Annotated in this window: 100 protein-coding genes and 2 tRNA genes (2 of these 102 running past the window's edge); 65 read left to right on the top strand and 37 right to left on the bottom strand. The window is 67.5% G+C overall.

The window, feature by feature from the left end; all coding sequences use genetic code 11:
• The 4 genes in view from F8M74_RS02585 to F8M74_RS02570 are tightly spaced (at most 52 nt apart) and all read left to right on the top strand, a layout consistent with a single transcriptional unit that may run on beyond the window.
• Positions 1-4,663, top strand: partial view of a type I polyketide synthase gene (locus F8M74_RS02585; protein ID WP_141253418.1) — the 3' portion only. It extends 1,793 nt beyond the left edge of the window; the window shows 4,663 of its 6,456 coding nt (coding positions 1,794-6,456); the start codon falls outside the window, past its left edge; the stop codon is at positions 4,661-4,663.
• A 24-nt stretch (positions 4,664-4,687) separates the two neighbouring features.
• Positions 4,688-5,794, top strand: a complete 1,107-nt coding sequence (locus tag F8M74_RS02580) for a fatty acid desaturase (RefSeq protein ID WP_141253419.1) — start codon at positions 4,688-4,690, stop codon at positions 5,792-5,794.
• 27 nt (positions 5,795-5,821) lie between these two features.
• Entirely contained in the window at positions 5,822-6,670 is an 849-nt protein-coding gene (locus tag F8M74_RS02575) for a class I SAM-dependent methyltransferase (protein WP_228559129.1), read from the top strand.
• A 52-nt stretch (positions 6,671-6,722) separates the two neighbouring features.
• Positions 6,723-6,971: a hypothetical protein gene (locus F8M74_RS02570; protein ID WP_306341639.1), complete on the top strand. Its 249-nt coding sequence runs from the start codon at positions 6,723-6,725 to the stop codon at positions 6,969-6,971.
• 135 nt (positions 6,972-7,106) lie between these two features.
• On the opposite strand, the gene hutH is transcribed toward F8M74_RS02570, so the two are convergent.
• Positions 7,107-8,633, bottom strand: a complete 1,527-nt coding sequence (gene hutH / locus F8M74_RS02565) for a histidine ammonia-lyase (RefSeq protein WP_141253421.1) — start codon at positions 8,631-8,633, stop codon at positions 7,107-7,109.
• A gap of 135 nt (positions 8,634-8,768) precedes the next feature.
• Here hutH and F8M74_RS02560 point away from each other — a divergent pair, with 135 nt between their 5' ends.
• Both F8M74_RS02560 and F8M74_RS02555 read left to right on the top strand, forming a co-directional pair.
• The gene (locus F8M74_RS02560) at positions 8,769-10,046 is read left to right on the top strand and encodes an aspartate kinase (protein WP_141253422.1); all 1,278 of its coding nucleotides are present in this window, start codon (positions 8,769-8,771) and stop codon (positions 10,044-10,046) included.
• Positions 10,047-10,050: 4 nt separating this feature from the next.
• Positions 10,051-10,467: a helix-hairpin-helix domain-containing protein gene (locus F8M74_RS02555; protein ID WP_141253423.1), complete on the top strand. Its 417-nt coding sequence runs from the start codon at positions 10,051-10,053 to the stop codon at positions 10,465-10,467.
• A gap of 104 nt (positions 10,468-10,571) precedes the next feature.
• Here F8M74_RS02555 and F8M74_RS02545 read toward each other — a convergent pair whose 3' ends face one another.
• Positions 10,572-10,778 (bottom strand): hypothetical protein, encoded by a 207-nt coding sequence (locus tag F8M74_RS02545; RefSeq protein ID WP_141253472.1) that lies wholly within the window; start codon positions 10,776-10,778, stop codon positions 10,572-10,574.
• 820 nt (positions 10,779-11,598) lie between these two features.
• On the opposite strand from F8M74_RS02545, the gene F8M74_RS02540 reads away from it, so the two are divergent.
• Positions 11,599-12,855 (top strand): lipopolysaccharide assembly protein LapB, encoded by a 1,257-nt coding sequence (locus F8M74_RS02540; RefSeq protein ID WP_228559133.1) that lies wholly within the window; start codon positions 11,599-11,601, stop codon positions 12,853-12,855.
• Positions 12,856-13,021: 166 nt separating this feature from the next.
• A complete protein-coding gene (locus F8M74_RS02535) occupies positions 13,022-14,203 on the top strand; it encodes a glycosyltransferase family 2 protein (RefSeq protein ID WP_141253424.1) in 1,182 nt (393 codons plus the stop codon).
• Positions 14,204-14,221: 18 nt separating this feature from the next.
• Here F8M74_RS02535 and F8M74_RS02530 read toward each other — a convergent pair whose 3' ends face one another.
• On the bottom strand, positions 14,222-15,070 hold the full coding sequence (locus tag F8M74_RS02530; RefSeq protein WP_141253425.1) for a CHAP domain-containing protein: 849 nt from the start codon (positions 15,068-15,070) through the stop codon (positions 14,222-14,224).
• A 134-nt stretch (positions 15,071-15,204) separates the two neighbouring features.
• Here F8M74_RS02530 and F8M74_RS02525 point away from each other — a divergent pair, with 134 nt between their 5' ends.
• From F8M74_RS02525 to F8M74_RS02500, 6 genes are all read left to right on the top strand, one after another.
• Positions 15,205-16,896 carry a HEAT repeat domain-containing protein gene (locus tag F8M74_RS02525; RefSeq protein WP_216619622.1) on the top strand — a complete coding sequence of 564 codons (1,692 nt, stop codon included), beginning with the start codon at positions 15,205-15,207 and terminating at the stop codon, positions 16,894-16,896.
• 44 nt (positions 16,897-16,940) lie between these two features.
• Positions 16,941-19,019: an ATP-dependent helicase gene (locus F8M74_RS02520; protein WP_141253427.1), complete on the top strand. Its 2,079-nt coding sequence runs from the start codon at positions 16,941-16,943 to the stop codon at positions 19,017-19,019.
• 91 nt (positions 19,020-19,110) lie between these two features.
• The gene (locus tag F8M74_RS02515; protein ID WP_141253428.1) at positions 19,111-20,733 is read left to right on the top strand and encodes an Hsp70 family protein; all 1,623 of its coding nucleotides are present in this window, start codon (positions 19,111-19,113) and stop codon (positions 20,731-20,733) included.
• Between the two features lie 8 nt (positions 20,734-20,741).
• Positions 20,742-21,167, top strand: coding sequence for a hypothetical protein (locus tag F8M74_RS02510; protein ID WP_141253429.1), 426 nt, complete (start codon positions 20,742-20,744; stop codon positions 21,165-21,167).
• Between the two features lie 12 nt (positions 21,168-21,179).
• On the top strand, positions 21,180-21,449 hold the full coding sequence (locus tag F8M74_RS02505; RefSeq protein ID WP_011553508.1) for a hypothetical protein: 270 nt from the start codon (positions 21,180-21,182) through the stop codon (positions 21,447-21,449).
• 90 nt (positions 21,450-21,539) lie between these two features.
• A tRNA-Val gene (locus F8M74_RS02500) sits at positions 21,540-21,611 on the top strand.
• A gap of 147 nt (positions 21,612-21,758) precedes the next feature.
• On the opposite strand, the gene F8M74_RS02495 is transcribed toward F8M74_RS02500, so the two are convergent.
• On the bottom strand, positions 21,759-22,718 hold the full coding sequence (locus tag F8M74_RS02495; RefSeq protein WP_141253430.1) for a TerC family protein: 960 nt from the start codon (positions 22,716-22,718) through the stop codon (positions 21,759-21,761).
• 349 nt (positions 22,719-23,067) lie between these two features.
• Between F8M74_RS02495 and F8M74_RS02490 the strand changes: the two genes are divergently transcribed.
• Positions 23,068-24,156 carry a carbohydrate-binding protein gene (locus tag F8M74_RS02490; protein ID WP_141253431.1) on the top strand — a complete coding sequence of 363 codons (1,089 nt, stop codon included), beginning with the start codon at positions 23,068-23,070 and terminating at the stop codon, positions 24,154-24,156.
• A gap of 266 nt (positions 24,157-24,422) precedes the next feature.
• A complete protein-coding gene (locus F8M74_RS02485) occupies positions 24,423-26,030 on the top strand; it encodes a Rieske 2Fe-2S domain-containing protein (protein WP_141253432.1) in 1,608 nt (535 codons plus the stop codon).
• A gap of 142 nt (positions 26,031-26,172) precedes the next feature.
• On the opposite strand, the gene F8M74_RS02480 is transcribed toward F8M74_RS02485, so the two are convergent.
• The 4 genes from F8M74_RS02480 to F8M74_RS02465 form a co-directional block, all read right to left on the bottom strand.
• Entirely contained in the window at positions 26,173-26,742 is a 570-nt protein-coding gene (locus F8M74_RS02480; RefSeq protein WP_228559135.1) for a hypothetical protein, read from the bottom strand.
• A 164-nt stretch (positions 26,743-26,906) separates the two neighbouring features.
• The gene (locus F8M74_RS02475; RefSeq protein ID WP_141253434.1) at positions 26,907-28,046 is read right to left on the bottom strand and encodes a hypothetical protein; all 1,140 of its coding nucleotides are present in this window, start codon (positions 28,044-28,046) and stop codon (positions 26,907-26,909) included.
• Positions 28,047-28,097: 51 nt separating this feature from the next.
• Positions 28,098-29,198: a hypothetical protein gene (locus tag F8M74_RS02470; protein ID WP_141253435.1), complete on the bottom strand. Its 1,101-nt coding sequence runs from the start codon at positions 29,196-29,198 to the stop codon at positions 28,098-28,100.
• Positions 29,195-30,448: a glycosyltransferase family 2 protein gene (locus F8M74_RS02465; RefSeq protein ID WP_141253436.1), complete on the bottom strand. Its 1,254-nt coding sequence runs from the start codon at positions 30,446-30,448 to the stop codon at positions 29,195-29,197. The genes F8M74_RS02470 and F8M74_RS02465 overlap by 4 nt, the downstream gene beginning before the upstream one ends.
• Positions 30,449-30,649: 201 nt before the next feature.
• Between F8M74_RS02465 and F8M74_RS02460 the strand changes: the two genes are divergently transcribed.
• Positions 30,650-31,426, top strand: a complete 777-nt coding sequence (locus F8M74_RS02460) for a 4'-phosphopantetheinyl transferase superfamily protein (protein ID WP_141253437.1) — start codon at positions 30,650-30,652, stop codon at positions 31,424-31,426.
• 9 nt (positions 31,427-31,435) lie between these two features.
• Here F8M74_RS02460 and F8M74_RS02455 read toward each other — a convergent pair whose 3' ends face one another.
• Positions 31,436-32,221, bottom strand: a complete 786-nt coding sequence (locus F8M74_RS02455) for a thioesterase II family protein (protein WP_216619623.1) — start codon at positions 32,219-32,221, stop codon at positions 31,436-31,438.
• 106 nt (positions 32,222-32,327) lie between these two features.
• Here F8M74_RS02455 and cysC point away from each other — a divergent pair, with 106 nt between their 5' ends.
• Positions 32,328-32,885, top strand: coding sequence for an adenylyl-sulfate kinase (gene cysC, locus F8M74_RS02450; RefSeq protein WP_141253439.1), 558 nt, complete (start codon positions 32,328-32,330; stop codon positions 32,883-32,885).
• Between the two features lie 57 nt (positions 32,886-32,942).
• On the opposite strand, the gene F8M74_RS02445 is transcribed toward cysC, so the two are convergent.
• On the bottom strand, positions 32,943-34,532 hold the full coding sequence (locus F8M74_RS02445; RefSeq protein ID WP_141253440.1) for an MBL fold metallo-hydrolase: 1,590 nt from the start codon (positions 34,530-34,532) through the stop codon (positions 32,943-32,945).
• 180 nt (positions 34,533-34,712) lie between these two features.
• Here F8M74_RS02445 and F8M74_RS02440 point away from each other — a divergent pair, with 180 nt between their 5' ends.
• Positions 34,713-35,009, top strand: coding sequence for a hypothetical protein (locus F8M74_RS02440; protein ID WP_216619624.1), 297 nt, complete (start codon positions 34,713-34,715; stop codon positions 35,007-35,009).
• Positions 35,010-35,101: 92 nt separating this feature from the next.
• On the opposite strand, the gene F8M74_RS02435 is transcribed toward F8M74_RS02440, so the two are convergent.
• Positions 35,102-35,374: a hypothetical protein gene (locus F8M74_RS02435; protein ID WP_141253441.1), complete on the bottom strand. Its 273-nt coding sequence runs from the start codon at positions 35,372-35,374 to the stop codon at positions 35,102-35,104.
• Positions 35,375-35,719: 345 nt separating this feature from the next.
• Here F8M74_RS02435 and F8M74_RS02430 point away from each other — a divergent pair, with 345 nt between their 5' ends.
• The 5 genes from F8M74_RS02430 to F8M74_RS02410 all read left to right on the top strand — a co-directional run bounded on the left by F8M74_RS02430 (position 35,720) and on the right by F8M74_RS02410 (position 40,576).
• Complete coding sequence (locus tag F8M74_RS02430) at positions 35,720-36,451, top strand: hypothetical protein (RefSeq protein WP_141253442.1); 732 nt, start codon at positions 35,720-35,722, stop codon at positions 36,449-36,451.
• A complete protein-coding gene (locus tag F8M74_RS02425) occupies positions 36,448-37,524 on the top strand; it encodes an LD-carboxypeptidase (protein ID WP_141253443.1) in 1,077 nt (358 codons plus the stop codon). Before F8M74_RS02430 ends, F8M74_RS02425 begins: the two co-directional genes overlap by 4 nt.
• Positions 37,521-38,918, top strand: coding sequence for a His/Gly/Thr/Pro-type tRNA ligase C-terminal domain-containing protein (locus F8M74_RS02420; RefSeq protein ID WP_141253444.1), 1,398 nt, complete (start codon positions 37,521-37,523; stop codon positions 38,916-38,918). Before F8M74_RS02425 ends, F8M74_RS02420 begins: the two co-directional genes overlap by 4 nt.
• Positions 38,919-38,930: 12 nt before the next feature.
• Positions 38,931-39,971, top strand: a complete 1,041-nt coding sequence (locus F8M74_RS02415) for a hypothetical protein (RefSeq protein ID WP_141253445.1) — start codon at positions 38,931-38,933, stop codon at positions 39,969-39,971.
• Between the two features lie 62 nt (positions 39,972-40,033).
• On the top strand, positions 40,034-40,576 hold the full coding sequence (locus tag F8M74_RS02410) for a GNAT family N-acetyltransferase (RefSeq protein WP_141253446.1): 543 nt from the start codon (positions 40,034-40,036) through the stop codon (positions 40,574-40,576).
• 34 nt (positions 40,577-40,610) lie between these two features.
• On the opposite strand, the gene F8M74_RS02405 is transcribed toward F8M74_RS02410, so the two are convergent.
• From F8M74_RS02405 to F8M74_RS02385, 5 genes are all read right to left on the bottom strand, one after another.
• The gene (locus F8M74_RS02405; protein WP_203330805.1) at positions 40,611-41,567 is read right to left on the bottom strand and encodes an asparagine synthetase A; all 957 of its coding nucleotides are present in this window, start codon (positions 41,565-41,567) and stop codon (positions 40,611-40,613) included.
• 213 nt (positions 41,568-41,780) lie between these two features.
• Entirely contained in the window at positions 41,781-42,692 is a 912-nt protein-coding gene (locus F8M74_RS02400) for a hypothetical protein (protein WP_141253448.1), read from the bottom strand.
• Positions 42,689-44,548: a hypothetical protein gene (locus F8M74_RS02395; protein WP_141253449.1), complete on the bottom strand. Its 1,860-nt coding sequence runs from the start codon at positions 44,546-44,548 to the stop codon at positions 42,689-42,691. The genes F8M74_RS02400 and F8M74_RS02395 overlap by 4 nt, the downstream gene beginning before the upstream one ends.
• Positions 44,549-45,184: 636 nt before the next feature.
• Positions 45,185-46,909 carry a radical SAM protein gene (locus F8M74_RS02390; protein ID WP_141253450.1) on the bottom strand — a complete coding sequence of 575 codons (1,725 nt, stop codon included), beginning with the start codon at positions 46,907-46,909 and terminating at the stop codon, positions 45,185-45,187.
• A 161-nt stretch (positions 46,910-47,070) separates the two neighbouring features.
• Positions 47,071-48,012 (bottom strand): class I SAM-dependent methyltransferase, encoded by a 942-nt coding sequence (locus F8M74_RS02385; RefSeq protein ID WP_141253451.1) that lies wholly within the window; start codon positions 48,010-48,012, stop codon positions 47,071-47,073.
• Between the two features lie 1,651 nt (positions 48,013-49,663).
• On the opposite strand from F8M74_RS02385, the gene F8M74_RS02380 reads away from it, so the two are divergent.
• On the top strand, positions 49,664-50,323 hold the full coding sequence (locus tag F8M74_RS02380; RefSeq protein WP_162294965.1) for a transposase: 660 nt from the start codon (positions 49,664-49,666) through the stop codon (positions 50,321-50,323).
• 129 nt (positions 50,324-50,452) lie between these two features.
• Here F8M74_RS02380 and F8M74_RS02375 read toward each other — a convergent pair whose 3' ends face one another.
• From F8M74_RS02375 to F8M74_RS02350, 6 genes are all read right to left on the bottom strand, one after another.
• The gene (locus tag F8M74_RS02375) at positions 50,453-50,872 is read right to left on the bottom strand and encodes a hypothetical protein (protein ID WP_141253453.1); all 420 of its coding nucleotides are present in this window, start codon (positions 50,870-50,872) and stop codon (positions 50,453-50,455) included.
• Positions 50,873-50,923: 51 nt separating this feature from the next.
• Positions 50,924-51,346, bottom strand: coding sequence for a hypothetical protein (locus F8M74_RS02370; RefSeq protein WP_141341451.1), 423 nt, complete (start codon positions 51,344-51,346; stop codon positions 50,924-50,926).
• Positions 51,347-51,728: 382 nt separating this feature from the next.
• A tRNA-Arg gene (locus tag F8M74_RS02365) sits at positions 51,729-51,802 on the bottom strand.
• A gap of 175 nt (positions 51,803-51,977) precedes the next feature.
• A complete protein-coding gene (locus F8M74_RS02360) occupies positions 51,978-53,006 on the bottom strand; it encodes a fatty acid desaturase (RefSeq protein WP_141253455.1) in 1,029 nt (342 codons plus the stop codon).
• A 182-nt stretch (positions 53,007-53,188) separates the two neighbouring features.
• Positions 53,189-53,842: a cell wall protein gene (locus F8M74_RS02355; RefSeq protein ID WP_141253456.1), complete on the bottom strand. Its 654-nt coding sequence runs from the start codon at positions 53,840-53,842 to the stop codon at positions 53,189-53,191.
• A 471-nt stretch (positions 53,843-54,313) separates the two neighbouring features.
• Positions 54,314-56,491 carry an AAA family ATPase gene (locus F8M74_RS02350; RefSeq protein WP_141253457.1) on the bottom strand — a complete coding sequence of 726 codons (2,178 nt, stop codon included), beginning with the start codon at positions 56,489-56,491 and terminating at the stop codon, positions 54,314-54,316.
• A gap of 151 nt (positions 56,492-56,642) precedes the next feature.
• Between F8M74_RS02350 and F8M74_RS02345 the strand changes: the two genes are divergently transcribed.
• The 6 genes from F8M74_RS02345 (at position 56,643) to F8M74_RS02320 (ending at position 61,727) form a co-directional block, all read left to right on the top strand.
• Positions 56,643-57,911, top strand: a complete 1,269-nt coding sequence (locus F8M74_RS02345) for a CCA tRNA nucleotidyltransferase (protein ID WP_141253458.1) — start codon at positions 56,643-56,645, stop codon at positions 57,909-57,911.
• A gap of 97 nt (positions 57,912-58,008) precedes the next feature.
• A complete protein-coding gene (mnmA, locus tag F8M74_RS02340; RefSeq protein WP_141253459.1) occupies positions 58,009-59,055 on the top strand; it encodes a tRNA 2-thiouridine(34) synthase MnmA in 1,047 nt (348 codons plus the stop codon).
• Positions 59,056-59,083: 28 nt separating this feature from the next.
• Positions 59,084-59,866: a hypothetical protein gene (locus tag F8M74_RS02335; RefSeq protein ID WP_171410070.1), complete on the top strand. Its 783-nt coding sequence runs from the start codon at positions 59,084-59,086 to the stop codon at positions 59,864-59,866.
• Complete coding sequence (locus tag F8M74_RS02330; RefSeq protein ID WP_228565815.1) at positions 59,863-60,324, top strand: HU family DNA-binding protein; 462 nt, start codon at positions 59,863-59,865, stop codon at positions 60,322-60,324. The genes F8M74_RS02335 and F8M74_RS02330 overlap by 4 nt, the downstream gene beginning before the upstream one ends.
• Positions 60,325-60,458: 134 nt before the next feature.
• Positions 60,459-61,337, top strand: coding sequence for an SPOR domain-containing protein (locus F8M74_RS02325; RefSeq protein ID WP_171410071.1), 879 nt, complete (start codon positions 60,459-60,461; stop codon positions 61,335-61,337).
• 27 nt (positions 61,338-61,364) lie between these two features.
• The gene (locus F8M74_RS02320) at positions 61,365-61,727 is read left to right on the top strand and encodes a cupin domain-containing protein (protein WP_011553533.1); all 363 of its coding nucleotides are present in this window, start codon (positions 61,365-61,367) and stop codon (positions 61,725-61,727) included.
• Between the two features lie 24 nt (positions 61,728-61,751).
• Here F8M74_RS02320 and F8M74_RS02315 read toward each other — a convergent pair whose 3' ends face one another.
• Positions 61,752-62,351: a hypothetical protein gene (locus tag F8M74_RS02315; RefSeq protein ID WP_141253462.1), complete on the bottom strand. Its 600-nt coding sequence runs from the start codon at positions 62,349-62,351 to the stop codon at positions 61,752-61,754.
• 94 nt (positions 62,352-62,445) lie between these two features.
• On the opposite strand from F8M74_RS02315, the gene F8M74_RS02310 reads away from it, so the two are divergent.
• The 9 genes from F8M74_RS02310 (at position 62,446) to F8M74_RS02270 (ending at position 72,036) form a co-directional block, all read left to right on the top strand.
• Complete coding sequence (locus F8M74_RS02310; protein WP_002640579.1) at positions 62,446-62,625, top strand: ribbon-helix-helix domain-containing protein; 180 nt, start codon at positions 62,446-62,448, stop codon at positions 62,623-62,625.
• A gap of 23 nt (positions 62,626-62,648) precedes the next feature.
• Positions 62,649-63,608, top strand: coding sequence for a UDP-glucuronic acid decarboxylase family protein (locus F8M74_RS02305; RefSeq protein WP_141253475.1), 960 nt, complete (start codon positions 62,649-62,651; stop codon positions 63,606-63,608).
• Positions 63,609-63,653: 45 nt separating this feature from the next.
• Positions 63,654-64,598, top strand: a complete 945-nt coding sequence (locus F8M74_RS02300; RefSeq protein WP_141253463.1) for an NAD-dependent epimerase/dehydratase family protein — start codon at positions 63,654-63,656, stop codon at positions 64,596-64,598.
• Between the two features lie 271 nt (positions 64,599-64,869).
• Positions 64,870-66,681, top strand: a complete 1,812-nt coding sequence (gene lepA, locus F8M74_RS02295) for a translation elongation factor 4 (RefSeq protein WP_141253464.1) — start codon at positions 64,870-64,872, stop codon at positions 66,679-66,681.
• Positions 66,682-66,684: 3 nt separating this feature from the next.
• On the top strand, positions 66,685-67,941 hold the full coding sequence (gene lepB / locus F8M74_RS02290) for a signal peptidase I (protein ID WP_141253465.1): 1,257 nt from the start codon (positions 66,685-66,687) through the stop codon (positions 67,939-67,941).
• A gap of 85 nt (positions 67,942-68,026) precedes the next feature.
• Positions 68,027-68,920: an aspartate carbamoyltransferase catalytic subunit gene (locus tag F8M74_RS02285; protein ID WP_141253466.1), complete on the top strand. Its 894-nt coding sequence runs from the start codon at positions 68,027-68,029 to the stop codon at positions 68,918-68,920.
• On the top strand, positions 68,917-70,230 hold the full coding sequence (locus F8M74_RS02280; RefSeq protein WP_141253467.1) for a dihydroorotase: 1,314 nt from the start codon (positions 68,917-68,919) through the stop codon (positions 70,228-70,230). Before F8M74_RS02285 ends, F8M74_RS02280 begins: the two co-directional genes overlap by 4 nt.
• Complete coding sequence (gene carA / locus F8M74_RS02275; protein WP_141253468.1) at positions 70,230-71,354, top strand: glutamine-hydrolyzing carbamoyl-phosphate synthase small subunit; 1,125 nt, start codon at positions 70,230-70,232, stop codon at positions 71,352-71,354. Before F8M74_RS02280 ends, carA begins: the two co-directional genes overlap by 1 nt.
• Positions 71,355-71,370: 16 nt before the next feature.
• Entirely contained in the window at positions 71,371-72,036 is a 666-nt protein-coding gene (locus F8M74_RS02270; protein WP_141253469.1) for a hypothetical protein, read from the top strand.
• Positions 72,037-72,093: 57 nt separating this feature from the next.
• Here the strand turns inward: F8M74_RS02270 and pyk are convergent, their stop codons facing one another.
• The 3 genes from pyk to F8M74_RS02255 form a co-directional block, all read right to left on the bottom strand.
• On the bottom strand, positions 72,094-73,494 hold the full coding sequence (gene pyk, locus F8M74_RS02265; RefSeq protein ID WP_141253470.1) for a pyruvate kinase: 1,401 nt from the start codon (positions 73,492-73,494) through the stop codon (positions 72,094-72,096).
• A 188-nt stretch (positions 73,495-73,682) separates the two neighbouring features.
• Entirely contained in the window at positions 73,683-74,369 is a 687-nt protein-coding gene (locus F8M74_RS02260) for a bifunctional nuclease family protein (protein ID WP_141258972.1), read from the bottom strand.
• A gap of 181 nt (positions 74,370-74,550) precedes the next feature.
• Positions 74,551-74,925 (bottom strand): hypothetical protein, encoded by a 375-nt coding sequence (locus F8M74_RS02255; RefSeq protein WP_171410072.1) that lies wholly within the window; start codon positions 74,923-74,925, stop codon positions 74,551-74,553.
• A gap of 80 nt (positions 74,926-75,005) precedes the next feature.
• Here F8M74_RS02255 and F8M74_RS02250 point away from each other — a divergent pair, with 80 nt between their 5' ends.
• Positions 75,006-76,826, top strand: a complete 1,821-nt coding sequence (locus tag F8M74_RS02250; RefSeq protein ID WP_171410073.1) for a long-chain fatty acid--CoA ligase — start codon at positions 75,006-75,008, stop codon at positions 76,824-76,826.
• Between the two features lie 103 nt (positions 76,827-76,929).
• Here F8M74_RS02250 and F8M74_RS02245 read toward each other — a convergent pair whose 3' ends face one another.
• From F8M74_RS02245 to aroF, 8 genes are all read right to left on the bottom strand, one after another.
• Positions 76,930-78,231 carry a citrate synthase gene (locus F8M74_RS02245; protein WP_141258970.1) on the bottom strand — a complete coding sequence of 434 codons (1,302 nt, stop codon included), beginning with the start codon at positions 78,229-78,231 and terminating at the stop codon, positions 76,930-76,932.
• A 77-nt stretch (positions 78,232-78,308) separates the two neighbouring features.
• On the bottom strand, positions 78,309-79,601 hold the full coding sequence (locus F8M74_RS02240) for a 3-phosphoshikimate 1-carboxyvinyltransferase (RefSeq protein WP_171410074.1): 1,293 nt from the start codon (positions 79,599-79,601) through the stop codon (positions 78,309-78,311).
• Positions 79,598-80,668 (bottom strand): 3-dehydroquinate synthase family protein, encoded by a 1,071-nt coding sequence (locus F8M74_RS02235; protein ID WP_141279505.1) that lies wholly within the window; start codon positions 80,666-80,668, stop codon positions 79,598-79,600. The genes F8M74_RS02240 and F8M74_RS02235 overlap by 4 nt, the downstream gene beginning before the upstream one ends.
• Complete coding sequence (gene aroC / locus F8M74_RS02230) at positions 80,665-81,684, bottom strand: chorismate synthase (RefSeq protein ID WP_141259142.1); 1,020 nt, start codon at positions 81,682-81,684, stop codon at positions 80,665-80,667. The genes F8M74_RS02235 and aroC overlap by 4 nt, the downstream gene beginning before the upstream one ends.
• Positions 81,681-82,952, bottom strand: a complete 1,272-nt coding sequence (locus tag F8M74_RS02225; RefSeq protein ID WP_141259143.1) for a shikimate dehydrogenase — start codon at positions 82,950-82,952, stop codon at positions 81,681-81,683. Before F8M74_RS02225 ends, aroC begins: the two co-directional genes overlap by 4 nt.
• Entirely contained in the window at positions 82,949-83,494 is a 546-nt protein-coding gene (locus tag F8M74_RS02220; protein WP_228565814.1) for a shikimate kinase, read from the bottom strand. The genes F8M74_RS02225 and F8M74_RS02220 overlap by 4 nt, the downstream gene beginning before the upstream one ends.
• Positions 83,495-83,531: 37 nt before the next feature.
• The gene (gene ubiE, locus F8M74_RS02215) at positions 83,532-84,221 is read right to left on the bottom strand and encodes a bifunctional demethylmenaquinone methyltransferase/2-methoxy-6-polyprenyl-1,4-benzoquinol methylase UbiE (protein WP_141259115.1); all 690 of its coding nucleotides are present in this window, start codon (positions 84,219-84,221) and stop codon (positions 83,532-83,534) included.
• Entirely contained in the window at positions 84,218-85,117 is a 900-nt protein-coding gene (gene aroF / locus F8M74_RS02210) for a 3-deoxy-7-phosphoheptulonate synthase (protein WP_228559141.1), read from the bottom strand. Before aroF ends, ubiE begins: the two co-directional genes overlap by 4 nt.
• 116 nt (positions 85,118-85,233) lie before the next feature.
• Between aroF and F8M74_RS02205 the strand changes: the two genes are divergently transcribed.
• From F8M74_RS02205 to menE, 6 genes are read left to right on the top strand one after another with little or no spacing between them, the layout of a single operon-like run.
• Entirely contained in the window at positions 85,234-86,544 is a 1,311-nt protein-coding gene (locus F8M74_RS02205) for an isochorismate synthase MenF (RefSeq protein WP_141279784.1), read from the top strand.
• Entirely contained in the window at positions 86,528-88,297 is a 1,770-nt protein-coding gene (gene menD, locus F8M74_RS02200; protein ID WP_141254340.1) for a 2-succinyl-5-enolpyruvyl-6-hydroxy-3-cyclohexene-1-carboxylic-acid synthase, read from the top strand. The genes F8M74_RS02205 and menD overlap by 17 nt, the downstream gene beginning before the upstream one ends.
• Positions 88,288-89,145 carry a 2-succinyl-6-hydroxy-2,4-cyclohexadiene-1-carboxylate synthase gene (gene menH / locus F8M74_RS02195; RefSeq protein WP_141254341.1) on the top strand — a complete coding sequence of 286 codons (858 nt, stop codon included), beginning with the start codon at positions 88,288-88,290 and terminating at the stop codon, positions 89,143-89,145. Before menD ends, menH begins: the two co-directional genes overlap by 10 nt.
• Positions 89,142-90,065 carry a 1,4-dihydroxy-2-naphthoate polyprenyltransferase gene (locus F8M74_RS02190; protein ID WP_141254342.1) on the top strand — a complete coding sequence of 308 codons (924 nt, stop codon included), beginning with the start codon at positions 89,142-89,144 and terminating at the stop codon, positions 90,063-90,065. The genes menH and F8M74_RS02190 overlap by 4 nt, the downstream gene beginning before the upstream one ends.
• A gap of 9 nt (positions 90,066-90,074) precedes the next feature.
• Positions 90,075-91,235 (top strand): o-succinylbenzoate synthase, encoded by a 1,161-nt coding sequence (gene menC / locus F8M74_RS02185; RefSeq protein WP_141254343.1) that lies wholly within the window; start codon positions 90,075-90,077, stop codon positions 91,233-91,235.
• A 60-nt stretch (positions 91,236-91,295) separates the two neighbouring features.
• Positions 91,296-92,744 (top strand): o-succinylbenzoate--CoA ligase, encoded by a 1,449-nt coding sequence (gene menE / locus F8M74_RS02180; protein WP_141254344.1) that lies wholly within the window; start codon positions 91,296-91,298, stop codon positions 92,742-92,744.
• Positions 92,745-92,772: 28 nt separating this feature from the next.
• Here the strand turns inward: menE and F8M74_RS02175 are convergent, their stop codons facing one another.
• Positions 92,773-92,985 carry a hypothetical protein gene (locus tag F8M74_RS02175; protein ID WP_141254345.1) on the bottom strand — a complete coding sequence of 71 codons (213 nt, stop codon included), beginning with the start codon at positions 92,983-92,985 and terminating at the stop codon, positions 92,773-92,775.
• A 492-nt stretch (positions 92,986-93,477) separates the two neighbouring features.
• On the opposite strand from F8M74_RS02175, the gene F8M74_RS02170 reads away from it, so the two are divergent.
• The gene (locus F8M74_RS02170) at positions 93,478-95,103 is read left to right on the top strand and encodes a bifunctional 3-(3-hydroxy-phenyl)propionate/3-hydroxycinnamic acid hydroxylase (RefSeq protein WP_141254346.1); all 1,626 of its coding nucleotides are present in this window, start codon (positions 93,478-93,480) and stop codon (positions 95,101-95,103) included.
• Between the two features lie 76 nt (positions 95,104-95,179).
• On the opposite strand, the gene F8M74_RS02165 is transcribed toward F8M74_RS02170, so the two are convergent.
• Together F8M74_RS02165 and F8M74_RS02160 are read right to left on the bottom strand one after the other, a co-directional pair.
• Positions 95,180-95,926: a hypothetical protein gene (locus F8M74_RS02165; protein WP_225888927.1), complete on the bottom strand. Its 747-nt coding sequence runs from the start codon at positions 95,924-95,926 to the stop codon at positions 95,180-95,182.
• Between the two features lie 5 nt (positions 95,927-95,931).
• Positions 95,932-98,082, bottom strand: a complete 2,151-nt coding sequence (locus F8M74_RS02160) for a hypothetical protein (protein ID WP_228559143.1) — start codon at positions 98,080-98,082, stop codon at positions 95,932-95,934.
• 408 nt (positions 98,083-98,490) lie between these two features.
• Here F8M74_RS02160 and F8M74_RS02155 point away from each other — a divergent pair, with 408 nt between their 5' ends.
• The 17 genes from F8M74_RS02155 to rsmI form a co-directional block, all read left to right on the top strand.
• On the top strand, positions 98,491-99,042 hold the full coding sequence (locus F8M74_RS02155) for an ATP-binding protein (protein WP_141254348.1): 552 nt from the start codon (positions 98,491-98,493) through the stop codon (positions 99,040-99,042).
• A gap of 277 nt (positions 99,043-99,319) precedes the next feature.
• Positions 99,320-100,618: an NADP-dependent isocitrate dehydrogenase gene (gene icd, locus F8M74_RS02150; protein ID WP_141254349.1), complete on the top strand. Its 1,299-nt coding sequence runs from the start codon at positions 99,320-99,322 to the stop codon at positions 100,616-100,618.
• Positions 100,619-100,650: 32 nt separating this feature from the next.
• Positions 100,651-101,595, top strand: coding sequence for a malate dehydrogenase (gene mdh / locus F8M74_RS02145; protein ID WP_141254350.1), 945 nt, complete (start codon positions 100,651-100,653; stop codon positions 101,593-101,595).
• A 222-nt stretch (positions 101,596-101,817) separates the two neighbouring features.
• Positions 101,818-103,695 (top strand): succinate dehydrogenase flavoprotein subunit, encoded by a 1,878-nt coding sequence (gene sdhA / locus F8M74_RS02140; protein WP_141254378.1) that lies wholly within the window; start codon positions 101,818-101,820, stop codon positions 103,693-103,695.
• Positions 103,696-103,739: 44 nt separating this feature from the next.
• Entirely contained in the window at positions 103,740-104,549 is an 810-nt protein-coding gene (gene sdhB, locus F8M74_RS02135) for a succinate dehydrogenase iron-sulfur subunit (protein ID WP_141254351.1), read from the top strand.
• Positions 104,550-104,835: 286 nt separating this feature from the next.
• Positions 104,836-105,996 carry an ADP-forming succinate--CoA ligase subunit beta gene (sucC, locus tag F8M74_RS02130; protein WP_141254352.1) on the top strand — a complete coding sequence of 387 codons (1,161 nt, stop codon included), beginning with the start codon at positions 104,836-104,838 and terminating at the stop codon, positions 105,994-105,996.
• Positions 105,997-106,025: 29 nt separating this feature from the next.
• Positions 106,026-106,925: a succinate--CoA ligase subunit alpha gene (gene sucD, locus F8M74_RS02125; RefSeq protein WP_011553571.1), complete on the top strand. Its 900-nt coding sequence runs from the start codon at positions 106,026-106,028 to the stop codon at positions 106,923-106,925.
• Positions 106,926-106,958: 33 nt separating this feature from the next.
• Positions 106,959-107,396, top strand: coding sequence for a nucleoside-diphosphate kinase (gene ndk, locus F8M74_RS02120; protein ID WP_002640621.1), 438 nt, complete (start codon positions 106,959-106,961; stop codon positions 107,394-107,396).
• A gap of 198 nt (positions 107,397-107,594) precedes the next feature.
• On the top strand, positions 107,595-108,731 hold the full coding sequence (gene rlmN / locus F8M74_RS02115; protein WP_141254353.1) for a 23S rRNA (adenine(2503)-C(2))-methyltransferase RlmN: 1,137 nt from the start codon (positions 107,595-107,597) through the stop codon (positions 108,729-108,731).
• 90 nt (positions 108,732-108,821) lie between these two features.
• A complete protein-coding gene (rpsP, locus tag F8M74_RS02110) occupies positions 108,822-109,082 on the top strand; it encodes a 30S ribosomal protein S16 (RefSeq protein ID WP_011553574.1) in 261 nt (86 codons plus the stop codon).
• An 11-nt stretch (positions 109,083-109,093) separates the two neighbouring features.
• Complete coding sequence (locus tag F8M74_RS02105) at positions 109,094-109,378, top strand: KH domain-containing protein (protein ID WP_011553575.1); 285 nt, start codon at positions 109,094-109,096, stop codon at positions 109,376-109,378.
• Positions 109,375-109,941 carry a ribosome maturation factor RimM gene (gene rimM, locus F8M74_RS02100; RefSeq protein ID WP_141254354.1) on the top strand — a complete coding sequence of 189 codons (567 nt, stop codon included), beginning with the start codon at positions 109,375-109,377 and terminating at the stop codon, positions 109,939-109,941. Before F8M74_RS02105 ends, rimM begins: the two co-directional genes overlap by 4 nt.
• Positions 109,938-110,681, top strand: coding sequence for a tRNA (guanosine(37)-N1)-methyltransferase TrmD (trmD, locus tag F8M74_RS02095; RefSeq protein ID WP_141254355.1), 744 nt, complete (start codon positions 109,938-109,940; stop codon positions 110,679-110,681). The genes rimM and trmD overlap by 4 nt, the downstream gene beginning before the upstream one ends.
• 117 nt (positions 110,682-110,798) lie before the next feature.
• Positions 110,799-111,182, top strand: coding sequence for a 50S ribosomal protein L19 (gene rplS, locus F8M74_RS02090; RefSeq protein WP_140791565.1), 384 nt, complete (start codon positions 110,799-110,801; stop codon positions 111,180-111,182).
• 81 nt (positions 111,183-111,263) lie between these two features.
• Complete coding sequence (locus tag F8M74_RS02085; RefSeq protein WP_141254356.1) at positions 111,264-113,165, top strand: ATP-binding protein; 1,902 nt, start codon at positions 111,264-111,266, stop codon at positions 113,163-113,165.
• A 51-nt stretch (positions 113,166-113,216) separates the two neighbouring features.
• Positions 113,217-113,597 (top strand): YraN family protein, encoded by a 381-nt coding sequence (locus tag F8M74_RS02080; protein WP_141254357.1) that lies wholly within the window; start codon positions 113,217-113,219, stop codon positions 113,595-113,597.
• 12 nt (positions 113,598-113,609) lie between these two features.
• Positions 113,610-114,006, top strand: the beginning of a protein-coding gene (gene rsmI / locus F8M74_RS02075; RefSeq protein ID WP_011553581.1) for a 16S rRNA (cytidine(1402)-2'-O)-methyltransferase. The gene runs 434 nt beyond the window's last position; the window shows 397 of its 831 coding nt (coding positions 1-397); it begins with the start codon at positions 113,610-113,612; its stop codon lies beyond the right edge, outside the window.

The raw sequence follows: 114,006 nt of genomic DNA, 5'->3' as shown, positions 1-114,006 counted from the left end.
GCTCACGGGGTATGTGCGGGATGAGGACCTGGTTCCGCCGCCGGGCTTCGACCCGACGCGTTTCCAGCAGTACGTCCGCGAGCAGAAGCTGCTGGCCATCGCCCTCTCGCAGGCCATGCAGGGACTGAAGCCGGTGGCATCGAAGTCGCCGGGGCGCATCCAGTGCCTGCTCGGTTCGACGGCGGAAGGGTCGGCCGAGTACGACGCCGCGCTGAGCGTGGAAGCTGGAGAGGCGCTGCTGAGTGCCCGGGGTGAGCGGGTTCATGACATCGCGGCGCTTGCGAGCGCGGCGCGTGAGGCACTTGGCGTGGAGGCCATCTCCCGTGACCTGGCGCCGCATCCCACCCTGCAGGCCGTGGTGACGGACGTGGTGGGGCAGGGTGTCGCCACCACGCTGCTCGACGCTGCTTGTGCGTCGTCGCTCTATGCCATGGCGCTGGGCATGAAGGCGCTGGAGCGAGGGGACTCGGACCTGATTCTTGCTGGCGGCGTGTTCTCGCCGGGGCCTGGCAACAGCTGTCTGTTCTCACAGTTCAACGGACTGTCCGCCACGGGGAGCCGGCCCTTTGACGCGCGCGCGGACGGCGTCATCTTCGGTGAAGGCGCGGGCGTCGTTGGACTGATGCGCCTGAAGGACGCAGTCGCGGCGGGGCACCGGGTCCATGCCGTCATTCGAGGCGCGGGGCTCTCCAGTGATGGACGGAGCAGCTCGGCGAACGTGCCCCGGTCGGAGGGGCAGGTGGCGGCGATGGAGGCGTGTTACTCGGGGGCCCAGGTTGACCCGGCGAGCGTGCAGTACATCGAGGCGCACGGAACGGCGACCCCCGCGGGGGACGCCACCGAGCTCAGGTCGATTGCCCGCGTCTTTGGTGGCAAGCGCAGTGGCGTTCAGCTCGCCAGCGTCAAGGCACTGATTGGCCACGTTGGCTGGGCCGCGGGTGCTGCTTCGGTCATCAAGCTGTGCAAGGCGATGGAGCACCGGATCTTCCCGGTGCAGTCCAACTTCGATGCGCCCGGTGCCGCGCTGCGCGCCATGGGGCCCGGCTTCGAGGTGAACACGCGCGAGCAGCCTTGGCCGGAGAATGGCGAATCGCCTCGTCGTGCCGCCACCAATGGCTTTGGCTTTGGCGGAACCAATGCCCACCTGGTGCTGGAGGAGTACCGGGGGCCTTCGTCGGCGCCGAGGCCCCGCGAGGGCATCCCATCAGAGGCCGAACTCGTGGTCGTGGCCACGGAGGGCTTGTTCCCGGATGGACGCGGGCGGCCCGAAGCGGGTGTTCCTGTCGAGGTGGGAGCGCGCTTCGATCTGCAGGCACTGCGCCTGCCGCCCACAGTGCGCCTGCTGCCCGACATCTCCGAGGACATGGATGCGACGCAGCACCTCGGGCTCGTGGTCGGGAGTGCGCTCGCCCAGAAGCTGGGGACGTTCGACGCGCTTCGCTCGGGGACGGCCATCGTGCTGGGGCTCGAGGGCAAGACGCGCCGTGGCGTCGAGGCGGTCCAGCGCGTCCTGGCTTTCACGCTGCAACGGCGCTTGAGTGAGAAGGCTCGTCGCGAGCCAGCATCCGCCGCGGTGCTGCCCCTGGCGGAGCGGCTTCACTCGGCGGTAATGGGGAGCCTCCGTCCCTCGGGGCCGTACACGCTCCAGGGGATGATGGCGAACGTCACGCCCGGCCGTGTCGCGGGGGCGCTCGACGTCAAGGGGCCCAATTTCGTGGTGGATGCGGGGGCTGCGTCGACATCGGCGGCGCTCCAGGCTGCGCGGGGGCTGCTGGAGAGCGGCTTCGAGCTGGTCCTCGTGGGCAGTACGCACATTGGCAGGCCGGGTGAAGTCAGAGGGGCGCAGCAGCCCGAGGAAGGCGCGGCGCTCTTCGCGGTGACGACGGCCGAGAAGGCCCGAAGGCTCGGCTTGAAGCCCATGTGCCACCTTCAGCTTTCCACCCGTGGCACGAAGGGGACAGGTGCGGGGGTCGACCTGCCACCGCACTCGGCGGCGGAGAGCCTGGCGTTGCTGCGCGCCGTACACGCGGCGGCGGATGGTCGTGCTGGCACGCTGCGGTTCCACCCCGATGCCACGACAGGTGTCCGGCTCGAAGTGCGGCTCCAGCCGATGGCGGAGGTGCTGGATGTCGAAGGCTCGCTTCCTTCGCTGCGAGCACGCTCCGACGGCGCGTCGGGAGCCGAGTTGCAAGCCGCGGCGGGAGGCTTCGACCACGCCGCGCCCATTCAGTATCTGTCGCCCGTGCTGGTGGAGCGGCCGGCTCGGAAGACACGGCCGTCGTATCTCAGAGGCCGTCGGGTGCTGTTCATCGCGGAGGACGTGGCGCTCGCGCGTGAGCTTGCAGCTCGGGCGGAGGCCCTGTGCGGAGCGGAGCACCTGATTCTCTGTCCGGGAACAGGTTCGGATTCGGGACGCCTCCGGTACGTCGACCTCACGACCGACACCTCCGCGGAGGCCGGGCTGGCCGCCCTTGGCTTCGAGCCCGAGGTCATCCTCGCGGTCAGCCGCATCGAGGCAGGGGCGATCGAGGCCGCGGTGGTCGCGGACACGGCCATGAAGCACGGGGCCCTGGAGTTGCTCTTCCTGGCCGCCCGTCGCGCCTATGAGCGCCTGTCTCGTGGCGAGGTGGAGCTGGTGAGTCTGTGCATCGGCGCTGTCGGCCCACGGCGGTGCCTGCATCCAATGTCGGGACTGTTCGCAGGGATGCTCAAGTCTATCGGGCGGGAAGTGCCTGCCCGGAACGTTCGTGCCGTCTCCACCACGGCCATGCCGATCCAGGAGGCGCTCGAGCTGGCCGAGGCTGAGCTGGGCTCGGAGGTGGAAGGGAATCACTCCATCGAGGTTTGCTTCGAAGGTCCGGTTCGCTGTGTCCGCGTGTTGCGGGTGACGGACGTCACGGCGGACCTGGCGGCGACGCTCGATTCGCGCTCGGTGGTCCTGCTCACGGGCGGGGGACGAGGCGTCACGGCAGTCCTCGCGGGAGCCCTGCTCAAGCGGTTTGGATGCAAGGTGGTCCTCGTAGGGCGGAGCGATCCGGATGAGGCACCCCTGCGGGTGCTCCAGGCCCGTGAGGAAGACCTGCCGGCGATGGAGCGGGAATTCTACGCCTCGGAGTTGGCCAGCAATCGGGGCGTGCGCATGCCAGAGCTGCGCAAGCGCTTCGAACGCTTCCTGGCCGCTCGCGAGCTGAAGGCCACGTTGGAGGGCCTGGGCCGGCTCCCGGGAGAGGTGCTCTACCGGGCCGCGGACGTCACGCGAGCGGCGGACGTGGACCGCGTGGTCCAGGAAATCGTCGACACGCATGGGCGACTGGACCTGGTGGTGCATGGGGCGGGCACGCAGACGTCCAAGAAGTTGAATCGCAGGCAACTCGGGGAGTTGCGAACGAACCTGGGCACCAAGCTGCAGGGGCTCAGGAACCTGCGGGAAGCCTGCGTGAGTCGGCTCGCTCGGCCGGTGCCGTTCCACGTCCTTACCTCCGCGTTCAGCTACATCGGGAATGACGGGCAGGCGGATTACGGCGCGGCGAACGAGGCGCTGGACCGGCTCTGCGCCTGGGTCAGCGACGCGTGCCAGGAGGTCCGCTGGTGCAGCGTGGGCTGGTTGGCCTGGGACGGAATCGGCATGACACGGGGTTCGGAGTACCGCGTGCTCGGTGCCAGCCGGCATCTGCGAGGAATCCGAGCGGAGGAAGGCGAAGCGCTCTTCCTCCAACTCGTGGATGGGCGGCCTCGACAGGCCATCAACGTCCAGCTCACGGAGAGCGAGCGTTCCTACTACGCACTGGAGGTCTTGCCCGCGGAGGAGGCGCGTTCTCTGTCGGCCGGGCCCGTGCAGCGCGAGCTGGTCGTGGATGCGGCGAGTGTGCCGTGCCTGGAGGACCACCTCGTGCGTGGCACGCCCACGTTGCCTGGGGCCTGGGCGTTGGACCTGATGCTGCAAGCTGCGGTGGGCAACGGGCGGCCAGAGCTGCGCACCGTCACCATCGAGGACGTCCGGTTCTCACGCTTCATCCGCGTCAAGCAGGGGGGCCGCCAGCACCTGCGCGCCGAATGCACCCCCCTCATCGATGAACCCGGACGTCATGGCGTGAGGGTCCGGCTGATGGGGGACATCGTCCATGCGTCGGGTGTCGTGCTGGAGAAGGACCTCGTCTATGCGGAGGCGCGGTTCACGCTGACGGCGGAGCCGCCGCGGGGCACGCCGGAGCTGGATGCGGCGGCGCCGTCGGGACAGGCCCTGCGGGTCCACGACCCACACTGCGCCGCCGGTGCGCCCATCGAACTGCGGAAGATGTTCGACTGCCTGGAGGAAATTCACATCGAGCCGTCGGCCCGGTTCGCGCGGTTGGGGCTGCCGACCGAGCCTCGTCAGGCGGGCAGCACCGTGCCCGCGCTCGTCCTGGATGCCGCCTTGCGGCTGAGCGCGATGCATGTGGATGGGGAGTCGAGCGCGGTGTTCGCGCCCATCCAGTTCCAGCGGGCGACGTTTGATCGCGGCCTGGTGGACGCCCGGGGTGGAGCGCCGCTTCACCTCTCGTTGAAGGCACTTCCTCCGCGAGTGGATGGCGACCTGCTGGAGTGCGGCACCGTCGCTGCGCTCGACGAGGCGGGACGGCTTCGGATGTTGCTCGAGGGCGGCCTTGCGCGGCCCATGGCTTGAGACCTCATTCCTTCGGGTGAACGCATGAGTTCTTCCAATCCCCAGGCGGGTCCCATTCCCGCCGATGACCCCCGGTGGCTGCGGTCGGAGTTGCGCCGGGTGATGCCGCCGGAGTCCTTCCAGCCGCAGCCCCTGCGAGGCATCGTCGCGTTCGGGCTGGTTCCGGTGATGGTGGTCTTGATGTGGGCCGTGGGAAGTGGGCGGCTGCCATGGTGGGCGTGCCTGCTCATCTCATTCGCGCTCGGGCAGATGGTGACGGCCGTGGGGCTGGCGGCGCATGAGGCGCTGCACCACGCGGTGTTTCGCAGCAGGGCGCTCGAGAGTCTCCTGGGCTGGGTGGGCTTCAGCCCGTTCCTGGTGACCCCCGGGAACTGGCGGGCGTGGCACGTCCAGGCACACCACAGCGCGGCGAACGTCCTGGTTCGGGACCCGGACATCCTGCCGCGTCAGAGCGAGTGGCGGACCCAGTGGTTCGCAAAGGTGTTCCACGCGATGTCCCCGGGATCGGGCTCGTTGCTGAGCTTCGTCAGCTTCAGCTTCTTCTTCACCGCCCAGGGACAGGCCTTCCTCTGGCACCACAGCCGGCTGCCGCAGTTCAAGCATGTGCACATGCATCGAACGCGGGAGCGCGTCCTCACGGTGCTCGTGATGCTGGGGTGGGTCGCGGTGGGCTGGTGGATGGGGCCAATGGGGGCGCTCTATGCGCTCATTCTTCCGCTCCTCATCGGCAACATCACCTTGATGATCTACATCGCCACCAACCATTGGCTGCTGGCCGCGCACGAGGAGTCGGACAACCCCTTCGTGAACACGGCCAGCGTGGCGACGCATCCGGTGATGGACTGGCTGCACTACAACTTCAGCCACCACCAGGAGCACCACATCTTCCCGGCCATGAGCCCGAAGTTCGCGCCGCTGCTTCGCAAGCACCTGCGCGAGCTCAACCCCGAAGCGTCACAGGTGTACCCGCACCTGCACGCGCTCCGGATGCTGTACCGGCGCCCGGCGCTCTATGCCGAGGATGGACAGACGCTCATGGCACCGGAGGGGACGCCTTCGATTTCGACGGAAGCGCTGCGCAGCCAGCTCAAGGGAGGTGATTCAAGTCTTGAACACGGCCTGAACCGGTGAACGACTACGCCTATGGTATGGGGCGCCATGCCTCCATCCGACACCGAGTCCTACCTCCTCGACTACCACCGCCGGCTCGCGGGCGTGACCGCGCGGTGGTTCGCGAAGACTCCCGTGATTCGGGGCGACAGCCGATTCGCCTCCTCCTATGAGTTGCTGGCGGCGGAAGTCCCCCAGGACGCGCGGCCGAGGACCGTGCTCGACCTGGCTTGCGGTGATGGATACCTGCTCGAGTTGCTCGCTCGGCGGACGACTCCGCGTCCGCGACTCGTTGGCCTGGACATGAGCGAGGACGAGCTCGCCCAGGCCCAGGCGCGATTGAAGGGAGCCGCCACGCTGATTCGAGGCGTGGCGCAGTCGCTCCCCTTCGAGGACGCCAGCCTCGACGTCGTGCTCAGCCACCTGGCCCTCATGCTGATGGATGACTGCGAGAAGGTCCTCTCCGAGATTCGCCGCGTCCTGACGCCTGCCGGGAAGCTGTCCTGCGTCGTCGGCGGAGGCTTCGCGCCTTCCGGGGCGCTCGCGGTGTTTCGCGCCCTGATGAAACCCGCCATCGAGGCGCAGCCTCGCCCCCTGCTGAGCCTGGGCGACACGCGCTTCCGCTCCACCGAGGGGCTGAGGGCACTCTTCGACCTCGCCTTCGAGCATGTCGAGGTCTTCGACCTCGAGGTCCAGGAATGCGGACAGCCGGAGCAGGTCTGGGCTTCCCTCTCCACCACCTATGACGCCGACCAGCTCCCGTCCGACGCACGCGAGGACGTCCGGCGCGCGTTCCTCGCGGCTGTGGAGCCCATGAAGGATTCAACTGGAAACATCACGTGTCTCTGGAGCATGCGGCAGGTGACGGCGAGCACGCCACGACGCCGCGGCGTGTAGGGCCTGGCGTGACCTGCCTGGCGCCCTCTACCCGGAGTCGCCGCTGCGCGGCGTGGACAACATCACCGTGTCCCGCTCGGGTGACCTCTACGTGGCTGAGGATGGTGACGACCTCCAGCTGTGCCTCTTCACCCCGGGCCCTGAGCGCTCTGTCGCGCCATTCCTCCAGGTGGTGGAGCACGCGGGCTCCGAACTCACCGGCCCCGCCTTCTGTCCAAATGGCCAGCGGCTGTACTTCAGCTCGCAGCGCGGGACGGACGGCAACGGCGTCACCTTCGAGGTGCGCGGCCCGTTCCGCTGAAGCCAGGATGCGCCCCGCGCGGCGTTGTTCGTCGCGTGGGGCCGTGTCACGGCGGTGGGCCCGAAGCCAGCGAAAGCAAGCGCTCGGCTCCGGGCCCTTCGTCATTGGACGAGACGTCGCTGCCCTCGTACGGCGTCAGGCCGTGGCGGAGCGCACCGCCGCGAGCAGCTCGCCAGAGTCGACGAGCCGGCTCACCGCCTCGATGTCGAGGTGCAGCTCGCGGTCCTTGTCCATGTGGGGGACCTTCGAGCGCACCAGCTCGTACGCCGCGAGGGCGCCCTTACCGGGCTTCAGCGGCAGGCGGAAGTCCAGGGCTTGCGCCGCCACCAGGATTTCAATCGCGAGGCACGAACGGGCGAAGTCGCTGACCTGACGGCCCTTGAGCGCCGCCGTCATGCCCATGGACACGTGGTCCTCGCGGCCCGCGGATGACGGAATCGAATCCACGGACGCGGGGTGGCTCAGCACGCGGGACTCGGCCACCAGCGCGGCGCTGGTCACCTGCGCGATCATGAAGCCGGAGTTCAACCCGGAGTTCTTCGCCAGGAACGCCGGCAGGTTGGACAGCGACGGGTTCACGAGCTGCTCCACGCGCCGCTCGCTGATGGACGACAGCTGCGTCAGCGCCATGGCCACCACGTCCATGGCCAGGGAGATGGGCTGGCCGTGGAAGTTGCCGCCCGACACGATGCGCTCCGTGTCCGCGAACACGAGCGGGTTGTCCGTGGCGCTGTTGACCTCCACCTCCAGGATGCGCCGGGAGAACGCGATGCCCTCGCGCGCCGCGCCGTGCACCTGCGGCATGCAGCGCAGGGAGTAGGGGTCCTGCACCTTGCTGCAGTTGACGTGCGACTCCACCAGCTCGCTGCCCACCAGGATGCGCCGCAGGTGCGCCGCGACGTCCTTCTGGCCCGGGTGCGCGCGCACGTCGTGAATCTCCGGGATGAAGGGCTTGTGGCTTCCCAGCAGTCCCTCCAGCGTCATGGCGCCCGCGACGTCGGCGATGTCCGCCAGGGACTCCGCGCGAAGCTGGAGCAGGGTGCCCACTGCGCACATGGCCTGCGTGCCGTTCACCAGGGCGAGGCCCTCCTTGGCCTCCAACACCACCGGTTGCAGGCCGGCGCGCTCCAGCGCCTGCTTCGCGGGCATGCGCTGGCCCTCGTAGAAGGCTTCACCTTCGCCGATGAATACGAGCGCCAGGTGCGCCAGCGGGGCGAGGTCCCCGGAGGCGCCCACGCTGCCCCGTTCGGGGACCACGGGCACGACGTTCCGGTTCAGCATGTCCAGCGCCAGGGCCAGCGTTTCCATGCGGATGCCGGAGTAGCCCTTGGCGAGCACGTTGCAGCGGAGCAGCAGGAGCGCCCGCGCTTCCGGAAGGGGGAGGGGCGTGCCGACGCCACAAGCGTGGGAGAGGATGAGGTTGCGCTGGAGGTCGCGCAGGTCCTTCTTGTCGATGCGGACTTCGGCCAACGTGCCAAAGCCGGTGTTGATGCCGTAGGCGGGCGTGTCTCCGGCGGCGACGCGGTCCACCAGGGCGCGCGAGGCCCGCACGCGGATGGCCGCGTCGGGCGACAGCTCCACGGTGGCCTCGTTGCGAGCCACCTGGAGGATTTCCTCGAGCTTCAGGGTGTCACCGTCGATGAGGATACGGGGGCGCGACATTCGGGACTCCAATGGGTGCGGCGAAAGGGCGGGCACCCTAACGTAAACGGGTGCGGTGGTGCTGGCCGGCGCTTTACACCCGCCGGCCGGGCTCGTATAGCTCCCGCCCGTCTGAAGAGGGAGGTTGCAGGCGCCGTGGCACTCATCGTCCAGAAGTACGGCGGTACCTCTGTAGGTGACGTGGCCCGCATCAAGAGTGTGGCCCTGCGCTGCCTGGCTGCCCAGGAGGCGGGGCATGACGTGGTTGTCGTCGTGTCCGCCATGTCCGGCGAGACGAACCGGCTGCTGAAACTGGTGGCGCAAATCACCGACCGGCCAGACGAGCGCGAGCAGGACGTGGTCGTCGCCACCGGTGAGCAGGTCACCATCGGCCTGCTGGCCATGGCCATCCACGCCCAGCAGGGGAAGGCGACCAGCTTCCTCGGCCAACAGGTGCGCATCGTCACCGACAGCACCTTCTCCAAAGCGCGGATCAAGAGCATCGACGCGCAGCCCATCCGCGCCGCGCTGGCCCGGGGCCACATCGTCGTGGTTGCGGGCTTCCAGGGCGTGGACGAGTCCGGCAGCGTCACCACGCTGGGCCGTGGTGGCTCCGACACCACCGCCGTGGCCGTGGCCGCCGCGCTCAACGCGGACGCCTGTGAAATCTACACGGACGTGGACGGCGTCTACACCACCGACCCCAACATGGTTCCGTCCGCGCGCAAGCTGGACCGCATCACTTACGAAGAGATGCTGGAGTTGGCCAGCGTGGGCGCCAAGGTGTTGCAGATCCGCTCGGTCGAGTTCGCCATGAAGTACAAGGTGCCGCTGTGGGTGAAGTCGTCCTTCACCGATGACCTCGGCACCCTCGTGTGTGAGGAGGACAGTTCCATGGAGGATGTGCTGGTCCGTGGCGTCGCGTATGACCGCAACGAGGCGAAGATCACGGTGTGTGGTGTGCCGGACATCGCGGGCGCCGCGGCGAAGATCTTCGGACCGCTCGATGAGAAGCACATCGTGGTGGACCTCATCGTGCAGAACCCGTCCAAGGACGGACGCACGGACGTGACCTTCACCGTGGGCAAGGCGGACTTCCTCGCCGCGCAGGAAGTGGTGCGGAAGGTCGCTGAGGAGATTGGCGCGTCCGGTATCGAGACTGACGGGGACATCGCGAAGGTGTCCATCGTGGGTGTGGGCATGCGCAATCACTCGGGTGTGGCGGCGCGGATGTTCCGGGCGCTGTCCGCCGAGGGCATCAACATCCAGATGATCTCCACGTCGGAGATCAAGGTGTCCTGCGTGGTCCACGCCAAGTACACGGAGCTGGCCGTGCGCGCGTTGCACACCGCCTTCGGGTTGGATCAGCCGATGCCGCCGGAAGGCGTCTCCTCCGTCTCCGAGACGGCGGCCCTGATGGGCGAGAAGGTCTGAGCGCGTGGCGAGCCGCACCGCCGCGCTCGCCGCCGTCGCGCTGGGGGTGTTGGGCGTGGGCGTCATCGCACGCCTGCGCTGGCCAGATACGGCGCCCGCGTTGGACTGCGCCGCTGAGTCAGTGCGGATCCGTCCGGATGGTGTGGCCACCTGTGGAGACGGTGCCGTGCCGACCGGGGCTCAGGCGCTGGCCCTGGGGCGTCCGTTGGATTTGAACTCGGCGACCGAGGAGGAGCTTGCCCTGCTCCCGGGCGTCGGGCGCTCCCTGGCGCGGAGCCTCGTGGAGGCTCGCGAGGAGCAGGGCGGTTTCAAGAGCTGGGATGACGTGGATGCCGTCCGTGGCGTGGGTGCTGCCAAGTTGCAGACCCTCCGGGCGGCCACGGCGCTTGGAGCGCCTCCCGACGCCGGGTCCGTGTGGTAAGCATTTCGAGTGCAGATCTCGTGCCCTCAGTGCTCGATGCAGTACGTCCTCGACTCCCGCTTGCTGCCGCCGGGGGGCGCCTCCGTTCAGTGCACGCGCTGTGGTTACGTGTTCATGGCCACGCCACACGGTGCGCCGCCGCCCTCGCGCTCGACTCCGGCGGTGACGGGCGGGGCGGGGCCCGCGCGCTCGAGCATGAGGTCCACGCAGCTCTTCGCGGGGACTCCCCCTGGCGCCACGGCGGGTTCGCCCGTGACGACGACGACGCAGGTGTTCGGCGCAGTGGCGTCGAAGGGGCAGGGCGCCGACAACGCGACGCAGGCGTTTGGGGCGGTGCCCCCCGTAGCACCCGTTGGAACGACGCAGACCTTCGGAGCGGTTCCGGCAGCGAGCAACCCGACGCAGACGTTCGGCGCGGTGCCTCCCGTGGCGAGCAACGCAACGCAGACCTTCGGAGCGGTGCCTCCCGTTGGATCCACGCAGACGTTCGGGGCAGTTCCGGCGACTGGGCGGGGAACTGACAACGCGACACAGGCGTTCGGGGCGGTGCCCCCTGTGGGCAGGACGCAGGCGTTCGCCGCAGTGCCGAGCCCGCAGCAGGCAGGCAACGCGACGCAGGCGTTCGGCGCGGTGCCCCCGGTAGCCCCCGCGCCGCAGACGCAGGCGTTCGGGACGATGCCTTTCAGGGGACCGGCGGCCGATGCTGGCACCTCGTCGCAGGGCGGAACTCCCGGAGCCGGGACACAGACGTTCGGCGCGGTTCCTCCGGTGGCACCTGTCATTCCCCCCGTAGGAAGGACGCAGACCTACGGCACGGTTTCCGGACAGCAACACGGGACGCCAGGGAGTGCCGGACATGGCTCCGTGGCACCAGGCAACGCGACCCAGACCTTTGGTGCGTACGCACCTCCGCAGGCTGGCGCTTTCATGATGCCAGACCCGGGGGCCGTGCCCACGCCTCCTCCCGTGAGCCCGATTCACGTCGGCGGGGCGCGGGTTGCATCTCAGGGCTCCGCCTCGGCGGACGGCGTCCCCGTTGGATTCGCCGCGCCTCCCGCGAGCGATTCCGTGGCCCCATTGGGGCGCAGCCAGACGTTCAGCGCCATTCAGCCGTCTGCCTCCGAGGCACCTGTGGGGTCGAAGCGGATCTTCGGCTCCGTGCCGCCCGTTGCCGCGCCCGCGAGCCTGTCCGGCGATGCCCCCACGTCGTCACCGGATGCCGCCGAGCCCTTCGCGAGCGTCCGAGCGACGAGCCCCTTTGGCCTGTCACCGCTGTCCGGCGCCGACAGTGGCATCCAGCTTCCGCCAGAATCGGAGCCCACCGCGACGCCGGGCGCTGGGGCAGGGGGGCTGAGTTCCCCCAATGACTCCAGTGCCTCGGACCTGGGCCCTCTGGCCGGAGCCGCATCGCGCCGGGCCCCACTGGAGCTCCCTCCGGACCTGATTGCGTCGACCCGTCTGTCGATGGACGGAGCGCGGGCGTTCGAGCACGGCAGCTCCCAGCGAATCCGTCCCCGGGTGGTGCTGGCCATCCTGGTTGGACTCATCGTGGTGGCCTCGCTGGGCTACGTCGCGCTGAAGAATCGCGGGGTGGAGATCCCCGCCAAGGTGGTGGATGAGACGGACCGTGCGTCGGTGCTGCTCCGTCGGGATGACTCCGCCTCCCGTAATCAGGCCATCGAACAGCTGCGAACCATCGCCACCGAGAATCCCGGCTACGTCGACGTCCAGGCCGAGCTGGCGGTAGCGCTCACGCTGAGTCTGTCGGATGTCCAGGCTGATGCCGAGCGTCTGCGTCTCAGGGGCGCTGCCATCGCCCGTGGGCTGGAGGCCGCGGCGAAGATGCGCGTCCTTGCCGACCAGGTGGCTCGCCGCACCTCACTCCAGCAGGAGCAGGACGCCAACGCGCGCGAAATGGCATCCCTGCGTGTCACCACCGACACGCTTCGCAAGGAACTGGACGTGCACCTGGCCCCGCTGAGCAACGCGCCGGAGTCCGAGCCGCCAAGTGCCGCGGCGGCACGGCTCAAGGCACGCGCCCTCCATGCCTCCGTCCTGGCGGCGCCGGACTCCCTGGCCCTGGCCGAGCGTCTGCGCAACGTGGAGAGCGCACCGTACCCGTGGAGCACGCTGGCTCGGGCCGAGTACGCGCTGACCGCCGGGTCGCCGCCGGAGTCGCTCGAGGCGGTGGCCAAGGATTTGGAGGCGCTGCGCCAGGCGGACAGCACGCTGCTGCGCGCCTACCTGCTCGGTGCTCGCGTGGCGCTGAAGCTGAAGGACACGGCCGCCGCCCGTTCACTCCTGGACGACGCCGTGGCGCTGAATCCGCACCACCAGGCGGCGGCTCGGCTGATCGCGCAGATTGACGCGGACGCCGCCTCGCCCTGAAACGACGACCGCTTCCGCCGTTTCGAGGGCTAGAGAAAGTCCAGTCCCTCGCCCAGTGCAGAGCCCTCCGTGGCGCCACTGCGTGTGATTCCAAGCGCGTGGAGGAGGCACGCCTCTTGCTGAACCTGGACCCGTTTCGAGGACGGGATGCTGGGAGGCAGGGTTGATGGCGGAGGTCTTCTTCTGGTGTGCCGTGCTGCTGCTAGCACACACTTACTTTCTCTACCCCTTGAGCCTTTTTTTGCTCGAAGGGGCCGCGCAGGTGCTCAAGAACGCCCGCGATGTACGGCGCGCGGAAACAGTCAATCAAGGCTCCGGCGGGCAGCGGGCGTTGCCCTCGGTGAGTCTGGTGGTGGCGGCCTACAACGAGGCTTCGTGCATCCAGCAGAAGCTGGAGAACAGCCTCGCGCTGGCGTACCCGGCGGAGCGGTTCGAGGTGCTCATCGGTTCGGATGGTTCGTCGGACGGGACGGATGACATCGTCCGCGCTTGCTCCGACGCGCGCGTGCGGCTGTCGCCGGCGCCTCGGGCGGGCAAGACGACGGTGCTCAACCGCTGCATCCCCATGGCGCAGGGGAGCATCGTCGTTCTTTCCGACGCCAACACGATGATCGAACCCGAGGCCATCGAGCGGCTGGTGCGCCACTTCGAGGACCCGGAGGTGGGGGCCGTCTGCGGCAAGCTGCGGCTCTACAACCCCACGAAGCAGGACTACGAGGAGAGCGCGTACTGGAGCTACGAGTCGCTCATCAAGATGTACGAGGGGCGGCGCGGCGCGGTGGTGGGCGCCAACGGTGGCCTCTATGCCATCCGGCGCTCGCTGTTCACCCTGCTGCCGCCGTCCACCATCGTGGACGACTTCGTGATTCCGCTGCGCATCCTGGATCAGGGCTACAAGGTCGTTTACGAAGAGCACGCCGTGGCGCACGAGGAGACCACGGAGGATTACGGCAAGGAGTTCGGCCGCCGGGCGCGCATCGCCGCGGGCAACTTCCAGAGCATCCGCATGGTGCCCGGGCTGTTGCTGCCGACCGCGGGCTTCCCGGCCTTCGCCTTCTGGTCGCACAAGCTGCTGCGCTGGTGCGCCCCCGCGCTGATGGGGATGGCGCTGGTGGCGAACCTGTTCCTGCTGGACCGGCTCTTCTACCAGTTCACCCTGTTCAGCCAGGTGCTGTTCTACGCGCTCGCGTACCTGGGGAAGACGGGGGTGCTGAAGCGGGGCACGGCGAAGAAGGCCGCGTCGGTGGCGTACTACTTCGTGACCATGAACCTGGCCATCGTCGTGGGGTTCTGGCGCTTCCTGCGCAACTCGCAGCGCGCCGCGTGGGACCGGACGGCGCGCGCGTAGTCGGAATCCAGGAGCCCGTTACCGGAGTGCCACGGGGACGGGCTTCTGGGCTTTGGGACTCTTGGGCAGCACGCTGCCATAGCCCCCGAAGAGCTGCCCGGTGAGGACGGGCTCGCGGTTGGGGCCCGGGTGCCGGAGCATGTCGTTGAGCACCTCGCCCGTCTTCGGATCCCTCCGAAGGTGCGGGCGTTCCAGGTTCATGCGGTAGCGCACGACGCCTCGGCGCACGCGGTGGATGACGGTGACCGTCCCGCTGGCGCTGACGTTCTCCACGATGCCCACGTGGGTGAGGCCGTCATTGCGGCGCCCATCGCGGTTCTGGTCATACGTCTCGTTGAAGAAGACGAGGTCGCCCGGGGTCGGCCGCTCTTCCGAGTACACGTGGCCTCGCGAGCGGGCGAAGCGGTACATGGCGGTGACGCCGTTGTCGCCGGGCTGCACCGTTCCCCGGAAGGTGACGCCGGCCTGGGCGTAGACGCCTTCGATGAGGCCGGTGCAGTCGGACGGGTACTTGCGGCCGTTGAGTGCGACTTGCGTCTTGCCCACCAGCGAGCGCGCCGTGGTCACCACCTTGGCGCGGGCATCACCGGCCACGGGGGGGGGGCGCGTGGCCCGGGCCGGCGTCGCGCGGGACTTGCCACCCGGCGCCTTGGCCGGGCGGGCGGCCACCGTGCCGGGACGCGCCGCGGGCGCCTCGCGGTTCGCGGTGGCCACCTGCTTGGAAAGGGACTCGCGCGGGAAGGCGGGCGGGGAGGCGGAGCGGTAGCGAAGACTGTAGGAGTCCAGCCATGGCTCCAGCGGCGCGCCCGTGGTGGCGCAGCCGGTCGCCAGCATGGCGAGGATTCCCATCAGCGTGACTGTCCTCATGGTGCGACCTCCCTGTAGCGTCCTGGGGGACATGGTCCGCCCGGGAAGCTGTGTCGTCAAAAAACCTACCCAGGCGACCGTCCGTCCGCGCTTGGGTTTCCGGGTGGGCGCGGGTGCGGTATTGCTCCAGGGACATGGCCTCCTTTCGCCGAGCCCTCGCCGTCCTATTGCTGGCCACTGGCTGCATCCCCTCGCCGTATGACCGCGCGGCGAAGAAGGACACCATCGACGGCTATCGCGCCTTCATTCGCGAGTACCCCACGCACGCGGACACCGACGCGGCCGAGGCGCGGCTGGAGGAGCTGGAGTTCGAGGAAGCGAAGCGCCTGCACACGGTGATTGCCTACAAGCGCTTCCTGGAGGCGTACCCCGACGCGGCCCAGGCGCGCACGGCGAAGACGCTGTTGGAGGGCCTGCGCTTCAACGGGGCGAAGGAGACGGACACCGTCGCCGGCTGGCGCCAGTTCCTCCAGGAGCACCCGGACGGCGTCCAGCGCGACGAGGCGAAGCGCCTGCTGGCGGAGGCGGAAGCACGTGAGCTGGCCACCACGGAGGATCCGCGCAAGCTGGCGGAGTACCTGCGCGCGTCGCCGGATGATCCCCGCCGCCAGGACGTGGAGGCCCGCCTGGATGCTCAAGCCTTCGCGCAGGCCAAGGCCTCCGGCGCGACCAAGCTCTACGCGTACCTCAAGGAGCACCCGGCCGGCACGCACCGCGAGGAGGCGCGCGTTCTGCTGCTGCAACTGGAGGTGGAAGGCCTGCTCGTCTCCGGCTTGGTGGACGAGGCCGAGGCCCGGGTGAAGGCCCATCCCCTGGGCCCGAAGCTCACCGCCTTCCCGGAGCGGCTGGCCCACGCCCGCGCCGAGCGCGCCGCCCTGGCCCGGCCGGAGCCACTGGCCCAAGCCGCCCACGTGGGGCACTACCTGCGCGGGGTGGAGGACCTGAACCGCGCGCTGGTGGCGCCCGACGCGCTGGACCGCTGGCAGGCCGCGGAGGAGCTGGGGCAGCACGTGTCGGTGCGCGTGTTGGATCCGCTGCTGGAGAGCCTGCGCGCGGCGCGCAACCCGCTGATCCGTCAGCACGCCCTGGAGTCCCTGCGCACGGTGCTGGCGGCGCTGCCCAAGCCGGTGGCGGAGTACGAGGTGTCCTCACGCCTGGACGCCCTCCGTGAGCGCGCCACCAGCGCGGAGATGTACCTCACGGTGGCGGTGCTGCTGGACCTGTCCGGCCAGTTGGCCCAGGCGTCCACGGAGTACCAGCGCGCCGCCGAGTCGGGCGTGCCGGATCCAGTCATCCTGCGGCGCTGGGTGCAGATTCGCGAGGAGCGGCGCCAGCACTTCTCCGCGGCGGTGGCGGCGCGGCAGCTGGCGCTGTGGTCCCTGGAGGTGGCGCAGGAGGAGCCGGTGACGCCCGAAGGGCGTGTTCCCCTGGCGTCGGCGCGGCAGCTCTGCGCGGCGGCCGTCAACGCGAACTTCGCCGTGGCGGCCATTGCCCGCGCCCGGTCCGCGAGCACCGAGTTCCCCGAGGACCTGGCGGAGTTCGAGCGCAAGGCGGCGGACGCCAAGCGGCTGGCGGACGCGCGGCTGGCGGACGCGGAGCTGCTGCTACGTGAGCAGACGCCCGGCGTGAAGACGTGCGCGGACCGCGGTGTGCGTGACCGCCTGGAGAATGCCGTGAAGGAGCGCACCGCCGCGCTGGACTCGGTGGCGACGAAGCTGCCGCAGGTGGGGCGGCTGCTCCTGGAGGTGGCCCGGGAGCGGGATCCGTCGCCCCAGGTCCGCGAGGCCGCGTCCGCGCGGCTGACCGCGCTCAAGCCGGTTCCCTGATCCGGGTGTCCCGGGGCGCCGGGCCGGTTAGAGTCTGCGTCCCCATGGCCTCCCGCACCGATACGCTCCAGGCTCCGGCCGCGACGCCCTCGCTGCGGATCGACTATGCCGCGCTCCTCAACGAGGAGCAGTTGCGCGCGGTGGAGGCGGGGGAGGGGCCCGTGTTGGTGATTGCCGGCGCGGGCTCCGGCAAGACGCGCACGCTGACCTTCCGGGTGGCGCGCATGCTGGAGCGGGGTGTTCCGCCCGAGGGCATCCTCCTGCTCACCTTCACCAACAAGGCGGCCCGGGAGATGACGCGCCGAGTGGCGGAGCTGGCCGGCGCCTTCGTGGACGTGCGGCGCATCCTCGGCGGCACCTTCCACCATGCCGCGCACGTGCTGCTGCGCCAGTACGCGGGCGTGCTGGGTTTCTCCACGAACTTCACCGTGCTGGACCGCGAGGACGCGCGGGACTTGATGGTGACGTGCATCGCCGAGCGCCGGCTCAAGAGCGACAAGCGCTTCCCCCGGCCAGACCTGGTGTTGGACCTGGTTTCCCTGGCGGCCAACCTCCAGCAGCCCGTGTCACACGTGCTGATGGACCGCCGGCCGCAGATGTTGCCGCTGGCGCCCGAGGTGCTCGCCGCCGCCGCGCGCTTCCAGCAGCGCAAGGCGCAGATGCACCTGATGGACTTCGATGATCTGCTGGTGCACCTCAAGCGCCTGCTGACGCATCACCCGGACGTGAAGGCGCAGCTCACCGAACGCTTCCGCTGCGTGCTCGTGGACGAGTACCAGGACACCAACCGGCTCCAGGGCGACCTGGTGGATCTGCTCGCCGGAGAGCGCAAGGACCTCACGGTGGTGGGGGACGACTGCCAGTCCATCTACAGCTTCCGGGGCGCGGACTTCACCAACATCATCGGCTTCCCTGAACGCTACCCGGGCTGCTCCGTCCATGCGCTGACGCGCAACTACCGCTCCACGCCGGAAATCCTGCGGCTGGCCAACACCTCCATCGCGCTCAACACGAACCAGTTCCCCAAGGTGCTGACGGCGGCACGGTCCCCGGGCGTCAAGCCGCTCATCGTCCCCGCCCGGGACGCCGGGGAGCAGGCCGCCTACGTGGCCCAGCGCATCGGTGAGCTCCGCGACCAGGGCCTGTCCCTGGAGGCCATGGCCGTGCTGTACCGGGCCCACAATCACTCGCTGGAGCTCCAACTGGAGTTGACCCGATGCGGCATCCCGTTCCGGGTGCGCTCCGGCGTCCGCTTCTTCGAGCAGTCCCACATCAAGGACGTGCTGGCCCACCTCCGGCTGGTGAACAACCCGGGGGATGAGCTGGCCTTCAAGCGCGTCATCCGGCGCGTCCCAGGCGTGGGACCGGCGACGGCCGAGCACCTCTGGACCGCTCTGCGCGCATCGCCGGAGGGGACACCCCTGGCGGAGGGGCTGGCCCATGCGGACGTCCGCGCGCACCTGCCACGCAAGGCGCTGAAGGGATTCCAGGCCTTCGGTGACCTGATGGGGCGGTTGACCCGGCCGGAGGCGTCCCCCTCACCAGGGCGCCTCATCGAGGACATCCTCGCCGGGGGCTACGCGGACTTCCTCCGGGCGGAGTTCTCCGAGGAGGAGCACCGGGAAGACGACGTCCGCCAGCTGGCGGAGTTCGCCGGCCGCTTCGAGGACGTGGCGCGCTTCCTGTCGGAGATCGCCCTGGTGTCGGAGTTCGCGGCGGGGGAGGCCTTGAGGGAGGAGGGGCCGGAGGCGTGCCTGACGCTGTCCACCGTCCATCAGGCCAAGGGACTTGAGTGGCGGGCCGTCTTCGTCCTGTGGCTGGCGGACGGGCGGTTTCCGCTGTCATTGGCCACGCGCTTGCCTGAGGAGGAGGAAGAGGAGCGGCGGCTGTTCTACGTGGCCCTGACCCGGGCGCGAGACACCCTGGCGCTGGTGTACCCCCAGTCGGTGCTGCCCCGGGACGGGGAGCGGATCCTCCTGCGGCCGTCCCGGTTCCTCCAGGAACTGCCCGGCGGGGAGGACGCACCGTTCGACCGGTGCATCCTGTCCACCCTGGAGGCGGAGCCCGAGGCGTCCGTGGGGCTGGATGGGCCCCCTCCGGGTAGATTGGACCCGGTGGACTGACACCGTCGCCCAGAAACGCGCACTCCCGTGCGCGACGTGATAGACAGTGGAATCAGGGGCGGCGTCTTTTTGGCACGAGCCCCCTCACTTCATGGCGGACAGACCTCGCATCATCGGGATTGACCTCGGCACCACCAACACGCTGGTGGCGTCCGTCCGCAACCGCATCCCGAAGATCGTCCCCACCGATCGTGGCAACCTCACGCTGCCCTCCGTCGTGGCGCTGTCGGCGCGCGGCGACCTGCTGGTGGGCGGGGTGGCCAAGGATCAGATGGTCACCAACCCGAAGAACACGCTCTGGGGGACCAAGCGGCTCATCGGGCGGAAGTACAACTCCAAGACGGTGGAGGAGCTCCGGGGCTACTTCCCGTACGACATCGTCGAGGGCGCCAACGGGGACGCCGCGGTGATGATGGGTGGCAAGCTGTACTCGCTGCCCCATGTGTCCAGCTTCGTGCTGGGCCAGGTGAAGACCATCGCGGAGCAGTTCCTGGGCGGCCCCATCGAGGGGGCGGTCATCTCCGTCCCGGCCTACTACAACGACAACCAGCGCAACGCGGTGAAGGAGGCCGGCCGGCTGGCGGGCTTCGACGTGAAGCGCATCGTCAACGAGCCCACCGCCGCGGCGCTGGCCTACGGCTTCAACCGGGGCCTGGATCAGAAGGTCCTCGTCTACGACCTGGGCGGCGGCACCTTCGACGTGTCCGTGCTGCACCTGGCCGGCAATGTCTTCGAAGTCCTCGCCACCGGCGGTGACACCTTCCTGGGCGGGACGGACTTCGACAACCGCATCATGGAGTACGCGCTGGAGCGCTTCCGGGAGGAGACCAAGGTCGACCTCAACACGGAAAACCCCATCGCGCTCCAGCGCATCAAGAACGCGGCGGAGGCGGCGAAGATCGACCTCACGCTGATCCCCAACGTCGTCATCGACCTGCCCTTCATCGACGAGCGCAAGGGCAAGCCGATGGACATGCGCATCCCCCTGACGCGCGAGTTCCTCAACAGCCTCACCGGCGACCTGGTGGACCGCACCTTCGAGATCTGCGACCGCGTGCTGGCGGAGAAGGGCATCTCCCGCGCGGAGATCGACGAGATCATCTTGGTGGGCGGCCAGAGCCGCATGCCGCTGGTGCAGCAGAAGATCCAGGCGCACTTCGGCAAGGCGCCGCGCAAGGGCGTCCACCCGGACGAGTGCGTGGCCCTGGGCGCGGCGCTGCTGGGCGACTCGCTGGGCAGCATCGACGCGGTGACGCTGCTGGACGCGCTGTCCATGCCCATTGGCTACGCGATGCCCAACGGGCGCGTGAAGCGCATCATCGAGAAGAACTCGCTGATTCCCATGGTGAAGAGCTTCCGCCTGCCTCCTCCCAAGGAGCCGGGCTCGCCCTTCATCGAGCTGGACATCTACCAGGGGGACAGTGACCTGCTGGTGGACAACGAATATCTGGGCACGGTGCGCGTGCCCTCGGCCGCCGCCGGCCGGAAGATCGACTTCCGCCTCACCGAGGAGTGTCTGCTCCAGGTGACGGTGGAGGAAGCGAGCGGTATGCGCAAGGTGGACCTCGCCACCCGCGACACGCCGGAGCAGCTCAAGCGGGCGCTCCAGGAGGTCGCGTCGCGTCACTCACAGCAGGTGCCCAGCTCCAGCAGCAGCGGGAGCGACGACCGGGGGCTCTTCTCCAGTATCAAGAGCATCTTCCGGAGGGGCTAGGAGTCCAGATGGCGAAGTTCCCGTCGAAGGAGTGGGTGGACGAAGCGGTCCGCCTCACCAATGAGGATCCCGAGTGCGCCATGGCCGGCAAGGGCTGGAAGGGCGACTTCGGGGCGGTGGTGGAAGCCGAGCCCGGCAAGCTGGCGAAGGCTTTCGTGGTGCACGTCGTCCCCGGTGACTGCCGCATCGAGAAGGCGCGCGTCCTGGCGGATCCGGACGATCTGGACGAACTGGAGCCGGTGTACCTGGCCCGCGCGCCCTACAGCGTCTGGAAGCAGCTCCTCGAAGGGACGCTGGACCCGGTGGAGGCGGTGCTCAAGCGCCGCATCTCCATGAAGGGCGACCTGCAGCCGCTGATCGAACGCATGAAGTACAAGGGCATCGCCGACCGCGTCTTCGCGGAGCTGCGGACGCAGTTCATCGACGAGCCCTGAGCGAGAGACCCCATGGGAATCAAGGACGATCTGAAGAAGCAGGCCCTCAACGTGTCGGGCAAGGCCATGGAGAAGCTCATGGCCGACGACCGCCGCGCCATGGCCATTGCCAACGCCATTGGGAAAGCCCAGCGCGGCAAGCAGGCGCTCGACCGGGGGCAGGAGGAGCTGATGAAGGCGCTGAACTTCGCGCCCCGCAGCGAGTTCAAGGCCCTGGGCAAGCAGCTGTCCGGCCTCAAGCGCCGGCTGCGCGAGCTCGATGAGAAGCTCGGCGCGCTGTAGTCGAAAATGCGTTGACACCTGAGCGGGCGAATGGCATCTACACCCGCGTTCGCCGCTGGCAACACCGGCGGCGGGCAGCAGACAGCAGAAGGGCGTATAGCTCAGCGGTAGAGCACTGCCTTCACACGGCAGGGGTCGCAGGTTCAAACCCTGCTGCGCCCACTCAAGAAAGGCCGTGAGTCCGAATCGGGACTCACGGCCTTTCTGCTTTTGGGGCTCCGCCTTCACCGCCGCGCCAGACGCAAGAAAGCCCACCCCGCATGCTGCGCGGAGTGGGCTTGAGATCGCGGCGTGAGGCCGCGGTGCGGCTCAGACCTTGGGCGCGTCGGCGTCGCCGGTGGGCGTGTTCCGGGACTTGATGAGCGACGCGACGATGCTCGCGCCCAGCAGGCCGCCGATGACCGTCAGGGACACCGCGGGTGGCACCTTCACGAAGTCGATGATTGCCATCTTCGTGCCGACGAAGACGAGCACCGCGGAGAGGCCCACCTTCAGGTAGCTGAACTTCTCCACCGCGCCGGCCATCATGAAGAACATGGAGCGCAGGCCGAGGATGGCGAAGATGTTGGACGTGAAGACGATGAAGGGGTCCGTCGTCACGGCGAAGATGGCGGGGATGGAGTCGAGCGCGAAGAGGATGTCCGACGCCTCCACCAGCAGGAGCGCCATCAGCAGCGGCGTGGCCAGCTTGCGGCCGTTCTCCACGGTGAAGAAGTGGTGCCCGTCGAAGTTGGGCGTCGAGGGGATGGTCCGCCGGGCCAGACGCATCAGCGCGCCTTCCTCCGGGTTGTCCTCCTTGTTGCGCTGGAGGAAGAGCTTCACGCCCGTGAGGATGAGGAAGCCGCCGAAGACGTAGATGAGCCAGTGGAAGCGGGCCAGCATCGCCACGCCCGCGAAAATCATGATGGCTCGCAGCGCCAGCGCGCTGAGGATGCCCCAGAAGAGGACCCGGTGCTGGTACAGCGCGGGGATTCGCAGCGCCGAGAAGATGACGACGAAGACGAAGATGTTGTCGACGGAGAGCGACTTCTCGATGAGGTAGCCGGTGATGAACTGGAGGCCGGGCTCGGGCCCGAACTTCCACCAGACACCCGCGCCGAAGACGAGCGCCAGGCTGACCCACAACACGCTCCAGCCCAGGGCCTCCTTGAACTTCACCACATGGGCTTTGCGGTGGAAGACGCCGAGATCGAGCGCCAGCATCGCGATGACGAAGGCGACAAAGCCGGCCCACAGGCCCGGACTGCCGACGCTTGGGAAGGTTTCCATATGGGGGCGTCAGATAGGAGTCATCCGAGCCTTCCGCAAATAGGAATTCCAGCCACACTCCATCGAGAAAACCGAAGGACCCGGGCAAAATGCGGCCGTGCTCTCTCCGTAGCCCAGGCGGCATACGGGCAGTCCAAAACATCCCAAATGTTTGGGAAGTGGTTTTGAAGGCGACGGGTTTGGAACCGTCCCGGTTGGACTAATCAAACACGGGGATATGAGACCAGCCAGGCGTCACCGTCCCTGAGGGCAGCTACTCCTCCCGACGGAAGGACGCGTCGAGCCAACTCCAGGCGATAGGCGCCTGGGGACTCGTCACCCTCATGCCTCAAGCAGTAAGGACGCTATTTTGACTCGGAATCGTTTTCTTTCCTCGACGTGTGGTGCTCTCTTTGCGCTGGCCGCCATCACGGGCTGCGGGAATGAAGCTGGTAACGAGGATTCCAACGCGCCAGGGCATACCGTGCCCCCTGGCCAGTCTCCGCAGGTGCCTGCTCCCCCTCCGTCCGAGCAGACGCCCGGTGGCCAGACCCCCAGCACTCCGGAGCCTGGGGACTCCGACACTTCGCCGGATGATCCTGTCGCCACCACGCCGCCCGACGGGCCATCGACCAATCCCGGGGACCCGTCGACCGAGCCCGAGCAGCCTGTCGAGTCGGGCGCGGACAAGTTCGGCGTGACGATGATCCACCCGTCTGCCGCCGGCGGTGAGCAGTGGTTCCTGGCCGACGACGCGATGTCCGACAGTCGCTTCGATCCGCAGGACGACCTCACGCGCAACTCGGACGGCTCTTGGAATCTCAAGAGCGACAAGGTGCGCATGAACGTCTTCACGTCCACCGGCTACAAGCCGAAAGAGATCGCCACGTATGACCGTGACGTGCTCGCCAGCCGTGGCTACATGCAGTCGCCGAACGACTGGAAGAACATCGAGATGACGGGCTTCGTGAAGCTCAACTCCGCGTCCGATGAGTCCGACAACTTCGACATGTATGCGCGTGGCGGGAGGCACAACGACGACCACGAGGGCTGTGAGGGCAGCAGCTACAAGGGCGCGCTGCACTTCGATGGCCGGGCTCGTTTCCAGAAGGAGGCGTGGCACGTCTCCTACGAGCAGGCGCCGTACAAGAAGGTGACGGAGCCGCTGACGGGCCGCTGGGTGGGCTTCAAGACGGTGATGCGGAACACGCAGGTCAACGGCAAGGAGGCCGTGCACCTGGAGATGTACCTCAACGAGAACGCCGACAAGGTCTCCTGGGAGAAGATCTACGACTTCGTGGACGCCGGTGACTGGGGCGGTGACGCCGAGCACTGTGGCGGCGCGGATGGCGCGATTCCGCTCACGTGGGGCGGCCCCATCGCCACGTTCCGTTGGGACAGCACCGACGACGTGGACTTCAAGTGGCTGTCCGTGCGCGAAATCGCGCCGGAGCAGTGAGCTGCTGATGCCTGGCGCGCCCGCTGCTCGGAGGCGCGCCTGAACAGAAGTCCGCAGTCCCACGAGGGCGTGGGGGACCCGACGAGGTCCTCCGCGCCCTTCGTGCGTCCATGGACGGGAAGGTCCACCTCCCGGGCGGGTGGCGAGTGTGGCTTCGGCCTCCCCACCTTGCGGGCGTCGACGCGCCAGCCAGCCGCCGGCAGCCCTGTTTCGTCGGGGCTCGGCGCTCAGGCCGGCCCACTGGCTGTCAGAGAGGAAGACTTCCCATGCACATTACTTTCCTGGGCCACGCCGGGTTCGTCGTGGAGACGGCGGGGGCCATTGTCGTCATGGACCCGTGGCTGTCGTCCCGCGGGGCATTCGACTCGGCGTGGATGCAGCTGCCGTGCAACCACCACCTGGCGCCGCGCGTGCGGGAGAAGCTGGAGACGCCCGGCAAGGAGCGCTACCTCTACGTCAGCCACGAGCACAAGGACCACTTCGACCCGGAGTTCCTGGCCACCATCCGCCAGCGGGACTTCACGGTGCTGGTGCCGCGCTTCCACCGCTCCGAGTTGCAGGACGTGTTCGCCAGGTATGGCTGCAAGCAGGTCATCGCCTGCGAGGACGGCCACGAGGTCCCCATCAAGGGCGGCTACGTGAAGTTGTTCGTGTCGGAGCAGGGGACCAACCGTGACTCCGCGGTGATGGTGCGCGGTGACGGGCAGTGCTTCCTCAACATCAACGACTGCAAGCTCCATGACCGGATGGGGCGCATCGTCGCGGAGGAGGGGCCCATCGACGTGTTCTCCGCGCAGTTCTCCGGGGCCATCTGGCACCCCACCTGCTACGAGTACCCGGCGGAGACCTACGCGGCCATCTCGCTGAAGAAGCGGGAGAGCAAGTTCGAGGCGGTGGCGCGCACGCTCGAGGTGATTCATCCGCGGGCGTACATCGCGGCGGCCGGGCCCGCGGCCTTCCTGGACCCGGCGCAGTTCCACCTCAATTTCGAGAAGGTGAACATCTTCCCGAACGCGACGCAGCTCTTCGCCTTCCTGCGGCAGCGCCTGCCCCAGGGGAAGACGCGCTACCTGGAGCCGATGCCCGGGGACGTGCTGGACGCGAAGTCGCTGGAGTTCGTCTCGCAGGTGGCCGAGCGGGTGACGCCGGAGAACCTGAAGGTGTACCTGCACGACTACGCGAAGCGGCAGGAGTCCGTGTTCCGCGAGCGGCGGCGCAACCTGCTCGTCGCGGAGGTGGCGGAGATTCACGAGCGGCTGCGCGTGGAGCTGCAGCGCAAGCTGGACCTCCTCGACCTGAACGAGCGCGTGGGCATGCCGCTCTACGTGGAGCTGACGGAGCTTCCGGAGCAGCTCTTGCGCGTGGACTTCAAGGCGCGCCGTGTCCACGTGGTGGCGGACATCCAGGAAGAGGTCCGCTACACGCTGAAGACGAGCGCGGCCGACGTGGGGCGCGTGTTGGACCGCAAGCTCACGTGGGAGGACTTCCTGCTGTCGTTCCGCCTGCGCCTGAGCCGCAACCCGGACGTGTATGAGCCGGTGCTGCACGGCTTCCTGGGGGTGGAAGTCGAGGACATGCGCGAGTTCTGCGAGGGCATCCGCTCCACCGAGTCCCAGCGGGAGCGAACGGTGGTGGAGGCTGGTGGGCGGCGCTTCTCCATCCAGCGCTTCTGCCCCCACCAGGGCGCCGACCTGTCCGAGGGCTGGGTGGAGGAGGGGCGCTACCTGGTGTGCCCGCGCCACCGTTGGCAGTTCGACCTGGACGCGGGGGGCGTGTGCACGCAGAACACGTCCACGCTCTGCGCGGAGCTGCTGCCAGAGCGTGAGCAGGAGAAGCCCCAGACGCCGGCGGCGGACCCGCAGCCTCAGCTGTAGTGCCGTGTCCCCTGGGCGCCGCGCGGTTGCCGTGGCGCTCAGGGGAACGACGCAAGCGCGGATCCGGTGACGGTGTGCCCCTGGCTCGCCTCCCTAATCGACCGTGGGCGTTCTGTGAGCTGGCGCGGAACGTCCGCACACTTCAGGGCGGCGGCGTGGAGAGCTGAAGACTCAGCCGGACATTGTCCGAGCGCAGGCCCACCGGGGCCTCCGGCGCGAGCGCCTCTTCGGGCACTTCGCCCGTCCACGCGAGCGTGTCGTCCGCCCAGACGCGGAGGACCTTGCCGTCGAGCTGGGCCCGCAGCGTGTGGGGCTCCCCTGTCGAGGGCGCTTCGAGCCGGACGTGCTGCTCGGGGCGCAGGATGGTGTAGCCCCGGTTTCCGCACTCGCGGCTGGTGTGCTGTCCCGGGTTGCGCTTGAAGTTGACGACGATGCCCGGCTTGGGGGACAGCCGCCACATCGCGTACAGCACGTTGCAGGCATCCACCGCGAAGAGCTTGAGACCCACCTGCTGGCGCTGCTCCCCCGAAGACAAGGCCACCTGGCGCTCAGTGGGGCCTAGAAGGGTGAAGCGCAGCGCCACGTTGCTCGTCGTGCTTCCAGGAACGATGGCGCGCATGCGCGGCCCGTCGACGAGGAACTGCTCGCCGGGGCCGGGCTCCAGGCTTCCTTCAGTGACCTTCAGTCGGGACAACGGGACGCGCGTCAGCATGTGCCTGCCTTTCTTCCGGGGCGCCTCTATGCGGCGCGGCTCACCCCATTCCCTCGGAGCGAGCCGTGACGCCACACCGCCATCCCAGCCTTCATTCGCTGGACTGGCGCCGGCGCCCAGCAGCGCGGCCAGGACGCCGCAGTCCACGAGCAGCCGGCGCGGTGTCACGGTGACCGGGCACCCAGGAAGGACTGAAGCGATTCCACATGGGCACGCAAATAGGCCTGTTCCGCGCGCAGGCGGGTGAGTTCCATCATCAGGTAGCCGCGGAAGCGGCGAATCTCTCGCGTCTGGAGCGCGTCCATGGACTGCAGTTGCGCTTCCAGGTCCGACACCAGGGTGCTCACCTCACGCAGCCGGCCCTCCTCGGTGCGGTGGACGGTGCGCAGCTCGGCGACCAGCTCGTTGACCCGCTGGGGCACACCCGACACGTCGTCGAGCGTCGCGCGACGGCGGCCCTCCCTCGCCCGTGCGTTGGCCGAGCCCTGCCACAGGTGGCCCAGATTGTAGGACAGCGTGAGCTGCCCGAAGAGGGGCAGGTTCTGGTCGACGTCGATGAGCTCGTCGTACCCACCGCGCACGCTGACGCGCCAGGCGCGCGAGCGGCGCAGCGCACCGTCATACGCCTCGACCTGGTCATCCGCGGCTCGCAGCTCGTTCAGCACACTCTCCAGCCGCTGACCTTCTTGAATCCGAGGCCGTGCCGCCAGCCGCTCGCGAGCAATCTGTGTGTTGCTGGAGAGCTGTCGCAGCCCATCCAGCCGGACCTGCACCGCGTTCAGCTCCTCCAGCGTCACCAGGCCTTGCTTCATGTCGTTGCGAAGCGACGTGAGCAGCGCCTCGGCGTGGGGCAGCGCCTCCTCCAGAACGCGAGCTCGAGCCTCCAGCGCGGCCTGTTCGCCCAGGCCGTTGCCTTGGCGGATGGCGGACTCCAGCACAATCATCGCCCGCTGACGGCGGCAGTCCGCCTCCGCGCGCTTGTGGATGGCCCGGCCGCGGTAGAGGCCCACGAGGTCGTACATCAACCCCGCCGTCACACGCGGGGTGGGCTCACCCAGCGGCGTGGTACCGGCGCCACCGCTGGCTTCGCCCGCGTTGACCACGCCGAAGGCCCCGAACAGCTCGGGCGCCAGTTCGAGCGCGGCCTCCGCGCCGCCTACGCCGCGGACGAAGTCGCAGTAGCCGGCGGCCCGGTCCTCGCTGGACTGGGACGTGAGTTCTCCCGCGGGAGGAGGCGCCGGCTGGGCCAGCGCCAGGCGCGCGGCAAGTGACAGCAATGCGCCACAAGTGACGGTCATCCGCATGGTCGAGTGTCTCCGGCTCCGAGGCCGTCTCCAGTCAAAGGGTGGTGGGACTCACAGCAGCAGCGGCGGCCGGCCCAGGTGGAGCAGGTCTTCCCGGGCGGAGGGCGCGTCCGTCAGTTGGACCTCCACCATGACGCCGCGGAGCATGTACTGGCGGATGGGGTGCTTGAGGGACACCTCACCCTCGAGCACGCGCCCGATGACACCCACCTCATGGCACCAGAGGACCTTGGCCGCGCACGAGTACAGCGGCGTGCCCTGCTCGGCGTTCGGGATGTTCTCGTACGGGACGAATGCGACCGTGAGGTCCCTCTCGATAGCCTTGAGGTACGGCGACGCACGCAGCGACGCAATCAGCGTGTCGTAGCGCAGGGCCACCTCGTCCAGGGCGGCCAGGTCCGTCTGGAGGCTCTTCAGCGTCGCCTCCGCGCGGGCCTGCTCCAGGACGGAGTGCGTGTACTCGCGCTCCAGCAGCAGCACGTCGGACGTCATGCCCTGGGGCGTCTCGTTCTTGCCCATCCCGGACTGCACCGCCGAGAGGCCGGCAATCTCCCGCTGGAGCGAATCCAGCCGCGTCTCCAGGTCCGCCGAGGACTGCGCCAGTGACAGGTTGCTCTGCGCCAGCTGCGCCAGATGGTGGTTGATGGTGAGCTTCTCCTCCTGCTCCATCATGCGCGCGTCGTACAGCGCGTCGGTGCGCGTGCGCGCCAGTCCGGCGAAGGCACGGTTGGATTGGAGAATCTCCGCCCGGGCGGTGCTGTACTCACGGCGCAGCAACGACAGCCGCCGTGCCACCCGGTCCTTGGCGTCGCGCTCGCCGCGCAGGGCGACGAGGAAGCGCTGCTGGAACGCGCGCTCCGCGGCGACGGTGCGCTCGGCGTCGGAGATGCGGTTCTCCACCGACCGCCGGTCCGACAACACGTGGTCGCGCGCGGACGTCTGCGCGGCCACCTGCGTATTGAGCGTGAGAATCTGTGGGTCCGTCGGCGAGATGACCGTGGGTGTCACCCAGCTGCGGCTCACCAGGAAGAAGCCCTGAACGGACAGGAAGGACACCAGCCCGAGCATGATGAGCGCGAGCAGCAGGGAACCGATGAACTTGTAGGCGGAGACGGCGATGCTGTTGACGCGATTGGCGACGCGTTGGTTCATGGCGTAGTGCCCTCACCAGCATGGGTGGGAGGAAAGCGGCCCCCGGAGTCGGCCGGCGACGTCTCGGGAGCGGTGTTGGCGCTGCCCCGTGTCTCCCAGCTCCCCGAGTCCAGCGTCAGCAGTGCCAGCGGTGTGAAGAGCGCGTACGTCACCGGCATCAGCAGGGCCATGGGCAGGAAGCTGGCGCCGTGGACTCGTCGGTCCGCGGGGAGGTGCCGTGTTTCGATTCGATAGATGACCCCCAGCAATCCGATGACCAGGAAGTGGAAGGCAAGGATGTCCCAGAACTCGCCGGTCAGGACGTTGTGCACGATGACCAGCGGGTAGGAGAGGAGCAGCGCGAGCTGCGACACGTAGTGGACCGCCACGACCGGGTGGAGCCGCCAGGCGTGTGACAGGCCGCCCAGCAGGTCCACCAGGTTGGAGCGGCGCCACCGGAGCTGCTGGGAGAAGTACCCGGCCAGCGTCGACGGCGCGGCGGTGAAGCAAAAGGCGTCCAGCGTGTAGACCGTCTCGTAGTCGTGCTTGACGATCTGCCGCGTGAGGAACCGGTCCTCGCCGTACTTGATGGGGATGCCCGCGATGGCGCGCGCCTCGAGGATGGGCTCCAGCTCCAGCAGCACGTGGCGGCGGTACGCGGTGAGGCAGCCCGACAGGCACATCACCTGGCGGAAGCTGCGCTCCAGGTCCTTGAGCCACTCCTGGGCGAAGTGGAACTTGATTTCAATCATCCGCGTCATCCAGTTCTGATGACGGTTCGTCACGTAGGTGCGGCCGCCCACCGCGGCGATGCGCGGGCTGACGAAGCGGCGCACCAGCTGGCGGACGGCGGCCTTGTCGACGATGACGTCCGAGTCCACCGACACGATGATTTCCGCATCCGTAGCGGCCTTCACCCCGCGGTTGATGCCCTTGCGCTTGCCCATGTTCTCCGGGTTGCGCATGACGATGACGTTGGGATTTCCCTCCGCCGCCTTCAGTGCCCAGGCGTAGCTGTCGTCCTTGGAGCAGTCATCCACCACCACGATTTGCAGCAGGTGGCTGGGATAGTCCTGCTCCAGGAGACTGCGAACACCGTGGTAGATGCCTTCGCCTTCGTTGAACAGCGGGATGACGATGGCGACTCGTGGCAGGTAGGTGTCGTCGACTCTGTCGAACTGCCGCCCCTTCAGGCGCCGTAGCAATGGCCCGAGGACATAGCGGTTCATCAGAACCACGATGAAGAGTAACTGAATTGGAAAGAGCTCCATCCGTCCCTGCCCCCCATCACGCCACGAGCCGCCCTTGTCGCGACCCCACCTGCCGCAGCGAACCCCAACACGAGCGAGCGAAAGGTTGGCGGGGGCAACGGCGTGTGCCAACTGCCTCGGGGGTCAGAGACAGTGGCCATCAGTGGCCATGCCACGCAGAAGCACGCAGGAGCGAGCAGGCGGCGGTGGTAGAAAGGGGGCATGCCGACAGACTTCCAGCCCCTCGCGCTGCGTCCGGATGAGGTCCATGTATGGATTGTCGAGCCCGAGCGCATCGACGACCGGCGCCTCCTGGATGCCTACTGGGCGCTGCTGGACGCGAAGGAGCGCGACAAGCAGCAGCGCTTCCGCTTCGAGCGGCACCAGCGTCAGTACCTGGTGAGCCATGCGCTGGTGCGGCTGACGCTGTCGCGCTACGCGCCGGTGGCGCCGGAGGCCTGGGCCTTCGACACCAACACGTACGGCCGGCCGGTGGTGCGGGGCGAGTGGGGCCCGAAGCTGCGCTTCAACCTGTCCCATACGGACGGCATGGCGCTGGTGGCGGTGGGCTGGGACGCGGAGCTGGGCGCGGACGTGGAGGACGCGCAGCGGAAGGGGGAGACGGTGGAGATCGCCGACCACTACTTCGCCGCCTCGGAAGTGGCGGCGCTGAAGGCCCTGCCGTCGGAGCGGCACCGGGAGCGCTTCTTCGAGTACTGGACGCTGAAGGAGTCCTACATCAAGGCGCGTGGCGCGGGGCTGTCGCTGCCGCTGGACCAGTTCGCCTTCCACCTGGAGCCGGGACAGGCGCCGCGCATCTCCTTCGACCCGCGGATGCAAGACGTGCCGGAGGCGTGGCAGTTCGTTCAGTTGCGCCCGTCGGAGCGGCACCAGGCGGCGGTGGCGGTGAACCGGCCCCGTGGGCAGCCGCTGACGGTGCGCTGGCAGTTCACCGTGCCGCTGGCCGGGGACACGCCGCCCCGGTTCCAGGCGGCGTAGACGGCGGGCTCAGGGCGCGCGGCCCATCCACCGGTTCAGGTCCTCGCTGATGTGCGCGAGGAGGGCGTCCCGCTGCGACTTGATGAAGAAGTGGCCGCCGGGGAAGAGGCGGACGCGGACGTCCTCGCTTCGCGTCTCGTCGCGCCAGCGCTCCAGGTTCGCGGTGGGGACGTGCTTGTCCTCGGGCGAGCCGACGACGGAGATGGGGACCTCCAGCTTCGCGGGCTGGGGGCCGTCCTCCGTGAAGGCGATGCCGAAGTCGGCGCGCAGCATGGGCAGCACCAGCTCCAGCAGCTCGCGGTGCTGGAAGATCTCCTCGGGCGTGCCGTCGTAGCGCCGCAGCTGCGCGATGAACTCCGGTTCGGGCAGGTGGTGGATGGGCTCGCGGGTGTTGACGGACGGCGGCCCGGCGGCCCCCAGGAACAGGCCCACGGGGCGCGGGCCATTGCGGGCCTGGAGGCGCCTGGCGAGCTCCAGAGAGATGCGAGCGCCCATGCTGTAGCCGAAGAAGGCGAAGGGCCGGTCCAGCAGCGGCGCGATGGCGGGCAGCAGCGCGTCCACCAGGGCAGGCAGGCTGCCGATGGGCTTCTCCGACAGGCGGCGCTCGCGCCCGGGGAGCTGGAGGGGGCACAGCTCCACACCCGCCGGCAGGCCCTGGCTCCACTGGTTGTAGATGGCCACGCTGCCACCGGCGTACGGCAGACAGAACAGCCGCAGTCGCGGGTCCGTCAACGGCTTCCGGGTGGGGAACCAGCGGTCGGGGGCATGAGGGCTCGAGTTGGACGCGCTTTGCATGACGTGAAGGCTCTGTCGCATGGCCACGGAAAACGGGTCAAGTCCCGGAGGCCGCGTGGCGTGTTAGCGTTTCGGGGACGCTCAGGGGCGTCATTCTGGAGTCACAATGGGGCGTTCCGCGGGCTTCATACTCTGGCTGACAGGTCTGTCAGGTGCGGGCAAGAGCACCTTGTCCCGTGCCCTGCGTGCGCACCTGGCCTCGTCGATGCCCGTGGAGGTGCTGGACGGGGATGAGGTGCGCACCTGGCTGTCCCGCGGCCTGGGCTTCACCCGCGAGGACCGCGAGGAGAACGTGCGCCGCATCGGTCATGTGGCCCGGCTGCTGGCGAAGCACGGGGTGGGCGTCATCGCCGCGGCCATCTCGCCCTATGCGAGCTCGCGCGCCGAGGTGCGCCGGCTGGCCGAGGAGGCGGGCATCCCCTTCGTGGAAATCTTTGTCCAGGCGCCTCTGGACGTGCTCATCGCCAGGGACGTGAAGGGGCTCTACAAGAAGGCGCTGGCCGGCGAGCTGGCGCACTTCACCGGCGTGTCGGACCCCTATGAGGCGCCTGACGCGCCCGACGTCACCGTCCGCTCGGATGTGGACACCGTGGAGGCGGGCCTGTGGCGTGTTTTGGAGACGCTGCGAAAGCGGGGCCTGCTCGACGCCGCCGCGGCGGCGTGAAGCCCGTCACCGAGGTGGCGGAATGTCCGCGCACCTCGGGGGGACGGAGGCGCGGACTCAAGCGAGGATGCGCTCCATCTTCACGTAGGGGCGCTCGGCCTGGATGCCCTTCGTGCGGCAGTGCTCCAGGAACTTGTTCGACTCGACAATCTGCGGGGCCTTGTCGTCGTAGACGAGGATCATCACGTGGCGCAGCCACGGCTCCTGGCCCATGGCGTAGACGTAGACCTCCTTGGGCGACAGGTAGTTGGTGATTTCGATGGCGCGAGCGCTGTCGGAGCCGTTGAGCCGGCGGGCCTGGTCCATCTTTCGGGGCAGGGGATTGCACAGCAGCGGGCCGTACATCCAGCTCATCGGGCCGCCTTCGCACTCCATGCCGAGGAACAGCACGTCTATGGTGCCGACGATGTCGCGCAGGTGCTGGTACATGCGCGGCTCGATGGCGTTGGAGTCCGCGGCCATCAGCATGGACTTGCCGCCCAGGCGCACCAGGTGCGCCGTCTTGGCCTGGATGGCCAGGTCGCTGTGCTCGCCCAGGAAGGGCAGGCCGGTGATGGAGCCGCCCGGCACGGGAATCTCCTGGAGGTCGTCAATCTCCACCACGTTCTTGAAGCCGTTGTGGTGGAGCATCAGCCGCAGCGACGGGTCCGCAAGCGAGTTGCCGTTGTTGCGCGGGACGATGATGCAGCCCACCCGGTGCCGCAGCTGGATGAGCGTCTCCATCATCAGGTGGTCTGCGTGGCCGTGCGTGAGGACCACGTAGTCGATGCGCTCAGGCAGGTCGGAGTGGGTGAAGCGGGGGAGGTCCGTGGGGAACTCGTAGCTGATGACGGGGTCGGTGAGGATGCTGACGTCCTTCGTCTCCAGCAGCACGCAGGCGTGGCCGAAGTAGCGCACGCGCACGCCCTCACCGGTGTAGCGCTCCGTGCGGCGGGGCTCGACGTCGGTGAAGAGCGCGGCGAAGGCGTCCGCGGCGGAGGCGGGCACGCCGAGCATCTCCGCGACCTGTCCGGGCGAGCCCGGCGTGTGGCGCATGCGGAAGAGGGCGTCCAGGCCTTCGTGCTTGTAGGGGACGCGCAGCCACAGGGGCGTGTCCTCCTCCAGGCGGGGCGTGCTGAAGATGTAGGGCCGCCAGTCGCCGTCCACCTGCATGAGCGTCACGCTCTGCGAGGACTCCTTGTGGAAGGGGCTGCGGTACAGGAGCGGCTCGATGTACCGCGCGCTGGCGCGGTTGCTCAGGTCGTACGTGAGTTCCACGTAGCCGCGGAGGATGTCGGGCACCTTGGCGTAGAGGCCCTCCAGGGAGCCGCCGTTGTTGGGCGCCATGAGCTGCTCCAGCTCGGCCACCGCCTTGGTGTACGCGAGCATGTTGGCCTGCTCCTTCTGCGTCCGCTCCAGGAGCTCCTTCACGCGCGGGGCCTTCGCCGCCGGGTGGTTGATGAACGGGCCTCCCATCAGCATCGGGTTCTTCAGGGCCGCCACGTGCACGTCTGGGTTCGCCACGAAGGACTGCATCAGCTTCTGGTGCAGGTTCGTCACGAACAGCGGGGCCGTCGCCGGAGACAGCAGGTACCACCACGCGTACCACTGATTGTAGAGCGGCTCGATGGCGACGTTTGGCTTGAGGTACATGGGGCGGTCCAGCATGGCGAGCTCCTCCGAGCGAGGTCCGGAAAACGTCGGGAACTTGGCAAACTTGGAGCCCGTAGATACACGGATTCGAAGGGTGATGCACGGGGCCAACGCGGCGCATCTTTTGCGCTAGCTCAACCGTGCGAGCATTCGGGCGCATCCCTTTCATCGTGCAACTCGAGCAAGGAGCGTCCCATGAAGGCAGCTTGGAATGTTGTGCTGGCCCTGATGGTGGGAGTGGCCGTGGGCTGTGGCGTTGGCGCCATGGATTCGGAGGGCGCGCAGGATGAGGCGCTCGACACGTCGGAAGCCACGCTCGCGGTCTGTGGAGATGGTGTCTGCGAAATCGGCGAGCGGTTGAGCTGTCCCCTTGATTGCCCACGTGGCGAGTTCTGTGGAAACGGCGCGTGCTGCCCTGGGGAGACGGCCCGGACCTGTCCCGAGGATTGCACGCAGGGTGACCCGGGGCGGTACTGCTACCGCTCGCACTGAGTCACCGACGGCGTCTGCGCAGGCGCGCGAGCAGCGAGGTTCGCTTTGCTCGCGCGCCGTTCCGCCGTGTCAGGTAGGGCGAGGCCGCATCACTACATCGCGAAGCAGCCGTAGACCTTCTCGTAGTGGGCCGTCTGCGTTCCGGTGAGGACTCTCTCCGGCGTGCTGCAGCCGCACTGGAGTTCACCGACCTTGGTGACCTTCGCGGGCTCCGCGTAGTATGTGATGACGTAGTCCCGGCCGGTGATGTCACGACAGGGGATGGCCTGGGCTTCCGGTTCGAGTCCGGCGGTGTCGGGTTCCTCGACGCCACAGCCCGTCAGCAGTCCCACTGTCAGTAGACCCACCATGATGTCCATATGCATGAATTCCCCTTTTGTGAGAAGATGGTGCGCTCCCAGAATAGCCGGAGATCGTGTCAATGGCACGTGGGGGCTGCGGACTGTCGGAAGGCAAACGGGCTCGCTCTGTCAACGAGGGGCCCGCGAGGGAGGTGCTCCACTCAGTGGCGGGGGCCCTTCACGGTGAGCTAGTCGGGCTGCGTCTGGATGCTGTTCATGGCATTGATGGGCGTCAGGCGTTGGTGAACCATTTCTCGTCAAGCTGTTCTCGTGAGGAGTCAATGCCCGTGGACCCCTGAGGCCCTGAGTACGCGGCGCGGGCGCAGTGATGACGACCCTCCTGGCGCGAGGTAGAGTTGCGGCATTGTCATGAGCGATCTACGTGAAAGGCTTCGTCTCCGCGGTATCCTGAGTGACGAATACCCGGTGCCGGGGCTGCATTATCTCCCAGGGCCCAGCATGAAGGCACTGCGGCTTGTGCTCGATGCCACTGCCTCCCTATTGGCGGGTAGACAGCTTTTCCCCTCACAGTTCCCGTTCGTGATCCCGACCGAAGTGGCGAAGCCATTCTTCCGCCACTTCCGCGATGCAGTCGTACCAACCGTGGTAAGCGACGGCCGTTCCCATCACAAGCACGGCATACTCCCTCTGGCAGGTGGTTGCCTGCAGGCCATACCGTTCCTGTCCAAGCAGACGCGCAGTTATCGGCAACTGCCTGGTGGCGTATACTCAACCGACTTCGCCTGCGCTCCATTCACCCAGGCCCATGGTGCCTGTGGATGGGAGGATGTTCATTGCATCAATGGCCTGGACCTCCGCCATTCCGATGCCGCCCCTCGTGGGCAAGAATTAATCGAGCAATTCCTCACCTACTTCGGCCTTGCGGCCGTGCGTACCGAGGAGCCTTGGTGGTTTGAGACCAACGCTACTGTATTTCGCACCCCTGGCGGTGCTTTGTTGGCCGTGGCTCAGCCGGATGTTCTGGAGTGCGTCGCGGGCATTCGTTACCTCGACGCGAAGAACCAGTTCCGTCAAGGCAAGGCGGAGTTCTTCTACATTTCCGAGGACGCGTTGCTGCTGGCAACGGGGGAACTCAAATGACGGCCCGGGAAGAGCTCGATAAGTGGCGTCGCGGGCAGTCCCTCTTCGTCACGAGGCGAAAGCCACCCGCGCTGCCGCCTCATGGTGGCTGCATTGCCATCTTCAGCCCATCTGCCCCTGCGTTGGCGCAGTATCCCGCTCGTGCCGAGGTTGCCCTCCGCTCGCTCGCCCAGGAGATGGACTGCCGTGTCGTGGTTCCTCCCGCTGCCAATTCCAAACAGGGCTATGCTGCTCTATCGCCCGAAGCTGCGGCCCGCGAACTTCATCGCCTCGCGCTCGAACCGGATATCCACGTAATCATGATGGCGGTAGGAGGCTACAACTCCAATCGGATACTCTCCTTCCTGGATTGGGAGCTTCTCGCCGCCCATCCGAAAATATATTGTGGCTATAGTGATGCCAGCATATTGTTAATGGCAATCCAACATATGTGTGGCTTGGTCACCTTGCATGGCCCGGCCCTACTACCGCAATGGGGGGAGCCGGGCGGACCGTTCGCGGAAACCGTTGAGGCGTTTCGTTCGGTGGTGCATGGAGAGCGTGTTCCACTTAGACTCCGGCCTCCGGCGGGCTGGACCGCCGAGCGGCTTGATTGGGCTGGGAGTCAATCTCAACTCCGGCGCGCACTTCGCCCCTCCTCAGGCTGGCAGGCTTGGCGCGAAGGCGCTGCCGAAGGCGTCCTGATGGGAGGAAACCTCGCCACACTCAATGGTCTGCTTGGAACGCCGTGGGAGCCACGGTTCCAGGATGCCATCCTCTTGTGGGAAGCAACGGGAAGCGAAGCCTTCTTACCGCAGCTGGAGCGATCGTTGACCCATCTGGTCCAATCAAACGCATTCGAGGGGGTGACGGGGATGATTGTTGGTCGCTGTCCCGATGCCTTTCCGGTGGAAGGCGTGACCCTGCGGGACGTGGTCCTGACTCTGACGGAGCGATACGGCTTTCCCATCATCGCGGACGTCGACCTGGGCCATACCGATCCCATTCTCACGTTTCCCTTGGGCGCGCGTGCCTCCATCTCCGCTGCCGCGCTTGACTGTGAGATCACCCTTGTTGAAAAGAGCGTCGAATGAGCGCTCCGGGCTTCGAAGAATGGCGCAGTACCGGGATGGTCGCGGCTGAACTGCTGGATCCCACCTATCCGACCCGTGGCGCCAGCACATGGTTTCCCCATGGCTATCGTCTCGCCGGGGCAGTCGTCCGCACCGCGGCAGAGCACTTGGAACGTCTGGGGTATGAAGAGCTAGGTTTACCGGCATTCGTCTCGACCAAAGACTTTCAGCGACAAGCCGAGCACATCAAGAGTTTCCTCGACCGGGTCTACTTGGCGCGCCCCGCCCCATGTGATGGGGAGCAGATCATCAAGTCCACCGTTGAGGCCCAGCTTTGCGCTATCTTCTCGAATTGGTGCAAGCAGGGCCGTCCAATGCCCTACCGCGTCCAGTCTGTCAGGGCGGTAGGGCGCTATGAGACAGGCAAGACCGCGCCCCTGTGGAAGGAGCGCGTGGTCTGGCCCTTCTTCGAGGCGCATGCAGCACTCGTTGGCGATGTCAACGGCGAGCTCGCCGCGCTCAATAGAGCGACCTATGCCTTTTGCTCCCAGCTTTGTCTGCCAGTTATTGGTGTCGAGCGCGTCAAGGTCAACAGGCGTCTGAACGAGTATGCGCACCGGCGGTTGGAGGGAATTACGGTGATGCCCTCTGGCCGGATTACCGTGCTCACCTCTATCTACGACCTTGGCGATCGTTTCAGCCGGGTGTTCGATGTCCGTGCACCCGATGGGCTCTATCCCGCAATGGCAAACTTCGCTTTTTCCGGAAGGTTGGTGCTCGCGATGCTCGGTCACTGCTTCCGGGAACGAGCGCCCATCCATGCCCCGGCGGTGGCTCCCATCCAGGTAGCCGTGCTCCCAACCCGCTCGGATGATGTGTTGCTCGTCCGAGAGGCAGAGAGACTCGTTGAAGTGCTTGGCCAGGCGGGAGTCCGAGCCAGAGCATTCATGGACGCCCGCTCGTTTCAGGCGCGGCAGGAGTACGCGCAAGCACTTGGTGCGCCAGCCCACCTGCTTGTAGGGCCCAGGGAGATGGAAGAGCACCGCGCTTCTGTGCGCCTGGGTCCCGATAAGACCGTGAAGCAGCTTCCTCTAGAGCAGTTCCTATCGCATCCGTCGGGGTTGCTGGAGCAGGCACACGAGGAACTCTGGCGCGTTAACCGCGAGCGAATGCGGGGACAGCTCGTGGAGGTAGAAGTGTTCGCTCACCTATCTGGGCTGCTGGCCGAGGGGCGGACCGCCATCATGGGATTGTGCGGTGAGCAGGAGTGTATCGCCAGACTGGAGCAAGAGCCTGCGGGAGAACTCATAGGGCGAATGCTTGAGCCCGAGCGCCCTGCGGCTTGCTGTGGCGTCTGCTTCGCGAAGGCCAACCAGACCATTCTATTCGGAGTCAAATACTCCGGTGAGAAGTAAAGGGGTGTTCGCGTGTTTGCTGCCTATCCCGGTCAGCCCGCTGGTCTTCTGCGAAACGAATTGCTGGAAAAGCTCCAGAAGACTCGTGCGGTCGTCAGCGTTCACGAGCATATCGGCGTCGAGCACCTCGTTCACGCGAGTGGACGCCGGGTGGAGTACCGACAGTCCCTCTCGCAATGGGCGGAGTTGTGTAGCACGATCCACTGGGGAGACCTCCTTCCTGGCGCGAAGCTGTTTGCCGCTGCTGTCTTCGCCATGCCCATCTATGAATCCTCTCGAGGGCGGAGGTTGGATGCTGAAGGGGGACGAGATGGCGACATTTATTGGACTCGCAACAGGTTCATCGTCGCTGCGTGCGGGGCGCATCAGACCAGGCCATTGCACGACATTGACGACGGGAAATCCCAAAGCTTGCCGCTGCCTGTACTTTTCGTGGATCCCAGTCAGTCCGCAAAAGATTTCGAGCGCGCATATGAGGACATGCTTCCATTCATTTGCGGCCTCAAGTGGCATCCCTATGCGCAGGGAGCCTCAATTGCGACATTCATCCAGCAGGGCTACCTAGACCTTGCCGCCTCTCGCGGGTTGCCCACGGTGGTTCACTGCGCGCGGCCGGGAATGCAGGACGACTTCGGCGAACTCTTCAATGCGCTCTTTGTAGCAACACGCAGGTCACGTGCGGTCGTTGACGTGGCGCATGCAGGCTTCCTGCACGACAACATCCATCGCATCCAGGAAAACGAGTACCTGTATCTGGACTGTGGGCCATGGAGCATGATCTGCGACCATGCGATGCCCGGCACCGGGCCGTCCGAGCGGGCAGTGCGGCTGGCACGCATCCTGGAAACGTTGCCGCAAGCCTTCTTGTTCGCAATGGACACGCCGTGGAACCTCATCACATGGATTGACGGCACGCTGCATGGTGCTGAGGTCGCACGGGACGTGGGCATCGTCCGTAGCGCGCTTGCGTCCTTGGAGCCCTCCCTGCACGAGCAATGGCTCCACAAGAATCCGCTTCAGTTCCTTCACGGGCGGCCCTGGAGGGCGCCCTGAGCCTTCCACAAACTCACCGTACTTCACGCGCAGCTTGCGAGAGCTCGCTGCTTGGAGAAGACATGTTCCGCCTGCCGGTTGACGAAACACTGGAGTTGGGGCTGCTCGAGCCGTACCACGCCCCAGCGCTTTTTAGTCTGATTGATGAGAGCCGCGACAAGCTGCGCCGCTGGCTCACGTGGGTAGACACCACTCTCACGGTGGAAGACTCCCGCAGGTTCATTCATCATACGCTGGAGCAGTTCTCGCGCTGCACCTCTCTCACCGTTGGTGTCGTATACGATGGGGCGCTCGCGGGAATTTGTGGCTTCCATGCCATTGAGAGGACCCATCGCTCCTCTTCCATTGGGTATTGGCTTGGAAGTCGGTATGAGGGGCAGGGATTGATGACACGTGCGGTGCGCGCACTCACCAAATATGCGTTCACCGATCTCGACCTCAATCGGTTGGAGATACGCGTTGCGGTGGAAAACACCCGGTCACGCGCCATCCCAGAGCGATTGGGCTTTCAGTTTGAGGGTGTTCGCCGTGATGGGGAGCGGTTGTATGACCGCTTCGTGGACTTGGCGGTATATAGCCTCCTTGCTCGTGACTGGAGGGGGTGAGCACCTTGGACGGTGTTTGGCGAAAGAGCGCTCACTAGGGTATCGAGTCGTACCCCTTCATCCGAGTGATGAGGTGGATGTCCCGGACGTCGTCATGCCTGAGCACCCAGGCCAGGTACCTCTCAATGCCGAGTCCGAAGCCGGCCGTCCGTAGTGGATACTCGCGCTTCATCCTTAGATACCAGTCGTAATCATTTGGGTCCACTTGGTGCGTTCTGAGCGCAGCCATTGTCTCGGCGTACCCAAGGTGCCGTTCGCCGCAACCCACCACCTCTCCCAATCCAAAGAGCAGATCTGCACAGAGCGCATACTCACCATCCGCCATGACCGCTTGGTAGAATGGCACAACCTGGCTGGGAAGGTGTGTGAGCCAAACAATTCCTCCAAATAATTCCATCAGGCGCTTTTCCCCTGCCGGGGAGATGGTGCAGAGCCCCGGCAGGGGCTTGCTGTAGTTACTCGGATCGTCTCCCAGGAGCTTTCGTGCTTCCTTGAAGGTGACACGCGGAATGTCGCCATTGAGCGCGACCATCCGCTCAAGGTGGGCTACCGAGCCCAACTGGGCTTCCAGCACCTTCCCGTGGGATTGAAGCAGACTTCGCGTGCACCAAGCCACATATCTTCCGACCAGTTCGATAACGTCTTCCAATCCACCCACCAACTCTGCCTCCGAGTGGAAGAACTGGTTGAGATGCCGGTGGTCCGGGTCTTCCCCCCGGAAGGTGGGCATGATGTAGAATACGCCGTGCTGGCCATGCCGGAGCATGTACTCGAGCTGGAACTGCATCGAATCAACCAAGTAAGTGTGCTTGCCAAAGAGCTCGATCTTGACCGGGAGGCTGTCGCTGCCAAGCCCCATTGGGCTGGAAATGGAATTGCTGGTGATAGGCAGGAGGGCCGGCACGAAATGCTGCTGCTGGTAGAAGCGATATGTCGCATAGCAGAAGTCACCCACCAGTTCGCAGATGAGCCGATACCAGGGGTTGGTCAATGCCTCCGAGAAATGGTTCGCTGGATCGGCCCAACTGCGCGGAGGTGAGAGGCGAGGCGCCCTTGAGCGTGGAGGATCCCGCTGGGCCTTGAGTGGTGAGTGTTCTTTCTCGTGCGCCATGGTTTCCGCGTCCCTTGGTATTGAACTTAAGTTTGTTGCCATCCCAGTCCTCATGATGCCAACCAGTGGCCGGTATCGACAGAAAAGCCCTGCTCATGTGCAATGTTTCGCCCGCTTCAATTTGCTCGCAGGCCTTAAGCTGTTTTGTATCGGAGTGCGAGGGCTGGAATGGAACAGGCCTCTTGATGAGGACGTGATCTCCGCATGGGGCAAGACTGATTTTCCTGTACTCCGATATCTTCTGATGGGTTGGCGGATGACCATGAATTCACAGCCGTAGACCAGGGCAATCGCGAGAACACGAAGGCCGTGCTTTGTGACGTCGGGACGGAGGTCAAACTTGAAACCATTGAGTAGGCTCGATGGGGGCACAGTCCCGGCGTGAAGAGTCTCTGCCTGGAGGGAGCCGAACGGCTCCACGACGACTCCGACGAATACATCACCCTCGCCGAGCACTGCCCCATCTACCTGGAGGCGCGCGGCATGCTCCTCGAAGAAGACGTCGGGAAGGGGGCACCCCGCTTCGCTCTCACCCACGAGTCCACAACTGGCACAAACCCAGAACGCACGATGACCGCATCCAAAAATGGTGTTCTCGACCTCCGCGGCGAACAAGCGTTCTCCGCAGGCATGCGGGAGACTGGCGACACGCTCGGGCCGCGGTGAACCGATGCCACTCATGTACGGATAGACATAGCCGGCGCGGATGCGGAGGATCTGCACCAAGACCTCACCATAGCGATGGTCAAGCTTTGCCATCTCGGAACGGAGTGCTGCCCGGCGCTGCTCGTCACCGGCATCGTTCAAGGAGAGGACATCTGCAAGTGCGAGCACCGATGCGTCGAGTTCACGGGCGAGAAGTGTGCCTGGCCCAGGAGTGACGATGCCATCGGCAACCGCACTGCGGACCACCGCGGCCTGCGCCGTACGACTGGCGCAGCGCTGCGCCAGCCAGGCGGCACTCTCATTGGCCTCATTGGGCGACTTACCAGACGTGCCCATCATGCGTCTCCTGGCGACATCACTGGAAGGCAGAGGTAACCGGCGTGTCCCTGGTGTGAGAACGCCACATAGACCACTTCGCGGGAGTCGCGATTCGTCCCCTTGCGCTCAACGGTGAAGGTCACCTCCCCGGTGCGACTCACCTTGGTATCCAATTCGGAAGCCTTGACCGCCTCGTCTCCGCACCGATAGCTGACTGCAATGCCTTGAACGCGGTGTTCCGTGGGGGGGGACAGCGTCACTCGCAAGTGGTGTGCCTCGACCGTCAGAGATGCGCCCACATCCTCACCGCCGGTCCCAATGGGATGGTCGGTGAGGACACCGTGGTTTGTACAGGTCATCAACCTACGGGAGTATCCCCAATGCAACAGCGCAGCGTACTCACCGATTATGGTGCGACCTCCACAGGCACTACAATTGGGGCCGGGGCGCTGCTGAAGAAGCTTGTAGTGGGAGAAGAGCGGCTGGGCCAAGTGCGCGTCGTAGACGGGGAGCGTTCCCGCGAGCGTTTGGGCAATTCGGGCATCCAGGGCCAGTCGTTGCCTGCTGGAGGGGAGGCCCAGGTTGCGGAGCGCGGTCGCAATCGTGCCGCGCAGTTCGTCCATGAGCACCCGGTGTTTTTCGGAAGGATCGGGCCCTACGTCGAGGGCAAGAAAGAAGTCGGCGATGCTCAAGTAGCTAGTGAGCGCGGGAATGACTTTGGGAGAAGTCGCCTCTAAACGTCCAGGTGAAGAACAGGGGATGGCCTCTGAGCGTGACTCCACGAGGGAGGCGGAATGAGCCTGGTTTGGAGCAAATGGCCTGAAGTCAGGATCGCCAAGACAAACGTACGCTTCGCATCCCGCGTGGAAGTGTTTGTTTAGGCTCAAGGTGAGCTCACCAAGACTCGCGCCAGCTCGGAGAAGCCGGGCAGCTTCAAGGCAGGCATCGGGCGTCAGCACGATGTAGCGACAGGCCGCCACCACGCCACGGACATGCTCCCCTCGAAAAAGGGCTTCAGAGAAGCTAAAGCGGGCATCAAAGACTCCGCCTTTCGGTACGATGCCGGAGCAACTCAACATGACCACAGCGGCGACTCGGAGCGCGCCAGGACCGACGAACTCGGCCCGGGCGTGGGTAGGCTCGCGTAAGCACGCCCCCCCTGTCTGGCAGGGCAAAAAAGTTTCGCCGGGCTGCCCTGGTTCCGGAGCCAGCCCGTCCGCCTGTACGCAAAGCACGCGTTTCCCCACCTTGAAATCCGCGCCGTTGCCGTGTGCCGACAAGACAAGGGCATTCGCACCTTCGGATATCGCATGGATGAAATCATCGGCGCGCGCACTTCCGAAATATGAGCCGGTATCGTGGGAGGTAGATGGAAAGTCGTTGAATGTAAGGACTCCATGAGGGTAGGGCGTCGCTCGAATCTCCAAGGCAATCAAGCGACAGGCCTTGAGCATCGCTTGAGTTGGGTCCTCAGGGACAGGCATGATGCCCGAAGCGACACCGTGCTCCCCAGCCCATTGAATGAACTCGTGGCACAGTCGAAGGTCGAATTCATTCTCTGGAATGAAGAAGAGAAGCGAAGGTGGGAAGTCTTCACATTCTAGCCAAATGTCCATGGCTTGCGTCGAATTGTCGAGTACTACAAGCTTGCGGCCGGATGCGGCTGCATAGGCCCGGGCCGCGATTTCACAAGGCCCCTTGAGCCCCAGGACAACTGCACCCGAGCGTGTTGGGCACTCCGGGCGGGCGAACATTTCAATAAGACTCGCGTCGACGCCGTAGTTGCGCAAGCGGGCTGAGAGAATGTGTCCGTCCACGTCGCTGGGGAGCTCTAGCGCGATTGCAATCTTGCCAGCGGCTAGTTTCAAACCATTCACGAGATTCAGCTCCTTGGATGCCCCAAAAGTGCACCCACAAGGAAGCGCCCTTCATGAAAATCCTGATATCTCGATGCCTTGCGTTGAGTTGAGTTGATTCCAGGCAACAAGGCATGCCTTCCAGGTATGTGGCGCAAACTTCGACCTGTCCTTTTTGCGCCCCAGGGTGTGTGTCTGCCTACACCTTGACAGGCTATCGAACCCCGGAAATGATTGTGGGGCAGTCATTCCATTGCTTCGACTTTCAAAGGGAGGCACGATGACGAGTCCAAAGAAGACGGTTGTGAGCGGCGAAGATCTCAAGACCCTGGCGCGAATCCTTGGAGTATCGGTGCCGAAGTCTGGGAAGATGAGCATCACAATGGAGGATTCCAGTGCGAAACAGTTCGCGTCACTGCAGCAAGGGCAAGCAGACGACGAGATTACCCTGCTAGCGCACCGATCTGTTCTGGCCTGTTGGTAGAGGGGGGGGCGGCGATTTAGGCTTAGACATCCAGTGGTGGCAGTTCCTGGCCTCCGCCGCGCAAGCGGTCGGAGGCTTTGTTCTTTGGTGGTGGCGAGGCCCCTTGAGCCCAGCGACAGGCTGGACTCGTAGGGTGTGGGGTGGATTGCCTGGGCAGTGCGGATCGGGGGGGCTCAGGCAGAGCCAGCTGCCTGCGCAGGTCGCACTGCGACGCGTGGAGCGGTTTGCTCGGGTTCTTCCATGGGGTCGATGCGCGAGGCGATCTCGTGCGCTTGCTCAAGCCCGGTCTTGACGAATCCGCTTACATCCTCGTAGGAGCGCAGGCGCCCGTCCTGAACGTGCGTATAGAGTTCATTGAAGAAGTGGAAATGATGCTCGGAAAGCTCTCGTCGCGCGTCCGGGCTGATGTTGCGATGATTTCGCGTGAGGTATTCGTATAGAACATAAAGGTGGTCCCGGAATTCAGACATTCCGACAAACAAAAGGCGCGTTGCTGGATGCTCGAAATACGTTTCGGGATCGATCTTGACATCGATGGCGAGGGCCTTCTGGTAGTCCTCATCTGGTAGGTTCCAAGTCGTGGCCCCGTCGGAGTCGACATCGGTGGCGGCGCAGCCGCAGCCTTCCTCCGTCCCAGGCAGCATTACAAGACGGCGAGTGAACACGAAGATGTCGTAGTAGTCGATGAGCTTGATGACATCGACATTGGCCTTGACCTCCTCGGGGGTGCTTTCGGGCACGAAGGTGATGAGACCTGGATTTATTTTGATGTTGTACTTATTGAGTTCCCCGACGATGCGCTGAAGGCCTTTGATCGTGAAGCCTTTTTTGAAGCGTTTCAATATGTGGTTCGACCCTGACTCGATCCCGACGAAGAGGTATCTGAGGCCCGACTCAGCCAAGAGGGGCAAATGCCCGTTTTTCACCAAGGAGAAGACGCTCAGGACGAGGCAGTTCGCGTACCAGGTAACGTTTACCTTTCGTTCGATGAGCAACTTGGCGAAGGCAACAGCACGGGCAATCCCGTCAAAGTTCGGGCCCATGAAGTCTTCGTCCACGAAGGTAATGTGCTTGATGCCGTATCGCATCTTGAGGTCTTCGATTTCCGAAACGATCATCTCTGGGGGTTTCCCTCGCCATTTCGGAATATTCGAAATCTTCTGGTACTCGGGAAGGTAACAGAAGGTGCAAACGCCAAAACCACAACCGCGACTTGAGTGGAGGCTGAAGGAGAACTCGTTGGCAAGCACTTCCTTCGCGAAGTCACGGGCGAGAGGTTGCACCGTGGCGATGTCTGGAATGCGCGGTGGATTGAGCTTGATCCTTCCTTCGGCCCCCTGGCTCATGAGCGCGCTGTTTGAGCGGTATGCTACGCCTGGCACCGTCGTTGGATCCTCCTTGGCGAGGATCTTCTTGCACGCGGCTGGCAGGGCGTCGTCGGACTCACCTACGACAACGTAATCAATCTCGGGGTTGCGTGAGAGTAGTTGCCCGTAGACAAGCGTCGCGTAATTTCCGCCCGTGATGATGGCCGATTTTGGGTTCCGAGCGCGGATGGCCCTCATGATATCGATCACTGGGAAGTAGCTTGAGTGGAAGATGCTGAAGCAGTAGATTTCCGCATCCCAGCGAAGGATCTCTTCGATCAGCGCATCCTTGTTCATGTTGCCAAGCAGGCCGTCAAGGACCGCGACCTCAAGGCCTTGTGCGCGCAGTGCCGCGGCTATCTGGATGCAATTCACTGGCTCTGCGCAGAATGTGTGATAGAAATGGCTTCGGAGATAGGTGGGTGCAAGGGTTTGTAGATATGTCGGACCTTTGTCTTCGTATGTGAATCCGCCGGTCTGCGAACCCTCGATCTGGTTGACCACCAGAACCTGGACCTTCTTTTCGGTCACGGGTCACCTCCTCATTGATGTTGCTTGTCAGGGCTTTGCGTGGACTGTGCAATTGATCGTACTTGCGCGATTCTTGAGCGTCAAGAATCGCCGGTTTCCTGTCAGGCATGGATTTGTGCGCCATGTCAGCAGCGGGCCGTCCATGGCCTGTGAAGCATTGACTACGGGTGAAGGGCGGCTGCCTCGACAAGGTAGTAGTTAAGGAAGCCAAACCGAAGACGTTCATGATCGGACACATTGGCCTCCACGCTCTGGAGGATTGGAATGTCATCCGGTCGGAGATCCAGCCGCGGAAAATTGCGGTAGCGCTCGCCGCCCTGGCAGATCAGCAGTTCGCGAAGTCGGGCATAGAAGGCGTCGAGCTCGGGGTCACCCTCAATATAATACTCAGCCCTGCTCAGGAAGAGGTGGCAGCCATCACTTCTCAGTAGCCTTCGCCCGCTTTTCACCGCCAAGCTCGGCACGGAGACGGGAAAGTGCTCTTCTTCGTAGAGTCGGCCCGCCCGGCGCGCCCATTCGATGAAAGATCTGAAGATGGGAGACTCTAGGTTGGGTAACCCGATCAGCACCCATTGCCTGGAGAACTGGCAGTGGATTTCGAACACCTCCTCTTGCGCCGCCCCGTCGAAGTGCTCGAGGACGCCAATGCTGAACACAAGGTCAGCAGGGTCGATTTGGTGCTTGAACTCCGGCGACAGGAAGTCAGCCAACAAGAAGGATGGTGTGTTCGACAAACATAAGCTTTCCGCTGCCTCGCGCGCGAGCATCAGTGCAGAAGGAGCGCAGTCCACTCCCACGCATTTCCATCCTCCGGCGGCGAGTTGGGTGAGCAGTGTGGCGGAACCACACCCCAGCTCCAACGCCGTTGGCATCCTGAGCGTCTCGCGCCCGGTGGCGACCAGCTCCGCGCTCACTCGCGCAAGCGACTGCCATTTTGTAGGTTGCCAGTCCCGGTAGTTTGCCCCCGGGCGCTCCTTGATGAAGCCACGGAAGCTTGCAAGTTCCTTGCTCCAATACGCCTCCTCCAGTGGTTGAAGGGGGGCATTCAAGACAGGCCCAGGATGCGTCTGGCTAGGAGCGGTTGAGTTCTCGTTCACTGCCATGGACACCTAACCTTCGTCATGCTCGGAAGTGTACAGCGCAGAACTCAAACCCCAGTCATCTCACTGGTGGTGAATATTGTCAAGGTATGGACTCATTTGGACTGCCTTCTCTTGCTGCTTCGTCAAGGCAGTTTGATCTACGGAGGCGTTTGGCGTAGTCATGGGGTTCGGCGCTGATTCGTGCGGTCATCGTTTAAGCGGCTAAGACACTGCCACGCCATGGTAGAGATCCTGGTTCGAGACCGGGTGACCGCTTGCTGAGGGATGTGGGCGTAGATCCAGCGCCAAGTCTATTGCCGGTGATTGCTGAGCGTCGTTCCTGAATGCGCTTGGGTGCCTCAGTGGCCACGAGCGGTACCCAGCTGAGGGCTACCGCTGAGGTTGGCTGAGTTGCAGGCGTGATAGGTAGTCGCGAAATCAGGCGGCGAGATTTGTGAGAGGCGTTGCCGCACTGAGTCGCTGAACTGTCCACGGCCGTTCGTCGGCAATGCGAGTGGCTGGGTTTCGCAGTTGCCGATTCAGGCCTGTCACCATTACACAGTCAGGTTGCAGTCAGGACTGTAGGGCGGCAGGGCACAATGCACGCTCCTGTCGCTCCAGCGCCCCAGGATTTCTGGTCGTGTCCCTGTGAATGTATAGATAGCGAGGAGGGACGAGCCGGAAAGGGAGGCTCCTTGGCGAAACCAACCAGGACGGTCCCTCTGCGGTGAGTAGTCCAAGGAACGTCAAGGTAGATGTGTGATGCCTGGAGGAACTCATGGACCCGTAGGGTGAAAGTCCTGAGGCGGCGACAGGTCAAGGCCGCATAGCTGGGGTGGCGCCGAGAGGGGAGACCCCTGCGGTGAAGCCACTGACAAAGCCCCGTTCAGCGGGGTGCGCGAGTGCGCGGGCCGTAACGACGAGTGAATGCCCAGTCGAGGCCCCGTCAATTGATACCTCCGGGGGCCGAGCCATCACATCTACGGCGAAGGCAGCAGGGCGTCCCCGCAGAACGACCAGGGGCCGCACCACCCGGCGGGGTAGAGGGCGACGGCACGCGCACAAGGACATGAGTGGAAACAGGGAAGGGCTCCTCGCCCCGCGGAGAAGACCTGCGGAAGCAAGGTAGTTGCGGCGAGCCGACGAGGCGAAGCCCGGCGAAGGAAGCGAGGGGGCTTCGGTTGGAAGCGGTGGAGTAGGGACGTCGTATACGGGCACCGGGGTCGCTTCGATGACTACCGGGTGAGGTACTACGCCGTCCTGAAAGCAGGCCTCCCACCGAGCGGAACCATAACCCTGGTGAGATGACGCCTTCGCGGTGAGCCGGATGCGGGAAACCCGCCTGTCCGGTTCGACGTGGCGGGGACCGGAGACGGAGTGATGGCCCGCTCTACACGGGTACGAAGCTGGAAACGGCGGAAACAGCCAAGAGCAGCCTGCACACCACCGCGCCGGCCCCCGACCCGACCGCCTCGGCTGACGTGCCGAGCTGACCACCCGAAGGGGGCGAGCGCAGGCGGTTGCGGTGCCGTACACAGACGCATTCAAGACGCAGATGGTGAAGCGAATGATGGGCCCGAGCGCGGTGAGTGCCGCGACACTGGCCCGTCAGGTAGGGGTGTCCCAGCCGACGTTGCCGCAGGGGGTGCGGGTGGCGAATAGGGTAGCGGCCATGACGCCCCCGTCCGAAGAGAAGAAGCCCGTTGCCTCCCCCGTGCCGAAGAAGTGGACGCCTGAGGAGAAGCTGCGCGTGCAGGCGGCGGCCCAGGAGCTCAAGGGCGAGGAGTTGGGGGCGCTGCTGCGTGGAGAAGGGCTGCATGAAGCGCAGCTGCGGGAGTGGCAGCAGACGGCCACAGGTGTGCTCTCAGGCACGGCGAGCGAGCCGCTGCCGGCCAAGGAGCGCAAGCGCCTGGCCGCCGCCGAGAAGCGGGTGAAGGAACTCGAGCGGGAGCTGCATCGCGAGGAGAAGGCGCTGGCGGAGACGGCGGCGCTGCTGGTGCTCGAAAAACTTCAGGCGATGGGATGGGACGAGAGGCACCTGGCAGACGAGAGGACGACGCAGCGGACGAGAAGAGCGAGAAATGACGCTCGCCCACGTCGACGAGGCCCTGGAGAAGGGCGTGCGCCTGGTGGCCATTTGCGAGCGGCTCGGGGGGGGGGCCCCACGCACTGTCCAGCGCTGGAGGAAATAGGCACTTTGGCCGCGAGGGCGCGCTACTGGCCCGACGGCACCAGGTGTACCAACGCTCTAAAGCCCGTCACCCCGAGCGATGGAGCCGCGACACGCGCGACTGGACGCCCGCAGGCCCCGTCCGCCTCGGCCCCTCTCTGAACCTCACCCGGGCAGTGCAGGAGTTGAAGCACATCGGTTGAACCCTTTCACGCGACATCTACCTTGGCGCTCACCGCGCCAGGAGGGGGCGAAGCATGACGGCATCGGCGCCGGACAAGTCCCAGGTGTCTATTGCTGCGCCGCGAGGATGCGCCATCCGCTTACGTCAATCGCATAGGTAGCGCCTCCCTCCAGGACGGGAGCCGTGCCGATGTCGCATACGTCCGGGTTCGGGATGATGCTGATCAGCATGACGCCTGGCGAGACGGGCGCTGTTGCGACCTCATAGGACTCGCGGCGGTTGAGGCACTCATGGAGCGGCGTGGCGCCGCTGGGCAGCTTTCGGTCCCATGGGAGGTAGTCGTCCATGGCGAGCTGGATGGCGCGCAGGGTGGTGCCGCTGATGACCTGCCGCCCCTCCGTTGGGAGCGCGAGCGGAATTTCGAACGCGGCAGCCTCTTCCGGCGGCGCATGCACTGGCCGCAGCGGTCGTTGGAACATGGCGCATGCTGGCAGCACGCAGAGAAGGGGGAGCAGAACGCGCTTCATGGGGCCTCCGTGCGGGCCACGATTCCGGTTGTGCATCGACACGCTCAGCCCTCAGTCATCCACCGCAGTGACGAGCCCGAGGTCCTTGTCCTCGTGCTTGATGATGCCCACCAGCTTCCAGTGCTTGCGTTGTCGGAGGTAGACCTCTCCGGGTTGCTCGCTGCCGAGATTCGGCACGAGCTTGGTGATGGTGCAGGCGCGGTCGAACTGGATTCGGATGGTCCAGATTTGCGTTTGGGCGAGCCGGTCCACGAGCGACAGTGACGAGGGGGCCCACGGGTGGCTGTGGAAGTCAGCGAGCACGACCGCCCGCCCTCTGGAGTCGGCGACGGCGCGAGGGGGGATGCACTTCTTCCGCTTCGAGGGGCCAACGGGGACGGGCTCTCCCAGGGGCGAGGGCATGCTGGCGTCGTAGATGCCGTCTCCCAGCGAGTAGATGGCGCCGCAGTACTCCTGCCCATAGTCGCGCTCCATCGCGCGCGGCAGCTCCATGTCAGCAGGGCAGCGCTGCCGGCATGAACTCCTCCTGTCCCGAAAGTCAGGAATTGTAGTTCGTGAAGGGGCTCGATGTGGCCCTCCCTGTGCCCGGTGCCGACGCCGTCGTTCACCTCCCAGCACTCGCTGGCCTTATCGAGGCGGCGGAGCCTCAGGGTGAACTCGGCTGGCAAGAGGCGCCAGTGGGCCTGGGAGGATGGCGCTGCGTCACTGCAGCCGCGGTTACCAGCAGGCTGTTCAGCGGTGAGTGTCTGGCTTTGGCCTTGCCGCTACGCCACGCCAGCGCCACGGCGCCATCAGCGGGAGCAGCACTGGCTCCACCTTCCGCCCGAGTCCCCAGTGGGGACGGGCGGTTAGGATATGACCCCGACAGGAATCGAACCTGTGGCCTGCGGTTTAGGAAACCGCCGCTCTATCCAACTGAGCTACGGGGTCGTGCTCTCAAGTCACTGCGCTTTCTGGAGGAGGCCCGCCAGAAAGGTCCAGCCATGCCCCCCCTAGCCGGGGCGCATGCGCAACGACGTGCGTTATAGCAGGCGGCCCGGCGCGCGCAACGCGCCAGCATCACCGTTTCCAGCCTGCCGCCCCCTAGGGGCCCTGCCGGGCACCCTCAGCGTGACGCGGGAACGTCCCGGAACCGGACCATGCGACCCCGCTCCCCGTCCCAGACGTTGAGCCGCAGACAGGCCAGCACGTCCCTGGGGTGCAGGGTGGTGGTGCGGGGATTCTGCAGCTCGGGGATGGCGGCCATGGCCTCTGGCAGCCGGTAGAAGGGGATGCGGGGGTTGAGGTGGTGGACGTGGTGGTAGCCGATATTGCCGGTGAACCACGCCATGACGGGGCCGCAGGCCAGGTAGCTCGAAGCCTCCAGGGCCGCGCTCGCGTGCGTCCAGTCCTGGTCCTCGCGCAGCGCGACGTCCGGGAAGTTGTGCTGGGAGAAGAAGAGGTACGCCCCCAGCGCGTAGCCGATGGACAGCGGCAGCACCATCGCCGTGAGGTACACGCCCAGGCCCCCGAAGAGGAACACCGCCACGCTGATGGCCACGTGGAGGAGCACGGCGAAGCCCGCGCTCCAGTAGCGCAGCGGGTGCTTCACGAACGGCACGATGCACAGCCCACCCAGGAACGCGAGCGGGTACGCGAAGATCATCACGAGCGGATGCCGCTCCACCACGTAGGCCAGCCGCTCCAGCGCCGTGGCCTCACGCCACTGCTGCGCCGTCCACGTGGTGAACGTCCCTGACGCGGAGGCAGCCAGCCGCGCCGTGTTCGCATGGTGGTGGTTGTGCGTCTCGCTCCAGACGCGCGGCGGCGTGAGCAGCAGCACCGCGTGGGTGTGGAACAGGGCCTTTCCGAGCCGCGAGCCCGACAGCAGTGAACCGTGCAGGTAGTCGTGGACCAGGATGAAGGAGCGGATCAGCGCCAGCGCTTGCACCACGCTGCCCACGACGCGCAGGGGCCACCAGGAGGGAAGGGCGGCGAGCGCGATGGCGCCCAGCAGGGCCACAAAGGTGGTGCCCACTTCCCACCAGCTCCGCCGCGTGTCCTGCGCGGCGAAGGGCCGCGTGCGGGCGATGAGGTTCCGCTCGGCGTCTCGGGAGAGTGAGGTGAAGGCGCTGCTGCGGGTCGCGGAGTCCATTCGGAGGTCCAGGGCTGGCACGACGGCGGCTGCCGTCGATTCGAGTCCCTGGAACCATGCCCACCCACTGTCATGCGACCGTCATGGGCGGTGCTATTGGCAGACACCACTCACGGATGCTGCGATGCGTTGGATGTCGCGCTGCCCCGTCTGGCCCATGGGGCCCGACGGGGCACGTCACGTTACGAGCGATGCTTGTTGGCCCGGAACTCGCTGGCCCACTGCTCGACGATGGATGCCACCTGCTCGCGCTCGGAGCGCTGCGCGGTCGGAATCACCGAAGCCTGGGCCAACTGCAGAACCGGCGCGCTGTCGCCACTGGGCGTCGGGACCACGGGGCTGGCGCCCTTCTTGCGGACCCAGACGCGAGGCCCCTCGCTGGGACGCACGGGCTCCGGGGTGACGGCGGTCTCCGGTGCCTCCGAAGACTCGCGGCGCTTCCGGCCCAGGATGACGTCCGGAATGCTGTTCGGCGCGGCGTCTTCCGTCCACGCGTGGTGCAGGCGGCCGGACGCCACCATGAGGCGCCGCTTCTGGTAGTGGGCCGCGCAGTAGCCCAGGCTGCGCACCGGCCGCTTGCAGCCGATGACGGCGCACGCCCGGGCTTCCGGGGCGGCTTCTTCCTCGGCGGTGTCGTCGGGCCCCGCATCCAGGGTCGCAAGCGACGACGCCAGGGCGTCCAGGGCCGCGTTCGGCAGCTCACGCCGCGGCTGGCGCCGGAGGCCGCTGGGGGACAGGCTCTCCGCGATGCGCAGAAGCGTGTCCGTCAGCGGAGACAGTTGCCCGGCGAGTTCCTCGGCCAGCACAGTGCGGAACGCGCGTTCCAGCGGCGGCAAGGATGCCGCGGGAACGCGAGTGATTCGCGTGGATTGATGAGAAGGGGCGGAACGAAGGCTACGGGGTCTTGGCATGTGGATGAGTGCCTGTGGTCGCTGCCGGTTGCTTCAGGGGACCGTGGAGCGGACGGCCGCTGCGTTAGCACACCTGTGGCCGACCGCCCAGGACAGCCTGTCAAAGGGCTCGTGAGTGGATGTTTCGCGGCGATAACCCAAGCGGTGCGTCCCCATGTCAACACGGCCCACGTCCATTCAATCCCGAGCCGCGCCCGCACCTTCAAGGTATGTCGGAATCCTACCTGCCGAGTGGTCGGCATGACTTCCAAGGAGCACGCCTCTTCCTTGGCTGAAACAGGCTACCGCGACAGGATGCGCGTGTCGTGCAACTTCACTGAGAGGATTTGCCCGTGCGAAACATCTCGACTGTCGCGGTGTCCGTGGTTGCGCACCTACTGCCCCTGACGTGACGTCTCAGCGCTCCACGCGGGATGCACCCGGCGTAGATGCGCTTTCCGACTGGCGGCATCGCGATTCGGCCGCGCGAGCGTTCGCGGCCTCGTAGCCGCGACCCACGGCTTCGAGCAGCGCCGCCGCGCGAGCGTAGTGTCCGGCGGCCTGTCCCTTGGGCAACAACCGTTCGTCCGCGTGCGCGGCGGCGAGCAGGAAGGGCAGGGCGCGGTCCTCCTGCCCCGCTTCCATCCAGTGGTGGGCCAGGATGATGGCGGGCGCGCCATCCCGTTCGAAGACGCGTGCAAGCCGGCCGTGCAGGAAGCGAGCGGCGGAGTCGGACACGCTGGCGTGGACCGCTTCCAGCACCAGGTCGTGGGTGAAGCGCTCCGCCACGAGGATCTGCGCGGACTCCAGCTCGGACAGCGCCGCGTGCAGCTCCGCCACGCTGACCTGGAGCGCCTCGGGCGCCAATGCGGCTCGGAAGTGGAGGTCCGCTCGCGCCGCCAACTGCGCCGTGAGCCGGGCCAGGGGTGTGAGGCGCTCCAGACGGCGTTGGATGAGCGGCCCCACTCGGCCCGGAGGTGGGAGCCGGCGCGGCCAGTCCCGGTGGAGAGCGTCCGTTTCGATGAGGTGCTTCAGCGTCTCCACGATGTACAGCGGGTTGCCCCCCGTGTAGCGCGTCAGCGCCTCGGCGTGAGGTTCCGCGCCCGGAAGCTCCAGGCCCGCGAGCAGTTGCCGGACCTCTTCGAGCGCGAGCGGCCCCACCTCGATGACGCGCGCGAGCCCCGTGTCCACGAGCTTGCGCACGTTGGCTTCGGAGTAGGGCGGGAGCTCTCCCTTGCGGTAGCAGTCGATGAAGGCGGGCGCGCGGGCCGGCGATTCGTACTTCCGCTCCAGCATCCGGGCCAGCGAGTACATGAACAGCTTCGCGCTGGCCTGGTCCCAGTATTGGACGTCGTCGACGACGATGACCTGGTCACCCTCGTGCAGCAGGGCCATCGCCTCCGCGTGGGCCTCGTAGAAGCGCAGCTCGTCGGCCTCGGAGGCGAGCGGTGGCAGGGCGGTCCCATTGCCCAGCTCTGGCACGATGCGCGACAGCTCCGTCCGGACCCAGTCCGGCATCACGATGCCGGGCCGCCGGGCCAGGTGGGCTCGGACCGCGCGCGTCTGGGAGGCATAGGGCACCTCCTGGTCACCCGGGCGTGCTTCGAGCCGGAACCACGTCCCCACGGACGCGGCGAACTCCTCGGCGAGCCGTGTCTTTCCGCTGCCCGCGTCTCCCGCCACGAAGAGCAACTGCCCCGCCTCCAGGCCTTCCTGGAGCTGGCGCAGGGCGTGCTGCCTGCCCGCGAGGACGGGCGGGCGCATCACGCTCATGGGCAGCGGTGCTCGGGTGGGCTGGGGGGAGGCGGTCCACGCCGCATCCTTTTCGATGTTGCGCACCAGGGTGAGCGTCTCCGGCATGGGAGAGACGCCCAGGTCGTGTGACAGCGTGCTGCGCAGCCGCTCGAAGGCCGCGAGCGCCGCGCCCCGGTCACCCCGGAGGTAGTGCAGGCGGATGAGGTGGCGGCCGGCCTGTTCGGACTCCGGCTCCTGCTGCACCCAGGCCTGGGCCAGGGCCAGCGCGGTGGGCCAGTCCCGCGCGTCCATGCGGCGTTGGACTTCGGCCTCCCGGGCGTTGCGCACCCATCCCTCCACGGCGGCACGGGCTCCATCCAGCCACCGCGACAGCTCGTCGCAGTCGTCGAAGCTCACCCCCGTCAGCAGGCCGACGCCGGTGCCCTGTAGCAGCGCTTGGAGGACATCGGGGGACAGGGGCTTGCCCGCGGCGCACTTCAGCCTCGCGATGTCCAGCGTGACGTCTGGTGACAGGCCCAGTCGTTGGGAGTCCCCGTCCACCAGGTCCGTGCCGCCGCAGCTCAGCCGGAGCCGGCGCAGCAGTTGGCGCATGTTGTTGCGCACGGCGGCGGGCGGTGAGTCCGGCCACAGCAGGTGGGACACGGCGGCCTTCGACGCGGGGCCCTCCATGCCCAGGTAGGCCAGGAGGGTGGCGGCTCGGCGGTCCATCCTCACGCGCTGCCCGTCGGGACCTTCCAGGTGGGCATGGCCCAGGACCCGAGCGCTCCAGCCCGGCATCTTCACCTGCGCCACTCCGTCATGCGACTCCGCTTCCGGCCAGTTCGACCCCATATCGAACATACGGAACGGTGCCGGAAACGGGCCTTCGGATAAATGGTTTTATTTGAATTAACAGCGAGGGCCCAAGCCGTCTCGGGGCTTGGAACGCGGGAGTCTGGCCGGTACAACGCGCCCCTGGGCCCGCGGGCATGTCGTCCTGGCCCCGGCTGTCATGATCGCGAACCTCCACAACGCCGACATCCCCCAGCCCGTGCTGGACGTCATCGCGCGGCTGCGCGAACTGGGCCACGCCGTCTACCTGGTCGGTGGCTGCGTCCGGGACATGGTGCGCCTGGTCCACCCCAAGGACTTCGACGTGGCCACCAGCGCGCTGCCGCAGGAAGTCCAGGGCGCCTTCCGCAAGGTCATCCCCACGGGCATCCAGCACGGCACCGTCACCGTCCTTCAGAATGGCACGCACGTGGAGGTGACGACGTTCCGCTCGGAGGGGGATTACCTCGACGGCCGCCGGCCCAGCTCGGTGGCCTTCGAGCGCGACATCGTCAAGGACCTGTCCCGGCGCGACTTCACCATCAACGCGATGGCCTACAACCCGCTGGACCGCGAGCTGGTGGACCCGTTCGGCGGACAGTCGGACCTCCGGGCGCAGCTCATCCGCTGCGTGGGCTCCGCGCAGGAGCGCTTCTCCGAGGACGGCCTGCGCCCCTTGCGCGCCGTGCGCTTCGCCGCGGTGCTCGGCTTCGCGCTCGATGCCGCCACCCGCGACGCCATCCCCGCCACGCTCGGCGTCTTTCGCAAGGTCGCGCTGGAGCGGGTGCGTGAGGAACTGGTGAAGCTGCTCCTGTCACTCCGGGCGGAGAGCGGCCTGCTGTTGCTCGCGGACACCGGGCTTCTGGACGTGTTCCTTCCGGAGCTGGCGCGCGCGGAAGCCTCGGCCGCCGCGTCCGTCCGGGCCGCGGTGCAGGCCTCGCCGCTGGAGGTGGAGGTCCGCGTCGCGGTGCTGCTGGCCGACCTGGTGGACCGAGCCCAGGCGCGCGACATCGGCCTGCGGCTGAAGTTCCCCAACAAGGTGGCGGACCTGGTGGCGCTGCTCGTCGAACACGCGAAGGCGGAGACTCGGGTGGGGGAGCCGGACGCCGCGCTTCGCCGGCTCCTGGCTCGCCTGGGCCCGCCGCAGCTTCCGCTGTGGGCCGCGGTCGTTCGCGCCCGCGTCGGAGTCCGCCAGCCGGACGCGCTCCCTGCGGTGGAGGCGCTCATCGCCCGCGTGGAGGCGCTCGCCGCAGCGAAGCCGCCGTTGACGGCGAAGGACCTGGCGCTGACGGGAGGCGACATCATGGCCACTCTGGGCGTGGGGCCTTCTCCCATCGTGGGCGAGGCCACCCGGTTCCTCGTCGAGTCCGTCCTGGATGAGCCGGGCCTGAACACGGCCGACGCCCTGCGGCAGCGGTTGCAGGCGTGGCAGGCACAGGCTGCTCGCTGAGCCGGCGGGCTGCACGCAGTGACGGGGGGCGGGAAAGGGCGCCCTCCGCGTCCTCCCCGCGTGCGCCCGGACGCGCGGGCGTGTAGGAAGGAGCACCATGCGAGTCGTCGTTGCGATGAGCGGCGGGGTGGATTCCTCGGCCGCGGCTGCCCTGCTCAAGGAGCAGGGCCACGAGGTCATCGGTATCACCCTGCGCGTCTGGTCCTACGAGGGCAAGGCGACGTGTGGGAGCTGCTGCAGCCCGGATGACATCGATGACGCGCGGGCCGTGGCCCAGTCGCTGGGGATTCCCTTCTACGTGGCCAACGCGGAGGAGATCTTCCAGGACCGTGTCATCAACCCCTTCGTCCAGTCATACCTGGGCGGGCGCACGCCCATCCCCTGCGTCGCCTGCAACCGGGACGTGAAGTTCAACTTCCTCCTCAAGCGCGCCCGCGCGCTCGGCGCCCGGCTGGCCACGGGCCACTACGCCCGCGTGGAGGAGGTGGACGGCCGCTTCGTCCTGCGTCGCGCCGTCGATGCCGCCAAGGACCAGAGCTACTTTCTCTTCACGCTCGGTCAGGACGAGCTGCGCGACATCCTCTTCCCCGTGGGCGGCATGACGAAGGCGGAGGTCCGCGCCGTCGCGGAGCGGCACGGCCTGGTCACCAGTCAGAAGCCGGAGAGCATGGAGATCTGCTTCGTGCCGGACGGCGACTACGCGGGCTTCGTGGAGAAGGTCGCTGGGCCGCAGCCGGCCGGGGACATCGTGGACACCGAGGGCAACGTGCTCGGCACCCACCAGGGCATCCACCGCTACACCGTGGGCCAGCGCAAGGGGCTCAACCTGGGGGGCGGCGAGATTCGTTACGTCCACCGGCTGGAGCCGGAGACGCAGCGTGTGGTGGTGGGCCCCGCCGAGGGCACCGGCCGCGACAACTTCGGTCTGCTCCAACCCCACTGGGTGGACGGGCCGCCTCCGGCCAGTCAGCCGGTGGAGGTCCGCATCCGGCACCGCCACTCGGGCGCGCAGGGGCGGGTGCATGTCTCTCCGCACGGGCTCGTCTCCGTGAAGTTGGACGCTCCCGCGCGCGCCGTCACCCCCGGGCAGGCTGCGGTGGTCTACGATCAGGACCGCGTGCTCGGCGGCGGTTGGATTGTCTGACCCCGTGTTGCCTCGGAGGGTGCGGCACATGGCGCAGCGCCTCATGGGATGTCTGATCGCGGTCGTCACCGTCTTCGCGGCCGCTGGTTGCAAGGAGCGCTCGGACAAACCCGTCGCGGGGCTGCTCGCCGCTGGTGCGCCGGTGCTGCGCGCGGAAGGCAAGCAGTGGCGGCCCATCGCCGTCGGCTCGCAGTTGCTGGGGCATGACGAGCTGAAGGCCACCGGCCCCGCGGTGCTGGAGTTCTTCGGCGGCGGCCTTCGCTTCCTGGAGAAGGGCGACACGCTGGAGGTGGGCGAAGCGGACGAGGCGAAGCTCCATGGCGTCAACCTGCCGTCCCGCCACATTGTCGAGGGCAAGCTCCAGGAGGCGCCGCGCCCGCTGCGCATCATCGCCGCGCGCTACACCCAGGTACAGGTGACGCCCGCGAGCGCCCAGCAGGAAGACCCGTACAGCTCCAACGGCTACTTCGCCGCCTTCTTCACGCCCAACGGGCTGTCGCCCAACAAGGCCACTGACGAACCGTCGCGTGAAGGCCCTCGCAAGCCGTTGCCGCCTCCGCCACACCGCCCCCGGGTGCCCCACATCCACGCAGGCAACCTGGGCGAGGGCGGTCTGGTGGCCACCGTGGAGGATGGCTACATCGTGGCGGAGACGGACGACCTGGCCACCGCCGTGCTGCTGGAAGGGGGCGATGTGCCCCTGGGCCGCACGGTGCGACTGATGGTGCCCGACGGCGCGGAGGTGGTCCTGCGCACGCAGCAGGGACGCAAGATTGAAGTCGACGGGCCCGCGGACGTCCGGTTGCGGTGAGGGGACGGCGAGGGCGGTTTGTCCTTTGGGGGCCCGCTTCGGTAGAGTCCGCGGTCGCCCAGCGGGAGGTGTGCATGACGCGCAGTGAGCTCATCGAGCGCATCGTGGGGCGTGCCCCGCATGTTCCACGTCGTGAGGTGGAAGCCATCGTCCACGCCGTCTTCGAGGAAATGTCCCAGGCCCTGATCGCCGGACGGCGAATCGAGCTGCGGGGCTTCGGCGTCTTCGCCGTTCGCACGCGCCGGGCTCGCACGGGCCGCAACCCCAAGACAGGCCAGCGCGTGTCGGTGCCCGCGCGGCGCACGTTGTCCTTCGCCGCCGGAAAGGACCTGCGCGAGCGGCTCAATGCCCCACCCGCCGTGGCGGCTTCCCCCGTTCCGGACACCCCACCCGGCGAGGCGCTGTCGCCGCTGCCGCTCGCCGCGGGGGCCTCGTTCTCCGTGCCCGTCACGGGTTGACGGTGAGGCTGGGAGTCGTTCCGCGAATTTGACCGGCCCAGGGGTGGGGCGTACTTTGCCCTCCATGCCGTCGCTACAGGCCGCAACACGGATTTCGTGTGGCCGTTGCGACCGCGCCCGAGGACTTTCAAGCCATGCGTGATGCTCACCGGATGAAGGAGAAGTTCGACGTCTCTCTGGACAACCGGCAGATCGTCAGCCTGCTCATCGCCGGCATTGTCGTGATGGGCGCTGTCTTCGTGCTGGGGGTCGTCGTCGGCAAGAAGCTCGCGGGCAACGCGGATGCCGTGGCCGCGCCGGACCTGCTCTCCGCGTTGGATGCCAACGCGCAGGCGCTCCAGAATGTGCAGCAGGAGCAGCCGCTCACCTTCCCGGACGAGCTGACCCGCAAGGCCGCTGCCGAGCCGGTGGCCCCGCCGCAGCCCAAGCCCGTTGTCGCCAAGGCGCCGCCGCCGACGGAGAAGCCCGCCGCCGCGAAGCCTCCCGAGTCGAAGCCGGCCGCCGCGCAGCGCACCGCGCTGGCGCCTACGCCGGACCCGGACACGGGGGAGCTGCCGCCGGAGGAGCCCAAGGCCGAGCCGGAGCGCGTCGTGGTCGCCGAGGCCCCCACCGCTCCGACTCCCGCGAAGGCCGTGCCGGTGTCGGGCAAGGTGGAGGCGTCCGCCGTCCCCACGCGCACCACCACCACGGAGGGTGGCGGCCTGAAGGAGGCCATTGCCCGCGCCACCCAGCAGCCGGCGCAGCCCGCATCGCCGCCCGCTCAGGCCGTGAAGGGTGGGGCCTTCACGCTCCAGCTCTCGGCGTTCCAGGACAAGCAGGAAGCCGACCGCTTCGCCGCTCGGTTGCGTGATCGGGGCTATGCCCCCTATATCCTGACGGCCGAAGTGGCCGGTAAGGGCACGTGGTACCGCGTCCGCATGGGAAGCTTCGCCTCCCGGGATGCGGCCACCCGGTATCTTTCAGACTTCAAGCGTGAGACTTCGCTCGACGCATTCGTGGCCGGCACGAACTAGAGCGGGACGAGGAAGACGGGAAGCGCCATGACGACGACGAAGCGGGTGGAGAAGCCCTGGGGATACGAACTCATCTGGGCTCACACCGAACGCTACGTGGGCAAGCTGCTGCACGTGAAGCAGGGCCACAAGCTCAGCCTGCAGTTCCACAACCGCAAGGATGAGACCATCCACGTGCAGAGCGGCAAGCTGCTCTTCGTCGTCGATGAGGGCCAGGGGCTCATCGAGAAGGAGATGAACCCCGGTGAGAGCTACCACATCAAGCCGCTCACCAAGCACCGCATGGTGGCGCTGACCGACTGTGACATCCTCGAGGTCAGCACCCCGGAGCTGGACGACGTAGTCCGGCTCGAGGACGCCTACGGGCGCACCGGCACCAGCAACCCGTAGCCTCTGTCCACCGCGGCGGCCCGCCTATTCGCGGGCCGCGTTGTTCGGGTTGCGGGTCCACTTGTCCACCGTCCCGTCCCCGTCCAGGTCCTCGCCGATGCGATCCACCTGGCCGCCTTCCCAGTACTCCCAGTAGTCGATGCGGCCCGTCGCTCGCGTGTCGCGCTCCTTGCGCACCAGCTTGCCGCCTTCGTAGTAGGTGAAGCTGTCCGGGCGGCCGTCACCGTTGGTGTCGCGCTCGCGGCGCGTGTTGACGCCCTTCTCGTGGAAGTAGGTGGCGTCCACGCGCCCGTCGAAGTCCAGGTCCAGCGACTCACGCGCCTTGTCGCCGTTGGCGTCGAAGTAGCGCGTCAGGTCCACGCGGCCGTCCCAGTTCAGGTCCAGCTCCTGGCGCACCTTCCGCCCGTCCACCGTGTAGGTCCACACGTCTGGGCGGCCGTCGCCGTTGGCGTCCTGCTGCGTGACTTCCTCGTTGGCCCCGCCTTCCGGGCGGATGGCCTCCCCGGCCTGTCGGCCCCTCGCAGCGCCCGCGCCGTCCTGCTCCGCCGACTTGCTACTGGCGCAACCCGCCAGGGCACCCGAGGCCATGAGACCCAGGAAAATCAACCGCTTGTAGCGTGGCATCAAGAACTCCCAGTGTCTGGGGGGCGCCTGGCGACGTCATTCGCACGAGATGCTTTCGCGCGACACGTCATTTCATATATTTTCACATATCGCCATGGCCCGAAAGAAAGTCAGCACCACCATCTACATCACCCCGGAGCAGAACGAGCTCCTCAAGGCGCTGAACCAGAAGACGAAGGTGCCCGTGGCCGAGTACATCCGCCAAGGCATCGACCTGGTCCTGGAGAAGTACAAGGCGCAGTTGCCGGGGCAGTCGACGTTCGACGAGCTGTGAGAGAGAGGCGTGACGTGAAGAGCATGCGTGGCAAGCGGGTAGCGGTCCTGGGCGGCGCCGGCTTCGTCGGGTCGCACCTGTGTGAGCGTCTTCTGGATGACGGCGCGGCGGTGGTCATCGCCGTGGACAACCTCATCACTGGCAACGAAGAGAACCTGCGCACGCTGAACGGGCGGCCGGGCTTCTCCTTCGTCAAGGCGGACATCACCGAGCGCATCCCGGTGGAAGGGCCGCTGGACTACGTCTTCAACATGGCCTCGCCGGCCTCGCCCATCGACTATGCGCAGCTCCCGCTGGAAACGCTGCGTGTGGGCTCCATTGGCACGGAGAACGGGCTGAAGCTGGCGGAGGCGAACAAGGCGGTGTTCCTGATGGCCTCCACGTCGGAGGTGTACGGGGATCCGCTGGTGCATCCGCAGCGCGAGGACTACTGGGGCAACGTGAATCCCATTGGCCCCCGGTCCGTGTACGACGAGGCCAAGCGCTATTCGGAGGCCATCACCGCGGCCTACGGGCGCACCAAGGGCGTGCAGGTCCGCATCGTCCGCATCTTCAACACCTACGGTCCGCGCATGCGCCTCAATGACGGCCGCGTGGTGCCGGCCTTCGTGGGCCAGGCCCTCAAGGGCGAGGACTTCACCGTCTTCGGGGACGGCAGCCAGACGCGCTCGTTCTGTTACGTGAAGGACCTGGTGGACGGGCTGGTCCGGCTGATGCTGTCGGATGAGCCGAACCCGGTGAACATCGGCAACCCCCGGGAGATGACCATCCGTCAGTTCGCGGAGGCCGTGCGCGCGGCGGCGGGCGGGGGCGGGACCATCATCGAGAAGCCGCTGCCCAAGGATGATCCGAAGCAGCGTCAGCCGGACATCACCCGGGCTCGGACGCTGCTGGGCTGGGAGCCGAAGGTGCCGCTGGAAGAGGGTCTTCGGGAGACCATTGCGTGGTTCCGAGAGGTTGCCGGCACGAAGCCCCCGGCATAGTTTGCCGGCGCGAAGATCCTGCAAGGCTTGCAGGCGGGAGGTTGCGTGAAGGTCCTGGTGACAGGTGGCGCGGGCTTCATTGGCTCGCATGTGTGCGATGAGTTCCTGCGCGGAGGTCACGACGTCATCGCGTTGGATGACCTGTCTGGCGGCAAGCGGGAGAATCTGGACCCGCGCGTGCGCCTGGCGGTCCACGACATCCGCAGCCGTGAGGCGTCGGAGCTCATCAAGTCCGAGAAGCCCGACGTGCTCTGCCACCTGGCGGCGCAGATGGACGTGCGCCGCAGCGTGGACGACCCGAGCTTCGACGCGGACGTGAACATCCGCGGCATGCTCAACCTGCTGGAGGCCGCCCGCGTCTCCGGGGTGAAGAAGGTCATCTTCAGCTCCACCGGCGGCGCCATCTACGGCGAGCAGGACGTGTTCCCCGCGCCGGAGAGTCACCCCACGCGGCCCATTTCTCCGTACGGTGTCTCCAAGGCGTCCGGTGAGCTGTACCTGGGCTATTACCGGGCGCAGTACGGCCTGCCCTACGTGGCGCTCCGCTACGCCAACGTCTACGGCCCGCGGCAGAACCCGCACGGCGAGGCGGGCGTGGTGGCCATCTTCTGCCAGCGGCTGATCGCCGGTCAGGGCTGCACCATCTTCGGCGAGGGCAAGCAGACCCGCGACTTCGTCTTTGGTCCGGACGTGGCCCGAGCCAACCGGCTCGCCTTCGAAAACGACTACGTGGGCGCCATCAACATCGGCACGGGCGTGGAGACGGACATCAACCGCCTCTACGCGCTGCTGGCCGAGGCGGCGGGCTCCAGCGTCTCCGTCGCCCACGCGCCCGGCAAGCCGGGGGAGCAGATGCGCTCCTGCGTGGACAACGCGCTGGCCAAGAAGGTGCTTGGCTGGGAGCCGATCGCCGACGTGCGCGAGGGCCTGCGCCGCACCATTGAGTACTTCCGTCAGAAGGCCGGCGCGCCCGCGCGCGCGCACGGCTGAGCGGTGTCCAGCGCCCCCGCTCGCAGACGAGGCGGGGGAGGGCGGTACCCCCTCCCACGAGCGTACCCGGGGCGGCCCTGAGGGCCGGGGACCGGGCGTGCCGGGAGGGGGCTCAGGGCCTGTCCCAGGGGAGTTCGCCCGGGACGGGCGCTGATGACTGGGGAACAAATAAGTTCCCCCGGTGGGTTGCTCATCGGGCGTACGCGTGCGCGTAGATTTTCGCGCGATTCCCTGTTACGCACGCCCGCTTCTTCCGACGAGCGCCCTGAACATGCCGGCTGAAAACGCGCATATCCGCAACTTCTGCATCATCGCCCATATCGACCATGGAAAGTCGACGCTGGCGGATCGTCTCCTCGACAAGACGGGGACTCTGACCAAGCGCGAGGCGCAAGCCCAGTTCCTCGACAACATGGCCATCGAGCGCGAACGGGGCATCACCATCAAGGCCCAGTCCGTGCGGATGAACTACACCGCGAAGGACGGCAAGCAGTACGTCCTCAACCTCATCGACACGCCGGGACACGTCGACTTCGCCTACGAGGTCAGCCGCAGCCTGGCCGCGTGCGAAGGCGCGCTCCTGGTCGTGGATGCGACGCAGGGCGTGGAGGCCCAGACGCTGTCCAACGTCTACATGGCGTTGGACCACAGCCTGGAAATCATCCCGGTCATCAACAAGATCGACCTGCCGAGCGCGGACGTGGATCGCACCCGCTCGGAGATTGAAGACGTCATCGGCATCGATGCGTCCGTCGCCGTGCCGTGTTCCGCCAAGGAGGGCATCGGCATCCAGGAGATCCTGGAGTCCGTCGTGCAGAACGTGCCGCCTCCGAGCGGCTCGGCGGACGCGCCGCTCAAGGCGCTGATTTTCGACTCCTGGTACGACAACTACCGGGGCGTGGTGACGCTGGTGCGCGTGCTGGAAGGCACGCTCAAGCTGAAGCAGAAGATCAAGCTGTTCAGCAACAACAAGGTCTTCGAGGTCCAGGAGCTGGGCGTGTTCAGCCCGTTCTCCCGCCCGGTGCCGCAGCTCATCGCGGGCGAGGTGGGCGTGCTCGTGGCCAACGTGAAGGAGCTGCAGGACGCCAAGGTGGGTGACACCGTCACCGAAGAGTCGCGTCCCACGGCCGAGCCGTTCCCGGGCTTCCAGGAAGTGAAGCCCATGGTGTTCTCCGGCATCTTCCCGGTGGACTCCGCGGACTACGAGAACCTGCGCGACGCGCTGGCGAAGCTGGTGCTCAACGATTCGGCCTTCACCTATGAGCCGGAGTCGTCCACCGCGCTGGGCTTCGGCTTCCGCTGCGGCTACCTGGGCCTGCTGCACATGGAGATCGTTCAGGAGCGCCTGGAGCGCGAGTACAACCTGAACCTCATCACCACCGCGCCCAGCGTGGTGTACCGCATCACCACCAGCAAGGGTGACACGCTGCTGGTGGACAACCCGGCCAAGCTGCCGCCGGTTCAGCACATCGAGAAGTTCGAGGAGCCCGTCCTCACCTGCCACATCCACGTCCCCAACGACCACCTGGGCGCCATCCTCAAGCTGTGCCAGGAGCGCCGCGGTGTGCAGAAGGACATGAAGTACCTGGGCAGCAGCGGCCAGCGCGTGCAGGTCACGTACGAGATGCCGCTGGCGGAGGTCGTGTTCGACTTCTTCGACAAGCTCAAGAGCGTCTCGCGCGGCTACGCCAGCCTCGACTACGAACTGGCCGGCTACATCGAGTCCGACCTGGCCCGGCTGGACATCCTCATCAACGGGGACCCGGTGGACGCCCTCAGCGTCATCGTGCACCGCGAGCGCGCCTACCTGCGTGGCCGCGAGGTGTGCCAGAAGCTGAAGGAGGTCATTCCGAAGCAGATGTACGAGGTCGCCATCCAGGCGGCGATTGGCGCGAAGATCATCTCGCGTGAGACCATCTCCGCCATCCGGAAGAACGTGCTCGCCAAGTGCTACGGTGGTGACATCAGCCGCAAGCGCAAGCTCCTGGAGAAGCAGAAGGAGGGCAAGAAGCGCATGAAGCAGGTCGGAACGGTGGAGATTCCGCAGGAAGCCTTCCTCGCGGTCCTCAAGTCGGAGCAGTAGCCCATGAACGCGGCCATGCCTTCCGCCACCCCTCCCGCGAAGCTCTCCGAGGCGATGGCGGCCCGCCGCACGCCGGAGATGCTTCGCGCCCGCAATGTGCTGGTGTGGCGCGAGCGCCTCACCAGCCTCTGGGCTCCGTTGATCATCCTGGCGCTGCTGTACGTGCCGTACACGGTGATCATCGAGTACTCACGCGCGTCCGCCGCGTGGGCCCAGCCGGTGATGAAGGGGCTGGGGCTGCTGCTGGTCCTCTACTTCGTGGTCCTGCTGGTGTGGCGCAACGTCTCCCCCAAGGAGAGGGCGCTGCGCGGTGTGCGCCACGATGCGAACGAGCTGCTGGAGGAGAACGAGCGCATCCTCCGCAAGCCCGGCGTGAGCGCGAAGGTGGCGGGGCCGGTGCTGGACCGCATCGCCGAGCAGGCGCTGCGCGTGGAGCAGGCCTCCGCCGCGGGTGACGCGGAGCAGCTGCGCACCGAGGTGAAGGGCCTGGAGGCGTTGACCGCGCAGCATCTGGGCGCGTTCCGCAAGCAGTCCGCCATGGACTTCCTGGGCGGGTTCGGCAAGGCGCTGCTGGTAGCGCTGGTGTTCCGCACCTTCATCGTGGAGCCATACCGAATCCCCTCCGGCTCCATGCTGCCCACGCTGGAGATTGGCGACCAGGTCTTCGTCAACAAGTTCATCTACGGCGTGCGCGTCCCGTTCCTCAACTTCGTGCCGTTCGTCATCGTCCGGCCGCCGGAGCGTGGAGACGTCATCGTCTTCAACAACCCGGTGAACGAGTCGGTGGACTACATCAAGCGCGTGGTCGGCGTGCCGGGCGACGTGGTGGAGTTCATCAACGGCGTCGTCCACATCAACGGCCAGCCGCAGAAGCGCGAGCTCGTCTCCAACGAGTTCACCGTCCACAACATCACCGACGACGGGCGCTGGTACGACCAACAGGAGACCCTCTACGAGGAGAACCTGTCCGGCGTGGCGCACGCCGCGCTGCAGACGCTGCCGCGCATGCCGCGTCGGGAAGGTCCCTACGAGGTCCCTCCGGGCCACGTCTTCGCCGTGGGTGACAACCGGGACAACAGCGCGGACAGCCGCCACGGCCTGGGGGTCACGGGGTACGGCAAGGCGGAGTACGTCCCCTACGGCCACATCAAGGGCAAGGCCATGGTGGTGTGGCTGTCGCTGGGCTATCACGGGCTGCTGCACGGCCTGTTTGGTGGCACGGGCCTCCGCGTGGATCGGTTCTTCGAACCGGTCCGTTGAGGCGTTCGCTGGAAGCAGGCAGGCCGCCGCGCCGCGCACGACGCTTGACGTGCCGCACGCCCCGGGGTACGCGGCGCCCCCGGCCATGAGACACCTGCTTGGAATCGAAGGCTGGCGCCGGGACGAGCTGGAGTCACTGCTCGACCGGGCGAAGGCACACCTCCCCGGCGGTCCCGACACCACCCACCTGCTTCGCGGCAAGGTGGTGGCGAATCTCTTCTTCGAGGACTCCACCCGGACCCGAACGTCGTTCCACATGGCGGCGAAGGGGCTGGGGGCCAGTGTGCTCAACTGGACCCACACCGGCTCCTCGGTGTCCAAGGGTGAGACGCTGCTGGACACCGCCCGCAACATCGAAGCGACGGGGCCGGTGGCCATCGTCATGCGTCACCGCTCGTCCGGAGCGCCGCACCTGGTGGCGAAGCACGTGAAGTGCGCCGTCATCAACGCGGGTGATGGCACGCACGAGCACCCCTCCCAGGCGCTGCTGGACGCCTTCACGCTGCGCCAGCGCTGGGGCTCGCTGGACGGGCGCACGGTGCTCATCGTGGGCGACGTGCTGCACAGCCGCGTGGCCCGCTCCAACCTGCACTGCCTCAAGGCGCTGGGCGCCCAGGTGGTGATGTGTGGCCCGCCCACGCTGATTCCGCCGGGGCTGGAGTCGTTGGGCGCGGAGGTGACGCACAACCTGGACGCTGCGCTCCCTCGCGCGGACGCGGTGATGTGCCTGCGCGTCCAACTGGAGCGGCAGGAGCAGGCGTTCCTGCCGTCCACGCGTGAATATGCACGGCTGTTCGGCCTCAACGCGGCCCGCGAGGAGCGCATGAAGGCGGGCGCGGTGGTGATGCATCCGGGCCCCATCAACCGGGGCGTGGAGCTGGCGCCGGCGGTGGCGGATGGCGCCCGCAGCGTCATCCTGGAGCAGGTGTCCAACGGCGTCGCCGTGCGGCGGGCCATCCTGGAGGTGTGTACGGCATGAGCTCCACGGTGCTCTTCAGACGGGGGCGTGTCATCGACCCTCGCAACGGGGTGGACGGCGTCCGCGACGTGCTGGTCCGCGACGGCAAGGTGGTGGAGGTGTCGGAGACTCTGCTGCCAGTGCCCTCCAGCGCCGAGGTGGTGGATGCCACCGGCAAGTGGGTGCTGCCGGGCTTCATCGACCTGCACGTCCACCTGCGCGAGCCGGGCGAGGAGGGCAAGGAGACGGTCCTCACCGGCTGCCGCGCCGCCGTGGCGGGTGGTTTCACCGCCGTGGTGGCCATGCCCAATACCAAGGTGGTCAACGACAACGCCATGGTGACGGAGCTGGTGCTGAACCGCGCCCGCGCCGCGGGCCTGTGCCATGTCTATCCCGCCGGGGCCATCACCAAGGGCCTCAAGGGCGAGGAGCTGGCGGAGATGGGCGAGCTCGTGTCCGCCGGCTGCGTGGCCATCACCGACGACGGCCGCCCGGTGATGAACGCGTCGCTGATGCGGCGCACGCTCCAATACGCCACCCAGTTCGACGTGCCCGTCATGGTCCACGAGGAGGACCTGACGCTGTCCGCGGGCGGGGCCATGCATGAAGGCACCACGTCCACGCGTCTGGGCCTGCGCGGCATCCCCGCTTCCGCGGAGGTGGCCATGGTGGCGCGAGATTTGGTGCTCCTGGAGGAGACGAAGGGCCGGCTGCACGTAGCGCACGTGTCCTGCGAGGGCAGCGTGCGGCTCATCCGTGAGGCCAAGCGCGGCGGTCTGCGCGTCACCTGCGAGGTGGCGCCACATCACTTCATCCTGGATGACCGCGCGGTGGGGGACTATGACACCCACGCGAAGATGGCCCCGCCGCTGCGCGCGGACACCGATGTGCAGGCCCTGCGCGAGGCGCTGGTGGACGGGACGGTGGACGCCATCGCCACGGACCATGCGCCGCACGGGGTGTTGGACAAGCAGGTGGAGTTCGAGAAGGGCATCAACGGCATCGTGGGGCTGGAGACGGCCCTGGGGCTGACGCTGGAGCTGGTGCATGCGGGCGTGCTCACCGCGAACCGCGCGGTGGAGCTGCTGACGCACGGGCCAGCGAAGGCGTTCGGCCTGCCGGGCGGTCACCTGGCGCCTGGGGCGCCGGCGGACGTGACGGTGGTGGACCCGGATGCGGAGTGGACGGTGGACGCCCACCAGTTCCATTCCCGCAGCCGGAATACACCGTTCCATGGCCGGAAGCAGAAGGGGCGCGTTATCCAGACGTGGGTCGCGGGCCACAAGGTTTTCGACAAGGGCCAGGTCGGCCAGAGCAAGGAGTCGCGGTGATGACGAAGCGGGCAGTGCTCGCCCTGGCGGATGGCACCACGTTCGAAGGCCGTGCGTTTGGCGCGGTGGGCGAAACGGTGGGCGAAGTGGTGTTCAACACGACCATGTACGGTTACCAGGAGGTCCTCACGGACCCCTCGTACGTGGGCCAGATTGTCACCATGTCGTACCCGGAGATTGGCAACGTCGGCGCCAACCCGGAGGACGAGGAGGGCTCCCGGGTGCACGCGGTGGGCATGGTGGTGCGCGCCCTCAGCGAGCAGCCGTCCAACTGGCGCGCGAAGGAGTCGCTGGACGCGTACCTGAAGCGCAACGGCGTCGCCGGCATCGAGGGCATCGACACCCGCCGCCTGGTGCGCCACCTGCGCACGCACGGCGCGCAGATGGGCGTCATCTCCAGCGAGGGCCTGTCCCCCGTGGCCCTGGTGGAGCGTGCCCGCTCCGCGCGCGGCATGGAGGGCCTGGACCTGGCCACGGGCGTGTCCACGAAGGAGGCCTACACCTTCACCCAGCCCTCGCCGGACGTCTTCACCGGCTTGGGCGAGGTGCAGGTGCCGGCCGAGCCCCGCTTCGACGTGGTGGCCTACGACTACGGTCTGAAGAAGTCGATGCTGCACTTCCTGGTGGACGTGGGCTGCCGCGTGACGGTGGTGCCGGCCAACACCACGGCGGAAGAAGTGCTGGCGCGCAAGCCGAACGGCGTCTTCCTGGCCAACGGCCCTGGAGATCCGGCGGCGGTGAAGGGCGCGGACCGCACCGTGGCGGCGCTGCTGGGCAAGGTGCCGGTGTTCGGCATCTGCCTGGGGCATCAAATCATGGCGCTGGCCCTGGGCGGCCGGACGTACAAGATGAAGTTTGGCCACCGGGGCGGAAACCAGCCGGTGAAGGACCTCACGACGGGCAAGGTGGAAATCACCGCGCAGAACCACGGCTTCGCCGTGGATGACGCCAGCCTCAAGGGCCTGGCCGTCGTGACGCACATCAACCTCAATGACGGCACGGTGGAGGGCCTGGCCGTCCCGGACGCGCGGGCCTTCAGCGTGCAGTACCACCCCGAGGCCTCGCCCGGCCCCCATGACGCGCGCTATCTCTTCGACAGGTTCGCGAAGCTGATGGCGGGGTAGGATGGCGCCACCGAATATGACCTCGTCGCTGTCACCGCTCTCCTATCAGCCGTATCTGGATCAGCTCATCGCCTTTGGCAGTGCCGAGTCGCGCAAGGAGGACCTGCTCCAGGCCAAGGCGGAGTACTTCCGTCTGACGGGCGAGGTCTTCGAGGACGACAAGCTCTTCGAGCTGCGGATGGCGTCCTTCCTGGACTTCTACCTCTATGACCGCGTCTCGCCGCTGACGAACAAGACGCCGGCCACGGAGTTCTACGAGCAGCGCCTGGCCGGTTCCGCGCCCGAGGAGGCCAACGCCTTCCGGAGCTTCACGGAGACGGTCCATGGCCTCTTCGAGGTCCGCAAGCTGGGCAAGGGCGAGGTCCGTCTGCGCGAGCTGTACTCGGGCAAGGACTTCGACGTGACGGAGCGCCGCCACATCGCGGGCCTGGAGACGGGGGACATCATCGAGGCGCGCCTCATTCCCTTCGGTGGGCACCTGCTGTTCTCCTCCGCGTTCTGCTACCACCCCCGCCTGGCCGTGAAGGCCATCAAGGCGGAGGTGAAGCGCCGCAAGAAGAAGGAGCCGGACCGCACGCCCAACGAGCTGGTGTGGGAGTGCGCCCGCCGTGCGCTCAACATGGAGCGCTACCGGCAGCTCGCCGTCGAGAAGATCTACGACTTCGAGCAGAAGATCCTCTGACCCCGCTGGCCGCGGAGCGCCCCGGTGACGGCATGTCCCGGGGCCTCGCTGGCCCGCTCAGATGCGGTGGATGCTCATCAGGTTGGTGTTGCCCGGGACGTTGAGCGGGACACCGGCCACCACCACCACGGGCGTGCCGGGCGCGCAGAGCTTCTCCTTCCGGCACAGCTGACGCACCTGCGAGAGCATGGCGTCCGTGGTGGACACGCGCGCCACCTGCATGCCCGTCACGCCCCAGTAGAGCGCCATTCGATTCACCGCCGTCTCGTTCGGTGTGAGGGCGATGATGCGGGCGTGGGGCCGGAACTCGGAGATGAGGCGCGCGGTGTGGCCGCTCTCCGTGTAGGCGACGATGGTGCCAATGCCCAGCTGCGTCGCGGCCGCCACGGCCGCCGCGGCCACGCCGGTGCCCAGGTCCTCGGAGCGCTCGAAGGGGGAGTGGTGCTGGTGCTTCACCACGCCGCGCTCCGTCTCCTCCACGATGCACGCCATGGTGGACGCCGCTTCGATGGGGTACTTGCCCGCGGCCGTCTCGCCCGACAGCATGACGGCGTCCGCGCCGTCGAGGATGGCGTTGGCCACGTCGGACACCTCGGCGCGGGTGGGGCGCGCGTTGGCCACCATGCTCTCCAGCATCTCCGTGGCGACGATGACGAGCCCGCCCATGCGGTTCACCGCGCTCACCATGTGCTTCTGGATGGCCGGCAGGCGCTCCAGGGGCATCTCCACGCCCAGGTCGCCACGCGCCACCATGATGCCGTCCGCCACGGCGGCAATCTCCTCCACGCGCTCCACCGCCTGGGGCTTTTCAATCTTCGCGATGAGCGGCGTCTTCAGCTTCGCCACGTGCGCGCGCGCCTTCTTGATGTCCTCGGGCGTGCGGACGAAGGACAGCGCCACGTAGTCCACGCCCACCTCCTGGCCGAAGGCCAGGTCCACCGCGTCCTTGCGGGTAATCGTGGGCACCGACATGGGCGAGCCGGGCAGGTTGAGGCCCTTGTGATTCTTGAGCACGCCGCCCACCTCCACGCGGCACTGCACGTCCTGCCCGTGGACGCGCAGCACCCTCAGGCGCACCCGCCCGTCGTCCAGGAGGATTTCGTGGCCCTTGGCCACATCCTTCACCAGCGTCTTGATGGGGGTGGGGATGACGCCGTCCTGGCCCAGCACGTTGCGCGTCGTCACCGTGACGGACTGGCCCTGTTTCACCAGGAGCTGCCCACCTTCGAAGCGGCCCAGGCGAATCTTCGGCCCCTGGATGTCCTGGAGGATGGCCACCGGCGTGCCCAGGCGCTTCGCGACCTTGCGGATGGTTTCCACTCGGCGGCGGTGCTCCTCGTGCGTGCCGTGCGAGAAGTTCAACCGCGCCATGTTCATGCCCGCGCGGATGAGCCCTTCGATGACCTCGGGCGAGTCCGAAGCGGGGCCCAGGGTGCAGATGATTTTCGCCTTGCGCATAGGGCCGCGCATCCTAGGCGGCAGGGGGCCCGGCTTGACAGCCTTGCGCCCGCGAGACTAACTCTTCGAGTGACGCGGGCCCGGCTTCGGGCAGCGCGGAGCCTTTGCGCTCTCGATGGCAGAGAGAGAAAGCCCGGCATCCCTGGGAGGGGGGGCCGGGCTTTCTTGCAAGTGCTGCTCATCAGGCTCTAGAGGTCGATTTCCTTGCCCGTGCCCAGCGGCGTCTTGGGCATCAAGTGGCCCGGCGGCAGGCCCTCCATGTCCATGTCGATGGGCGGCTCGCTCGGGGCGCCCGGGGCTGGGAAGCCGGGCGCATCCAGCGGACCACTCCCGCCCACGCCGGGGCCTTCCTGCTGGAGGCCCTCAATCTCCTCGCGGGTGATGCCGGCCAGCGTCAGCACCTTGCGGGTGACGCGGATGCGGGCATGGCTGGTGAGCGCCATGGCGATGGAGTCCGACGGCCGGGCGTCCAGCGTCATCTTCTTCTTGCCCTGCTCCAGGAAGACGCGGCCCGAGTAGACGTTGTCCCGCAAGTCATCGATGCGGACCTCCGTCACCTTGGCGCCCAGCTCCGTCACCACGTCGTCCAGGAGGTCCTGTGCGAGCGGCTGGGGTGGCTGGCGCTCCGCCAACCGGAAGGCGATGGAGATGGCGGAGGCCTCGTCCACGAACACCGGGAGGACGATGCCCTTGTCCTTGGTGGCCAGCACCACGGCGTGGGCCTGGGCCTCCTCCAGCGGGACGACATCCTGCACCTCGAGCTCCACGAGCTCGGTGCAGGCCTTGGGGTCGTCTTCACCTTCAGTGATGCAGGGCTGACCCTGAGCCTTTCCCAGGGCCGCCAGTGCTACCGGTGGAGTGAAGGCGGGAAACATCAGCAGCCCTCCGAGCGCCAGAAGCACGGCCGAGAGAGGTGCGACGAACAAAGTGGCGCGGTTGGGCGTTTTCACGCCTTTAAGCTACGCACCCGGCCATCTGTCGGGAGGGTTGCGCTCCAGGCCCGGTTACCCCCTGCTGCGTGGGGCGCTCCCCGGGCTGGAGGGCAGGCGGACAGGCTCAACGACGGTCGTCGTCGTCCTCGTCCTCGTCGTAGTCCTCCTCGTCGTCGACGTCCTCGTCCTCGTCCTCGTCGAGGTCGTCGTCCTCCGAATCGTCCTCGTCGTCGTCCTCCTCGTCGTCCTCGAGCATGTCCTCCAGGTCCTCGGACTCCAACGTCATGGACACGGCGAACCGCTTGTCGAGCGCGGCGATCTGCGCGCGCATCTCCGTGAGCGCTGCGACGAAGTCCTCCGTGAGGTTGGCGGGCGCCTTGGCGTCGCAATGCGGGCAGACGATTTTTTCAGTCCCTTCGATGAGGTCCTGAGCGTCCAGCTCGAAGCTCGCCTCGCACTTCTGGCAGGTGAAGTCGATGCTCATGGTCGGGCGCGGCATACAAAGCACTCCAACCAGCTGTCAACGTCCGAGACGTGGGGACATTGGTCGGGGGCCTTGCTTCCGCTAGCGTCCAGGGCATGGACCTTCCCAAGACGGTGGTGCATGCGCTCCATGACCGGGCCGCGCAGCAGGAGCAGCGCCCAGCCCTGTGGACGCGCCGTGGGGGCGCCTATTCGCCCACCTCGTGGTTTGAATATGCGCAACGGGTGCGGCGCTTCGCCCTGGGGTTGCACGCGCTGGGGGTGGGTGCGGGCCAGCCGGTGGGCATCCTGAGCTTCAACCGCGAGGAGTGGCACGTCGCCGATCTGGCGGCCATCGCCATGGGGGGCGTCCCTGTCGGTCTCTACACCACCAGCGCCCCGGAGCAGCTGGAGTACATCCTGGGGCACTGCGAGGCCACGCTCCTGGTGGTGGAGAACGAGAAGCACCTGCGTACCGCCCTGGCCTTGCGCGAGCGGCTGCCCAAGCTGCGCCACGTGGTCGTCATCGAGGCGCCCACGGTGCTCCCGGAGGGCGTGCTGCGTTACGCGGACGTCATGGCCCTGGGCACCGACGCGGACGAGAAGCCCTACTGGGACAGCGTCCACGCCTTGACGCCGGAGGCCATGGGCACGCTCATCTACACCTCCGGCACCACCGGCCACCCCAAGGGGGTGATGCTCAGCCACCACAACCTGGTGTGGACGGCGAAGCAGCTCACGGACTCGGTGACGTTCGGCCAGCCCGAAGCATCCTCGCTCGTGTCGTATCTGCCGCTGTCGCACATCGCCGAGCAGATCATCTCCCTCTACAGCCCCTTGCTGAACGGGGTGCAGGTGTACTTCGCGGCGTCGGTGGACACGATGCCGCAGAGCCTGCGGGAGGTGCGTCCCTCGTTCTTCTTCGGCGTGCCGCGCGTGTGGGAGAAGTTCAAGGCGAAGGCGGAGGAGGGGCTGGCCTCGCAGCCGCCCTCGAAGCGCCGGGTGGTGGCCTGGGCGCGCCGGGTGGCCTCGGAGCGGCATGCGCGGGTGACGCGCCACCAGAGCGTCCCGATGACGCTGGAGGCCCAGTATCTGCTCGCCAGGCGGCTCGTGTTCGACCCGTTGAAGGGGCGCATCGGCATGGAGCGGGTGTCCTTCTTCGCCACGGCGGCGGCGCCCATCGGCCGGGACGTGCTGGACTTCTTCGCCTCCATCGACATGGTCATCCACGAGGTGTGGGGCATGACGGAGGTGACGGGCCCCGGCACGGTGAATACCGAGTCCCACACGCGGCTGGGCTCCGTGGGCCGGGCGATGATGGGGGTGGAGTTGCGCATCGCGGACGACGGCGAGTTGCTGGTGCGCGGCGGCAACGTCTGCATGGGGTACTACAAGAACCCGGAGGCTACCGCCGAGCTGCTGGCGGACGGGTGGCTGCACTCCGGTGACGTGGGCCAACTGGATGCGGACGGCTACGTCCAGATCACCGGCCGCAAGAAGGACATCATCGTCACCTCGGGCGGGAAGAAGACGTCTCCCTCCAACATCGAGGAGCTGCTCAAGGCCCTGCCCGGAGTGGGGCATGCGGTGGTGCTGGGCGAGCGCCGCAGCTTCCTGGTCGCCTTGCTGACCCTGGACGCGGAGAAGGCGCGGGCCCTGGCCAAGGCGCAGGGGTGGGCGGAGGACGCGGCTCGGCTCGCGGAGGACGCCCGCCTGCGCCAGTTCCTCCAGGAGCGCGTGGAGCACGACGTGAACCCGAAGCTGTCCCGCTTCGAGACCATCAAGCGCTTCGCGGTGCTGCCGAAGGACTTCTCCGTGGAGGGCGGCGAGCTGACGCCGAAGCTGAGCGTGCGCCGCAACGTGGTGGCGGAGAAGTACGCCGGCCTCGTGGAGTCGCTCTACGACGAGTCCCCGCAGGGCGGCTCTCAGACGGGCTGAGCGCACCGGCGCCGCGGAAAAGCGAAAGGGGCGGGGAACCTCGCGGTTCCTCGCCCCTTCGTGCTTCAGGCCCACGCGAGAAGCGCGGGCCTTGTGTCACGGCCTACTTGGCGGCGCGCTTGTCCATGGGGACGTAGTCGCGGCGCGGGGCGCCCGTGAACACCTGACGCGGACGGGCGATCTTCTGCTCGTTGTCCGTCACCATCTCCTCCCACTGCGCGCACCAGCCCACCGTGCGGGGGATGGCGAAGAGCACCGGGAACATCTCGACCTGGAAGCCCATCGCCTCGTAGATGAGGCCCGAGTAGAAGTCGACGTTCGGGTACAGCTTCCGCTTCACGAAGTACTCGTCCTCGAGCGCGATGCGCTCCAGCTCGACGGCGATCTCCAGCAGCGGGTTCTTGCCCGTCACCTCGAAGACCTCGTCGGCCACGCGCTTGATGACCTTGGCGCGCGGATCGTAGGACTTGTAGACGCGGTGACCGAAGCCCATCAGCTTCTTCTCACCCTCGCCGCTCTTCACCGACTTGATGAACTCCGGGATCTTGGAGACGTGGCCGATGTCGCGGAGCATGCGGAGCACGGCCTCGTTGGCGCCGCCGTGCAGCGGGCCGTAGAGGGCGCCGATGCCCGCGCTGACCGCCGAGTACGGATCCACCTCGGACGAGCCCACCGTGCGCACGGACGTGGTGGAGCAGTTCTGCTCGTGGTCCGCGTGCAGGATGAAGAGGATGTCGAGCGCGCGCTCGAGCACCGGGTGGACCTTGTAGGTCGACGTGCCGATGCGCTTGATCATCGCCAGGAAGTTGGCGACGTAGGACAGGTCGTTGTCCGGGTAGATGTACGGCAGGCCCATCGTGTGCCGGTAGGAGAACGCGGCGATGGTGGGCATCTTCGCGATGAGCCGCGTGATCTGGATGCGGCGGCTCAGCGGGTCCTTGATGTTCTTCGCGTCGGGGTAGAAGCTGGACAGCGCCGCCACCGTGGAGCTCACCATGGACATGGGGTGCGCGTCGTAGCGGAACCCGTCCATGAAGCTCTTCACGTTCTCGTGCACGTAGGTGTGGTGCGTGACGAGGTGGTTGAACTGCTGCAGCTCCTTCTCCGAGGGAAGCTCACCGTTCAGCAGGAGGTAGGCGACCTCGAGGAAGCTCGACTTCTCCGCGAGTTGCTCGATGGGGTAGCCCCGGTACTCCAGGATGCCCTTGTCTCCGTCGATGAAGGTGATGGCGCTCTTACAGTTGGCGGTATTGAGGAACGCCGGATCGTAGCCCATCAACCCAAAGTCATCGTCGCCCGTTTTGATCTGGCGGAGAGCATTGGTGCGAATACAGCCGTTCTCGATCGGGACCTCGTAGGTCTTCCCGGTCCGATTGTCGGTGATCGTCAGCGTGTCCTTGGCCATGGGGCGGAGATTTCACAGGGGGGAGAGTGCTTTCAACAAAAAAGAACGATAAGTCTGCTGGACGGACACTGAGGGTCTCATCCTGCATCAGTTATCCGAACACCCACCCGGGACAACTGGCGCCAGAACCCAGGAAAGCTCTTTTCCACGCACTCTGGACCGGTGAGTGTCAGCGGCGTGCCGGACAGGACACACAGTGTCGCAGCGGTCATCGCGAGACGATGGTCCCCCTCGCTGCTCATCTCGAAGCCCGCAGGTGGCGTGCGGGGTGGCTGGATCAGCAGCCGTTCTCCTTGGAGCTCCGTGGTTCCGCCGAACGCCTTCACGAGCGTCTGGATACCCTCGAGGCGGTCACTCTCCTTGACGCGGAGGATGTCCACCTCCGTGAGCGTGGAGGGCGCCGGCAGCACGCAGGCGAGCGCGGCCAGCGTGGGGAGCAGGTCCGGGCATTCCTCGCCGGAGGCGCGAAGGCCTCCTGACAGTTGGCCCTCCACCTTCAGCGTGAAGGGCGCACCGGTGGGCACCGCGCGCAGGCCCACCTGCTCAATCAGCCGGACAATGGCGTCGTCCGGGTGGGCACTGCCCGTGTCCGCGCGCACCACGGTGCCGCCCGTCTTCCACGCCACCAGCAGCAGGTAGCCCAGGGACGACCAATCCCCCGGAAGCGTGGGGACGGCCGGGGGCGCCGCGTACCCGGCCACGGTGTAGCTCGACGGTGTGCGCTGGATGTCGAAGCCGAAGCGGCTCAGCCACGTGAGGGTCAGCTCCAGGTATCCCGCGCTGGTGAGGGGCCCGTCAATCTCCACGCTCCAGGGGCGGCGCTCGCGCAGGTACAGCGCCGCGCAGCCCAGCAGCAGGCTGGAGGCGTACTGACTGCTCTGGGCGCCCGGCACGCGGAACACGGGAGGGACGTTCGACGTGTCACGGGGCGCGCGCAGCTCCACGGGCCAGGGCGTGCCCTCGGTGAGCGTGAGGCCCGTGGGACCCAGGGCCTCGCGCAGGGACGTGAAGAGTGGGCCGTGGGGCCGCTCGCCCAGGCGGGGCGTGCCGGTGAATCGCGCCTGTACGCCGGGCGTCACCGCCGCCTGGGTGGCGAGGATGCGGAAGGGCGCGCCGCCGTCCGCGCAGTCGATGTCGCGCACGGCGTCCGGAGGCAGACGCAGGGCCTCGACGCCCTGGCGCAGCACGCGTACGTCGGCGGGGAGGTCCTCGTCCGCCTCGGCCTGCACCGAGGGCAGTGGCCACGAGCCCGTGAGGTGCCCCAGCACCAGCGCCCGCTGCGCGTCCGACTTGGACACGGGTGGGGTGAGGGGCGCGGCGTGCAGCGCGGAGGGGTCCACCACGATACGGGAAGCCTTCGCCGTGCTCATGGTCGCTCCCCCTTCGTCCACGCGGGCCACAAGGCACGCCAGCCTGATTCGTCCACGTCACGCACCTCGGTGGCGCCAATGGCCGTCAGCAGCACCATGCGCAGCTCGCCCTTGGCGCCGGCCTTCTTGTCGGCGGTGAGCAGCGCCAGCACGTCCTTCATTTGCGCGCGGCGGAGCAGGGCGGCGGCGCGCTCGCGGCCCTGCACGCCGGGGCCGTTTGCCAGGGCGGCTTCGACCTCGGCGGCCACGGGCTCCGGTGTCACGCCCAGGTGACGGCCCACGTCCAGGGCCAGCATCATGCCCAGGCCCACGCCGTCACCGTGAGACAGCTTGAAGCGGGACACGCTCTCCAGCACGTGGCCGAAGGTGTGGCCGAAGTTGAGCACCCGGCGCAGCCCCGTGTGCTCGTACGGGTCCTGCGCGCAGATGCGCTCCTTGAGGGCGCGGGCGTCCTTCACGAGCTTCTCAATCGCGGGCGGCTTGCGCACGTAGCGGCGAAAGAGCGGCGCGTCGAGGCTGACCACCATCTTCCAGGCCTCCAGCGCGCCCTCGCGGCGCTGCGCATCGGAGAGCGTGTCGAAGAACTCGGGGCACACCCAGCCTTCGTCCGCGTAGTGGAAGACGCCGGCCGGGTTCTTCACCACGCGCCCGCGCACCGTCATGTCGACAGCGCCCTTGCCGCCGACGCTGCTGTCCACCGCCGCCAGCAGCGTGGTGGGGACCTGCACCAGGCGCACGCCGCGCTTGAGGACATGCGCGGCCACGGTGGAGACGTCACCGATGGTGCCGCCGCCCACGGCCACGAGCGTGCCGGAGCGCGGAAGGGTCAGGCCGTTGGCCAGGACCTTCTCCAAGGCGGTGAACGTCTTGGCGCTCTCGCCGCCGGTGAGCTGGATGATGGCGCGGGGGCTGCGCGCCTCCAGGGTGGGGATGAGGGTGGGGTGGAGCTTCGCGACGGTGCGGTCCACCACCGCCACGCTGCCCTCGGGCAGGTTCTTGGCGAGGCGGGCGAAGGTGCCCCAGCGGTCGGACGGCGGACGGTAGGCCCCGGGAGGAAGAGCACTCATAGCGCGTGAGGCCTCGCGTTGAGGTGGAGGACGAGGTCGGCGATGACGAGCGACACCATGGCCTCCAGCACCGGGACTGCCCGGGGCATGATGCACGGGTCGTGACGGCCACCCTTCGCGTGCTCCTGCAGCGTCGCGGGCGGCTTGAAGAAGGTGCGGATCTGCATCGGCTCGCCATTGGCGAGTCCGCCCTGGATGCCGCCGTACGCGTCCTTCACGGCGTGGAACTGGATGCCGGGCTGGCCAATGCGCTCGAGAAGGTCCGGCGGACCCCAGACGACGCCTGTGACGGCGCCGATGCTACCCAGGGCCTGCGCGATGCGTGCCTTGAGCTTGCCGAAGATGGGCTCGCCCAGGCCCACGGGCAGGCCCTCCACGCGCACGTCAATGGCGCCGCCCAGGCTGTCGCCCGCCTCCTTCGCGGTGAGGATGCGCTGGGACATCTCGTCGCGGATGGCGACGTCCGGGCAGCGCGTGGCGTGGGCGTCCACCTGCTCGCGGGTGAGCCCCGGCGCGGGCACGGCGGCCACCAGGTTGCCCACCTGGGACACGTAGGCGACGGTGCGGATGGAAGGCACGTCACGGGCGAGGTACGCCTCGGCGATGGCGCCGCCGATGACGCGGCAGAGCGTCTCGCGCCCGCTGGTGCGCCCGCCGCCGCGGTGGTCACGGTGCTTGAAGCGCTCGCGCCACACGGCGTCCGCGTGGCCCGGCCGGTCCTCGGCCTTCAGCTTCTCGTAGTCCCCCGAGCGCTGGTTGGTGTTGCGCACGATGGCGGCGATGGGCGTCCCCAGCGTCTTGTCCTCGAAGACGCCGGACAGGATTTCCACCTGGTCCGGTTCGCTGCGCGCGGTGGTGATGGTGGACTGGCCGGGGCGCCGACGGTCCAGCGCGACTTGAATCTGCTCGCGCGTCAGGGGCACGCCGGCGGGGCAGCCATCCAGGATGGCGCCGAGCGCGGGCCCGTGGCTCTCTCCAAACGTCGTCAGGCGAAACAGTTCGCCGAAGGTATTCATGTCGCGGACTCCCAGAGTTGGCGCTGACGCCGGGCTTGCGCGATGAACCACGCCGCACCCAGCAGGACCGGAGTACCGCCGCGACGGACAATCTCCGCGGCGATGCGCCGGCCCGGGGCTCCGTAGGCGATGACCGCCACACGGGCCCCGTCGAAGCGCAGGTCGTCAGGAGCGGGCACCCTATCGGGCCAGGTCCAGACGCCCGCCCCTGTGAGAGGCGCCTGGATGTCGGCGCGTCGCAAGACGCGCAAGTCGCAGCTCAGCTCCGCCGCCACGGACCGGAGCGCCGAGGTGGCGCCACCGTCCCCCAGGACGAAGACTTCGCGAGCCCCGAGCCGCTCGAGCACCGTGCGGGCGCCGAACGTGTCGGTGTTGAAGGCTTCCCACCGGCCGCCCCGGCGGACCAGCGTGTTGATGGCGTCCAGCGAGGACCCCGTGTGCTTCGCCAGGCGCAGCTTGAAGGGGCTGGTGACGGCGAAGCCTCCGTAGTGAGGCAGGAGCGCGTCCACCACGGCCTCCACTGGCCCGTCCTCCGGCAGGTCGATGCGGTCGAAGGGCTGACGATGGATGCGGGGCGAGCGCGAGTGGACGATGGACGTCCCCAGGATGCCCAGCCGCAGCGGCGGCTCCACCGTGTACCGGTCCGCGCCGCGCAGCGCTCGCACGGCGTCGTCCAGCAGTCGCTGGCCGGGCGCCGCGACCCATGCGCCTCCCGCCGCGACGTAGTCCAACACGTTGTTCCGGGCGAGCAGCGCCCGCGTGGGCAACGCCACCGCGCCCATGCCCAGCACCGTGACGCGCGTGGCACCGAAGCGCTCCACCATCCGCCGCTGCGTCTCCATCAGTGTGACGAGGTGGGCCGGGTCCGTCATCGGCTCCACATGCTTCACCAGGGCGTCGGCGGGCAGCTCACGCTCCCACAACTGGAGCGCCTCCTCCGTCGATAGCTGCCGGCTCGCGTGGTGCGACGCGAGCAGCTTTCCCGGAGGTGCCGCCAGCGATGCCTGCTGCCCCGACGCGTCCATCAAATCCCTGTCCACGCGCCAGGCCGCGGCCACCCAGGGGGCGGGCAGTGGCTTGCCCCGCTCGGAGACGAGCAACGGCAGCACCGCCGCCAGCGCCTCGGGCGAGATTGCGTCAGGGGCGTGCAGGTCCGTGCGGATTTCCAGGACGTCCGCCCCACGGCGCTGGCCGTCGCGCGCGAAGCGGACGGCGTCTTCGCCGAGCAGGGTGGGGGGCAGGGTGACGACGCGCCGGGCGGGCGTCACAGGGGCACCTCGGGGGCAAGGCAGCCTCGGAGGAAGTCCTCCAGGGCCACGGTGGGGACGCGGGCGTGAAGCACCTCGCGCTCATGGAACACCGCGGACAATTCTTCTTCGAGCGACACGTCGGCGCGCAGCCGCGGGCGCGTCCGGTCCGTGAGCAGCCGCTCACGGTAGGTGTCGAAACAGATGGGGACGACCAGGGTGAAGAGCCCGGTCAGCGTGTCGGGGTGGTGCGACAGGAAACCGCCTCCCACGGCCACCAGCCCTCCGGCCGGCAGTTCTTGCAGGGCGCGACGTTCAGCGGCCCGGAATTCCTGCGGCGCTTCCACCACCCATCTGCGCAGCGGGCGCCCGTGCAGGCGTTCCAGGTGTGCGTCCAGGTCCAGCCCGGGGCGCGCGAGCATGCGGGCCACCATGGGCAAGAGGCGCGACTTGCCCGCGCTCCGGTGGCCGGCGAGCACCACCGTCTGACCGGAGCCGGGGAGCAGGGAGGGGCCCGGGCGGGCTACCGCCTCCCTCAGTCCCGGCGCGAGCCGGGGATCCACCGAGGCGAGAATCTGTTCAACGAGGTGCCGCCGCTCCTCAGCGGACGGTGCCGACATAGACGTAGGCGGTGCCGAACGTGAGCGCATGCGCGGACTTTGCCGCGTAGGCCCCGGACTGGTCCATCAACTCCAGGAACTTGTCACCGGCCGGGAAGGCGGCGGACGTCTTGGGCAGGTACTGGTATGCGGCGCGGTTGCCCGTCAGCAGCCCTCCGATGGTGGGCATCACCGCCTTGCTGTAGAAGCGGAACAAGGCCCCGAAGGCGCCCGTGGGCTGGCCGAACTCCAGCACCACGACGTGGCCACCGGGCCGGACCACTCGCGCCATCTCCTTCAGGCACTTCACCGGGTCATCCACGTTGCGGATGCCGAACGAGATGGAGGCCACGTCGAAGCTGTCGGTCGCGAAGGGCAGGTCCATCGCGTCGGCCACCTGGAACTCCACCTGGAGGCCCGCCTTCTCCGCCTTGGCGGGGGCGCTCTCCAGCATCTCCGGGCAGAAGTCCGTGCCCACGACACGGCCGGAGACGCCCACCTTGCGCTTGAACGCCAGGGCCAGGTCGCCAGTGCCCGAAGCGCAGTCGAGGACGCGGTCTCCTTCCTTCGCGGTGCTGAGCCGGACGGCATTCCGGCGCCACAGCCGGTGGATGCCGAACGAGAGGACCTCATTCGTCACGTCGTACTTCGTGGCGATGGAAGAGAACATCTCACGGACTTCAGTAGTCATCGCGCCCTCACGACCTGGGCCGGGCTTTCCGGCCGCCAAAGGTGTCGGTCCACCGCGTCTAGCACGGCTGGCAGCCGTCGCATCAACGTCTCGAAGCGTTCGGGCGTCAGGGCCTGGTGCCCATCGCACATGGCCAGCTCGGGCTTCGGGTGGACTTCAATCAACAATCCATCCGCCCCCGCGGCCGCGGCCGCCAGCGACATGGGGAGGATGAGCGCCGGGTCGCCCGTCGCATGGGACGGGTCGACGATGACGGGCAGGTGGGAGCGCTGCTTCGCCCAGGCCACCGCCGCCAGGTCCAGCGTGTTGCGCAGCTCCGTCTCGAAGGTTCGGATGCCGCGCTCGCACAGCATCACCTGTTCGTTGCCGCCGTCGAGGATGTACTCGGCGGCCAGCAGCCATTCTTGCAACGTGGCCGACAGGCCTCGTTTGAGCAGCACGGGCTTGCGCACTTTCCCCAGCGCCCGAAGCAGCGAGTAGTTCTGCATGTTGCGCGCACCCACCTGGAGGATGTCCGTGGACTCCTCCATGAGGGGAATCTGCGCCGACTCCATCACCTCACTGATGATGGGCATGCCGTGGCGGCGCCCGGCCTCCGCCAGGACGTGCAGGCCCGGCTCGCCCATGCCCTGGAATGCGTAGGGACTGGTGCGAGGCTTGAATACGCCACCGCGCAGGACATGGGCGCCCGCGGCGGCCACCACCGAGGCGGCGTGCTGCACCTGCTCCGCGCCTTCCACCGCGCAGGGGCCGGCCATGACGACGAACCCGGGGCCTCCGATTTCCACGGGGCCCACTCGCACGCGAGTGCCTTCGGGCCGCTCCACGCGAAGCACCCGCAGCGCGCCCGGGGCCCGTCCGGACCCGGCTGGTTCGTCTGGCCGCTTGCCTCCCACGGACCCTCCCATTCATGGAGTTCAAGAGGTTTTGAACTCCTTGGTGCATGTATAGCCGAGATGGCTTAGAAGACAACCGAAGGTGATTGCGCCGCAATCGCCGATGAGGAACGCTGATGAAGACGCACAATCCCGTTGAGAGCCAGCGCTGGGTGGCCGGAATGACGCCCCTTGCGGTGGTTGATCCGCTCGCGGGTGCGGACGTATTGGGCGTTCCGACCGTCTACTGGGAGCGTCCGCTGGCGCAGGACGCAGCGGCGGGGTGGGGTGAGGCGGCGGTGGTGGAGGCGCAGGACGCCTCCGACATTCCTGGCGTGCTGGCCTCACTGGGCCGCGCGCAGGTGCGCTGGCTGGGCGAAGCCCCGGAGTCGATGCCGGGCCCCTGGTTTGGCGGCATCCGTTTCGGTGACTCGGGCACGGTGGACACGGCGTGGGCGTCGCACGGTGTGACGCGCTGGACGCTGCCCGAGGTGCTGGTGTTCCGCACGGCGCGCGGCGTGTGCCTGGTGGCTTTCGCGCAGGAGGGCCGCGGGGGTGAGGACCTGGTGCGCTCGCGGCTGGAGCGCGTCCGTGCCTGCTTCCCGGAGTCGTACCGGCATGCGCGCGGCGAGCCCGTGGCGTTGGAGTTGCGCGCGTCGCGGCCGGACTTCGAGGTGCGGGTGCAGCGCGCGCTGGACGCGATTGCGTCCGGGCACCTCCAGAAGGTGGTGCTGGCGCGCCCGTTGGATGCGGAAGGACCCGTGCCCTTTGATGTGGTGGACGTGCTGGCGCGGCTGCGTGAGCAGAATCCCCGCTGCGCCACCTTCCTGTTCCGCGCGCCGGACGACACATGCTTCCTGGGTGCGACGCCGGAGACGCTGTGCCGGGTGGACGGTCAGGTGCTGGAGACAGAGGCCCTGGCGGGCACGGCCGCGCCCGGCCATGCGGACGGGCTGCGGGGCCATGACAAGAACGTGCGCGAGCACGCGTCCGTGGTGCACTACCTCGTCACCGCGTTGACGCCGCTGGCGGAGCAGGTGTCGTCGGACGCGGAGCCCGCGCTGCTGGCCTTGAAGAACGTCGTGCACCTGCGGACGGGGTTTCGCGCCGAGCTGCGGCCGGGGGTGACGCCGGCGCAGGTGGTGGAGGCGCTGCATCCCACGCCGGCCGTGGGCGGTACGCCCCGGGAGCGCGCACTGTCGTTCCTGGTGGAGCACGAGGGCCTGGACCGTGGGTGGTACGCGGGGCCGGTGGGCTGGGTGGGGCCTGGGCGGGCGCACCTGATGGTGGCGCTGCGCTCGGCGCGCGTGAAGGGCGCGAAGGCCCGGCTGTTCGTCGGCGTGGGGCTGGTGGCTGGCTCCAACGCGGACTCGGAGTGGCGGGAGACGGAGATGAAGAGCCTGGCCATGTTGCGGGCCTTGGGAGGCGGGGATGTCGTCCGACGCTAACCTCAACGTGCTGTGGGCGCGCGCGTTGCTGGAAGAGCTCGTGCGCGGTGGGGTTCGTCACGCGGTGGTGTGTCCGGGTTCCCGGTCATCGCCCCTGGCCCTGGCCTGCGCCGGGACGGAGGGGCTGCGCACGTGGTCCGTCATCGACGAGCGCAGCGCGGGCTTCTTCGCACTGGGGCTCGCGAAGCAGTCGCGCGCGCCGGCCGTGGTGGTGGCGACCAGCGGCACCGCGGGCGCGCACTTCTACCCGGCGGTCATCGAGGCCGCGCTGTCTCACGTGCCCCTGGTGGTGCTGACGGCGGACCGGCCCCTGGAGCTTCAGGGCTGGGGCGCGCCGCAGACCGTGCCACAGGCGCGCTTCTTCGGAGAGCACGCGCGCTTCTACGCGGACCTCGGTCAGCCCGAGGCGCATGACGCGGCGTTGATTCACATGCGTGCCACCGTTGCCCGCGCGGTCGTCAGCGCGTGGCGCGCGCCGCGGGGCGCCGTGCAGCTCAACGTCCCGTTCCGCGAGCCGCTGGCCCCCATCGCCGAGCCCTTCGCCGAGGCCTCCCTGAGCGCGCTCGCGAAGTCGGGCCGCGCCGGTGCGCCGCTGACGCGCATCGTCCCGCCCGAGCCGGTGCCGGACGCGGCCACCTTGGACGAAGTGCGCCGCCGGATTGCCGCGACCACTCGCGGCGTCATCGTGTGTGGCCCGCGCGATGAGATGGATGGATTCGCGGCGGCCATCAGCGCGCTGTCGCAGGCCACGGGCTATCCCGTGCTGGCCGAGTCCACCTCGCAGGCCCGCTATGGCGGCGGCCCGCTCACGCTGTCCTATTACGACGCGATGCTGCGGCACGCACCGTTCGCGAAGGCGCACCGTCCGGAGCTCGTGTTGCGCTTCGGGGGTGGGCTCACGCCGAAGGTGCCTCAGCAGTGGCTGGACGGCTCGGGCGCGGACATCGTCCTCTTCAGTGACGGCGGCGGGTTGTTCGACCCGGCGCACCGTGCGTCCACGGTGGTGGAGGGCTCGGCGGTGGCCGCCTGTGAGGCCCTGACGCGAGGGCTCGCGCGCGGCGTGGGGCCGTGGGCACGAGGCTTGCTGGCCGCGGAGCAACGGGTGCGCACAGCGCTGGAGGCCGCGTTCGCGGAGCAGCCCGACGCGCTCTCCGAGCCGCGTATCGCTCGCGAGGTGGTGGCGGCGCTTCCCGCGGGCGCGCCGCTCTTCGTATCCAGCAGCATGCCCATCCGCGACCTGGACGCCTTCGCTCCGGCGGGCACGGTGCCGCTGCGGGTGCTGGCCAACCGGGGGGCCAACGGAATCGACGGCATCGTCTCCAGCGCGCTCGGCATGGCGGCCGCGGCGGGCCGACCCGCGGTGCTGCTCACGGGGGACCTGGCGTTGCTGCATGACGTGGGAGCCTTCGTCACCGCGTCGCGCACGCGGGTGCCGCTCACGGTGGTGGCGGTGAACAACGATGGGGGCGGCATCTTCTCGTTCCTCCCCATTGCCCAGGTCGCGCCGCGGGACACGTTCGAGACGCTCTTCGGCACGCCGCACGGTGTGGACCTGTCCCACGCGGCGGCGCTGGGCGGCGCCCGGCTCCACCGGCCGGAGACGCCCGTTGCGCTCAGGTCGGCCGTGCGCGAGGGCCTGGAGGGCGGGCTCCACCTGGTGGAAGTGCGCGTGGACCGCAACGCGAATGTGGACGAGCACCGGCGGCTGTTCGCTCGAATGGCGGCCTCACTGGGAGAAGGACCATGGGCGTGAAGCTGGCTTACGAGACGTGGGGTGATGGCTCCCGTCCGCTCGTGTTGCTGCATGGCTTCACCGGCAGCCGCAGGGCCTTCGACGGGCTGCGTCCGCTCCTGGGCCGCGACGTGCGCGCGGTGGCGGTGGACCTCCCCGGTCATGGGGCCACGCCGCTGCCGGACCAGCGGGGGCGTGAGGCCTTCGTGGAGACGGTGGACGCGCTCGTCGCGCTGGTGGACTCGCTGGGGCAGGGACCCGTGGACCTGCTGGGCTATTCGCAGGGGGCACGCGTGGCGCTGGCGGCGGCCGTGCGCGCGCCGGACCGCTTCGGGCGGCTCATCATGGAGAGCGGTTCGCCAGGGCTGCATCGGCGCCAGGAGCGCGCGGCCCGGCGTGAGGCGGACGGACAACTGGCGGCCTTCATCCGTTCGCGAGGCGTGGACGCCTTCGTGGACCGCTGGGAGCAATTGCCGCTGTTCGACGGCCTGCGCCAGCTTCCGCAGGAGCGCAAGGACGCGCTGCGCTCACAGCGCCGCGCCTGCACGGCGGAGGGGCTCGCGGGCGCGCTGGAGTGTCTGGGCCTGGGCGTCCAGCCGGATTTCTGGCCGGAGCTGCATGCCCAGCGGCTGCCCACGCTGCTGCTGACGGGCGCTTCGGATTCGAAGTTCACCCAGATTGCCCGCCGCATGGCCACGGAGCTGCCGGTGGTCTGGCGCCACGCCTTCGAAGGCTGTGGCCACGCGCCGCACCTGGAAGCGCCGGAGGCCTATGCCCGTGAAGTCCTCGGGTTCCTCCAGACTCCCTGGTACGAGGCCCCGCAGTTCGACAGCCCCATGTCCGTGCGCGAGGGAAGGGTGACGTCGTGAGCACGTCGGTTCCGGCGCCGGGTCCGCTGTCGGTGAAGCCCCGTCCCGGGGTGAAGCACTGGGTGATGGCGGCGCGTCCCAAGACGCTGACGGCGGCGCTGGTGCCGGTGTTGGTGGGCACGGGGCTCGCGTTCGGCTCGGGCGTGGGGCGCCTACTGCCCGCGTTGGCGGCGCTGCTGGGCGCGGTGCTCATCCAGATTGGCACCAACTTCATCAACGACTACTACGACTTCAAGAAGGGCGCCGACACGCACGAACGGCTGGGCCCTCAGCGCGTGACGCAGAGTGGCCTCATCGCGCCGGGCACCGTGCTGGCGGGCGCGGGCGTGTGCTTCGCGCTGGCCACGGCGGTGGGCCTGTACCTGGTGGCGGTGGGCGGCTGGCCCATCATCGCCATCGGCCTGGCGTCGCTGCTGTGCGGCTACGCATACACGGGCGGCCCCTTTCCCCTGGGCTACAATGGCCTGGGAGACGTGTTCGTCTTCATCTTTTTCGGCCTGGTGGCGGTGACCGGGACCTACTACGTGCAGGCGGGGACGGTGGACCCCGCGGCGTGGTGGGCGGCGGTGCCCGTGGGCGCCAGCGGCACCATGCTCATCGTCGTCAACAACCTGCGCGACGTGACGACGGACGTGAAGGCTGGCAAGCGCACCCTGGCGGTCCGCTTTGGCACGGGTGTGGGGAAGGCGGAGTACCTCCTCCTGCTGGTGCTGTCGTACGCCACGCCCTTCGCGATGTACGCGCTGAAGCTGGCCAGCCCCTGGGTGTTCCTGTCCCTGCTGAGCCTGCCCCTGGCGGTTCCCCCGTTGCAGCGGGTGTTGAAGCAGGAGGGGGCCGCGCTGAATCCGGCGCTGGGGTCCACGGCCAGACTGCAGCTCGTGTTTGGAGTGCTGTTCGCGTTGGGCCTCTACCTGCGATGATGTGAATCCATGCGGATTGCCCAGGTTTCGCTCATTCCCCTCCGGTTGGAGCTGCGCCAGCCCCTGAAGACGTCACAAGGGATGCACGCGGTGCGAGAAGGCTTCCTCGTCCGCGTCGTCGACGAGGAGGGGCGCGAAGGTCTGGGCGAGGCGATGCCGCTGCCCGCGTTCGGCACCGAGTCGCTCGAAGACTGTGGCGTGACGCTGAACGCCTGGCTGTCCGAGCTGAAGGGCCAGTTCCTGGGCGACTCGGTCCGGGCCATCGAGGACACGTTGTCGCCGTTCCCCCCTGCCGTGGCGCGAGGCGACGGCGTGCGCATCCGTGCACGTCAGGTGACGCCAGCGGGCGCCATGCCGGCGGCGGAACACGCGCTGGAGCTGGCGCTGCTGGACCTGCTCGCGCAACGCCAGGGTGTACCGCTGTGCTGGCTGCTGGCGGAGGAGGCGCGGACGGAAGTGGCGGTGAACGCGCTGCTGGGCGCCGACACCCCCGAGGCCCTGGCGGAAGAGGCCCGGCAGGCCGTGGCCGAGGGCTTCGGCACGTTGAAGCTGAAAGTCGCCGGCCGGCCGCTGGACGCCGACGAGGCGCGAGTGAAGGCCGTGCGCGACGCGGTAGGCCCGGACGTGAAGCTCCGGCTGGATGCGAACGGCGGCTGGTCCGAGCCCGACGCGAAGCGTGCCCTGGACCGGCTGGGCTGGTACGGCCTGGAGTTGGTGGAGCAGCCCACGCCGCCGGAGGACCTCGCGGCGCTCTGGCGCGTTCAGCGCCGCGCCCCCTGCACGGTGGCGGCGGACGAGTCCCTGGCTTCTCCCGATGCGCTCCGGGCGCTGCTGACGGTGGACCCGTTGCTGGGCGGTGGCCCGGCGGTGGGCGCGGTGGTGCTGAAGCCCATGGTGTTGGGCGGACTGTTGCCGTGCCTCGTGGTCGCGATGCGCGCGGCGCGGCTCGGAATGCAGGCCTATGTCACCAGCTCCATTGATGGCGTGGTGGCGCGGGCTGGCGCGGCACATCTCGCGGCGGCACTGCCATCCGGAGCGCTGGCCTCCGGGCTCGCGGTGGGGCGCTTGCTGGCGAAGGAGCCGGAAGGGCATCCGTACCATCCGCAGCGAGGCGTCATTCGCCTGTCGAGCACCCCAGGGCTCGGACTGAGCTCCCAGTCACTGGTGTGACAGCTCGACGCACGGGAGCCCATGGATTGGCCTCCGTTCATGAAGCCCCAAGGTGACGGAATGTCGGTCCTGCTGTGTCCCATTCGCGTAGGCGCTCGTCATCAGCCCGAGGCGGAGGCCCTGTCGTTCGCGGGCCGCTCCTGGTCCTACGAAGCGCTGGATGCGGAAGTCTCCCGATGGGTTGCCGCACTCGAGGCGGAGGGCGTCGGCGCTTCGGACAGGGTGGCGTCGCTCGCGACGAACCACGTCGCCTCCGTGTGCCTCTTCTGGGCGCTGGGCCGGCTGGGCGCGGTGTTGGCGCCGCTCAATGCCCGGCTCACGTCCGCGGAGTTGGCGCCCATGGTGGAGGACATCCAGCCCCGTTTGAAGCTGGCGCTGGGAGCCCTGGTGGAGCGGCTCCCTGGAGCCCGGTCACTCGAGTCCTTCGCGGAGGCCGTCTCCACGGGGGCTTCCACGTGCCAACCCCTGGAGGCGTCGTCGCCCCGGGTCGTGCTCTTCACCAGCGGGACAACGGGCCGGCCGAAGGGAGCGGTCCTCACCGAAGGCAACTTCCGGGCGTCTTCACGAGCATCGGCTGCCAACCTGGGGGCGCATCCAGCCCCGCGTTGGCTGGGCACATTGCCGCTTTTCCACGTGGGGGGCATCGCCATGCTCACTCGCACTGCCTACGAGGGCGGCTGCCTCGTCCTGCACGAACGCTTCGACGCCGATTCGGCCAACCGGGCCATCGACGGGGAGGGCGTATCCCACGCGAGCCTCGTGGCTACGACGCTGGAGCGAGTGCTGGACGCCCGAGGTGACCGGCGCATGCCGGACTCCTTTGTCTTGGCGCTGATAGGCGGAGGTCCGGTGCCCGTGCCCCTCCTCGCACGAGCGAGGGCCGCAGGCCTGCAAGCTCTTCAGACGTACGGCCTGACGGAGGCCTGCTCACAAGTAACGACCGAGCGCCCGGACACAGCGGACGGCCGCACCGCTGGCGTCCCGTTGCCAGGTGTCGAGGTGCGCATCGTCGGCGTAGGGGGGGAGGTCCTCGGCGCAGGGACGGAGGGCGACATCGAGGTACGCGCGCCCACGGTGATGGCCGGGTACTGGCAGCGTCCGGAGGCCACCCAGGAGGCGGTTCGGGACGGCTGGCTGCGCACGAAAGACGTCGGTGTGCTGGATGGTCGGGGGCGGCTCACCGTGCTGTCACGCCGCACGGACCTCATCGTCCGAGGCGGGGAGAACATCTACCCGGCGGAGGTGGAAGGGGTGCTCGTCAATCATCCCGCGGTGCAGGAAGCCGCCGTGGTGGGCTTCCCGGACGACCGCTGGGGCGAACTGCCCGTTGCCTTCGTCGCGCCGCGCCCGGGGCAGCCGCACCCCGGGGAAGAGGCACTGGCGGCGTGGTGCCGTCAGTCCCTGGCGGGCTTCAAGACGCCCGCGCGTTTCGTCTGGGTGGACGCGCTGCCTCGCAACGCCATGGGGAAGGTCGAGCGCACCGTCCTGAGACGGCACGCCCTCCGCTGACCCACGGGGGTGGGGCGGACGCCCTGTCTCAGCACTCCGAGATTGGGTGGCCCCAGGGATTGGTCCGCGGGAACTGCCGCAGGACGGTGCTCAGCCGGCAGGTGGCCGACACGGTGGTGGCAGCCCCGGACCGACGGGAGGCCTGCGGGCCCCGGTGCTCGACGGTGCCCAGCCGGGCCGCCTGCATCGCCAGTTGCTCTTCGACCTCCGGGGACCAACGGGAGAACTCAAGCCATTCCATGTGCGTGCTCCTTCGCGCCGCAGTGTTCGGGCACATCCGACCTCTTCAAGTCGCGAAAATCACGACGCCACGCGTTGAAGCTGGCGGTCAGTGGCGATTTCCCGACAAGGGTCGCCGTCTCAACCCGCGGACGTGGTCGCCATCTTTCAAAAGGCACTCCGGGATGTCGTGTTCCCGCGTGGCCGCCTGCCCTCCGAGGAGGGTCCTGCATTTCCTGCGCGGACTTGGGACACGTGGACATTCTTGCGCCGTCCGCGCCGTGCCCCCGTCGTGATTGCTGATACGGCTGCAACCTTTCACTCCCAAGGTCAAAACTCAAACATGCAAGGATTTCCAGAGCCGACGTTGAAGAGTTGAAGAGACAACGCAGGGGGAGGGTGAGGAATGACGCCGGCTTCCGAGTGAAAACAGGACATTCCAGGTCGTGGCTGATTTTGATATCGGAATGACTCAAAGGCAGCTCAGCACACGTACTCGCAACGGGAGGGAGAGATGGCTCCGGAGTCCGTTGATGTCATCATCGTGGGCAGTGGTCCGGTGGGAGCGATGGCGGCGAATCTCCTGGGACAGCAGGGGATTCGGACGCTGGTGGTGGAGCGTGAAGTCACGCCTCATGGCCAGTCCCGCGCCATCAGCGTGGATGACGAGGGCCAGCGCATCTTCCAGTCCGCGGGGCTGGTGGGCGACCTGGGCGCGGGCTTCTATCCGTGCAAGCGGCTGCAGTACCTGAATGACTCGCTGCGCTCGCTGGCGGAGGTGGACTTCACCCGGTTGGACCGGCCGTTCGGCTATGTGCCCGCGGCCTTCTTCCAGCAGCCGCGCATGGAGGCGGTGCTTCGTCAGGGACTGAAGCGCTTCCCGCACGTGGACCTGTGGCTGGGCCACGAGGTGGAGTCCTTCGTCCAGGACGAAGACGGCGTCACCGCCCGCGTGAAGGAGGTCGCGGGGGAGCGTGCCGTCAACGTGCGTGCGCGTTTCCTGCTCGCGTGCGACGGCTCGCACAGCTCCATCCGCCGGCGGCTGGGCCTGAAGCTCGTGGGGACGACGGCGCTGGAGCACTCGCTGGCCATCACCGTGAAGACGCCCTCACCCGAGCCCGACTTCACCAGCTACCTGTGCGGCCCCGTGCGCCGGGGATTCATCGCGCGTACCGCGCCGAACGAGATTCGCTTCGACATCATCCTGGAGCCGGATGCGGACCTGAAGGCGGCGCGCTCGCTCGAAAACGTGCGGCGGCTGATCGGCTACTACCTGGACCCGGATTCGGTGGAGCTCGAATCCGTCAAGATCTTCTCGTACCACAGCCGCATGTCCGAGCAGTGGCGGGTGGGCCGCGTGTTCCTCCTGGGCGACGCGGCGCACCTGATGCCGCCCTTCCTGGGGCAGGGGCTCTGCGCGGGCCTCCGGGACGCGGCGAACCTGACCTGGAAGCTCGGGCTGGTGCTCGCGGGCGCGGCGGATGCATCGCTGCTCGACACCTACGAGGAAGAGCGGCGCGGCCACGTGTCGGAGGTGATTCGCGGCTCGGACGCCATGGGCCGGGTGATGATGTCGGGCGGGCGGGTGATGGCTCGCGTCCGCAATGCGCTCATCCAGGTGATGTACCGGCTGCCGGTGACGGGCGACTTCATCCGCGACTACAAGGTGAAGCCGCAGATGCCGCTGCGCCGGGGCTTCATGCTCGGCGCCCAACGCGAGAAGGGGGACGTGCCGGAAGGCTCCTACTTCCCGCAGCCGCGCGTGGAGCGGCCCGACGGGGAGACGGCGCTGCTGGATGACTGCCTGGGCGAGGGCTTCGTGGTGCTGACGCGTCCAGGCGCCTCCCAGGAGGCCCAGCGCGAGGCACGGGCCCTGGCGGACGAACTCGGGGCTCGCTGGTGGCAGGTGGCCGCGGCGGACCGCGCGGGAAGCGGCGGGCCGGACACGCTGGTGGACCTGGACAGCCGGCTGGGCGCCTGGTTCGCGCAGTACGCGGCCGACCTCGTGGTGCTCCGGCCGGACCGCTACGTGTTCGGCATCTCAGGGGGTGGCAAGCGGGGCCACCTCATGGGCTCGCTCAAGGGCCGCGTCCGCCCTCACTCGCGTCCGAATGGCGCGGAGGTCCGGCGGGCGGGCTGAAACGCGGGGGAACGGAAAAACAACAGGCGCCCGGGCCGGGGCGCCACACGACCGCGAAGTGGGGCTGCGGGGAGGCTCAGGCCGCGGCGGCGGACTGGACCAGCTTCCCGGCGCGCTCCACGCAGTCGCCCATGAAGCGCAGGTAGATGTCGAGCGCGCTGGCGCCCGTCTTGGCGATGATGGGCGCCTTGTCCGGCACCTGCGACAGGAGCTTGTTGAGCATCACCTCGTTGAGCGCGGTGTGACCCACGTCAATCTCCGTGTGCTCCTTGAGGAAGGACATGCCCTGGAGGATTTCCTCGCCACAGACGCGCTTGGCCTGCTCGAGAATCACGGGGCCGAGCACCGTCGACAGGCCCTCGATTTCGTACTCGATGGCCACCTGCGCGGCGGGCATCTCACCGGTGATGGTGTTCTCGTGAATCTCCCGGTACTCCTTCATCGCCTCCGTGGGCGGCTGGGCGATGAGCTCCTCGGCGTTCAGCTTGGGGCTGCGGCGCTCGTTCCACCGGGCCACCAGGTGCTTGGTGTCCTCGACCATCATCAGATGGTGGCCGGCCTCGTGCTTGGCGTGGGCGATGAGCTTCTGGCCCACGTCGTCCAGGCCCGCCTTCACGGTGGCCTCACCGGCGCGGCGAATCCACCCGTCCACCGGCTCCGTCATGTAGACGCCCAGCGAGTTCCAGGTGATGAGGAAGGCTTCGAAGAGCGCGGGGTCCGCCTTGTCGTCCAGCAGCACCTTCAGCCGGGGGTCCGTCTTGATGCGCTCACGGGTGGCAGTCAGGTTCGGCGTGTACAGCTCCTCCACGAGTTGCTTGCTCATATTCATTACCCCTGGCGAGTGTTGGGAGCGCTTCGGCGCCCGATGGAGACTTCACTGATGTGTTCGAGATAGTCGGGGATCAGCTTCGCGGAGATGATCCACATGTACGGGTCTGGACCTGCGTGAATCCCGGCGTCCTGTACGTACTGCCCACCGTCGTCCTCACAGAGGTAGTGGAACGAACGGCGGTGGCGGGCGGCGTACCAACGGCGTGCCGCATCCACCAGGGCGACGTAGGTGGACGGCCCCGCGTCGCTCAGGGGGAACAGCCGGGCCATGTCGAGCAGGCTGTAGAGATTGGTGCCCGGCTGGCCCAGCTCCAGGACGGCGGCGCCCACGGCCACGCCATTGCGGCGCGCGATGAGGATTTCGCGCTCGCGCTCCAGGCCAAAGGTGTTCCACTGTCCCTGCACCGCGCGCATGTCGATGCGGTCGCGCGTGAAGTCGAGCGCCTCCACGTAGCAGGACGGACGCGAATGGGCGATGTGGTCCGTCAGCAGCGTCAGCTCGGCGGAGGTGGCGGGGCTGATGGTGATGCCCTCGTGCAGCCGGCCCGTCTGCTCGTGCGTGTAGACGTCCATCATGTGGACCTTGCGCGTGAAGGCCAGCTCCGGGTTCGCCGCCATGTGCCGCTCGCCGTAGCGGACGTGCGCGCGCGCGATCCAGGGGTTGAGGCCTTCCACGTAGGCCACGGCCCAGCGGAAGTCGGCGTCGCTCTGCGGGTGCTCGAAGCAGCGCACGTACAGGTCGTGCATGATGCGGCCCGGCTCCAGCCCCTTGAGGGCGGGCTTGCCCGGGCGCTTCGCCACCTGGTGTCCCATCCAGGTGTGTCGGTACGACTTCATGATGGACAGCGTCGCCTCGGGGCCGCGCTCGGACGGCCAGACGGCCTGGCAGAAGAGCTGCGGAACTTCCGCGGCGCGCTTGGCCATGTGGCTGAAGGCTTGCTTCAGCGCGTCGAATTCCTGAGAGGACTTGTTCGCCAGGCTGAAGAAGCCCGACAGCGTGAAGACATCCCAGAGCCCCTCTTCCTGCACGTCACTGGTGCAGGTGTTGGGATTGGTCGTCTGGGAGACGAAGCGCACCCAGCGCGCCTCGTCGGAAGAGTAGGGCGACACGCTCAGGCCACACAGCACGGTGCCATCAGCGCGCGCGCTGGTGACGTAGCGGATTTCACCGCGCAGGCTGATGGACTGGCCGTCCGGCGTGTGGAGCTCGAGCAGGGGCGGCAGCAGGCCCGGGAACAGCAGGTCCTCCGGGCGGCAGCGGATGCACATGCCGGAGAAGGACAGGTCCAACACCGCGCGCTCCATCTCCCCCTGCTCGCGCCACAGCGGGTGGTGGAAGGTGACGCGCACGCCCTCGGGCGCGGGCGTGCGGCGGTGCCAGCGGTGACGGATGCGGAAGAGGACGTCGGGCAGCGGCGACGTGAAGCGCTGGCCGTCCGGCGTTCCCGCCTCCAGGCGCATGCGGTACGCGCTGTTGTGGCCGATGACGTCGATGTCGTAGGGGGCCTCGCCCCAGTCGGTCACCGGGTCCTCGGCGTGCCACTCCAGTTGCTCCGTCTCCGCGTTGTAGCGCTCCAACACCAGGCGGACGGTGCGACCCATGCGGCGCAGCACACCCTTGTTACCCGCGGTGCTGATGGCCAGGAGGATGGCGCGGATGCGCTCGGCCTCGTCGATGGTGTCCTGCACCGGAAGGGCAGACGCGGCCGGCTCCGCGACGCCACGCTTCAGCGCGTCCGCCAGCAGTGCCAGGATCTGACGACCCTGCTCCAGGGAGACGTTCGCCAGCTGCAGCCCCACCGGGGACCCGGCCGTCTCCGCGTCCGTGCGGATGAAGGCGCCCCGGATGGGGCCCAGCGTCACGCCACAACCGGACAGATAGACGGGCAGGCCGCGCGCGTCGGAGGTGTCCACCTCACCCTTGGGCATCACCCACACCACGGTGGGGCTCAGCCGCGTCACCACGCCAATGGCGCCATCCAGCGTACCCACGGAGCAGGTGATGGCATCCGCGCCCGTCCCGTGCAGGGAGTAGCCCGAATCATCCAGCGCGGCCTCGGCGGGCGGCAGCGGAATCACGTTGAACAGCGCGTCACGGCTGCGGAACTCGACCGACCGACGGTCGGAGAGCGGGTTTCCCCCTTCCATAATCAGGCGCCCCCTTCTCCGGTGCTGAGGAACCCCTGATGCAGTCGTCGAAATTGCAAGCACGGTTGTTCCTCCCTGCTCCAGCGGTGCTGCGTTAGGCGGCGAATCGCTATAGGTCCGTATCATACGGATTTCCGAGGAACAGTCAAATCGGATTTGTGCAGTCAGGCTGTTTTCTGGCTGGCGGAATGGACGTCCGTGGGTCGTAGGTGACAGCAGCCTACTTCCAATTCTTACGAAGCGATTCGCCGCGACGGCACACTCATACGGCCAAGATGCTGCGCGGCTGTAATGTCATAAGTCTGGCAGACTGTGCGTACTTTCTCGCAGTGAAATGGCGTTCGTCAGACCGGCTCGTTAGAGTTCCCTCAGTCCAGCGAGCGGGAGGTGTGAGGGATGAGTGCTGTCGTGAGCGCTGTGGGAGGGACGCAGGCTTTGGAGCAACTCCAGGCGCCTGTTCACGGCCGCGCCGCGTGCCTGGTGCCGGTGGACTCGCCAGACGTACTCCGAGTGGATGTCGCGGAGGTCGTTGGCGGCGCGGTGGAGCTCCTCTCAGTCACGCGCCGCTTGCGAGGAGTGCAGGTTTCCCTGGAGCTTCCTGAGGAGCCGGTCCCCGCTAATGTTAGCCACCGGCGGCTGCAGCAGGTGCTGCTGCTGTTGCTGGCGCACGCGGCGGATGCATCGAACGGGCAGGGCGTTCGTGTGATGGTGGATTCCGCTGACGACTTCGGGGACCTGCCGCCCCGCTTCCAGGTCCAGGTCGCGGGGGCGTCGCTGTCCTCGCGGGAACTCCAGGCTGTCTTCCTGTCGCCCATGTTGGTGGGGCCGCTGCACCGCAAGCTGGCCCGGGCCCGGGAGCTGACGGAGTCCATGGGTGGCACCTTGGAGGTGGCCAGCAGCGCGGCCGCCGGCATCACCGTGACGGTGGAGTTGCCCGCGCCGGGGATGTCCAGCTGGTAGTCCAGGCGGGCCGCCATGCCCGCCGCTGAGCCACGACTTGAAGAGGAAGAGGAGGGCGGGCCGCCAGTGCCTGGCCCTCCTTTTTCGTTGAGCCGCCGGGGTTCAGGCCGCGTCGTTTCGTGCTCGCGCGGGGGCCGCCCGTTATTCCGCGCCCGGCCATTGGCTCCGATAAGTCGTTCCGCGTGAGCCCGTGGCCAAACTCCTTGACGTCGCGGGGCGGGTTCTCGACTATCCCGCGCCGATTCTTACACGGTCACACCTTCTCAGGAGCACATCCATGGCGCCCCCGTCATCCGGAGAAAAGATCTCGCTGCAGAGCGGCAAGCTGTCCGTCCCGGACAACCCGATCATCCCCTTCATCGAGGGCGACGGCACCGGCCGCGACATCTGGCGTGCGTCCCAGGCGGTGTTCGACGCCGCGGTGGAGAAGGCCTACAAGGGCAAGAAGAAGATCGCCTGGTACGAGGTCCTGGCCGGCGAGAAGTCCTTCAAGGCGGTCAACAACTGGCTGCCCGATGAGACGGTCGAGGCGTTCCGCACCTATCTGGTGGGCATCAAGGGCCCCCTGACGACGCCGGTGGGCGGCGGCATCCGGTCGCTGAACGTGGCCCTGCGGCAGATGCTGGACCTGTACGTCTGCCTGCGCCCCGTGCGGTATTTCAAGGGCGTGCCCAGCCCGGTGAAGACGCCGGACAAGGTCGACATGACCATCTTCCGTGAGAACACGGAAGACATCTACGCGGGCATCGAGTTCGAGGCCGGCACGGCCGCGGCGGAGAAGTTCCTGGGCATCCTGAAGCAGGAGTTCCCGAAGGAGTTCGGGAAGATCCGCTTCCCGTCCGACGTGGGCCTGGGCGTCAAGCCGGTGTCCCACGAGGGCAGCGACCGCCTGATCCGCGCCGCCATCCAGTACGCCGTGGACCACAAGCGCAAGAGCGTCACGCTGGTCCACAAGGGCAACATCATGAAGTTCACCGAGGGCGCCTTCCGCAAGTGGGGCTACGAGCTGGCCGCCCGGGAGTTCGGTGACAAGGTCTACACCTGGGACCAGTGGGAGGCCACCAAGGCCGCCAAGGGCGAGGACGCCGCCAACGCGGAGCAGAAGGCCGCGCTGGCCGCCGGGAAGATCCTGATCAAGGACTCCATCGCGGACATCACCCTGCAGCAGGTCCTCACCCGTCCGGATGAGTTCGACGTCATCGCCACGCTGAACCTCAACGGTGACTACCTGTCGGACGCGCTGGCTGCGCAGGTGGGCGGCATCGGCATCGCGCCGGGCGGCAACATCAACTACGTCTCGGGCCACGCGGTGTTCGAGGCCACGCACGGCACGGCGCCCAAGTACGCCGACCAGGACAAGGTGAACCCGGGCTCGGTCATCCTCTCCGGTGAGATGATGTTCCGGCACCTGGGCTGGCACGAGGCGGCCGACCTGATGATCCAGGGCATGGACCGCGCCATCGCCAGCAAGACGGTGACCTACGACTTCGCCCGCCTGATGAAGCAGGAAGGGCAGAGCGGCGTTTCCGAGGTCAAGTGCTCCGAGTTCGGGCAGGCCATCATCAAGAACATGTAGTCCCCGGTCGGGGATCTGGAAGAGGCGAATCCATGGCTCAGAATGGCAAGAAGAAGATCGGCCTCATCGGCGGCGGTCAGATCGGTGGCAACCTGGCGCTGCTCGCCGTGCAGAAGTCGCTCGGTGACGTGGTGCTGTACGACATCCCGGCGGCCGAGGGTCTGGTCAAGGGCAAGGCGCTGGACATCAACCAGCTGGCCGCGGTCGACGGTTACGACTGCCGCGTGAAGGGCACCACCGACTGGAAGGACGTGGCCGGCTCGGACGTGATCATCATCACGGCCGGCATGCCCCGCAAGCCGGGCATGTCCCGCGAGGACCTGCTCGAGATCAACCTGAAGATCATGACGGACGTGGCGGGCAACATCAAGCAGCACGCCCCCAACGCCTTCGTCATCAACGTGGCCAACCCGCTGGACGCGATGGTGTTCGCGCTCCATAAGATCGCGGGTCTGCCCAAGCACATGGTCGCGGGCATGGCGGGCGTGCTGGACACCAGCCGCTTCAAGTGCTTCGTCGCCGAGGCGCTCGGCTCGTCCATCCGCGACGTGGAGGCCCTGGTGCTGGGCGGCCACGGCGACGACATGGTCCCGCTCGTCCGCCACAGCACGGTGGGCGGCGTGCCCCTGACGGAGCTGATCGCCAAGGACAAGCTGGACGCCATCATCAAGCGCACCCGTGAGGGCGGCGCGGAGCTGGTCGGTCTGTACAAGACGGGCAGCGCCTACTTCGGCCCCGCGGCGTCCGCCATCGCCATGGCGGAGAGCTTCCTGCAGGACCGCAAGCGCGTGCTGCCGGCCGCCGCCCTCCTGGAGGGCCAGTACGGCATCAACGGCTACTTCTTCGGCGTCCCCGTGCAGATCGGCGCGGGCGGCGTGGAGAAGATCCACACCGTCGAGCTGAACGACAGTGAGAAGGCCGAGCTGGAGAAGTCCTTCCAGTCGGTCAAGAAGACGGTCGACTCGGTCAAGCTGTAGTCGCTGGACAGTCACGTGCGGCCCGCTGGGGAAACCCGGCGGGCCCTGTGCCTGATGCTGTGGATGACGCGGGCTAATTGCCCCGGCCGCCATCGTTGCAGCGCGTTTTCACCAAGTTAACTAGCCTGTAGAACTCGCACGGGACGTCCGGGCCCTGGCGCGCCACCTGGCGGGCCGGCTCAACCGAGCAGTGTCCGACGTCCGGCAGTCAAGGAGACGATGATGGCACCAGCAGCGCGGTTCACGGTGGTGGGCGGCGGCCTCGCCGGGCTGATGACGACGATCAAGCTCGCGGAGGCGGGCCACCAGGTGGATGTGCTCTCGCTCGTCCCGGTGAAGCGTTCCCACTCCGTTTGTGCCCAGGGCGGCATCAACGGCGCGGTGAACACCAAGGGCGAAGGCGACCACCCGGACATCCACGTGAAGGACACGCTGCGCGGCGGCGACTTCCTCGCGGAGCAGGTTTCGGTGAAGGGCATGTGTCATGCCGCGCCCGGCATCATCTACCTGTTGGACCGCATGGGCGTGACGTTCAACCGCACGCCGGAAGGTCTGCTGGACTTCCGCCGCTTCGGCGGCACGCTGCACCACCGCACGGCCTTCGCCGGCGCCACCACCGGCCAGCAGCTGCTCTACGCGCTGGACGAGCAGGTCCGCCGCTATGAGGCCGAGGGCAAGGTCACCAAGTACGAGTACTGGGAGTGGCTCGGCACGGTGAAGGACGACAGCGGGCGCTGCATCGGCAGCGTGGCCGTCGACCTGCGCACCATGGAGATCCGCACCTTCCCGGCCGAGGCCGTCTGCCTGGCCACGGGTGGTCCGGGCATCGTCTTCGGACGCTCCACCAACTCCATCATCAATACCGGCACCGCCGCGGGCCGCGCCTACATGGAGGGCGCGCACTACGCCAACGGTGAGTTCATCCAGGTGCACCCGACGTCGATTCCGGGCGAGGACAAGCTCCGCCTGATGAGCGAGTCGGTGCGTGGCGAGGGCGGCCGTGTCTGGGTGCCCCGCAAGAAGGGCGACACGCGGGCGCCTCAGCAGATCCCGGAGGCGGAGCGCTGGTACTTCCTGGAAGAGAAGTACCCCAAGTACAAGAACCTGGTGCCGCGCGACGTGGCCACCCGCGAGATCTTCATGGTCTGCCGCGAGCTGGGCATGGGCATCAACGGCCGGGACGGCGTGTACCTGGACGTCACGCACATCCCCGCGCCGGTGCTGGACGCCAAGATCAAGGGCGTCATGGAGATCTACGAGAAGTTCGTAGGTGACGACCCGCGCAAGGTGCCCATGGTCATCTTCCCGGGCATGCACTACTCCATGGGCGGCCTGTACGTGAACTTCGAGGCCGATCCGAAGACGCTGACGCCGGCCGAGGGCAGCCCCAAGAACCAGTCCACCACCATCCCTGGTCTCTACGCCGCGGGCGAGGCGGACTACGCCTTCCACGGCGCGAACCGCCTGGGTGCGAACTCGCTGCTGTCGTGCATCTACTCCGGCATGATCGGCGGCCCGGCCATGGCGTCCTTCGCCAAGAGCCAGGGCACCAGCGCCGCGGCGATGCCGGAGAAGCACTTCCAGGCCGCCAGGCAGTACTGGCAGGACCGCTTCGCCACCATGCTCAAGATGAGTGGCACGGAGAACCCGTACGGGCTCGCCAAGGAGCTGGGCGACACCATGACGGAGAACTGCACCGTCGTGCGCTACAACGACCGTCTGAAGAAGACGATCGAGAAGATCCGCGAGCTCAAGGATCGCTGGAAGAACGTCAACGTGCTGGACACGGGCAACGTGGCCAACCGCGCGCTGTCGTACACCAACCAGCTGTGGAACATGTTCGAGCTGGGCGAGGTCATCGCAACGAGCGCGCTGCTCCGTGACGAGAGCCGCGGCGCCCACTACAAGCCGGACTTCTCGCTGCCCGAACCGAAGACGAAGGACCCGACGCAGGACCCGGAGTGGATGAGCCTGTGGCGTGCGCGCCACGAGAAGTGGGCGAAGACGACCGTCGCGACGTACAGCGAGGCCGGCCCGAAGATCCACTACGAGGACATCCCCACGCCCGTGCTGGACCCCGAGCCGCGCTGGTACGCCTGAGACGGGAACCACTCAACCGATTTGGAAGTGAAGGGTCGAGCCACATGGACACTGCACAAGCATCCGCTGTCACCACCAAGACCATCACCTTCCGCATCTGGCGGCAGGATGATCCCGCGAAGCCAGGCCACTTCGATGAGTTCAAGGTTCCCTATGCGAAGGGCGCCAACGTCATCTCGTGCCTGATGGAGATCCAGCGCAACCCCGTCACCGTGGAGGGCAAGCGCGTGGCCCCGGTGATCTGGGACGCGGCATGTCTGGAGGAGGTCTGCGGCAGCTGCGCCATGAACATCAACGGCCGCGTGCGCATGGCCTGCTCGGCGCTGATCGACAAGCTGGAGCAGCCGATCACGCTGGAGCCCATGAGCAAGTTCCCCGTGGTGCGTGACCTCACGGTGAACCGCGACCGCATGTTCGACGCGCTCAAGCGCATCAAGGGCTGGGTGCCCATCGACGGGACGCACAACCTGGGGCCGGGTCAGCGCCAGTCGCCCGTGGACCAGTCGGTGATGTACGTGCTGTCCACGTGCATCACCTGCGGCAGCTGCCTGGAGGCGTGCCCCCAGGTGACGCAGGAGAACGACTTCGTGGGCGCGGCGGCCATCAGCCAGGCCCGCCTGTTCAACATGAACCCCACGGGCAAGATGAACTCCGAGGAGCGCGTGCGCTCGCTCATGGGGCCCGGCGGCGTCCAGGACTGCGGCAAGGCGCAGAACTGCGTGAAGGTCTGCCCGAAGGAGATTCCGCTCGTCACGTCGATCGCGGTGATGAACCGCGAGGTGACCAAGCTCACCATCAAGGACATCTTCTTCCAGGACGAAGCCCCCAAGGCCCACGGCAGCGGTCCGGGGTAGGGCGCTCGCCAGCGACTTCCCGGCGTTCTCTGGCTTCAAGCGGCCCCGGGCCGGCGTCCATTCGAGACGCCGGGCGGGGCCGCCGCTGTTTGGGTGTCCGTGGAAAACCCTGCGGTGAAGGCAGGCTCATCTTCGCGGACATCCCTGATTATCTGCCGTGCACCCTGTCGGACGATGCAGGTGTACCGGGGTCAAACGGTCTTGCACTCCGTCCTTTTCTGCGCAATGAGGGCCCGGCGCTGACGCCTCTGTTCAGGCTGTCTCCCTCGTCTCCACCGGAGCCTCGATGAAGATCCACGAGTACCAGGGCAAGGAAATCTTCCGGAAGTACGGCGTGCCCACGCCGAAGGGCATCCTCGCCGTTTCCGCCAACGACGCGGAGGCCGCCGCGAAGCAGCTCGGCACTTCTGTGGTCGTCGTGAAGGCCCAGATCCACGCGGGTGGCCGTGGCAAGGGCGGCGGCGTGAAGCTGGCCAAGAGCCCCGCGGAAGCCAAGGAGCTGGCCAAGCAGATGCTTGGCATGAAGCTCAAGACCATCCAGACCGGGCCGGAAGGCCAGACGGTCCACAAGGTCTACATCGAAGAAGGTCTCGCCATTGGCCAGGAGCTGTACCTGGGCGTGACGCTGGACCGCGCCACCAGCCGCATCACCTTCATGGCCTCCCGCGAAGGCGGCGTGGAGATTGAAGAGGTGGCGGAGAAGCACCCGGAGAAGATCCTCCGCGAGGCGGTGGACCCGGCCGTGGGCTTCCAGGACTTCCAGGGCCGCAAGCTGGCCTTCGGGCTGGGCCTGACGGGCCCGACGGTGAACAAGTTCGTGCAGTTCTGCTCGGCGCTGTACCGGATGTTCATCGACACGGACGCCTCGCTCGTGGAGATCAACCCGCTGGTCATCCTGAAGGATGGCGGCGTGGTGGCGCTCGACGCGAAGGTGACCTTCGACGAGAACGCGCTCTACCGGCACAAGGACCTGCTGGAGTACCGCGACCTGGCCGAAGAGGAGCCCCGTGAGATCCAGGCCAAGGAGTGGGACCTGGCCTACATCGCGCTGGATGGCAACATCGGCTGCATGGTGAACGGCGCCGGCCTGGCGATGGCCACCATGGACACCATCAAGCTGGTGGGCGGCAGCCCGGCCAACTTCCTGGACGTGGGCGGCGGCGCCAACAAGGAGAAGGTCACCGCGGCCTTCAAGCTCATCCTGGCGGACCCGGCCGTGAAGGCGGTGCTGGTCAACATCTTTGGCGGCATCATGAAGTGCGACGTCATCGCCGAGGGCATCATCGCCGCGGCGAAGGAGGTCCAGCTCAAGGTTCCGCTCGTGGTGCGGCTGGAAGGCACCAACGTGGAGAAGGGCAAGGAACTGCTGAGCAACTCCGGCCTCGCCATCACCCCGGCGGACAACCTGCGTCAGGCGGCGGAGAAGGCCGTCGCCGCGGTGAAGTAATCCCGCGCACTCTTTCCTGAAAGAACGCCATGGCCATCCTCGTCAACGAAAACACGAAGGTCCTCTGCCAGGGCATCACCGGCTCGGCGGGTTCGTTCCACGCGAAGCAGATGCTCGAGTACGGCACGAAGCTCGTTGCCGGTGTGACTCCGGGCAAGGGCGGCACCACGTTCGAAGGCAAGGTCCCCGTGTTCAACACGGTGGCCGAGGCGGTGAAGGAGACGGGCGCGAACACGTCCGTGGTCTTCGTACCGCCCCCCTTCGCCGCTGACTCCATCATGGAGGCCGCGGACGCGGGCGTGGCCCTCATCATCGTCATCACCGAGGGCATCCCGGTCAACGACATGGTGCGCGCCAAGCGCTACCTGCAGGGCAAGCCGGGCATCCGGCTGGTCGGTCCCAACTGTCCGGGCGTCATCACCCCGGGCGCGCTGTGCAAGATCGGCATCATGCCGGGCCACATCCACAAGCCGGGCCGCATCGGCGTGGTGTCCCGCTCCGGCACGCTGACCTATGAGGCCGTGCACCAGCTCACCCAACTGGGCCTGGGCCAGTCCACCGCCGTGGGCATCGGCGGTGACCCGGTCAACGGCACGGACTTCGTGGACGTGCTGAAGCTCTTCAACGCGGACCCGGACACCGACGCCGTCATCATGATTGGCGAAATCGGCGGTGACGCCGAGGAGCGCGGCGCCGAGTACGTGGCGCGCGAGTTCACCAAGCCCATCGCCGGGTTCATCGCGGGCCAGTCCGCGCCCCCGGGCAAGCGCATGGGCCACGCCGGCGCCATCATCTCCGGCGGCAAGGGCACGGCGACCGAGAAGATCAAGGCTATGGAGGCCGCGGGCATCCTGATGGCCGCCAGCCCCGCCGAGCTGGGCACCACCCTTCAGGAGGCCCTCAAGCGGGGCGCTCCGAAGAAGCGCTAAACCCCAACGGAAACACAAGAAGGAGCCAGTCACATGGCTATTGAGCGTACGCTGTCCATCATCAAGCCGGACGGCCTGGAGAAGGGCGTCATCGGGAAGATCATCAGCCGCTTCGAGGAGAAGGGGCTGAAGCCGGTCGCCATCCGCCTGCAGCAGCTCTCCCAGGAGCAGGCCGAGGGCTTCTACGCGGTCCACAAGGCCCGGCCCTTCTTCAAGGACCTGGTGCAGTTCATGATCTCCGGCCCGGTGGTCCTGATGGTGCTGGAAGGTGAGAACGCGGTCCTGGGCAACCGGGACATCATGGGCGCCACCAACCCCGCTCAGGCGGCCGAGGGCACCATCCGCAAGGACTTCGCCACCAGCATCGACAAGAACACGGTGCACGGTTCCGACAGCCTGGAGAACGCGAAGATCGAGATCGCGTACTTCTTCCGGGAGACGGAGATCCACGCCTACCCGTACCAGAAGTAGCCGGCCGGCCCCCAGCGGGGCCACCGTTCCAGGCCCGGTGTCCGCGCTCTCAGAAGGCGCGGGCCCGGGCCGCTGTTCTTTCAGGAGACACAACCCGGTAGTGTCCACGAGGCGGGTAGGGGAGCATGGGCTCCTTTGACTTGCCGTGCCCAGGTGTGGGAAGGGACGCCCCTGGGCCCACCGTTAAGCGCAACGACGATGTCAGAGACCTCCGCCACCTCCCTGCCAGTCACCGAGCCATTGCCGGCTCCCGCGCCCGCCAAGCTGGTGGACGTGGCCAGCCTGTCGTTGGAGGCGCTGTCGCGCTTCGTCACCGAGGAACTGGGTGAGCGCGCCTTCCGTGCCCCGCAGATCTACCGCTGGCTGCACCAGCGCGGCGCCACCTCGTTCGACGAGATGACGGACCTCTCCAAGGTCCTGCGCGAGAAGCTCGGGGCGCGGGCGGAGATCGTCCCCCTGGTGAAGGACTGCGAGCTGCGCAGCATCGACGGCACCATCAAGTACCGGTGGAAGACGCGGGACGGGCGCTACATCGAATCCGTCTACATGCCCACCGAGGACCGCAGGACGTTGTGCGTGTCCACGCAGGTGGGCTGCGCCATGGCCTGCGGCTTCTGCATGACGGGCACCATGGGGCTCAAGCGCAACCTGACCCCCAGCGAGATTGTGGCCCAGGTCCACGCGGTGAACCGCGAGGTCCGCAAGAACGAGGGGCACGAGACGCTCCGCCCGCTCTCCAACCTGGTGTTCATGGGGATGGGGGAGCCGCTCCACAACTTCGAGAACCTCAAGACGGCGCTCTCCATCCTCCAGTCCGAGAACGGGCCGAACTTCAGCCACCGGCACATCACCGTCTCCACCGTGGGGCTGGTGCCGATGATTGAGCGTTTCGGCAAGGAGACGGACGTCAAGCTGGCCATCTCCCTCAACGCCAGCACGGACGAGCAGCGCAGCAAGACGATGCCCGTCAACCGCAAGTGGAACATCGCGGCCTTGCTGGACGCCTGCCGGAAGTTCCCGCTGCGTCAGGGCCGCCGCATCACCTTCGAGTACGTCCTCATCAAGGGCTTCAACGACGCGGACGAAGACGCGCACCGGCTCATCGAGCTGCTCAAGGGCATCCCGGTGAAGGTGAACCTGATCCCCTACAACGAGAATCCCGGCCTGGGGTTCCACACCACCGGCGAGGAGCGGGCGGAGGAGTTCCGCGCCATCCTCGCGGACGGCCATGTCGCCGCCTACATCCGCAGGAACCGGGGCCGGGACATCGCCGGCGCCTGCGGGCAGCTCGCCAATCGCGGCGAGACACAAGCCGGGGCCGATAGTACAACATAAGGTCCCGAACTTCCTTGACAATCCAACGGGTGAGGCGTTAAGAGCGCCACCCCTTTCCTAAGACGTTTCCTGTTTGTTGGAGAGCATTCAATGGCCGTTGTCCTCCGTCTTGCCCGCGCGGGCGTCAAGAAGAAGCCGTACTACCACGTGGTCGCCACCGACTCCCGTAACCCCCGGGACGGCAAGTTCATCGAGGCCGTGGGTGCGTACGACCCGAACCAGGAGCCGCCGAAGGTGGAGTTCAACGAGGAGCGCCTCAACTACTGGCTGAAGACGGGCGCGACGCCGTCTGAGACCGTTGCGGACCTGATCAAGGTCGCCGGTAAGGCCAAGCCCGCTCCCGCGGTCTGAGCCACGCCCGAGTGGACGTGGAGCAGCTTCTCAACTATCTGGCGCGGGCCCTGGTCGATCATCCTGACCAGGTCAGCCTGCGCATTTCCGAGGCGGAAGGGGCCCGGCTCTTCGAGCTGAAGGTCTCCGCCGAGGACGTCGGCAAGGTCATCGGCCGTGACGGGCGCACCGTGAATGCCCTCCGGACGCTACTCAATGCCGCCGCACAGAAGTCCGGGCAGAAGGTCCGCCTGGAGATTCTCGACGACCGGCGCAATGCAGCAGGCGCTCCGGTCGCGCCGGACTCCGCGCAGTGACGGCCACCAGTCCCTATCTGGAGTTGGGATACGTCGCGCGCGCTCACGGCCTGCGTGGCGAGGTCGCCATTCGCGCGTTGGATCCGGCGTCGGAGACGCTCGACACCGTCGAACGCATCTGGGTGCGGACGCGCGCCGGTGTGGAGCGGGAAATGCGGCTGGAGGCGCTCCGGCCCACGCCCAAGGAGGACATCGTGGTCCTCGAGGGCGTGGAGTCGCGGAACGACGCGGAGGCGCTCGTGGGCGCCAAGGTGTTCGTCTTCCGCGAGGATCTGGAGCCGCCCGCGGAGGGCGAGTTCTTCCAGGGTGACCTGGTGGGGCTCGATGCCGTGGACGCCAACGGGAACGCGTTGGGCCGGGTGGAGGAGATCTGGGCCACCGGCGAGGTGCCCAATCTGGTCATTCGCGCTTCCGGGCGCGAGGAGCTGGTGGTTCCCTTCGCCGACGAGTTCGTCCCCACCGTGGACCTCGAGGCGCGGCGAATCGTCATCCATCCGCCCGAGTACGTGGAGGGGGGACGCAAGGACGCCGAGTCGGGTGGAGGCCCGGAGGACGCGGAATGAGCCCACCGTATCCGGTGGAGATCCTCACGTTGTTCCCCGGCATGGTGACCGGTTACCTGGGGGCCAGCATCCTCGGGAAGGCTCAGGAGAAGGGCCTGCTGGCCACCACCATTACCGATATCCGCGAGTACGCCGAGGGCAAGCACCGCGTCACCGACGACGCGCCCTACGGCGGTGGCGCCGGCATGGTGATGAAGCCGGAGCCCCTGGTCGCCGCGATTGAGGCGGCCAAAGCGCGGCAACCGGGCGCACGGGTGCTGCTCATGAGCCCCCGAGGGCCCACCTTTACCCAGGCCACTGCGCGTGAGTTGGTCCGTCACGAGGCGGGCCTCATCCTGGTCTGCGGCCGCTACGAGGGCGTGGACGAGCGGGTGATGGCGCACCTCGACGGGGAGCTGTCCCTGGGAGACTTCGTTCTCACGGGCGGCGAGTTGGCGGCCATGACGGTGGTGGACGCGGTGGCGCGGCTGGTGCCCGGGGTCCTGGGCAACGTGGATTCATCCGTCACGGAGAGCTTCGAGGAAGGCCTGCTGGAGCATCCCCAGTACACCCGCCCGCCTGTCTTCCGGGGCGTCGAGGTGCCGGCCGCCCTGCAGTCCGGCGACCATGCCCGGATTGCCCGCTGGCGGCGCTGGAAGTCGTTGGTGCTCACCCATGAGCGCCGCCCGGACCTGTATGCCCGCGTGGCGTTGTCGAAGGCCGACCAGAAACTTCTGGCCCGGCGGGAGGAAGAGCTGTAACCCTGAGCGTTGCTAGCGGGTTGGATCATCAGGGCTTGTCCGACACCGCTCTCTCTGTTAGTACGGCCCGCTCTTCACGCGACCATCGCGTCAGTTCAAGTTTTTCCGGAGTTTGTCATGCGCAACGCCGCCATTCAGCACATCGAGGCCAAGTTCCTGCGCCAGGATGTCACCGTGTTCAATACCGGTGATTCCGTGCGCGTCCACTGGAAGGTCAAGGAGGGCGAGAAGGAGCGCGTGCAGGCGTTCGAGGGCATCGTCATCCGGAAGACCAAGGGCGCCCACCGCGCCACCTTCACGGTGCGCAAGCTCTCCTTCGGCGTCGGCGTGGAGCGCGTGTTCCCGCTGCACAGCCCCCGTTACGAGAAGATCGAGGTCCTGTCGCGCGGTGACGTGAACCGCAAGCGCCTGTTCTACCTCCGCGACCTCAAGGGCAAGGCGGCGCGCGTCGACGTCATCGAAGAGCCGAAGCCGGCCAAGAAGGCCGCCTCGGCCTCCTGAGCGCTTCCAGCGCCTGTGCAGTGAAAAGGAGCGTCCGATCCCGGACGCTCCTTTTTTCATTCGCGCTAACATGCGCGGGCCATGCAATTCGCCGAAGTCGCCGTCCAGAACGTCCGCGGTTTCTCCCCCGCGGGGCGCTTTGCCCTGAAGGCGGGATACCTCGTCCTCAAACCGCCCTCGGCGGAGTCGAGCCCCCTGGCGGGCCTCTCCCTCGCGTTGCTCTTCGCGGATGGGCGCGGCACTGACGCCAGCTTCATCGCCGCCGGTGCGAAGTCGGGCAAGGCGGCCCTGACGTTCGTCGGAGTGGATGGGGTGACGTACCGCGTGCTGCGCGACCTCGGCGGCTCCGGGACGTTGCACCGGATGAATCCCACGACGCAGCAGGCGGAGCTCGTCTCGTCGGATGCGTCGGAGATCAGCCAGTTCCTTCGCGGACAGGCGGGACTTCCACCGAAGACCACGTTCGAGCAGGTGTACTGCCTTCAGTCCGCGCAGTTTCCCTCGCGACGCCCGAGGAAGTCCGCTGCCGCCGCGGCGAAGGTGGACCCCAAGACGTCCGGCAGGTACCCGTCATTGGCGTCCGCCTCCACGGTGCTGCCCGCGGAGGACATCCCCGCCGCCGAGGCGAAGCTGCGCGCGCTGGAGCAGGAACTGGCTGCCTCCACGGAGGTGGACAGCCTCCAGTTCAAGGCGGACGGCGTGGCGTCCCAGATCTTCGACGCCGAGCAGCGGCTGAAGGGCACCGAGGGGCTCAAGGTGGCCATCGCCGAGGCCGAGGCCGCCTGGCGCGCGGCGCCGACGCCTGGCTCTCTGGGACTGCCCCAGGACATCGTGAACCGCCTGAAGCGCCACCCCAAGGTGATTGCCAGGCGTGACGAGGCCCTGGCGCGCCTCAACGCGGACCGGGAGAACGAAGCGGAGGCTCGTCCCGCCTCGGTGCCGCCCCTGACGCGGAACATGGGGTTCTGGGCCGGCCTGGGCGCGGGCGTGCTGTTCCTGGCGCTGGCTGTGGGCCTGGGCTTCGGTGTGGACCGGACCTTCCGCTACCTGGCGCTGCTGGACATCCCGGCCTTCGGCGTCGCCGCCTTCCTGGCGCTGCGCTACGTGGATGACCTGCAGAAGGCCACGCGTCACGGCAGCAAAGAGAACCGCTTCGACATCCGGGAGAAGAAGATCCTCGAGGAGTACGAGGCGGAAGCCGCGCCGCTGCGCATGGCTCAGAAGGCGCTCGACGTGGAAGAGCTGGACGGCATCGCCCCGGCCCTGGAGCGCAAGGAACTGCTGGGCGCGCGCGTCGCGGAGCTGCAGGACCAGCTGCAGACGATGGAGTCGGATCCGGACTACCTCGCGGCTGCCGCCCAGGTTCAGTCGCTGAAGGCGGAGGCGGAGGCGCTCAACGAGGAGCTGACGCAGAAGGGCACGTACGTCCGTGACGTGCGCGAGGTGGAGCGCGAGATGGGCCGGCTGAAGGAGTCCATTGCCCTGGCCAAGGCGCCTCCACCGCCGGCCGCGCCGGGTCCGGATGGCTCCGTGCCTGTGGAGACGCTGGAGGATCCGTCGCCCATGCTGCTGTCCCAGGCGGCGGACGTGTTCACCACGGACATCCTGTCCGTACAGGCGATGCTGAAGGAGCGGTGCGTCCAGTACCTCACCGCGCTCACGGACCGGCGGTACCAGGGCATCGAGTGGGACCGCGAGGGCAAGGGCTTCGCCCTGGCCTCGGGCCGGCGGGTGCCGGTGGGCGAGCTCCCCGCGAAGGACCTGGACCTGTACTACGTGGCCCTGCGGATGACGGTGGTGGAGAAGGCGAGCGCCCGCGTGAAGCGTCCCTTCCTCCTGGAGGACGTCTTCACGGGAATGGAGGAGGTGAAGCTGCCCCTCATCGCCCGCATGCTGAAGCACCTGGGCACGCTGACGCAGGTGCTGCACGTCACCTCGCACCCGGGCTTCGCGCAGATGTCGGACGGACCCGTTAACGTCTGAGGCGACGTGGCGGGTTGCCTCCAGGGGGGAGGGCCGTCAGGGGAGGGGTGGATGCGACGGGCGGCGCCGGCTGAGCGGCGGGAGTATGGGAATGCCGGGGAGGAGGCGGCGGTGCGCTTCCTGGAGGCACAGGGCTGGCGGGTGCGGCATCGCAACTGGACCTGTCGCTTCGGGGAACTGGACGTGGTCGCCGAACGTGACGACCTGGTGTGCTTCGTGGAAGTGCGGATGCGCTCGACGGCCACCTGGGGCGACCCCTCCCACAGCGTGTCTTTCGCCAAGCAGCGCCGGGTGGTGAAGGCGGCGCTTCGGTACCTGTTCGCGCATGACTTGCGTGGACGGATGTTCCGTTTCGACGTGATTTCGGTGGTGGGGCGCGGGGAGCGCGCCACCGTGGAGCACATCCCTGGCGCCTTCGACGCGGGGATGTGAGAGGACGACGCCATGGCTGGAACGCTCTATCTGGTGGCGACGCCCATCGGGAACCTGGGGGACGTCACGTCGCGCGCGTTGGAGACCCTGCGCGCGGTGCGCTTCATCGCGTGTGAGGACACGCGGCACTCGCGGGTGCTGCTCGACCACTTCGGCATTGGCGGGAAGGACCTGGTGAGCCTGCCTGCCTTCGCGGAAGGGCAGCGAGCCGGACGCATCCTGGACCGGATTGGGGAAGGGGAGGACTGCGCGCTTGTGACAGACGCGGGCAGCCCCGCCATCAGTGATCCGGGCGAGAAGCTGGTGGCCGAGGCGCTGGAGCGCGGATTGACGGTGGTGCCGGTGCCAGGCCCCACGGCACTGGTCGCGGCGCTGAGCGCCTCTGGATTGCCCACGGGGCGCTTCCACT

Origin of the sequence: Myxococcus sp. CA023, from assembly GCF_010998615.1 — a bacterium.
GTDB lineage: Bacteria > Myxococcota > Myxococcia > Myxococcales > Myxococcaceae > Myxococcus.
This window is presented reverse-complemented; position numbering and strand designations above follow the sequence as displayed.

What these genes read in the sequence shown, in the direction of transcription:
- F8M74_RS02580 (WP_141253419.1), top strand. Translation starts at nt 4,688, where the DNA reads ATGAGTTCTTCCAATCCCCAGGCGGGTCCCATTCCCGCCGATGACCCC.
- F8M74_RS02575 (WP_228559129.1), top strand. Translation starts at nt 5,822, where the DNA reads ATGCCTCCATCCGACACCGAGTCCTACCTCCTCGACTACCACCGCCGG.
- hutH (WP_141253421.1), bottom strand. Translation starts at nt 8,633, where the DNA reads ATGTCGCGCCCCCGTATCCTCATCGACGGTGACACCCTGAAGCTCGAG.
- F8M74_RS02535 (WP_141253424.1), top strand. Translation starts at nt 13,022, where the DNA reads ATGGCGGAGGTCTTCTTCTGGTGTGCCGTGCTGCTGCTAGCACACACT.
- F8M74_RS02530 (WP_141253425.1), bottom strand. Translation starts at nt 15,070, where the DNA reads ATGAGGACAGTCACGCTGATGGGAATCCTCGCCATGCTGGCGACCGGC.
- F8M74_RS02525 (WP_216619622.1), top strand. Translation starts at nt 15,205, where the DNA reads ATGGCCTCCTTTCGCCGAGCCCTCGCCGTCCTATTGCTGGCCACTGGC.
- F8M74_RS02520 (WP_141253427.1), top strand. Translation starts at nt 16,941, where the DNA reads ATGGCCTCCCGCACCGATACGCTCCAGGCTCCGGCCGCGACGCCCTCG.
- F8M74_RS02515 (WP_141253428.1), top strand. Translation starts at nt 19,111, where the DNA reads ATGGCGGACAGACCTCGCATCATCGGGATTGACCTCGGCACCACCAAC.
- F8M74_RS02510 (WP_141253429.1), top strand. Translation starts at nt 20,742, where the DNA reads ATGGCGAAGTTCCCGTCGAAGGAGTGGGTGGACGAAGCGGTCCGCCTC.
- F8M74_RS02505 (WP_011553508.1), top strand. Translation starts at nt 21,180, where the DNA reads ATGGGAATCAAGGACGATCTGAAGAAGCAGGCCCTCAACGTGTCGGGC.
- F8M74_RS02495 (WP_141253430.1), bottom strand. Translation starts at nt 22,718, where the DNA reads ATGGAAACCTTCCCAAGCGTCGGCAGTCCGGGCCTGTGGGCCGGCTTT.
- F8M74_RS02485 (WP_141253432.1), top strand. Translation starts at nt 24,423, where the DNA reads ATGCACATTACTTTCCTGGGCCACGCCGGGTTCGTCGTGGAGACGGCG.
- F8M74_RS02480 (WP_228559135.1), bottom strand. Translation starts at nt 26,742, where the DNA reads ATGCTGACGCGCGTCCCGTTGTCCCGACTGAAGGTCACTGAAGGAAGC.
- F8M74_RS02475 (WP_141253434.1), bottom strand. Translation starts at nt 28,046, where the DNA reads ATGCGGATGACCGTCACTTGTGGCGCATTGCTGTCACTTGCCGCGCGC.
- F8M74_RS02470 (WP_141253435.1), bottom strand. Translation starts at nt 29,198, where the DNA reads ATGAACCAACGCGTCGCCAATCGCGTCAACAGCATCGCCGTCTCCGCC.
- F8M74_RS02465 (WP_141253436.1), bottom strand. Translation starts at nt 30,448, where the DNA reads ATGGAGCTCTTTCCAATTCAGTTACTCTTCATCGTGGTTCTGATGAAC.
- F8M74_RS02460 (WP_141253437.1), top strand. Translation starts at nt 30,650, where the DNA reads ATGCCGACAGACTTCCAGCCCCTCGCGCTGCGTCCGGATGAGGTCCAT.
- F8M74_RS02455 (WP_216619623.1), bottom strand. Translation starts at nt 32,221, where the DNA reads ATGCAAAGCGCGTCCAACTCGAGCCCTCATGCCCCCGACCGCTGGTTC.
- cysC (WP_141253439.1), top strand. Translation starts at nt 32,328, where the DNA reads ATGGGGCGTTCCGCGGGCTTCATACTCTGGCTGACAGGTCTGTCAGGT.
- F8M74_RS02445 (WP_141253440.1), bottom strand. Translation starts at nt 34,532, where the DNA reads ATGCTGGACCGCCCCATGTACCTCAAGCCAAACGTCGCCATCGAGCCG.
- F8M74_RS02440 (WP_216619624.1), top strand. Translation starts at nt 34,713, where the DNA reads ATGAAGGCAGCTTGGAATGTTGTGCTGGCCCTGATGGTGGGAGTGGCC.
- F8M74_RS02435 (WP_141253441.1), bottom strand. Translation starts at nt 35,374, where the DNA reads ATGCATATGGACATCATGGTGGGTCTACTGACAGTGGGACTGCTGACG.
- F8M74_RS02430 (WP_141253442.1), top strand. Translation starts at nt 35,720, where the DNA reads ATGAGCGATCTACGTGAAAGGCTTCGTCTCCGCGGTATCCTGAGTGAC.
- F8M74_RS02425 (WP_141253443.1), top strand. Translation starts at nt 36,448, where the DNA reads ATGACGGCCCGGGAAGAGCTCGATAAGTGGCGTCGCGGGCAGTCCCTC.
- F8M74_RS02420 (WP_141253444.1), top strand. Translation starts at nt 37,521, where the DNA reads ATGAGCGCTCCGGGCTTCGAAGAATGGCGCAGTACCGGGATGGTCGCG.
- F8M74_RS02410 (WP_141253446.1), top strand. Translation starts at nt 40,034, where the DNA reads ATGTTCCGCCTGCCGGTTGACGAAACACTGGAGTTGGGGCTGCTCGAG.
- F8M74_RS02400 (WP_141253448.1), bottom strand. Translation starts at nt 42,692, where the DNA reads ATGATGGGCACGTCTGGTAAGTCGCCCAATGAGGCCAATGAGAGTGCC.
- F8M74_RS02385 (WP_141253451.1), bottom strand. Translation starts at nt 48,012, where the DNA reads ATGGCAGTGAACGAGAACTCAACCGCTCCTAGCCAGACGCATCCTGGG.
- F8M74_RS02380 (WP_162294965.1), top strand. Translation starts at nt 49,664, where the DNA reads ATGACGCCCCCGTCCGAAGAGAAGAAGCCCGTTGCCTCCCCCGTGCCG.
- F8M74_RS02375 (WP_141253453.1), bottom strand. Translation starts at nt 50,872, where the DNA reads ATGAAGCGCGTTCTGCTCCCCCTTCTCTGCGTGCTGCCAGCATGCGCC.
- F8M74_RS02370 (WP_141341451.1), bottom strand. Translation starts at nt 51,346, where the DNA reads ATGGAGCGCGACTATGGGCAGGAGTACTGCGGCGCCATCTACTCGCTG.
- F8M74_RS02360 (WP_141253455.1), bottom strand. Translation starts at nt 53,006, where the DNA reads ATGGACTCCGCGACCCGCAGCAGCGCCTTCACCTCACTCTCCCGAGAC.
- F8M74_RS02350 (WP_141253457.1), bottom strand. Translation starts at nt 56,491, where the DNA reads ATGTTCGATATGGGGTCGAACTGGCCGGAAGCGGAGTCGCATGACGGA.
- F8M74_RS02345 (WP_141253458.1), top strand. Translation starts at nt 56,643, where the DNA reads ATGATCGCGAACCTCCACAACGCCGACATCCCCCAGCCCGTGCTGGAC.
- mnmA (WP_141253459.1), top strand. Translation starts at nt 58,009, where the DNA reads ATGCGAGTCGTCGTTGCGATGAGCGGCGGGGTGGATTCCTCGGCCGCG.
- F8M74_RS02335 (WP_171410070.1), top strand. Translation starts at nt 59,084, where the DNA reads ATGGCGCAGCGCCTCATGGGATGTCTGATCGCGGTCGTCACCGTCTTC.
- F8M74_RS02325 (WP_171410071.1), top strand. Translation starts at nt 60,459, where the DNA reads ATGCGTGATGCTCACCGGATGAAGGAGAAGTTCGACGTCTCTCTGGAC.
- F8M74_RS02320 (WP_011553533.1), top strand. Translation starts at nt 61,365, where the DNA reads ATGACGACGACGAAGCGGGTGGAGAAGCCCTGGGGATACGAACTCATC.
- F8M74_RS02315 (WP_141253462.1), bottom strand. Translation starts at nt 62,351, where the DNA reads ATGCCACGCTACAAGCGGTTGATTTTCCTGGGTCTCATGGCCTCGGGT.
- F8M74_RS02310 (WP_002640579.1), top strand. Translation starts at nt 62,446, where the DNA reads ATGGCCCGAAAGAAAGTCAGCACCACCATCTACATCACCCCGGAGCAG.
- F8M74_RS02305 (WP_141253475.1), top strand. Translation starts at nt 62,649, where the DNA reads ATGCGTGGCAAGCGGGTAGCGGTCCTGGGCGGCGCCGGCTTCGTCGGG.
- lepA (WP_141253464.1), top strand. Translation starts at nt 64,870, where the DNA reads ATGCCGGCTGAAAACGCGCATATCCGCAACTTCTGCATCATCGCCCAT.
- lepB (WP_141253465.1), top strand. Translation starts at nt 66,685, where the DNA reads ATGAACGCGGCCATGCCTTCCGCCACCCCTCCCGCGAAGCTCTCCGAG.
- F8M74_RS02285 (WP_141253466.1), top strand. Translation starts at nt 68,027, where the DNA reads ATGAGACACCTGCTTGGAATCGAAGGCTGGCGCCGGGACGAGCTGGAG.
- F8M74_RS02280 (WP_141253467.1), top strand. Translation starts at nt 68,917, where the DNA reads ATGAGCTCCACGGTGCTCTTCAGACGGGGGCGTGTCATCGACCCTCGC.
- carA (WP_141253468.1), top strand. Translation starts at nt 70,230, where the DNA reads ATGACGAAGCGGGCAGTGCTCGCCCTGGCGGATGGCACCACGTTCGAA.
- F8M74_RS02270 (WP_141253469.1), top strand. Translation starts at nt 71,371, where the DNA reads ATGACCTCGTCGCTGTCACCGCTCTCCTATCAGCCGTATCTGGATCAG.
- pyk (WP_141253470.1), bottom strand. Translation starts at nt 73,494, where the DNA reads ATGCGCAAGGCGAAAATCATCTGCACCCTGGGCCCCGCTTCGGACTCG.
- F8M74_RS02260 (WP_141258972.1), bottom strand. Translation starts at nt 74,369, where the DNA reads ATGTTTCCCGCCTTCACTCCACCGGTAGCACTGGCGGCCCTGGGAAAG.
- F8M74_RS02255 (WP_171410072.1), bottom strand. Translation starts at nt 74,925, where the DNA reads ATGCCGCGCCCGACCATGAGCATCGACTTCACCTGCCAGAAGTGCGAG.
- F8M74_RS02250 (WP_171410073.1), top strand. Translation starts at nt 75,006, where the DNA reads ATGGACCTTCCCAAGACGGTGGTGCATGCGCTCCATGACCGGGCCGCG.
- F8M74_RS02245 (WP_141258970.1), bottom strand. Translation starts at nt 78,231, where the DNA reads ATGGCCAAGGACACGCTGACGATCACCGACAATCGGACCGGGAAGACC.
- F8M74_RS02240 (WP_171410074.1), bottom strand. Translation starts at nt 79,601, where the DNA reads ATGAGCACGGCGAAGGCTTCCCGTATCGTGGTGGACCCCTCCGCGCTG.
- F8M74_RS02235 (WP_141279505.1), bottom strand. Translation starts at nt 80,668, where the DNA reads ATGAGTGCTCTTCCTCCCGGGGCCTACCGTCCGCCGTCCGACCGCTGG.
- aroC (WP_141259142.1), bottom strand. Translation starts at nt 81,684, where the DNA reads ATGAATACCTTCGGCGAACTGTTTCGCCTGACGACGTTTGGAGAGAGC.
- ubiE (WP_141259115.1), bottom strand. Translation starts at nt 84,221, where the DNA reads ATGACTACTGAAGTCCGTGAGATGTTCTCTTCCATCGCCACGAAGTAC.
- F8M74_RS02205 (WP_141279784.1), top strand. Translation starts at nt 85,234, where the DNA reads ATGAAGACGCACAATCCCGTTGAGAGCCAGCGCTGGGTGGCCGGAATG.
- menD (WP_141254340.1), top strand. Translation starts at nt 86,528, where the DNA reads ATGTCGTCCGACGCTAACCTCAACGTGCTGTGGGCGCGCGCGTTGCTG.
- menH (WP_141254341.1), top strand. Translation starts at nt 88,288, where the DNA reads ATGGGCGTGAAGCTGGCTTACGAGACGTGGGGTGATGGCTCCCGTCCG.
- menC (WP_141254343.1), top strand. Translation starts at nt 90,075, where the DNA reads ATGCGGATTGCCCAGGTTTCGCTCATTCCCCTCCGGTTGGAGCTGCGC.
- menE (WP_141254344.1), top strand. Translation starts at nt 91,296, where the DNA reads ATGTCGGTCCTGCTGTGTCCCATTCGCGTAGGCGCTCGTCATCAGCCC.
- F8M74_RS02175 (WP_141254345.1), bottom strand. Translation starts at nt 92,985, where the DNA reads ATGGAATGGCTTGAGTTCTCCCGTTGGTCCCCGGAGGTCGAAGAGCAA.
- F8M74_RS02170 (WP_141254346.1), top strand. Translation starts at nt 93,478, where the DNA reads ATGGCTCCGGAGTCCGTTGATGTCATCATCGTGGGCAGTGGTCCGGTG.
- F8M74_RS02165 (WP_225888927.1), bottom strand. Translation starts at nt 95,926, where the DNA reads ATGAGCAAGCAACTCGTGGAGGAGCTGTACACGCCGAACCTGACTGCC.
- F8M74_RS02160 (WP_228559143.1), bottom strand. Translation starts at nt 98,082, where the DNA reads ATGGAAGGGGGAAACCCGCTCTCCGACCGTCGGTCGGTCGAGTTCCGC.
- icd (WP_141254349.1), top strand. Translation starts at nt 99,320, where the DNA reads ATGGCGCCCCCGTCATCCGGAGAAAAGATCTCGCTGCAGAGCGGCAAG.
- mdh (WP_141254350.1), top strand. Translation starts at nt 100,651, where the DNA reads ATGGCTCAGAATGGCAAGAAGAAGATCGGCCTCATCGGCGGCGGTCAG.
- sdhA (WP_141254378.1), top strand. Translation starts at nt 101,818, where the DNA reads ATGGCACCAGCAGCGCGGTTCACGGTGGTGGGCGGCGGCCTCGCCGGG.
- sdhB (WP_141254351.1), top strand. Translation starts at nt 103,740, where the DNA reads ATGGACACTGCACAAGCATCCGCTGTCACCACCAAGACCATCACCTTC.
- sucC (WP_141254352.1), top strand. Translation starts at nt 104,836, where the DNA reads ATGAAGATCCACGAGTACCAGGGCAAGGAAATCTTCCGGAAGTACGGC.
- sucD (WP_011553571.1), top strand. Translation starts at nt 106,026, where the DNA reads ATGGCCATCCTCGTCAACGAAAACACGAAGGTCCTCTGCCAGGGCATC.
- ndk (WP_002640621.1), top strand. Translation starts at nt 106,959, where the DNA reads ATGGCTATTGAGCGTACGCTGTCCATCATCAAGCCGGACGGCCTGGAG.
- rlmN (WP_141254353.1), top strand. Translation starts at nt 107,595, where the DNA reads ATGTCAGAGACCTCCGCCACCTCCCTGCCAGTCACCGAGCCATTGCCG.
- rpsP (WP_011553574.1), top strand. Translation starts at nt 108,822, where the DNA reads ATGGCCGTTGTCCTCCGTCTTGCCCGCGCGGGCGTCAAGAAGAAGCCG.
- trmD (WP_141254355.1), top strand. Translation starts at nt 109,938, where the DNA reads ATGAGCCCACCGTATCCGGTGGAGATCCTCACGTTGTTCCCCGGCATG.
- rplS (WP_140791565.1), top strand. Translation starts at nt 110,799, where the DNA reads ATGCGCAACGCCGCCATTCAGCACATCGAGGCCAAGTTCCTGCGCCAG.
- F8M74_RS02085 (WP_141254356.1), top strand. Translation starts at nt 111,264, where the DNA reads ATGCAATTCGCCGAAGTCGCCGTCCAGAACGTCCGCGGTTTCTCCCCC.
- F8M74_RS02080 (WP_141254357.1), top strand. Translation starts at nt 113,217, where the DNA reads ATGCGACGGGCGGCGCCGGCTGAGCGGCGGGAGTATGGGAATGCCGGG.